We start from the raw sequence: 115343 nt of genomic DNA on the forward strand, positions 1-115343 counted from the left end.
ACGCCGACGAGGCCGAGGTGGCGGTCGCCGGGTACCGCTCGGGCGCTGTGGTCGACGGTGGGTGCGGAATGCGGGGGCCCCGGCGGTTCGCTGCCGGGGCCCGGGTGGGGTGGGTCAGTTGGCGGTGAGCAGACGCCGCCAGGTGGTGGGGCCCGTGATGCCGTCGGGCGTGAGGTGCCGGCCGCGCTGGAAGGTGCGTACGGCGGTGGCCGTCGCCTTGCCGTAGCGGCCGTCGACGGCGATGCGGGCTCCGTGGCGGCGCAACTGCGCCTGGAGGGCCCTGACGGCGCTGCCGTGTGCGCCCGAGCGGAGCGTGGGGGCGAGGCGCTGCCAGGTGGCGGGGCCGAGTACCCCGTCGGCGGCGAGGCGGTGCTTGCGCTGGAAGGTCTTCACGGCCTGACCCGTGGCCGGGCCGTAGCGTCCGTCGGCTTTGATCCGCAGCAACTGCTGGGCTGTGGTCACGGCGTGTCCTCGCGAGCCGGCGCCGAGTGTGGGCCAGGCCCGGCCGGCCGGTGTGGTCGGGCCGGTGCCTCCCTTGTACTTGATGTCCCAGTGGTTGCTTTCCCGGAGGTACTCGACGCTGCCGGCCGCCCAGGTGGCGGAGCCGATCTTGCGGGCGTGCTGCGGGATGTAGCGGTTGACACAGGGGTTGAGGGCGACGTCGACCTTGTAGCCCTTGCCGTGGGTGTAGGTGCCCGTGGTCTTGTGCGGCGGGATCTCCGCGGCGCCGGTGATGACGATCGTGCAGCGGCTGGCGCGCTTGAGGGCGATGACTCCGTCGACGGTGGCCCTGCGGATGCCCTGGAAGCTGGTGCAGCCGTTCTTGTTCTTGTTCTCGCAGTTGCGGCTGGACCGCCAGGTGATGCCGGCCTCACGGAGTTTGGCCTTGGCCTGGGCCGGGGTGTAGTACACGGAGGCGGCCGCGGGCGTCGCGGTTGCGGCCGTGGCCTGCGCGGCGGTGCCGAGCACGACCGTCGCGGCCGTCGCGGCACCGACCGCGAGGCGTGTCCAGCAGGCGGAGAAGGGGGGCGTTGCGGGCTTTCCGTTCATGGTGGGTGCTCCTCGGTCTGTTGTCGGTGGTGCGGAATCGGGGTGGTCGACGGCGGGGCGGCTCATCCGCGGGACGCGGCCAGCAGCGCCCGCCAGGTCGAGGGGCCCGTCACCCCGTCCGGGACCAGCCGGTGTCCGCGCTGGAAGTCCCGTACGGCGCGTGCGGTCTCCGGGCCGAAACGGCCGTCCGCCGTCACCCGGTGCCCGCAGGCGGTCAGTTGGTGCTGGACAGCTCGTACGGCCGCGCCGCTGTCGCCGGTGCGTACCGTGCGGACGAGAGCCGTCCACGAGCGGGGGCCCACGATGCCGTCGGCCCGCAGCCGGTGTCCGCGCTGGAAGTCCCGTACCGTTCGGACCGTCTCCGGGCCGAAACGGCCGTCGGCACGGATCCCGAGCAGCAGCTGGACGGTGCGGACGTCCGCGCCCTGCCGGCCGGCGCGGACCGTCGGCCAGTCGGCGGACGGGACCGGGGCGCTGTCCGGCAGGTGGGCCATGGCCCTGAGCCGGCCCGTGGTGCCCGCGTAGACATCGCGGTCGACGGCCGTCGGGATGCCGGGCACACGTCCGGTCTCCGTGTGCTGCCAGAACGTCCACCCGGGTGCGGCCCCCGGCACCGGCCGGGGCTCCTTGGCTCCGCTGCCGTAACGCGCCAGCCAGAGCGGATGGCCCGCGAAGACACGAGCGTCGCCCTTCATGCACTCCTTCACGAAGGAGGCCCGGGTGTACACGATCGGCGTGACCCGGAACTCGGCCCGGACGCGGCGCAGGAACGCGCCGACCTGGTCGGCGCGCAGTGCCGGCGGGCACACCTCCTTGCCGTCGCGCCGCACCTTCTCCACGTCGAGGACCGGCGGCAGCTCTCCCGGCCGCGTACCCGTGTAGCCGGCCGCGCGGACGGTGCGGATGAAGTGCTCGGCCTGGACCAGTGCGTCGCGCGGGCCGCGCGGGTCGAAGAAGTGGTACGGGGCGCGCGCCAGGGACGTGGTCGAGACCGCTTTCCAGTCGGCGGCGAACCAGGCGTCCTTGCCGGTGGTGTGCTGGGTGGCTTTCAGGAACGCGAACGACTCCGAGGCGGCGACCTTCTGCCAGTCGATGCGGGCGGTCTCCCCCGCGTCAGGGGTGGCGTGGTTGTAGTGGCTGGTGTCCACGCCGGTGACCGGGTACGAGGACGGCTCGGCGGCCGCGGCCGGGGTGGCGGGCACCGCGGCGGTCAGGGCGCCCGCGAGGGCGAGTGCGGTCACGACGAGTCGGGGTGTGCGCATGAGAACTCCTTGTCGACGAAGTAGCGGGCTCGGCCGGAGCGGTGGCCGGCTCAGGCGCCGCGCGGACTGACATAGCCGGAGATGCGGTGCGAGCGGGTCTTCGCCGTGCGGGGGTCGATGTTCTTCCGGAAGGTGACCTTGTTCCGGTAGTTGCCGTCGACCGTGTCGATGCGTCCGTCGGCGTGGACGGCGACGACGATCCCCACGTGGCCGCCGGTCTTCGCGGCGGGTTCGCCCCACACGACGATGTCGCCCGGCTTCGGGTGGCTGCGGTGGAAGAGGCCGTTGCGCTGACCCCACAGGCCGACCTCGCGCGCCACGAGGGTCCTCGGCACGGCCGCCGACGGGACGCCGGCCTTGCGCCAGGTCCACGAGACGAACGCGGCGCACCAGGCCGTACGCGCGCAGTCCTTGAGATACGTGCGGCAGCCGGAGGGCTCGGAGACCCCGATCTGGCCCCGGGCCGTGGCCACGATCCGCTTCCTCAGCGTGGAGACGTCACCGGAGGGCCGGCCGGGCGCGGCGAGGAGCGCCGCCCAGGTGCGGGGTCCTGCCACCCCGTCGGCGGACAGGCCGTGGGCCCGCTGGACGGCCCGGACCGCGGACGCCGTGCCCGCGCCGAACACACCGTCCACGGCGAGCCGGTGTCCTTCCTGGCCGAGCTGTCGCTGGAGTGCCCGGACCGCCCGGCCCTTGTCGCCGGACCGCAGGGTGACGGAGAGGGCCGTCCAGGTACGCGCGCCCACGACACCGTCCGCGGCCAGCCGTCGGGACTTCTGGAAGTCCTTCACGGCACGGGTCGTTGCCGTACCGAACACGCCGTCCGCGCTCACCCGGTGACCGGCCGCGGCCAGCAGGTCCTGGGCGGTGGCGACGTCCACGCCGCGCGCCCCCCGCCTCAGTGCCGGCCACGTGGTGGTGGCGGACCGGGCGGCGGTGGCCTCCGTCGACGCCACGTGGGAGGCGGGGGCGGCGGAGGTGACGGCCGCCGCTGGGGCGAGCATCGCGCCGGTGAGCGTGGCGGTCACGACGGCGCGGAAGAAGGTGTTGGGCAGGGTCACGGGATTCTCCTCCGGTGTCGTCTCCGCCGCGCCGGGACACGCGAAGGCACGCCGTGGCACGGCGAGGCGGCCCGTGGGGGGCGGCGGAGGAAGGGAAGTGCGGTGGCTCTGTCGGCGACCGCTGATCGAAGATTGCCCCCGTGGGGCGGTGAGCCTCTACTCTGCGCTGAGGGCCGTCCCATACATCGCTGATCCGCGGTCAATACACGGCTCTGACCTGCTGTTTCCAGGTCGTGCATGCATAAGGCGACAGAGGGAGGGCCCGGTGGGGCAACCCGATCAGGTGAATGAAGGTGCCCAGTTGTCCGCACTGCTGCGGCAGTGGTGGCAGAGCGAGACGGCCGTACGGAAGCAGGACTCGCTCGTAGCCCAGCTCAAGGCGCGCGGCGTCGAGATCACGCAGGCGACCCTGTCGCGCTACCTCGACCCGGCCAAGCCGCAGATCGCCCGCGAGGACGTGGTCCGGGGACTCCACGCGATCTTCGGGCGCCCGGAGGAGGAACTGACGGCGGCCCTCGACCTGTGGGAACGGGCCACGACGCAACGTACGGCGCGGCAACGGCTCCGGGCGACGGCCCCGCAGGAGCCCGGGCCCGCGCGGGGCACCAGCCCCCAGGTCCCGCCCTCCCGTTCGCCCCGCGGTCTGCTGTACGGCGTCGTGGCGGCCGTCCTTGTCCTCGTCGGGGTCGGCACGCTGTGGCTGATCACCCCGTGGCAGCGGGATCAGGCCTCGGGCGAGGGCTCACCTGGCGCCGTCCGGGCCACCGGCGTCGTGGCCACTCCGGCCGCGTCCCAGCGCCCCGCGGGCGACCTCGCCGTCTGCAAGGGCGAGACCTGCTTCGGCTTGGAGCCCAATCACACCGTGTGCCGCACCGACGCGGTGACCGCGTCCGTCGACACCGACCCCGTGATCGGCGTCGAGCTCCGCTACAGCGCGAAGTGCCGGGCGGCGTGGGCCAAGATCAGCAACACCACCCAGGGGGACATCGCCCGGATCAGCGACCGAGCGGGCCGCACACGCGAGTACACGCAGATCAGCGGACGGGACGCACACACGACGATGCTGCCGGCCGCGCGACCTCAGGACGTGACGGCCTGCGCGGTCCTGGCGGCACGGACGGTCTGCGCCACGATTCCCGCCGAAGCCCGCGACTGAGCCGGCCCGGGAGCACGCACGGCCCCCGCCTGGTGTGCGACCCCAGTGGTCGGGCGCGCGCGTCGCGCCGGAAGGCAACTGCCGCACGACCTCGTCCAGCACGTCGCGGGCATGGCGCACGTCGTCGAAGGAACAGCCGCGGCACGAGCGCTCCGAATCCCTGGGGACAGAGCGGCCGGCGTCCGGGTGCTTGCAGGAACGCTCGATACCGTCGCAGCGCGCGGTCGGTGGCACCGGGGTGGACGTAGCAGTCGCCCGAGAGTCTCTCGACTCGGTCCACCGCGGCGCTGGTCCGGTCATGAGCGTCATCATGCCACCGCCCACGGGGTTCGATGAGGCCCGGGAGGCCGACCCTGACGTGTTGTGACCTGGACGGCGAAGAAGGGGAGAAGAGTGAGCCGGGCCCGACGGCCCGGCTCGTCGACCGCTTCCCGGAGGACGGACGGATCAGGCGAGCCCAGTGCTGCTGGGAAGCACCAGTGCCGAGTCCGTGTGGAGCGTGATGCGCGCCGGTGTGAAGGTGGTGGCGTCCACCGACGACTCACCGGTGCCGGGATTGCGGGCGTAGCGCGGGTGGGCGCCTCCGCTGATCTGCCAGCGTAGGCGATGGCCGACGGGGAAGCGGTGGGCGGTGGAGCTCATCGGCACGGTGACGTGCGAGGGCGCCTGTCCGGGCGTACGAAGTCGGCTGAACCCGTCACAGACGTTGACGGAGCGGCCTTGTGGATCCACGTCGCACAGGCGGGTGAAGACATCGGCGTGTCCGGTGTCCGTGGAGATGCTCAGCCGTGCGAACACCGGGCCCAGGACGTCCATGGGCTCGGTCAGCGGCGGGCCGGTGAAGGTCAGGACGTCGTCTCGGGCCTCCAGGGCGGCGTTGTCGCGGGGACCGGCGGTACGGGAGAGCAGGGGGCCGCCGATGGAGGGGGTGGGGTCGGCCGGGTCGTAGCGGAACGCCGTCACGGGTGTGGAGTCTGCGGGGGCCTGCCGCGTGAGATGCCCGCCGGTGACGGGGTACCACGAGGTGGCGGTCGCGGCCGGCGGCCAGTCGTCGAGGTCCCGCCAGGCGTCCTCGCCGCCCATGTGCACACGTACCGCGGTGGGTCGCAGACCGGAGGGGTCGGCGTACAGGTGGGCGCGCAGCCACGCGAGGCTCTCGGCGAAGACCTGCGGCCATCCCTGCTGGAGGGCGGACGTGTGGGTCCAGGGACCGACGAGCAGGGCGGTCTCGCATCCGGCTCGGCGCAGCCGGTCGTACTGCTCGAAGGTCTGGTCGACCAGTGCGTCGTGCCATCCGGTGATCAGAGCGGTGGGCACGCGGAGCCGCTCCGCCGCCTCCGCCGTCGACGCGCCGTCCCAGTAGGCGTCCTCGGCGTCCGGGTGTGTCATCACGTCGTCCAGCCAGGGCAGTTCGCTCCCGAAGGCAGACACGTACGCCCCGCGCAGGGGCCGCGCGGTGGTGACCTCGCGCAGGCGGCGCTGCAGGCGCAGCGTCGCCTTGAGGAACGGTGCCATGCCCTGGTGCTGGTAGTTCATGCCCACGCCCACGGCGAGGGCGTTCTCCAGGCGCAGCGCGCCGCCCGCGTGGAACAGGGCGTGGGGATCGTGCAGTCCCACTTGCACCACCATCGCCTTCAGCTCCGGCGGTGGGTCCGCTGCGAGGGCCCACTGCACGTAGCCCAGGTAACTGGGGCCGACGGTCCCGAGTGTTCCGTTGAACCAGGGTCGCTCTCGCAGCCAGGACACCGTGGCCCGGCCGTCGGCGGCCTCGTTGCGCCAGAGATCGAACGCGCCGCCCGATCCTCCGGTGCCGCGGCAGCTCTGCAGGACCACGTGGAAGCCCTGTTCGGCGAAGAGCAGCCCGTACTGGGGCGACCAGGGAAGGCCCCGGCCGTAGGGCGAGCGGACCAGAAGGGTGGGGAAGTCGCCCGGGGCACGCGGAAAGTAGTGGTCCGTGAGCAACGGGCTGCCGTCGGCGGCCGGCACCCGCAGTCCCGGCTCCCATCCGGCCTCATGCCGTTTCGCCGGCAGGCCCCGCCAGGTGGCCCTCATCATCCGTGACGAAAGCGGCGGTTTTCCGGCTGGTGGTACCCAGGCCGGCCCGGCGACAGGGTCGGGCGTGCGTGATGGCATCGTTCCCCTCCTCTATTCTCGTACGACGTACGAGAATAGAGGATGCTTGGATGACCTTGGCAAGAGCCGCCTCGACCACCAGAGGAAGGAGCGCGAGGCCGTGTCCGGTGACGGAAGGTCCGGTGCCGAGAGCGTCGATCCCGAACAGCTCTGGCTGCGCCCCGCCGAGCCACGCAGGGGCCGCAGGCCCTCCTTCAGCCGCGACGCGATCACCGCGGCGGCCGTCACCCTGGCGGATACGGAAGGACTCGACGCGGTCACCATGCGGCGGGTGGCCGCCGAGGTCGGAGCGGGCGTCATGTCGCTGTACAGCTACGCCCCCGACAAGGAGACGCTGCTGGAACTGATGGTCGACCACGTCAGCGGCGAACTCACCGTCACGAACCCGCCCAGCGGAGACTGGCGTGCCGATCTCAAGACCGTGGCACACCTGCAGCGCGCCCACATGCTGCGTCATCCCTGGCTGCCCGCCGCCTTGTCCACGCGTCGCGTTCCGGGCCCCAACACGCTGGCCTTCCTGGAACACGTGCTCGCCGTCCTGCGTCCCACCGGGCTCGACGGTGCGGCGAAGCTGGAGGTCTTCGCCCAGCTCACCGCATTCGTGGCCGGGCACGTCGCCCATGAGCTCGCACAGGCCGCGGCCTCACGGTCCCCGGACCGCGCGGCGGCCGAGGGCCGCTACCTCGCCGCCGTCGCCGCCGACGGCTGCCACCCGGAACTCGCCGAAGCCCTTTCCGCCCCGGGACGCCCCCTCACCCCCGACGCCACCTTCACCCGCTTCCTCAACCGCCTGATCGACGGCCTCGACACCGACTGATGCCGTGCGTGCGTCACTGCGCGCGATCTGCCTGGTTCGACGCCCGCCGGCTGTGGCTGCCGCGGAGAGCAACGTTCACTTGTGGTGATCTAGATCTTGTCACGGGTGTCGTTCTACCCTCCTGTGTGCGATCCGTGAGGGGTCGCTCACGGAAGGTCGGGGCCTGGGGGCCCGCGGGGAGGGTGTGTGATGCGTGTGAGCAGACGGCTGCGTACTGTCGGGATGGTGTTGTCCACCGTGGTGGCGCTGAGTGGGCTCTCAGCGACCAGCGCGGTGGGGGTCGCCCGCGACAAGACGCCCGTGGCCGACCGCCCGCTGTTGGTGGACGAGGTCCAGCAGCAGCCGGTGGTGAAGGGGCGTTGGATGTTCGAGACGGCGTCGGGGTCCCCACTGGTGACGCCGGACGCGTCCCCGTCGGGCAATGCGATGACGCTGTACGGAGGAGCACACATCGGGTCTGGCTGGGTGGACGGAGGCGTCACGCTTGACGGCGTCGACGACCATGGAGTGACGTCCGCGGTGCCCGTGGACACCGGTGCAAGCTTCACGATCAGCGCGTGGGCCCAGGCTGCCGCCGTTCCGCAGACGAATGTGGCCCTGCTCAGCGTGCCCGGTGAGGAGCAGAGTGCGTTCACAGTGCTCTACGTGCCCAGCGCTACGCCGGACACGGACCCCGGGCGATGGCGGATCGCCATGGCGTCCACGGACGCTCCGGGCGCCACGGTCAAGCAGGTTGATCACGGGGGGTTCTTCAGCCCCACCGACTGGACGCACGTGGCGCTGGTCTACGACGGCTCCGCCGAACACCTGTCGCTGTATGTGAACGGTGAGTTGGAAGAGGTCCGGTGTGCGGACGACGACGGCGACGGTGCGCAGGACGACCCGACCTGCACGGGCAGGTTCTCGTGGGCGGATGACGTGGGGTCGTTCAAGTCGGCTCAGCCGATGCAGCTCGGCCGGGCCAGGACGGGGCCGAACACGTGGGGCCAGTACTGGCCCGGCACGGTGTCCGACGCGTGGGCCTTCCAGGGCACGTTGAGCCCGGCCCAGATCAGCATGCTGGCCGTCGGTATGCCGGGCATGCCCACCGACGTTCCGGGAGGCAACTGACGCAGCACGGCTACGTCCATCGCCCCGAGCTCCGAACCGGACATCGCTCGGGAGAGCTCACCGTTGGTGACAACAGCCCAAGCCGACCGTCCTGAATCGCCCCTGATCGCAAAGCCTCTGAGGCTCGTCCCGATGCTGTTGGTGCAGCAGCCCGCCGACCTGTCGGTCGGCGGGTTCGCACAGTCAGGTCTTCGAGCGAAGCCGGTCCAGTTCGGTGCCGAGGGCGTCCCGCAGCGCGTCATGCCGCGGGCCGAGTCTGAACCGCTCGTCACGCCATCGTTCACGCGGATGGAACCATACCGGAGCACCCACGACATCGGCCGGCTCCCACTCGTACCGCGGCCAGACATGCGCGTGCAAAAACGGTTCGTGTTCCCCAGGATCTCCAGGTTGACCCTGCGGAACGCCGGGTCCAGCCGCTGACAGGCACGCTCGACCGCCTCACCGAGCTGGTCCATGTCGGACAGGAACGCCAGCCGCTTCGCCCTCGGCAGGTCCGACAACCGCTGAACACCCGGCTCGTCGACCAGCAGAACCGAGTAGCCCGGCAGGAACTGCACATCGCCGATCACCGCGAACCCCGACGACAACCGCCGCAGCACGGTCGGGTTCTCGCCCCTCAGCGCGGCTCCGATCCGATCCGTCCGCCAATCCCCGGTCACAGCCAGAACCCACATCCTGGTGATCGAAGGCCACCGCCCCGCCGGCGAGGGGTGGACAGGCCCGTTCCTCGTCACGGAAGCGCCATCGACGGCCGGCGAGAGCACGGGCGCGATCCCGTGCGTCCGGCCGCCCTCGGGACGGTACCAGCTGCTCCGGGGCCTTTGCGCCTCCTTGGTTGCTTGTTTCTGATCGAATGACCGCCCCTTTGAGCATCTATTGACATGACCGCGTCGGCGCCATCAGAGTCTTCCTCGCCAGTGATGCCCGGTCGCGGATCAGAGGAGCTCCGTCATGCCCGAAATCCCCGCATTCTCACGCCGTTTGCTCCTGGGAGGGGCTCTGGCCACCGGGGCGGTGGCGGTCGGCGCCGGTACCGCCCAGGCGCAGCCCACCGGCCCGGACACGGCACTGCCGGCTCCCTCGCCCCGGCGCGGCCGGGGCCAGAAGTCGATGATCGACGTCCCCTTCGCCGCCCACGAGACCGTCCGTGTCGGCGTGATCGGGCTCGGCAACCGTGGGAGCGGTATGTCGGAGGGCTGGTCCGTCGTGCCGGGCTGCCGGGTCACCGCGGTCTGCGACATCCGCGAGAGGCGCGCGAAGGCGGTGGCGGACCGCCTCGCCGCGCAGGGCAAGCCGCGTCCGGCCGAGTACGGCGGCACCGAGGACGCGTACACGAAGATGCTGCGGCGTGACGACATCGACCTCGTCTACATCGCCACGCCCTGGGAGTTCCACTACCGCCAGGGCAGGGACTCACTGCTGGCCGGCAAGCACGTCGTCGTCGAACTCCCCATAGCCACCGAGCTCGACGAGCTGTGGGACCTCGTCGACACCTCCGAGCGCACCCGCCGGCACCTGATGCTCTCGGAGAACTGCTCCTACGGCCGCAACGAGCTGGCGATGCTGAAGATGGCCCACGAAGGGCTGTTCGGCGACATCACCAACGGCCACGGCGGTTATCTGCACGACCTGCGGGAACTGCTGTTCTCGGACACGTACTACACCGACTCCTGGCGCCGTCTGTGGCACACCCGCAGCACCGCGTCCTTCTACGCGATGCACGGTCTCGCGCCGGTCGCCGCCGCCATGGACATCAACCGCGGCGACCGCATGACCGTCCTGCGGGCCACCGCCACCGAGCCCAAGGGCCTCGCCGACTACCGGGAGCGGTTCATCGACAGGTCCCATCCCTCGTGGAAGGAGACCTACATCAACGGTGACCTGGTCACCTGTCTGATCGACACCGCCAAGGGCCGCGTCATCAGGGCCGAGCACGACGTCAGTTCGCCCCGCCCGTACAGCAGGATCAACAGTCTGGCCGGCAGCCGCGGCATCTTCGAGGACTACACGGGAACGTCGCCGACCGGGGGACGGATCTACGTCGAACCCGACCACAGCGGGCACTCCTGGCGCAACTTCGACTCCTACCGCAAGGAGTTCGACCACTGGCTGTGGAAGAAGATCGGCGACGACGCGGCGAACAACGGCGGCCACGGCGGCATGGACTACGTGCTGCAGTGGCGCACCGTCCAACTGATGCGCGCCGGTCTCGTGCCCGACATCGACGTCTACGACTCCGCCGCCTGGTGCTCGCCGGTGCCGCTCAGCGTCAAGTCCCTCGCCGCGGGCGGGCGTCCGGTGGAAGTCCCCGACTTCACACGCGGCTCCTGGGTGAACCTGCGCACGGGCCTGGACTCCCGTGAGACGAACATGCCCCCCGTCGCCTGAGCTCCCGTCGCCGGCCGACCGACACAAGGAGCAGTCCGTGAAAATCCTCCGATCGTCCAGATCCTTCGCAGCCACTGCGGTGGCAGCGTTGATCATGACCGTCTCCGCGCCCGCCGCGGTCGGCGCCGAACCCGCGCCAGAATCCTCGACCGCGCGGACCGAGGTGTCGATCTCCCCTATCTCCCTGGACGGCCCCGCCATCTCGACGGTGAAGGTGACCGTGAAGAACGCCGGACCGAAGCCGATGCGGTCGCTGAAGGTGGCGTTCACCGGGCCGGTCGGCTGGGCCGTCCAGCCGTCCGTCGCCGCCGTGTCCGGGTCGGTGGCGCAAGGAGCCACCGCCGCCACGGAGTTCCGGATCCAGGTTCCCGAGCAGCGTCCCGGGTTCGCCCTGCGGACCTTCACCGCCACCGCCACCTACACCGGCGGCGACGGTGCGGGTTCGGCGACCGCCACCCGGACCCAGACCAACGGCGCCCCTCTCGCGAACCTCGCGGCCGCCTACAACAACGTGGGCATCACCGACGAGGGCAACACCGCGCCCGGGGACTACGACGGGGAGGGCAACAGCTTCTCCGCGCAGAAGCTGGCCGCCGCCGGGCTGACGCCGGGCGGCCGCGTCGAGGCCCTGGGTGCCGAACTGACCTGGCCGGACGTGACGCCCGGCACCAAGGACAACGTCGCCTCCGCCGGACAGGCGATCGCCCTGAGCGGCAAGGGCGGCATGCTGGTCCTCCTGGGCTCCGGCGTGACCAGCGCAGCCACCGGCACGGCCACGGTGTACTACACCGACGGCACCAGCACGCGTGGTTCGTTCGGCTTCCCCAACTGGTCCTTCGACCCGGCCGACGCCCACGGCGCGACCCTGGTGGCCTCCACGGACGGCCGCAACAGGCCGGACGGTTACGGGAACGCGGGCATCGCCTACCGGATCTTCGCCCACTCCGTCCCGCTGGACGCGGCGAAGCAGGTCGAGTTCGTGGTGCTGCCGTCCAACAGGAACGTGCACGTCTTCGCCATGGCCCTCGCCCCCTGAAGAACCGGAGCAGCGAACAAGCCGGCGGCCCGCCCCGAGCGGGCCGTCGGCCTTCTCGGGCTCCGTACCGCTGCGTGCACCCGCGGCATCCGACCGCCGCGCCGACCTCCGGGGGGCACGATGTCAGCCGCTCCGGTCCGTGCCCCGCAGCGCCGTCAGGACGCCGGGCACCGCGACCGCTCCGGCCGCCGCCCAGCCCGGCCACCGGTCGGAGGAGTTCGGGGCGAGGGCTCCGCCGCCCTTGCCGTGGCCGACGCCGGGCGTCGAGTGGGTGCCGCTGAGCGTCTGGGTGGCCAGGGCCAGGTTCTTGTCCTCGGCGCTGCCCCAGGCGTAGACCACGTTGCTCGTGCCCTCCGCGTTCCGGCCGGCCTTGCCGACGCCGTCGCCGCCCTGGAGGCACTGGCCGCTCGATGAGGCGGCGTCGGCCGGGCACTCGGTCGTGGCGCCTGGCATCGGCCCGGGGAACGTGGTCCGCTGGACCGGCGTACGGCGGTCCAGCGGGGCCGCCGACGGGACCGGGCGCGGGCGCGGGCCGCAGGGCCTGTCCCACCGGCCCCGGGTACTGGCCGGGCAAGCGTCCCGGCGACGAGTTCCGCCGGCCCACGGCACGGTCCCGGCACCGAAGGAGGAGCAGTATGGCCGACGAACACCGCGGGGCACCGGACGCCGTCGTCGTCGGAGCGGGACTGGCCGGCCTGGCCTGTGCCCGGGACCTGTGCCGTGCCGGACTGCGGGTCGCCCTGCTGGAGGCGTCCGACGGGGTGGGTGGCCGGATGCGTACGGACCGGCGGAACGGGTTCCTGCCGGATCGCGGCCTCCAGGTCTTCTACGCCTCGTATCCGCAGGTGAAACGGCATCTCGACCTGCAAGGCGGGGGCGCACCTCGTCCTCACCGCCGGGCCGTTCCGTGACCCGGCCGGGATCGGCCGCATCCGCGGACACCCTGCGGCCCGAAGCAGTGACCGACCCGATGCGACTCCTCGACCCGATCCGGAGTGAAGTGTGGGTGTGAGCGCAGCCGACGCCCGACTCCTCCGCCCGGGCCCCGGCGGCCTCCGTGCCGTCGGGCGGAGGCCACGGTGAACCGCTCCCCTGCCGAGACCTCCGACGTGGTCATCCTCGGCGGTGGCGCGGCCGGCCTCAGCCTCGCCCACCGGCTGACCGGGACGGGCGCCGCCTCCGTGACCGTCGTCGAGCCGCCGGACGGCCCGCCGCGCCCGGCGGAGCGGACCTGGTGCTTCTGGGGCGAGGACGGCGACGACCTCGACGGTGCCGTCAGCGCGTCCTGGTCCGCGCTGCGCGTGCACGGTGCCGACGGCCGCGCGGTCACCGTCGACCCCGCCCCGTTCACCTACCGCATGGTGCGCTCCACCACGTTCGAACAGCGGGTCCACTCGCTCCTGGCCCGTTCACCGGGCGGACGTCTCCTGCGTGCGACGGCGGACGCGGTACGCGACGTGCCGGGCGGGGCGGTGGTCCGGTGCACGCTCCCCTCGGGCCGGCCCCTGACCCTGCGCGCCCGGCGCGTGTTCGACTCGCGGCCGCCGCGCGCACTGCCCCCGGCCCGGACACAGATGCTGCAGCACTTCCGCGGCTGGTTCGTGCGTACCGACGCCGGACGGTTCGACCCCGTGGTCGCCGACCTGATGGACTTCCGGGTGCCCCAGCCCGCGCACGGGCTCGCTTTCGGCTACGTCCTGCCGCTGGCCCCGGACCGGGCGCTCGTGGAGTACACCGAGTTCTCCCGCGCCGCGCTGACCACCGACGCGTACGAGGCGGCACTCGGCCACTACTGCCACGACGTCCTCGGGCTCGGCGCGCTCACCGTGGAGCGGACCGAGCAGGGCGTCATCCCCATGACCGACGCCCGCTTCCCCCGGCGGTCCGGCAAGGCCGTCTTCCGTATCGGCACCGCCGGCGGCGCGACCCGTCCGGCCACCGGCTACACGTTCGCGGCCGTGCAACGGCAGAGCAGGGCCATCGCCGCCGCACTGCGCGACGGGCGGGGGACCGTCCCCGCGCCCCACGGGCGACGTGCGCGGGCCATGGACGCGGTACTGCTGCGCGCGCTGGACACCGGGCGGATCAACGGCCCGGACTTCTTCACCGGCCTGTTCCGCAGCATCCCGCCCGCGCGCCTGCTCCGCTTCCTCGACGGTGCCACCTCACCGGGCGAGGAATGGGCCATCGGGCTGCGCACGCCCGTCCGGCCGATGCTCCGCACGGCGGTCGAACTGCCTTTCCTCCCCCGCCGCTCCCGGCCCCTCGCAAGAAACGGAGAGAGCCACCGATGAGTCTCCTGCGCGACCACGACCTGGCGCGCGCCTTCGACCACGCGTCGCACACGTACGACGGCCTCACCCTCCTCAATCCCGGACACCGCCGCGCCCTCCAGCGCTCGGCCCGCCGCCTCCGGCTCCCCCGGGACGGCGCCGGACTGCACGTCCTCGACCTCGGCTGCGGCACCGGCGCCTCGACCCGGGCCCTGCTCAGGGCCGCGCCCCGGGCCCGGATCACGGCGGTGGACGCGTCGGCGGGCATGCTGCGCCGCGCACTCGCCAAGCCGTGGCCCTCGCACGTGCGCTTCCTGCACCTGACCGCCGAAGAGGTCACCTCGGCCGGCGAGGGCCCGTTCGACGCGGTCTTCGCCGCCTACCTGTTCCGGAACGTGACCGATCCGGACGCGGTCCTCGAGAACGTCCGGACGCTGCTGCGGCCGGGCGGACGTCTCGTCGCCCACGAGTACAGCCTCAGCGGCTCGCCGGCGCACCGGGCCCTGTGGACGGTGGTGTGCCGCTCGGTCGTCGTCCCGGCGGGCACGCTCACCGGCGACGGCGCCCTGTACCGCCACCTCTGGCACAGTGTCCGCGCCTTCGACACCGCTCCCGCCTTCGCCGACCGGCTGACGCGAGCCGGTTTCACCGGAGTGCGCGTCGCCCCCGTCGCCGGATGGCAGACGGGCATCGTGCACACCTTCCTCGCCCGCAACGGCTCGACCACGGCGCGGGAGCAGGCCCGGTGACCGCCCGCCGCACCGCTGCCGCCCGACGGGGCCGCGACCGCAAGGCCGAGGTCGTCGTGCCCCCGCCCGGCACGGATCGCTTCCCCCGCGGGGACGAACCGTCCGTAGCCGTGATCGGCGGCGGCATCGCCGGTCTCGCCGCGGCCACCCTGCTGGCCGAACGCCGCGCCCGCGTCACCCTCTACGAGCGGGAGGACACCCTCGGCGGCCGGCTCTCCGGCCATCACACCAGGCTCGCGGACGGCTCGCGAGTGACCATGACCCGCGGCTTCCACGCCTTCTTCCGCCAGTACTACAACCTTCGCGGACTGCTCCGGCGCACCGACCCCGCTCTCGCCCGTCTCACCGCGCTGCCCGACTACCCCCTGCGGCACAGCGGCGGCCTGACCGACAGCTTCGCCCGGGTCCCCCGGACTCCGCCGTTCAGCGCGCTCGGCTTCGTCGCCCTGAGCCCCACCTTCGGCTGGCGGGACCTGGCCGCCATGGACGCCCGGGCGGCACTCCCCCTCCTCGACGTGCGCGTGCCCGCGGTGTACGAGCGCTTCGACGAGGTCACCGCCACCGACTTCCTGGAGCGTGTGCGCTTCCCGGAGGCCGCGCACCACCTGGCGTTCGAGGTGTTCTCGCGCAGCTTCTTCGCCGATCCGCGGGAACTGTCCGCCGCCGAACTGCTGCTGATGTTCCACATCTACTTCCTCGGATCGGCCGAGGGCCTGCTCTTCGACGTGCCGGACGAGCCGTTCCCCCAGGCGCTGTGGGAGCCGCTCGGCGACTACCTCCAGCGCCTCGGGGCCGACGTCCGCACCGGGACCCCGGTGCACGAGGTCCTCCCCGGCGACGGCGGGGGAGCACGGGTGCGCACCGACAGCGGCGCGCAGCGCCACCAGGCCGTGGTGCTCGCCCTCGACACCGGCGGACTGCGCCGGGTCGTCGACGCGTCACCCGGCCTGGGCACGTCCGCCTGGCGCGACGACATCGCGGCCCTGCGCACCGCCCCGCCGTTCCTCGTCTCCCGGCTCTGGCTCGACCGGCCGGTCCGCTCCGACCGCCCTGCATTCCTCGGGACCAGCGGCTACGACGGCCTGGACAACATCAGCGTCCTGGAGCGGTACGAGGGCGAGGCGGCCCGCTGGGCGGCGCGGAGCGGTGGTTCGGTGGTGGAGCTGCACGCCTACGCCGTGGACCCCTCGGCGGAACCGAAGGACGTGCAGGACAGGCTCGTCGACCGGCTGCGCCGGGTGTACCCGGAGACCGGTGAGGCGCGCGTGGTCGACGCCCGGCACGAGTGGCGGTCCGACTGCCCGCTCTTCCCGGTCGGTTCGCACCGCCGGCGTCCCGCCGTGCGCACTCCGCACGGGTGGCTGACCCTCGCGGGTGACGGCATCCGCTGCGATCTGCCGGTCGCCCTCATGGAGCGAGCCGCCACCACCGGCTTCCTCGCGGCGAACGCGCTCCTCGGCGGCTGGGGCGTACGGGGCCAGGTGCTGTGGACGGTCCCTCGGGCCGGCCGCTCGCCCGTGCTCCGGGCACTCGGCGCTCTCGCAGGACGCCGCGGCTCCTCCTGAGCGACGGGCCGCCGGTCACCGGCGTGCCGGGGGCCGACGGCCCCCGGCACGGATCACCCGGGGAACCGTCCGGTGCTGCGCAGCGCCCAGCGGCGTTCGGCGTATGCCAGGTCGTCGCGCCACAGACGTCCGGCCGTACGGCGCATCAAGGGCCGCAGCACGGGGGCGGCGGCCCTGGCCAGCGCGAAGCCGCGCCGGTCCGAGGCGGCGACGACCGCCTCGACCACGGCCGTCAGGGGCCGTTCGTCCCGCGCGCCGGTCAGCGGCGTCGCGTGGGTCTCCACCACGGACGTGGCTCCCTCGCCGTCGGTGATGCGCATGAGGACCGTGCGCGGCTCGGGCGCGGTGAACTCGGCCCGCACCGGTACCACCAACCGCCCCGCCACCCGGAAGGAGACGTCCACGACGAAGGCGTCGTCCTCGTCCCCCCGGGGTTCTCGTACCACCGCCAGGTCGACGAACGAATAGGGGTGGAACCACGAGCCGTGCCACGGATCGAGCCGGTTGGCCACGACGTCCTGGGGTTCGCACCGGCCCACCGCCGTGAACACGGCGTCCACCGCGCTGTCCGCCGCGGGACGTACGGGTACGAAGGGACGCTCGGTGGGCTCTTCGCCGCCCGCCTCGTCCAGCCGTACCCAGACCAGCACGCCGTCGTCGTGCACGGGGAACGGCCGCCACCCGGCGAACGGGGCCCCGTCGAGGGACAGTCCGTGCCAGTGGCACACGAGCGTGCCGCACACCACCCGGCTTTCCCGCAGGGGAGCACCGAGATGCGGGCACGTGCCCGGGCCGGCGTGCAGCTCACCGCCGGCGGAGCGCCACAGCACGACCTCCACGCCCCCGACCGTCCTGCCGTACGGCTTGTCCCCGGCGCGCATGTTCCGGGAGGCACCGACCACGAACCAGTTGCCCGAAGGGCGGGCGGACGCGCGTTTCAGGGCGTCGGCGATGAGCGCCGGGCGCGCCCGGCGCCAGGTCGGCGTCTGCGCCGCCCAGCCCGGCCCGTGCCTGCGGCGCCGCAGCGGTGGTGTCCAGCGTGCCCCGTCGTCGCGCCCGCTCACCGCACCGGTTCCTTCCAGCGGGACGCAGGACCGCCCGCCGCGGCCGTCCGGCGTGGGACACGGGCCGTCCACCGAGCGGCGGCCGCCCCCAGCAGGCCGCCCGCGGCCGTGGCCGCGCGCCGCCGTCGGGACACGACCGCACGGCGGTGCAGCACGGTGTAGTCCTGCGCCGCGATCGCGTCGAGGATGCCGCCGTACAGGACGAACGCGGTACGGATGCAGGGACGCACCCTCGGGTCGAGCATGGCGATGCCCGGTTCCGCCGCCCGGTACACACCCCGCGTCATGGCTTCCGCCGCGACGAAGGCCGCACGGATGCGCGGGTCGCGGCGCCCGGTGCGCCGACTCCACTGCAGCAGCGGCCGGTCCACGCCGTGCTCGGCGAGCAGTTCCCCGGGCAGGTAGACGCGGCCGCGGTCGAGGTCCTCGCCCACGTCCCGCAGGAAGTTGGTGAGCTGGAAGGCCACCCCGAGGGCCGCGGCGTAGGGTGCCGCCTCCTCGCGGGGGGCGACGGTGCCCAGTACCGGCAGCATCTGCAGGCCGATCACCGCGGCCGAACCGTGCATGTAGCCGTGCAGGTCGGCATGGGTCGGATAGTCCGTGACCGTCAGGTCGGCACGCATCGAGGACAGGAAGTCGGCGAAGAGCCCGTGCTCGATGCCGTAGCGGGCGGCGGTGTCGGCCACGGCCCGGACCACGGGTTCGTCTCCGCCGCCGGCGGGCAGTCCGCCCGCCAGGTCGGACTCCAGACGCCGCAGCAGCCGGTCGCGTTCCTCGGGCGTCCGGTGCCGGTCGGGATCGTCCACGATGTCGTCCGCCCAGCGGGCGAAGCCGTACAGGGCGTGCACGGCCGAGCGGTGTTCCAGCGGCAGCAGACGGGTGGCCAGGAAGTAGGTCTTGCCGTGGCGGGCGTTGAGCCGCCGGCACCGGGTGTAGTCGGCACGCAGCGCGGGATCGGTGATTCCGGCCGCGTCCAGTTCACGACGGGTCATCAGCACCTGCGGGGGTGGGGGTGGCGGAGGCGGGAACGGCCGTCGGGCAGGCACGGGCGCGTACGGCGTGACGGCCGGTGTCGCCGGTGAGGCGGGCGGCGGCGAGCTTGCCGCTGACGAGCACCGTCGGTACCCCCACGCCCGGGGTGGTCCCGCAGCCCGCCAGGACCACGTTCTCCACCCCGCGCACGAGGTTGCGGGGCCGGAAGGGCCCGGTCTGGGCGAACGTGTGGGAGACCGAGAAGGGGCTGCCCGCCGCGTGGCCCTGTGCCGTCCAGTCCAGCGGGGTCACCAGGAGTTCCTCCCGCACGCCGTCCCCGAACCCCTCCAGGCCCCGGCGTTCCAGCTCGGCGACCAGACGGTCCCGGTAGCGGGGGCCGAGGTCACGCCAGGCCGTGGCCGCCGGGCCGACCGTCGTGTTCGGGCAGGGGGCGAGGACGTAGTGGAGGTGGCCGCCGGGCGGTGCCAGGCCGGGATCGTGGGTGGTCGGACGCGTGATCAGCAGCGAGGGGTCGCTCATCAGCTCGCCGGTGCGGGTCAGCTCCTGGAAAGTGCGCTCCCAGGCGGCTCCGAAGGAGATCGTGTGGTGGGCCAGGTGCGGCCAGGTGCGGTCCGTCCCGGCGTGCAGGATCACCGCGGACGGTGAGTGGCGGAGCGGAGCCGGGCGGCGCGGTTCGCGGCCGAGCAGCCGGTAGGCCGTGGGCAGTTCGCACGTCAGCACCACCGCGTCGCACGGGATCCGCTCGCCGGAGGCCAGGCGGACTGCTCGCACACGGCCCGCGGAGCGCTCGAGGGTGCTCACTTCGGCCGCCCAGCGCAGGTCGGCACCGGCGTCCGCCGCCGCGTCGGCCATGGCCCGCGGGATGGCGTGCATGCCGCCCTTCGGGAACCAGACGCCGGCCACGGTGTCCATGTACGCGATGACCGCGTAGGCCGCGAGCGCCCGGGCCGGCGCCACACCGGCGTACAGGGCCTGGAAGGAGAAGACACGGCGCAGACGGTCGTCGGAGAGGAAACGGCCGATCCGGCCGTCCAGCCTGCCGAAGCCGCCGAGCGCCGCCAGACGGGCCAGATCCGGGTGCAGCAACTGGAACGGGGAGTCGAAGTTCGTGTCGATGAAGCGACGCATCTGCGCGCGGTACAGACGCTCCAGCCACTGCCGCAGACGGCGGTACCCGGCGGCCTCCGCCGGTCCGGCGAAGCGCCGCACCTCCGCCTCCATCGTCTCGCCGTCGGTGTGCACGTCGAGGGAGGACCCGTCCGCGAAGCACGCCCGGTACGCCGGATGCAGAGCCGTCAGCTCGACGCGGCGGTGCAGGCTGTCGCCGACCGCCGCGAACGCCTCGTCGGCGAGGTGAGGCATGGTCAGCACCGTGGGGCCGGTGTCCACCTGGTAGCCGCCCAGCCGCACGCGACCGGCCCGGCCGCCCGGACCGCCGTCCCGTTCGACGACCGTGACCCTGCGGCCCGCGCCCAGCAGGTGCAGGGCACAGGCCAGCCCGGACAGACCGGCGCCCACCACGACGACGTGGTCGGTGCGCCCCGGTACCCGCCTCACGCGGCCTCCTCGGCGGGGCGCGGAGCCATGCCCGACGCGCGTTCGACCAGGGCGGCGAACTCTCGGCGCACCGCGGGCGGGGCCCCCGTGCCCTCGAAGTGCCCGAGGCTCATGGCCGTCAGTTCCACGATCTTCGCCTCCACCGCCTCCCCGGCACCGGTGCGCTCCATCGCCACCCGCATCCGTTCGACGGCGCGCTCCGGCCGTGCGTCGGTGTCCGGGGCGAGGACGGCGGCCGCGTGCCGGTCTCCGGCGGCGTCGGCGAGCCGGCGAGCGACGGCCAGGAGATAGGTGAGCTTGCGTGACCGCAGGTCGTCGCCGGCCGGCTTGCCGGTCAGGGCCGGGTCGCCGAAGGCGCCGAGGAGGTCGTCGCGGAGCTGGAACGCCAGCCCGGCGCACCGGCCGGCCGCCCGCAGCGCGTCCAGGGTCCGGTCACCGGCTCCGGCCAGCGCGCCGCCCAGGGCGAGGGGCCGGGCGACGGTGTACAGGGCACTCTTCAGAGTGGCGATCTCCAGCGCCTCGTCGACGCCTGACGAACGGGCGGCCTGGGCGCGGAGGTCGCGGTACTGCCCGGCGACCATCTCGGTGCGCATCGCCCGCCACTCCTCGTGCAGACGCCTGCCGTGCGGCGTGCCGAGGGCCGTCTCCGTCAGCAGGTCGTCCGCCCACGTGAGGGCCAGGTCACCTGCGAGCACCGCGGAAGAGGTCCCGAACGTCTCCGGGGAGCCGTGCATGCCCGCCGCCCAGTGGCCGCGGGCCAGTTCGACGTGCAGGGCCGGTCCTCCCCGGCGTCGCAGGGACCCGTCCATCACGTCGTCGTGCACGAGGGCGCACGCCTGGAGCAGTTCGAGGGCGGCGCCCGTGCGCAGCACCGCGGTGGCGTCGCCGGAGCCGCCCGCCGCCCGCCAGCCGCAGAACGCGAAGGCCGTGCGCAGCCGCTTCCCGCCGCGCGAGACCAGCGCGCCCAGGCGGTCGGCGAGATCCCCGGCGAAGACCGGATCGACGGCACGGCACTGACGCAGTCGCGTGTCCAGGACCTGCCGGAGGACGGCCTCGGCCGCGCCGGCGGCACCCGGCGCCGTGAGGGGGTCGTCGACGAGTCCGGCGGGTGCGCCCGCCCCAGGTGGCAGTCCCAGCATGCACGGCCCCTTCTCACTCTCGGTCATCAGCACATCAGTGCTTCCGCCGAGTGCCCTGACGCGGATGCGTTGATCTCTTTCCTTTCCGGCGCGGTTTCCGGACGGTCTCACCCCTGTGGCCCATCGATCGGCTGTCTGCGGGCCTCCGCGAAGCCGGTGAGCCGGCCGCGCCGCCGTACGGGCCGTGGCCGGACGGCCCGGCTCTCACCAGCGTGGGAGCCGCTCAACCCGTTGCCGCCGGTCCCAGGGCCGCAGGGACGGTTCCGTGGAGGGACGGCGACCGGGTCACCGACCGCTGCGTCGGTCAGCGGCCGCGGCCGCGTGAACGTCTCGCGGCTCCGCGCGACGGGCCGGGGCGGCCCGCGTCGTGGGGTGCCGGCAGCCGGCCGGCCGTTTCGGGCGACGCGAACGGACGGTGAGGGGTGGCCCCACACTCGATCGGGCGGCCGATCGGCCGCCCGGGACCGGTCAGGCCCTTCCGATCACTGGCCGCCCGTCACTCGTACCGGTACTTCAGCGAATCCGCCTCCGCCTGCTCGATGTCGGCGATCGTCAGCTCCGGCATCCGCAACTGGGCCAGCGTCACCTCGGCCGAGGTCGGCTGCGCGTCCGCCGGCAGCCACTGCTCGGGCTTCCAGGCCCCGCTGCGCATGAGCGACTTGGGGCAGTGTGGGTAGACCTCCTCGATCCCCAGCACCAGCGCACTGGCCGGCGGCTTGCCCACGGCGGTCAGTTGCGACAGCAGCTCCGGGCGAGTGGAGACGCAGGCCCGGCCGTTCACCCTGAGCGTCGTGGTGCGTCCCGGGATGACGAACAGCAGCCCGGCCCGTCCGGTGGCGATGACGTTCTCCAGGGTGTCCAGACGCTTGTTGCCGGTCGCGTCCGGTATCGCCAGCGTCCGTGAGTCCAGGACGGCGACGAACCCGGCGGGGCCGCCGCGCGGGGAAACGTCGCAGTTGCCCTCGGCGTCCGCGCTGGCGACCAGGACCAGCGATGAGCAGCCGATCAACCGCCGGGTCTGGTCGGTGAGTTCGTTCATCTGCTTGCGCAGTGCCGCGTCTTTGGGGAGTTCGTAGGCACGACGCAGCGTCTCCTGGTCGGTCACGGCGTCGAGGAGGAGCGAGTCGAAGGCACTGCCGGTAAGGGATGGCGTCATGCCCCGACCCTAACGGGCCGATCCGCGACCGGTCTTGGCCAGTCGGTGGGGTGATGGAGACACCCGCCCGAGTCCTCCGCGACCCGGCCCGCCTCCTGGAGCGCGCCTACCGGCACCGACGCGTCGCCGCGGTCCTCGCCCTCGCAGGATCGCGCGGAGCGGGCGACGGTCGTCGTCGGGGCGGTGCGGGCGGTCCCTCCAGCGGGTGACGGGAGTGACCGGTCTCCTGCCTGTCACCGGTGTGCGGGGTTTCGAGGACTGCATCAGGTGATCGCGTTCCTTGCCTGGTCCGGGTGAGGGGCGACGTCGCGACCGAGACGCCGAGCGGCGAGCGGTCCCCGACTCCGCGTCACGCGGACCGGAGGGGCCGGGGGTGGCCAGTACCGGTCTCAGCGGCGTGGGGTCAGCGACAGCAGGGGCGCGCCGCCCGGGAAGAGGTATTTGGCGGCGAGAACGGGCCGGCCGGCGGCCGAGACGGTCTGGGTGAGCAGCAGCGCGGGGGTCTCCGGCGGGCGGGAGACGGCCTGACCGCGTTCCTTGCCGAGCACGGTGGCGCCGAGCGTGCTCCGCGCGGTGAACGCGAGACCGTCCGCCGCGCGCAGGAAGGCCGCGAGCATGGTGCCCACAGGTCCGCCGGCGGCTCCGTCCGCACGGTCCCCGTCGGGCTCCGCCGCGTGGGCGGCGAGCGCGCCGGTGAGGGTACGGCCCGCCACCGCCCGCACCTGCTGAGCAGTGCCGTGGCGATGGCGGTCATGGCGCTGGTGGGCGTGCGTTCGCTGCCGGTGATGGTCGGCTGCACGGTGCTGCTCGGTGTGACGTACGCGGGCATCGCCAACATCGTCCTCAATCTGCTGGGCGTGGTGCTGGCGCCCAAGGACCACCCCGGGTTCCTGCCCGGACTGGTCTCGGCCGCGTTCGGGCTGGGCGCCGGGCTGAGCTTCGCCCTGCTCTCGGCCGTCCAGGTCACGGGCAGCCCGCAGGGCAGCTCCTCGGCCGGCGGATACGTCTCCGCCATGCTGCTGGGTGCCGTCGTGGTGGCGGCCGCCTTCGCCGCGTCGTTCCTCATCCCCCAGCCCCGGGAGGCGGAGGTCGCCCACTGAAACCGCCCGTCGGGGCACCCCGCCCGGGGGCTCCGGGCGTCATGCGGGCCGGAGCGCGACTCCGGCCCGCCGGCGCGTGGTGGTTCGCCGGGCACGGGGCCAGTTCGCCTCCCCCGCGTAGCGGTCCTCGAGTCCTGCCGGTCCGCGTAGGCTGCCGGCTTCGGAGATCGACCGCTCGGTGGGAAGTCGGGATGAAGAGATACCTGTGGCCACTCATGTCGTCCGCGCTCCTGTTGACAGCCGCCTGCGCGGGTGAGGCGGAGAGCATCGCCGAGCAGTACGACCGGGGATACCGCTTCGGTCAGGGGCTGCCCGCGACCCACCTGGGCAATCCCACAGCCTCCGACGACACCGCCGCGGCGGACTCGGAGTGCGGCGAGCACGCGGTGACGGACGGGGTGGAGGCGACGAAGCCCTGGATGGCGGGCTGTATCGACGGTGCCCTGGGACGGCCGGCCTCCCCTCCGGCCTCCTCCTGAACCGTCTTGCCACAGCGGCCGTGCAGGCCGCACCGCATCCCAGCGGCCGCACCCCGGGCGCGGGTCCGCCTTCACGTCCCGGCAGGCGTCGGCCACCAGGGCCGTACCGGCCGCCGGCGCCGGGACGGACGCGTGCGGCTGTCGTCCGGGCTGCGTCTGCCACGGCTGACGGCCGAGCGTGAAGCGGGCCCCGGCACGAGCCGGGGCCCGCTTCACGTGTGAACACAGGCAGGCGCAGGGGCCACCGCCCGGCCCGTCCTAGCCGGTGAAGGCCTCGACAAGTGTCCACACCGCCAGTGCGGCCATGCACACGCCCCCGAAGCGCTGGACGGTCTTGAGGGGAACGCGCTTGGCGATGAAGCGCCCTGCGAGCAGGGCGAGGGCGGAGACCGACATCAGGGCGGCCGCGGACCCGATGGCGGTGGAGAGCCAGCCGTTGGTGGCGGCGAGGTTGGCCGTGGTGATCTGGGTGAGATCGCCCCACTCGCTGATGAAGACGGCCATGAAGGCAGTCGTGTAGACGGGCCAGAAGCCGGTCATGGTCTTCGCCCCGTCTTCGTCGTCCTCGTCGTCTCCGCCGCTGCGCAGGAGCACGATGGCGCCGAAGGCGAACAGGGCAGCCGAGACGAGCTTGACCGCCATGTCGGGGAGCAGGCTGAGGAGGCTGCCCGCGCCGACGGCGATGGCGACGTGAACGATGAACGCGGTGGAGGTTCCGAACCACACGTAAAGGGGGCGCATGCGGGTGCCCATGGCCAGGGACGCGAACATCGTCTTGTCGGGGAGTTCGGCGAGGAAGATCAGCCCAAAGGCAGTGAGGATCGCCACGGGGTCGAAAGTCATCCTGATGCTTTCTGCTGGGCCGGGCCACCGGCTGACGCAGCACCTGTGCGGGCGGCGAGAACCGGTTCGGCCCGGCACGACGGTACGGCCCGCACGGGTGTGCGGACACGGTGGTCATGCATGGCCGAAGGTCTCGTCCGCCGCGGCTGACGCCGAGGCCCGATGGCCGGGACAGACATCTGTCCAGTGTGTCGACCAGCGGTATTGCGGGACTACTCCCCTTCGCAGCGCCAAACCTTACACGCTCGCACCGGTCACCGCGCAACGACTGCCGACCCGGCGGCCCCAGGGGCTGTCCCAGTCCCGGCAGCCCTGACGCGCCGGAGGCCAGGACGCGAGTGGGTCGCCGGCGGCAGGCCCGCCGCCGGCGCCGCGGGGCTGAGCGGCCGGCGTCAACGCCTCGCTCTCGCGGTCGCACATTTCCCCGGCCCTCACACGCTGAACGGCGGGCTCCGGGCTCAGTCCGTCTCCGGGGCGGTGCCGTCCTCGGCGGCGGAGCGGACGGTCTCCTCGATCACGACCTCGATGATCCGGTCACGGTCCGCCGGTTCGAGCTCCGGGCCCGGCACCTCGGGCTCCCGGGCGAGCCGGACCCGGACGTGCCGTGCGATCACCTCCGGCGGCGGTTCGGGGTCGGTCCTCCGGCGGTCCTGGTAGACGGTCCAGGCCAGTTGGGCGACGGACACGATCAGTGCGGCCACGGCCACCGGATCGGTGTACTGGACGGGCCCGGAGGTGCCGGACCGGGCGTACAGGGCGGCTTCCACCTCGGGGGCGAGGTCGGGTCCGTGCGACCCGGTCAGCCGGGCGGCTGCGGCCCGGGCACCGGCGGCTGCGGGATCGGTCATGTCGGGTCTCCGGAGGTCGGCTGCGGCTCACGCGTCCGCGAGGGGATCGGTAAGAAGGTAATGCCTTACGGGGGCCGGGAGTTCCCGCCCGGTCACCTCCCACCAGATCCGTCCGACCGCGTCCGCGCCCATGTCCCGCGCCATGCGCTTCAGATGCTCGGGCCCGGTACCGGTCAACGGGTGCGGCACCCCGTCGAAGAGCGTCACGCAGGTGACCGCCCACCGCAGGGCCTCCACCTGCCGCCCCCGCTCCTCGGCGAGGAGCGCGAGCTGCGCATAGGCGAGGGCCAGGCCGGGACGGTCGTCGACGGACTTCCGGGCGGAGATGCTCTCGTGGAACAGTTCTTCGGCACGGTCGAACTTTCCGCGTTCCTGCTCCACCCTGCCGAGCTCGTGATAAGCGTCGGCGAGCCCGCGGCGGTTGTGGAGGGCCTCCTTGAGCTCCAGTGAACGCAGGTACCAGCGCTCGGCCCGGTCGAGCTCTCCGCGCTCCAGGTCCACCATGCCGAGCTGGTGGTAGGTGGTGGCGCGCCCGCTGCGGTCGTCGAGCTCCTCCTGGATGAGGAGGCACCGGCGGAACCACCCCTCCGCCTCGTCCAGTTCGCCCCGCAGCCTGGCGACGACCCCCAGACCCTGGTAGGTGTTGGCGAGGTTGGGGCGGTCGGAGTGCTGAAGCACGAGGCACTCCCGGTACCAGTCCTCCGCCCCGTTCAGGTCGCCCCGCATCCTGGCGACAATCCCCAGGCCGTAACAGCACTGGCCGCTGCCCGCGTTGTCACGCAGTTCCCTGAAGAGGCCGAGGGATTCGCGGTACCAGCGCTCGGCCCCCTCCAGCTCTCCGCGATCTTGGGCTACGCGTGCGAGCTGATGACAGGTGGCGGCGAGGCCCGGGCGATCACCGAGCGACCTCTGGCGCCCGCGGGCCTTGTGGTACCAGTCCTCCGCCTTGTCCAGTTCGCCCCGCATCCGGGCCACGTTGCCGAGGCCGAGGAAGACGGAGGTGAGGTCTTCTTGCACGTGCGTCGCGTCCGGTTGCTCCTCCGCGAGACGGAGCACCGAGCGGTAGGCGCGTTCGGCCTGGTCCAGGCGGCCGGACCGCGCCAGGCTCACGGCGTCCGCCTCGGCCAGGACCAGCCACAGGACCGCGGACGCATCGGTGGCCAGGGCAGCCGCTTCGGGCTGCTCCAGGACGGTGAGAGCACGGTCCAGCCACGCGCGGGACTCTTCGGCAAGCCCCCTCGCGTCCCAGTACATGATCAGCAATCCGAAGATCCCCAAGGCCGGCGGCCACGACCGGTTGTCCAGCGCGTGGCCGAGCAGAGCGCCGAGCGTGCGGTACTGGTGGTCGGTCATGGCCAGCACGTTCTCGGCGTCCGGCCCCCGGAGACGTCCGGCCAGCACGATGCTGAAGGCGGCGTGCGCGTCCAGCAGGGCGTGCAGCGTTGCGGCGGTCTCCCCGTCGGTGCCGGGCCGTTCGGTCGGGGAATCCGGCCCGAGGTGGGCGAGGTAGGCGGGCAGGGCGGGATGGACGCGGTACAGGCCGCCCCCGAGAGGGACGACCAGCCCCACGCCCGCCGCCCGGTCCAGCGCCGCCGCCCACTGGGCCGCGGAACGGTTCCGGTACTTCACGGGAACGCCGGACACCATGGAGAACGTCGCGAGGACCCAGCAGCTCGTCACGTCGTGGAGCAGGCCGAGTACGCCGAGGGCCTGCTGGTCGTCCGGGTCCAGGTGGGTGAAGGAGTAGGCGACGCAGGCGGACAGGGAAGCGGTCCGGTCGCCGTCCCCGGCGCTGCCGGCGGGCAACGGAGCCGTGCCCCGCAAGCCGGCCAACAGCTTCGCCGCGCTGGTGGTCTGCAGGTGCGGCAGGGTCAGCCGCATGCTCAGCGGATGCCCGTCCAGCCACTGCATCAGCTCTCCGAATGCTTCGGAGCCGCGCCGCCGGCGGGCGTCGGGATACGGCGCGAGGAGCTGGTCGACGTATTCGTTGGCCTCTCCCGGCTCCAGCCCGCCGATCCTCACCCGGGCCACGGTGTCCGGCCCGCCGAGCCAGTCCTCGGTGGTGCGGCTGGTGATCACCACGGTGCTGCGCCCGCCCTCCGCGACGCGGCGCAGGAACCGGCGGAGTGCGTCCCGCTCCTCCTCGTCCAGGGGCGGGGTGGTCCGGCGGGGGTCGGGCATCGTGTGCGCGGACTCGAAGTTGTCCCAGATCAGCAACACCCTTTTGCCTGCGAGGAGTTCCTCGGTCGCGGCCCGCGCTTCACCGCGCTCGAGCTGGACGAAGCGGTCGCCCCACACCCGGCGTCCCACGGCGTCGAGCACCGCGTCCACGCCGAAGGATGCCGCGCCGGGCTCGAACGAATGCCAGATCACCCAGGACGGATCGTCCACCGCGCCGGTGTCGCGGCACCAGCGGCCGAACGTCTTGGCCAGCTCGGTCTTGCCCGTCCCGCCGGTGCCGTGCAGCACCACCACCCGCTGCTGCCGTGCCGCGACGTCCAGCAGGTACAAGGGGGCGTCCCGGCCGACGAACTCGCCGACTTCCGCCGGCAGACCGTCCTCGTCGGCGGCCGCCACGGCCCCGTCCGCCGAACGGTGCGGGCCGGCGGCGCGCCGGCGCATGCGGTCCAGCAGGTCTCCGATCGGCTCCCGGCCGCCACGCGCGGTGTGCAGCTCGGGGAACCGCACGTCTCCGCGCGCGTACAGCACCGGGACCATCCAGTCGGCCAGCGCGAGCGGTCCCTTGCGGGAGGGCCGCTGGTCCGCGCTCGCCAAGCGGTGACGGCCGGCCGCCACCGCCTCGGACATGCCGTCGCCGGCGAACAGCCTCTCGTAGAAAGCGGTCATGAACTCGGCCGCCGCCACTGTGTACACCCGGTAGGCCATGGCGACCACCGCGGCCGTGCCCTCCTGCAGCAGGCGGGTGGCCAACGCGGCCTCCACCCGCGCACCGACCGTCCCCGACTCGCAGGCGTTGAGCACCACCACCGGCACCCGCGACGCGGCCAGCACCCGCGCCACCCGGCCTGCCGCCACCCAGTCCGTCCCGCCCGACGGGGCTTCGAAGGCCAGCAGCCCCTGCGGGGCGTCCGCGGGGGACGCCGTCCCGGCCGGGACGATGCCGCCGGCACGGCCGGGGAACCGGGCCGGGACGATGCCGCCGACACGGCCGGGGAACCGGCCGAACTTGCCGTGGCCGTCGAAGTGGACGATCTGGAACGGCTCGCCGGCCTCCTGCGCCGCGCGCAGCTCCTCTTCCAGTCGCGCCAGGGTCGGCGGGCGCAGCACGACGAGTTCCACCCGGCCGCGCACCGCTTCGAGCCGTCGCAGCAGCGGCCGGGCGATCATCCGGTAGCCGACGTCCGTGGTGCCCTCCGGTCGCGAGATCACCATCAGCACCCGCAGCCGGGCCCCTTCCACGCCGAACACCTGTCGCAGATCGGCGGCGGGCAGACTGCGAGTGATCGCCGCCCCGCCCAGGACGAGTGGTGCGGGCCGGCCCTCTTCAGCCATCAACTCCCACGGCAGACCGAGAAGTTCCGCCGAGGCCGAACGCACGACGAGTTCCGCGGGGCCGTCGCCCCGGGCCTCGGCCCGAGCCCGAGCCCTTGTCCACGCGTCACGGGCCGGACCGGCGGGAAAGACGGCGTCGAAGATCCGCGCGCCCCACTCGGGCAGCCGCGCGGCCGTCCGCGGCCCACGTTCGCCGTACACACCGAACGGGGTGTGCAGGTAACTCTCCAGGTACCAGCGCAGCTCGGCGAGTTCGGCCTCCGCCAGCGGCCACACCAGCGGTGTGGGCGTGCCCACGGGGCTGGGGAACTCGCCGGACGGCCACTGCTGCAGCGCCACGCGGGCATCCGGCAGCAGGTCCACCAGTAACCGCTCCGTCAGTCGTTCCGGCACATTCCGCTCCCCCGGGCCGATCCGCTCCTCGTCCCCAGGATGCCTGCTTCACCGAGCCGTCCGGAAGCTCGACAGGCTCTGGCCGGTGTGGTGGCCTGCACCCGAACCGCACGTACCCGTCACCGAACGGATCGTGGGCCGAGTCGCCCAGGACCTCATCGACAGGGGAACGTCACCACTGCCCGACAAAGCCGGCCATCCGTCGAATCCCCTTTGCCCTTCGTTGATGTGGTGTCAACTCCCCGCTCCTAACGTGCGGAGCGCGCGACTCCGCCGCCGACCGGCAGCGGAGCAGTCACCGACCTTTCGTGGAGTGACCGTGGAACGTCGCACTTTCCTGCGCGGGGCAGTCATCGGCACCTCGGCCGCAGCCTTCGGCGGCACCCTCATGCACGGCGCCGCCTACGCGGCCCCGGCCCAGAACGGCCCCGGCCCGTACGGTGCCCTGGGGTCGGCCGACGTCAACGGCATCCAGTTGCCGAGCGGTTTCAGCAGCCGCGTGATCGCCCGGTCGGGCCAGACCGTCGCCGGCACGTCGTACACGTGGCACAGCGCTCCGGACGGCGGCGCCTGTTTCGCCGACGGCTCCGGCTGGATCTACGTCTCCAACTCCGAGATCAACCCCGGCGGCGGCGCGAGCGCCGTGAAGTTCAACTCCTCGGGCACGATCAGCGGCGCCCACCGCATCCTGTCCGGCACCCGGCAGAACTGCGCGGGCGGCAAGACCCCGTGGAACACCTGGCTCTCCTGTGAGGAGGTCAGCCTCGGCTACGTCTACGAGACCGACCCGTACGGGGTGAAGGCCGCCGTACGCCGTGACGCGATGGGCAGGTTCAAGCACGAGGCGGCCGCGGCCGACCCGGTCCGCAAGGTGATCTACCTGACCGAGGACGAGAGCAACGGCTGCTTCTACCGCTTCGTTCCCACCGCCTGGGGCGACCTGTCCTCCGGAACGCTCCAGGTCCTGAAGGCGGGGACGGGCACCTCCGGCTCGTTCACCTGGGCGAACGTACCCGACCCCGACGGCTCCCCGACCACGACCCGCACGCAGGTCTCCGGCGCGAAGGTGTTCAACGGCGGCGAGGGCTGCCACTACGCCAACGACACCGTCTGGTTCACCACCAAGGGCGACAACCGCCTGTGGCAGCTCAATCTGCAGAACAACACCTACGAGCTGGCCTACGACGACAACCTGGTCAACCCCGGTCCCGCCCCGCTGACCGGCGTCGACAACGTCACCGGCTCCTCCTCCGGCGACCTGTTCGTCGCCGAGGACGGCGGCAACATGGAGATCTGCATCATCACCCCGGACGACGTCGTCGCTCCCTTCCTCCGCGTCACCGGCCAGTCCGGCTCCGAGATCACCGGTCCGGCCTTCTCCCCCGACGGCACCCGCCTCTACTTCTCCAGCCAGCGCGGCACCAGCGGCAGCTCCTCGGGCGGCATCACCTACGAGGTCACCGGCCCGTTCCGCCCCTAGAGTCCATGATGGGCGGATCAGTTGATCGGACGTGTCCGTCCGCTCAGTGATCACTGATGCGATGCGGGACCGGATCGAGCCGCTGATGCCGCGCGATCCGGTCCGTGGACGGCGGTGGACCGACCATCGCCGAACCCTGGAAGCCATCGCGTGGCAGTACCGCACCTGATCGTCCGTCCGGGCGCGATCTGCAGAAGACCTGCTGCTCGCCGGATCGCGATCCATGGCCGGATCCAGCCTTCGCCGTCCACTGCCGCGCGGAGGCCGGACCCGCGGTACCCGCCGGCCGCTATCCGAGCGTGAGCATCGCCTCGGTGATCTCGTCGACCGCCGCATCGGGGATCGCGGTGGCGGCCTCCTCGAGGACGAGCAGGCGTGCCCCGGAGATCTCGCGCGCGAGCGCCTCGCCGTTGCCGACGGGGAAGAACCGGTCGCGCCGGCCGTGGACGACCAGCGTGGGGACGTCGATCTCGGGCAGGCGCTCGCGCCAGCGGGGTTCGCAGTCCAGCCTGGAGAACACCATGCCCAGCTGGTTGGCCATCTGGACGGGGGGTGCGGTGCCGGGCGTGCGGTCCCAGACGCGGGCGGCGACCGCACGCGCGGCGACGGGGTCGTCTCCGCGGATCTCCGCACCGGCGGCGGCGAACTCCGCGACCGCCTCGCGGTCGGTCCAGTCGGGCATCGGGCACGCGAACAGCCGGCGCATCGTCGCCCGGTCGTGGTCGGGGAGGTCGTCGTCGGGCGGGCCGGGTGCGACCGCGCGGGTGCCGACCAGGGTGAGCGCCGAGAACGCGTCCGGATGGTCGAGCACGGCCACCTGGGCGACCATCCCGCCGACGCCGATCCCCGCGAGGTGAGCAGGCCCCCCGCCGAGCGCGCCGGCAAGGGCCGCCGCGTCGTCGGCGAGGGCACGCAGGGTGTAGGCGGGCGCCTCCGGATCCGTCGTCGTCGACTCGCCGCTGTCGCGCAGGTCGTAGCGCACCACACGGCGCCCGCCGGCGGCGAGGCGCTCGCACAGCGCGTCGGGCCAGGAGAGCATCGTCGTTCCGCCCGCGAGCAGGACGAGCGGCGCGTCGTCGTCGCCGAACGACTCGATGCCCAGGACCGTCTCATTGGCGTTGACAGTGGTCATCGGATCACCGGAGGAGGTCGTAGGTCAGGTGCGTCGCGGTCGATGTCGGGATCACGCTGCGCTGCACCAGCGTGTACCGCGCTTCGCCGGTGAACAGGGGTGTCCCGGCGCCCAGCACGACGGGCGCGAGGTGCAGGCTCAGCGTGTCGACCAGCCCGGCGTCGAGTGCCGAGCCGATCGTGGCGCCGCCGCCCATGAGGATGACGTCGAGGTCCCTGCCGCTGTCCGACGACGCCGCCTCGGCTCGCTCACGCGCGGCGGTGACGGCGTCGGGCAGCCCGGTGGTGACGAACGTCCAGTCGAGGTCGGCCGTCCGCACCGACTCCGGCGGCGAGCTCGTCACGACGACGAACGCGGGCTTGCCCACTTCGCCGGCGCCGTAGCCGGTCGTGTCGTCCCAGCCCCCGGGCCCGTCGACCACGTCGAACAGGTGGCGGCCGAGGACGACGGCGCCCGAACGGGCGGTCCCCTCCCGCAGGACCCGGCGGTCGTCGGCGTCGTCGGAGAACGCCCATGTGTGCAGCGCCTCGCCACCGGTGCCCAGACCGTTGCCCGGGCCGGGATCCGGCCCGGTGACGAAGCCGTCCAGGGAGACCGAGATGTCTGCGATGATGCGAGTCATACCAGGGCAGACCCGATCCGTCGTCCGAACTCATCGCCGCACCGTACGAGCGGCACAGACGCCCCGGTCAAGGCGTGCCTCCGACGTCCGACGTGGCCCACCGGAACGCTGGCCCGCCCGGCGACGTCGCCACCGGGCCGCAGCCCGAGCCGGCCCTTGCCGGAGGCACGCCGCGAGGCCGTCAGCGGCAAGGCGGTGTTCCGGGGTCACCGGTCAGGGTGCAATCCTCTACGACCACGCGCGTTCGGCCAGGCCGGGACCCGCCGGCCCCCTAGCGTGCTTCGGAAGCGATCCCGGCGGGCCGTCGCCGGGATCCGGACCTACGGAGGCACCTGAACGTGACCGTCGACATCTCTGAGCTCACCGGGGACTACGTCCTCGACCCGGCCCACACCCGGATCGGCTTCGTCGCCCGCCACGCCATGGTCACCAAGGTGCGCGGCGCCTTCCACCAGTTCGAAGGCACCGCGCACCTGGACGGCGCCACCCCGGCCAATTCCACCGGCCAGGTGGTGATCAAGACGCAGAGCATCGACACCGGCGTCGAGCAGCGCGACCAGCACCTGCGCACCAACGACTTCCTGGACGCGCCGACGTTCCCCGACATCACCTTCCGCTCCACCCGGGTCGAGCAGAAGTCCGACACCGAATACCTGGTCACGGGCGACCTCACCATCAAGGACACCACCAAGCCGGTCACCATCGGCTTCGAGTACACGGGCAACACCATCGACCCCTACGGCAACCTGCGCGTCGGCCTGGAAGGCTCGGTCACCATCTCCCGCAAGGAGTTCGGCATCACCTGGAACGCGGCCCTGGAAGGAGGCGGCGTCCTGGTCGGCGACAAGATCGTCCTGGAACTCGACATCTCCGCCATCAAGCAGGGCTAGCAGCGCCACCCGCCCCGCTCGCACGCCCGCCACGCATCCGGCAGGGGAAGCGATCACGCGGCGCGGTCCTCGACGTCGGGGCCGCGCCGTCACACGAGTGTTCCGCCACCACGGCATGAACACTCATCGGACGCCTTCTAGGCGGCGCGGCGGTTCCCGCGGCGGCGTACCGCCACGGCGGTGCCGCCACCGGCGACGACGAGCGCGGCGCCCGTACCGGCGATCGCCGTGGCTGCCGTTCGTTCCCGTCTCGGCGAGGTCGCTCCCAGCGTCCGTTCCGGCCCTTCTGGATCCGCGGTCCGCCGGAGTCCCCGAAGCAGGCCATGGCCCCGGGCACGGTGGTGACGGTGCACAGCCGGGTCGGGCCCGCGTAGCCCGGCGCGCAATCCGATTCAGCTCCCCTGCGGGTGTTCAGCTCCTGCAGCCGGTCCCGGAACCTGAACTCGGGGGCCGACTCGGGGGTGGTCGCCATGAACGGGTAGCGCTCGGTGGAGTCCGATCCGTTCACGATGGCTCCGGCGCTGCCGGCCATGACAGTGGCGCAGGCCACGGCGGCGAGGGCGCTGACGGCAGCGGTGCGGGCCGTACGGCGGCGCAGTGCGCCGAGGCTCGGGAGTAGGAGCCTTTGCCACCGGGGCTCAGAAGGTCCGCCGGCTGCCACACTTGGGGCCACGCCCACGAACCGTCACTCGAGAATCGCGGTCACCACGGCACCCGGCTCGGGGCCGGCCTGTGCTGCCAGTGAGCCGTCGGGCGACCACACCCCGGAGCCACCGGAGGTCTCCCGGTACTCGCCACTCGGCCCCGCCACGGTCGAGAGCACAACCCACGCGGCATGGGTCACTGCCCGTTCCCTCATGTGGCCGTCCCTACGGGCCGACTGCTCAGGACCGGCACCGTAGAGCGTGCTGGCGACATACGCGTCGATGCCCAACGCCGCTGTGTCCGCCGCGTGCTGCGGCACCGCGGCGTCCCGGCACACGGCGAGCCCCATCCGCCACCCGTCGATCTCCAGCACCGCCGGCTTGTCGCCCGGGGTGAAGCGGAGCGTCTCGTCTCCGTGCAGATGCATCTTCGCGTACACCAGCGCCACCCCTTCGCCCGTGACGGACAGAGTCGCGATGTACTCCCGCCCGTCTGCTCCCCGTACGGGAGCGCCGGCCAGCGCCGTCGCTCCCGTGTCACGGCACGCGTCGATCAGTGGGGCGAGCCGGGGATCGTCCGTGGCCACGGTCGGTGCAGCGAGGTCGTACCCGGTGAGCGAGAGCTCCGGGAAGACGACCAGACGCGCCCCGGCACGCAGCACTGCCCCGGCGTGCGAAGCGGCGTTGGCGGCGACGTCCAGGTCGACGCAGCGGGGCTGGGCGACGGCGACGGTCAGCGGTTCGGGCATACGACACTCCAGGTCAGGCGGGCGACGGGACCGCCGATCAGCCTAGTCCTGTGCTTGGCACGTCGGCTCGGGGCGACGGCCGGACGACGACGCGGTACCAGCCGTGCGGTCCGGGCGCGGAACCCGCCGCGGGGCAGCCCGGCACGCTCCGGCGGGCCTGCCGCCGCCGGTGCCGCGGCAGCAACGAGTGCCCGAGCGCGGTCAGTTCGTATTCGACGCGGACCGGGACGGCCGGGATCACCGTCCGCGACACCAGCCCGTCGCGCTCCAGATGCCGCAAGGTCTGCGTGAGCATGCGATGCGGGACCGAACGCAGCGCGCCGACACGGCCCCCCGGCACGCCGTCGAGCCGGGTACGGCCGTACTCTGCGGCCCATGAGTGACGACACCACCGACACCCCGGCCACCCCGCTCGAAGCCCTCGACCAGCTCCTGGCGGGCAACCGGCGCTTCACCGGCGGCACGCCCCGCCACCCCAACCAGGACGCCGGTCGCCGCGCCGACACGGCGTACGCCCAGCACCCGTTCGCCGTACTGCTCGGATGCTCCGACTCCCGCCTGGCCGCCGAGATCATCTTCGACCAGGGGCTGGGGGACCTGTTCGTCGTGCGCACCGCCGGGCACGCCGTGGGGCCCGAGGTCCTCGGCAGCATCGAGTACGGGACCAAGGTGCTCGGCAGCCCCCTGGTCGTGGTCCTCGGCCATGACGCCTGCGGTGCCATCGCGGCGACCCGCGGGGCCGTGGAGAACGGCACGATCGCCCGTGGGTACGTGCGGGACGTGATCGAGCGGGTGACCCCCAGTGTGCTGGCGGCGCAGGCCGCCGGCGTGAGCGAGAACGACGGTTTCATCGATACGCACGTCCGTCACACCGTCGACCTCCTCCTGGACCGTTCGCGGGAACTCGCCGACCAGGTCGCCTCCGGGCGCACGGCAGTCGTCGGCCTGTCCTATCGCCTGGCCGAGGGAAGCGTGCGGCCAGTCGTCGCCCGCGGCGTGGACCTGCCGGCGGCCGCAGCCCGCGCGACCGCCCCGGCCTCGTAGCCGACGACACGCTCGTCGCCGCTCCCCGAGCGGGCGAGCCCTCCGGCCCGTCCCCGGTGAGCAGCCGGTCCAGGCCCCGCGGTTCACCGGCATCCCGACGGCGGACCTCCCGAGCCGGCCTGCCGGACCGGATCGGCCGTGGAGCCGGCTGCGCGTCAACTTCCGTCCTCCTCGGTCCGAAGCGCCGGCCGGCACGTACGAGCGCCACCGGTCGCGTCACCGCGAGACGAACCCGCGCAGCCGCCGCGGCTGAGCCGAACCCCGTCGGAGCATCCCGACCGGATCCCCGGTAAACCCCTCGGCCGGGCAGGGCAACTCACGAGCGGGCGTGCCCGGTGGCGGGCGCCTCCTACGGCTGGAGGGATGTGCTGTGAACGTAGCGGATTCTGCGGCATCACCGGAGGAAGCCGGAACCGGGGCCGGCCGACGGGCGAGGAGGTCCCCGGTGTCCCGCCGCGGGTTCCTGGCGGGCGCCGGCGCCGCCGTGGCGATGACCTCGTTGACCGGGCCGGCTGCCCTCGCGGCGGGCCCCGGCACCGGCGGCGACCTGCGCCTGGACGCGGGCACCACGTTCGGGGCACGGGTCTCGCCCGACGGCCGGTGGATCGCCCTCGACCTGCTGGGGGTCCTGTGGGTCATGCCGGCGTCGGGCGGGCAGGCGCGGCGGCTGACCAGCGACCTGTTCGACATCGCGCAGCCCGACTGGTCTCCGGACGGCGGCCGGTTGGTCTTCCAGTCCTACCGAGACGGTGTCTTCAACCTCTGGACCGTACGGCCCGACGGCAGTGGCCTGCGCCAGTTGACCGAGGGGCCCTTCGACCACCGGGAACCGCGCTGGTCACCGGACGGGCGCACGATCGTCTTCTCGGGCGACGCGTCGGGCGGCTACGCGATCCACACGTACGACGTCGGCAGCGGACGGATCGCCGTACTCGCCGACGGACCCGGTGAGGAGTACGAGCCGGCCTGGTCGCCGGACGGCGACCGGGTGGCCTTCGTGGTGGACAACACCCGTATCGAGGTCGTGGACCGCACCACCGGCCGGCGCAGCACCCACGTCACCGTGCCCGCGGGCCAGGTGATCCACCAGCCGGAGTGGACCCAGGACGGCACCGGCCTGGTCCACCACCTGACCTACGACGGGCGCTGCCACCTCATGAGCGGTGACACGCCCCTCGTCGACGACGAGGAGACCTTCCCGTTCAGGGTGTCGTGGATCGACCGTGAACGCTTCGTGTACACCGCGAACGGCAGGATCCGCGTGCGGTCGCTCAACGGCACGGGCGCCCGCACCATCGGCTTCTCCGCCGCCGTCACCACCCGGAGGCCCAGGTACACCAGGCGCCGGTCCGACTTCGAGAGCACCGGCCCGCGGCCCGTGCGCGGAATCGGAAGCCCGGTGCTGTCCCCCGACGGCGAGCACATCGCCTTCCGGGCGCTCAATGACCTCTACGTCATGCGGATCGGCCGTGCGCCGCAGCCGTTGACCCGCGACCACTGGTGGAAGTGCGATCCCGCCTGGTCGCCCGACGGGAAGCGGCTGGCGTACTCGACGGACCGCGGCGGGACGCTCGACATCTGGATCAGGGATCTCGACACGGGCCGAGACCGGCAACTGACCGACCTCGGTACCAGGGCGGCGGTGTCCGCGGCGTGGTCGCCCACCGGAAAGGAGATCGCCTTCCTGGACCAGGACGGCGCGCTGTGGACCGTCGACGTGGCGAGCGGCGGTGTGCGCCGCGTCTTCACCGCGACGTTCGAGCCCGGAAGACCCACGTGGTCCCCCGACGGCGAGACGATCGCCCTGGCGGCGGTGAAACCGTACTCGGCGAGATTCCGTGAAGGACTGAGCCAGATCCTGCTCGTCGACCGGACCACCGGGCGGGGCAGATACGTCGAGGCCGTGGCCGGCCGTTCGATCCAGACCCGGGGGGACGACGGACCCGTCTGGTCCCCCGACGGCAGGCGCATGGCGTTCGCGGTCGCGAGCGTCCTGTACACCGTGGACGTCGCCAAGGACGGAACGCCGGTCGGTGAACCCCGGCAGATCACCGGCGAAGTGACCGACGCGCCGTCGTGGAGCGGCGACTCGAAGCACCTCCTGTACCTCAACAACGGCAGGCTCCGCCTGGTACGGGCGGAGGGCGGGCGCCCTCGCACGGTCGCCGTGCCGCTGACGTGGACCGCCGTCCGGCCGCCGGAGCGCACCGTGGTGCACGCGGGCCGGATGTGGGACGGCGTCCGCCAGGAGATCCGGCGCGACGTCGACATCGTCGTCGAAGGGCACCGGATCAGTGCCGTGGAGCCGCACGCCGAGGGCCGGGCGGGCAAGCTCGTCGACGCACGCGACCGGCTGGTGATGCCCGGGCTCATCGACATGCACCACCACCGGGAGATGCAGGGCTATGCCTACGGCGACCGCCAGGGGAGGCTCTGGCTCTCCCTGGGCGTGACCACGACGAGGTCTCCGGGGAGCCCGGCGTACCACATGGTCGAGGAGCGCGAGGCCACGCGGTCCGGCGCCCGGATCGCGCCCAGGTACTTCGCGACGGGCGAGGCGGTCGACGGGCCGCGCATCTACTACAACTTCATGCGCCCCACCTTCACCGGCGCACAGCTCGAGCTGGAACTGGAGCGCGCGAAGAGCCTGGAGTACGACCTCATGAAGTGCTACGTCCGCCTGCCGGTCATGTGGCACAAGCGGGTCGTCGCCTTCGCGCACGGGGTCGGTATCCCCGTCACCTCGCACTATCACTACCCGGCCATGGCGTTCGGCGGTGACGCGATGGAGCACACGGGGGCGACGAACCGCTTCGGCTACTCGCGTACCGTGACACCCCTCGGAACGGGCTACTCCGACGTCACGGCCCTCTTCGTGGCGTCGGACATGGCCCGGACACCGACCCTCTTCGGCTCGACGACCCTGTACCGGGAAGACAGGTCCCTGGTCGAGGACCGCCGGGTACGGACACTGAACCCGCCGTGGCGCATGGCCGCCCTCCGGGAGAGCGCCGACGCGGCGAGCCGGACCGATCAGACCGCTCGGCGCGCGAACCTCCGCGAGCAGGTCCGGCAGGCCCTCGGCATCTTCCGCGCAGGAGGCCGGATCGTCCTCGGCACCGACGCCCCGATCGACCACGCGGCCGTCAGCCTGCACATGAACCTGCGTGCCATGGTCACCTACGGGTTCACCCCGTACGAGGCACTGGTGACGGCGACGAGCCTGGCGGGCGAGACACTGGGCGAGGACCTGGGCCGGATCGAACGCGGGATGTACGCCGACCTCGCGGTCGTCGACGGCGACCCGCTCGCCGACATCAAGGACGCCGCCAACGTCGAACAGGTGCTCGTGTCCGGCATCGCGCACACCGTCGACTCCCTGATGCGGCCGTTCTCCGGGACTTCGACCTCCGGCCTGCGGAAGCCGGACGGCGGCGCCGAACTCCCGCCCGTCCCCGACCATCCGGGCAACAGGAAGTTCTGGTGGCACGGGCACGCGTACGTGGAGAAGGCACGGCACGCCTGCTGCAGCGGGTGAGGAACACCACCGCGTGACGCCGCGCGGCCGTCGGGTCGGACGCCGGATCACGGTGTCACGGGACCGGCCCGACGGCCGCGCCGCACCGGGCGGCCGGTTCACCGTCCACCCGGCGGCTTCCGCTCCGCCCGCGCCGAGGTTTCCACGCTCCCCGCCGGGCAATGATCCCGCCCGTGGGCCGGCCGGCCCGCGCAGGTCCTGCGAAAGGTTGTCAGGCGATGTCCTCAAGACCGATGCGGTCGCCCATGGAACGGGGCGTCAGGCGCACCGCCGTCCTCGGGGTGAGCTCAGCGCTCGCCGCGGCCCTCACCGTGGCGCTGCCGGTGCCCGCGTCGTCCTCGGCGACGGCCCCGATCGAGCAACCCGCCTCCTGGGTCGACCCCCTGATCGGTTCGGCGAACGGCGGTAACACGTATCCCGGAGCCGTCCTGCCGTACGGCATGATCTCCTGGTCCCCGACCAGCACGGCCGGTGACCAGACCAGCACCGGTGCCGCCAACGGCTACCACTACGACACCACGCGCATCCGCGGCCTGAGCCTGACTCATGTCAACGGCGCCGGGTGCCATCCCGGGGCCGCGGGCGACGTCCCCGTCATGCCCTTCGCGGGAGACGTCACCTCCTCCCCGTCCGCCGACACCAAGGACGAGGTCTACGCGGCCGGCTTCTCCCACGACGACGAACGAGCCGTACCCGGCCGGTACACACTCGGCCTGGACTCGGGTGTCCAGGCAGACCTGGCGGTTTCCCGGCGCGCCGGCGTCGCCGACTTCACCTTCCCGGCCGGGAAACCCGCCAACCTGCTCTTCAGGGTCTCGAACTCGCTCAATGGAAGCGAGGACGCGCACATCGACATCGACAGAGCCAAGCGCAAGGTCACCGGCTGGGTCCACACCGGCGCCTTCTGCGGGCGGCGCGCCAACGGCGGTGTGAACAACCGCAAGAGCTACTACAAGCTGTACTTCAGCGCCTCCTTCGACCGGGCGTTCGCCTCCACCGGAACCTGGAAGGACGGCACCCTCGCCCCGGGCACCACGTCCGCCGGGGGCGGCGAGGGTTACGCCACCGGAACGGACCGGGCGGGCCGCGGCTCCGGTGGGTACGTGGGGTTCGACACCCGCCGCGACAACGATGTCCACATGCGGCTGGGCATCTCGTACGTGAGCCTGGCAGGCGCCGAGGCCAACCTGCGTGAGGAGATCGGGCCGGACGACGGTGTCGACGACGTCGCCGCCGCCGGCTTGCGCACCTGGAACCGGGAGCTGGGCAGCGTCAGGATCAGCGGCGGCACGCCCGCCCGCCGCACCGCCTTCTACACCGCTCTGTACCACTCGCTGCTGCAGCCCAACGTGGTCAGCGACACCGACGGCCGCTACCCGGGCATGGACGGCCAACCGCACCGGATAGAGAAGGGCCAGACGGCGCAGTACAGCAATTTCTCCGGGTGGGACCAGTACCGCGCCCACATACAGCTCCTCGCGCTGCTCAAGCCTCGCCTCGCCGGTGACTACGCCCAGTCGCTGTACAACTTCGCCCGCCAGAACGGCGACGTGTGGGACCGATGGGTGCACATCAGCGGCGCCACTCACGTCATGACCGGCGACCCCTCGGCGGCGACGCTGGCCACCTTCTACGCGATGGGCGTACGGAACTTCGACGTACAGGGCGCCTTCGACTCACTGGTACGCCAGGCCACCGTCCCGCATCCCGACGGCCTCCTCGACGCCGGCTGCCCGGGCCAGTGTGTCGGGCAGCGCCCCAACCTCGCGCAGTACAAGGCCAGTCACTACGCCGCTCACGACGTCTGTCACTGCTGGGGCGGAGCCGCCGAGACCCTGGAAGCCTCGGTCGCGGACTCCGCACTCGCGGGCTGGGCACGGCTGCTGGGGCGGGAGAAGGAGGCCGAGGAGTTCACCGAGCGGGCCGGCTACTGGCGCAATGTCTTCAATCCCCGGGCGACGGACGGCGAAGGTTACATCCAGGCCCGCAATCTGGACGGCTCTTGGGTGACCCCCTTCGACCCCGGCAGCGACCGGGGCTTCGCTCAGGGAACCAGCGCCACCTACACCTGGATGGTGCCGCAGGACGTCCAGGGTCTGGCCGACGCGATGGGCGGACGGTCCGCGGCGGCGGCGCGGCTGGACGGCTTCTTCCACAAGCCGGACGGCTCCTGGTCGATCCGGGGCGGTGACCCGCTGCGCTACGACCCCACCAACGAGCCCGGAATCCACGCGCCGTGGCTCTACAACGCGCTGGGGCAGCCGTGGAAGACCCAGGAAACCGTCCGGCAGATCGTCGACACGGTGTACGGCACCGGGCCGAGCGGCCTGCCCGGCAACGACGACCTGGGCACCATGTCCGCCTGGTACGTCTTCTCCACGCTGGGCCTCTTCCCGCAGCAGCCCGGCAGTGCGGCGATGCTGTTCGGCACCCCGGTGTTCACGCGGGCGGTCGTCGAACGGCCCGGGGACCGCGACATCGTCATCAGCGCCCCGGACGCCGGCGACTCGCACCGCTACATCGACGCGCTGAGGGTCGACGGGAGCGCGAGTGACCGCTCCTGGGACGACGGCGGTCTCGTCGAGTCGGGCGGCCGCATCGACTTCGAGCTGTCCGACCGGCCGGACAAGGAGTGGGCGACCACGCCGGCGAACCTGCCGCGCTGATCCCTCCGCCACCGGGGTCGGCGCGGCGACGCCGCGGCCCGTACCCGCCCTCGCGGGCACGGGCCGCGGCAGCCACGGGTGAACGAGGCTGCCGACGGGGTCGGGTCAGCGGTGGGTCAGCCGACGGGGCGGACGGCGTTCCGGGCGGCGCGGCGCGCGGTGCGCAGGGCACCTTCCCGGGTGGCTCCGCGCAGACCCAGGACGACCCTGGTGCTGAGTCCGTCGAGCAGGGCGAGGAGTTCGTCGGCGGCCACCGGGACCTCTTCCTCCGGCAGGCCGAAGCGCCCCTGGCGCACCCCTCGGGTCAGCAGCCGCTCCAGGTCCTCCTGCCAGGCCAGGTCGATATCCTCCTGCGCCTTCGTCAGTTCGCCGTTGCCGGCGGCGCGCGCCCACAGCTCCACCCACAGCATCCAGCGGGAGTCCCTGGGCCCCTCGGGCAGGTAGAGCTCCAGGAAGGCGTCCAGGCGGCGGGAGATGGCGGTACGCCGCGACAACAGGGCACGCCGCTCCTCGGTCAGCCGGTCCTCGCTCCAGCGCAGCGCTTCGAGGAGCAGCCGGTCCTTGCTGCCGAAGTAGTACAGGATGTGACCGCCGGAGGTGCCCAGGCGTTCCGCGAGTGCGGACATGGTGAGATCGGCCAGGCCGTGCTGGGCGATGGCGCGCATCGCCTCTTCGAGCATGCGCTCACGGGCGATCGCCCCGCCCCGTCTCCGTCGTGCCACTGGCGCCGTCACGGCGACCAGTGTAGCGAGGCACGCCGACGGACTTGAACGCCGATCAAAATTCGGACGGTCTCGGCCGGGCTATTGACAGGGCACCGCCACCTTCCACATCTTGTATGACGTTCAAACTACCTTGAACCGCGTTCAAGGAACGTTCTCCCCCGCTCCCTCCGCCCGCGGCCAGCCGCCCGATCTCCGGGGACGCACCTCCATGACGCACACTCCCGCCGACACACCGCACGGCGCCTCCCCATCGACGCCCGCACCACCGCCCACGCCGACGCCCGCACCCGCACCCGTCGCGCCCGACGGCACTCCGGCACCTGTCGCCCTCGCGCGGGTCCTCGGCCCCGTGGGCGCCGTCCTGCTCACGCTGTCCTGCATCACGCCCGCCTCGTCGCTGTTCATCCTCGTTCCGGAGTTGTTCGCCGGGCAGGGCACGGGCGCTCCGCTGACCATCGTGGTGGGGATCGTCATCTCCGTCGCGGTGGGCGCCTGCTACGCGGAACTGGGCACTCTCGCACCGAGTTCCGGTGGTGAGTACGCCATGGTCGACGCGGTGCTGGGAAGGTTCCTCGGCTGGGTGACCTTCGCGATGACCATCGCGATGCTCGTGATCATTCCCCCGGTGATCGCTCTGGGCACGGCCGACTACCTCGCCGACCTCGTACAGGTGGACCCGCGGGTCGCCGGCTGTGCCGTCATGCTCGTGGCGATCGCGACGGCCGTGCTGGACGTCAAGTCCAACGCCCTGGTGACCGGCGCCTTCCTGGTCCTCGAGGTGGTGGCCGCCGTCGTGGTGGCCGTCCTCGGCCTGGCGCACGCCCAGCGTTCCCCGTCCGTGCTCGTGCACCCGGAGGTGTCCGAGGCCACGGCCGGGCAGCCGGCGTTCACCACGGGTCTCCTCGTCTCCGGGCTCGCCGCCGCGATGTTCGTGGTCAACGGCTTCGGCACAGCCTCCTATCTCGCGGAGGAGATCCACCGCCCCCGCCGCAACGTGGCGCGCACCGTCTTCTGGTCGCTGTTCATCGGCGCCGCCGTCATCGTCGTGCCCACGGTCGCCGCGGTGCTGGGGACCGAGTCGACGGACACGCTGTCCACGGCGTCCTTCTCCGACCTGGTGCGCGGGTGGGCGGGCGACACCACGGCCACGGCCGTCGACCTGTGCGTCGCCCTGGCCATCCTCAACGCGGTGCTGGTGATGGTGCTGCAGAACGCCCGGGTCCTGTACGCCTCGGGCCGGGACCGGGCCTGGCCGGAACCGGTCAACCGTGCGCTGACCCGCCTCCACCCCCGTTTCGGCTCGCCCTGGGTCGCCACGCTGGTCATCAGCCTCCCCGGCGCGGCACTGGCCTGCTTCGCCGACCTGTCGACGCTGTACTCGGCCACCGGCGCGATCCTCGCCGTGGTCTACGTACTGCTCGCCCTGGCCGCGCTGGCCGCCCGCCGGGCACCGCTGCGCGACCGTCCGGCCTGGCGGATGCCCCTGTGGCCCCTGGCGCCCGTCGTGGTGCTCGCCTCGGTCGGATACGTCCTGTACCAGCAGGCCGGACGTGACCTCGCCATCGCCGGCGGAGTCATCGCGGCGGCGGTCCTGTACTACGTCCTCCACCTGCGCCGGCATCCGCACGACCGATGGCGGGTGGCCGCTCCCGACGGCGACGACTGACACCGGCCGACGACGCTCACCCGGCCACTCCCCTGCCCCGGCGGGCCACCGCCCGGGACGACCCGCGCCACCACGCACCGACTGGAGAACACAACGTGACCCTCCCCTCCCCCGCCCACCTGGTCCTGCGCAACGCCCGCATCCACACCGTGGACCCGGCCCTGCCCTCGGCCGAGGCACTCGCCGTGCGGGACGGCCGGATCGCGTGGCTGGGCTCCGACGCGGAGGCCGGACGGTGGACCGGCTCCGGGACCGAGGTGGTGGACGCGGGCGGGCGGCGGGTCCTGCCGGGCTTCGTGGACGCGCACAACCACGTCCGGCTGGGTTCGGACGAGGAGTGTGTGCAACTGGCCGGGGCCCGCTCGCTCACGGAAGTCGGCGCCCGGATCAGGGCCTGGCGCGAACAGCACCCCGGCGCAGCGTGGATCGAGGCGGAGGGGTTCGACTACTCGGCCCTCCCGGACGGCCGGATGCCCCGCGCACAGGACCTCGACCCGCTCACCGGCGACACACCCGCCTTCGTGCTCAGCTACGACGTGCACACCCTGTGGCTCAACAGCGCCGCGCTGGCCAGGCTCGGCGTCACACGCGACTGCGGCGCGCTGCCGTTCGGCGTGCCCGAGAAGCATCCCGAGACCGGCGAACCCACGGGTTTCGTCAGGGACTTCGCCGTACGGGGACTGTCCCGCGAAGGCCATCGCGCACTGCGCGCGCTCGGCGTGCCCTGGGCTTCACCCGAACGACAGTACGGGCGGCTGCTGCGCAGCCTGGACGACGCGGTCCGCTACGGCATCACGACCGTCGTCGAACCGCAGAACTCCCTGGACGACCTCGAACTGTTCGTACGGGCCCGCAAGGAAGGACGCCTGCGCTCCCGACTGGTGGCGGCGCTGTTCCATCCCCGCGGCACCACCGAGGCCGACCTGGACGCATTCGCCGAGGCCGCGCGCCGGTTCGACGACGAGTGGATGCGGGTGGGCCCGCTCAAGCTCTACATCGACGACGTGGTCGAGCCGCGCACCGCCGCGCTGCTGGAGCCGTACACGGGCTGCCGGCACCGTGGTGACACCTTCTACCCGGCCGAGGAGTTCGCCGGTCTGCTGTCCCGGCTCGACGCACGCGGCTTCCAGTGCTTCGTGCACGCCACCGGCGACCGGGGCATCCGTACCGTGCTGGACGCGGTCGCCCGTGCCCGCGTCACCAACGGCCCGCGCGACGCCCGCCACCAGGTGGTCCACGTGGAGTGCTGCGACCCGGCGGACGTGCCGCGCTTCGCCGGACTCGGGGTCGTGGCCTGCATGCAGCCGCGCCACTGCGCTCCCGAGATCGCCGGTCCCGGCCAGGACTGGGCGCGGAACATCGGTCCGGCGCGGTGGCACAAGGCGTGGCCCATGCGCAGCCTGCACCGGGCAGGGGCGACGTTGGCCTTCTCCAGCGACTGGAACGTCGCCGAGATGGATCCCATGGTGGGTCTGTACACGGCGGTGACCCGTCGGCCGCTGAACGGAGGCGAGGCGTGGATGCCGGAAGAGACCGTGGACATCGAGACAGCCGTCCACGCCTACACGATGGGATCGGCGTACGCGAACTTCCTCGAGCACGAGCGGGGTTCGCTGACGGTCGGGAAGCTCGCCGATCTGGTCGTCCTCTCCCGTGACGTGCTCACGGTCGACCCCGCGGCCATTCCCGGAACCGTGTGCGACCTCGTCATGGTCGGAGGGGAGGTCGTCCACCGGTCCTCGTCGTGACCGGCGTCCGCGGGTGCCGACGACGGCCTCGCCACGGGGCTGTCGGCCCTCGCCCATGTCGTACACAATCGGCGCATGACGGTCACCGCGATCACGCCACCTCCGCACAGCACGCCCGCCGGCCTCGCCCTGGGGTTCCTGACTGGCGGGGTCGTCGGGGCCTCACTGGCCGCCTTCATCAGTGGGTGCGTCGTCGAGAAGGCCTCACTGATCGTCACGGGTCTGGTTCTGCCCGCGGTCTACGGCCTGGTCTTCTTCCTCGCCACGCTGCCGCGCCGTGCCCGGGAGGCGGCCGTCGCCCCGCGCACGGCACTCGCGGTGATCGAGAGTCTGGAGGCCGCCGGGGGTGAGACCAGCGACGTACCGGTGCGGTTCGATCTGACCGTCGCGCCGGACGACGGACCCGCCTACCGCGCCGAGATCCGGCAGGACATCCACGTCGCCGAACTCCCCGACTACCGGCCGCGCGGCATCGTGGTGGTCGAGTATCCGCCGGACCGGCCCTGGAAGGTGAGGATCGTGAAACGGCCGACGCCGGAGTGGGAGGAGCGGGCTGCCGTGGCCCGGGTGGACTCGGCGCCCGGTCCGCCCATGAGGAGTGAATCCCCCGCGGGCCGTGCCGACGGGTTCCTCACGCTGTTCGGCCTGCTGCTCGGCGTGGCCGCCGTGCCGGCGCTGTTCCGCGCTGACCTGTTCCCCTCCCGCGAGGGCGAGAGCGGCGCCCCGCCCAGGCCGTCCGTCTCCTCCTCGTCCACCACCACCGTGGTGTCGGCGACCGGCACGGTCACACTCGGTCCGGGCCGGTCGATGCTCGACGAGGGCGACTTGCGCAAGGCCCTCGAGTCGTTGACACAGGGCGGAGACGACCGCCCGGCGCTCACCGTGGTCGTGCGGGACCGCCTGCTCACGGTCGTCTTCTCCCCCGGCGGCGCGAACGCCGCCGGATTCGATCCCCGGTCCCTGCCCTACGATCGCCTCCCCGGCCTGGTCGACGAGGCCGGCAGCGGCGTCGGCTCCCCGCGGAGCTGGCAGCTGACCGCCGACCGCGTCACCGGCTCGCTCAGGCTCAGGGTCGTGGTCACCGGCGACGGGGGCACGACGACGCTGGAGGCGGATGGGCAGGGCAAAGTGCTGCGGCGCAGCGGCAGTTGACCGAGCCGGGAAGAGGAGGGGCACATGGGGTGGGCCGAGTTTCTGGTGCTGTGGTGCGCGCTGTGGGGTGTGGTGGCGCTCGCCGGGTACGGCATGTCACTTGCCGGGATGACCAAGGCGCAGCGGACGGTCCGGCTCACGGGCCGGATCGAGCGGGTGCGCGCGCCCCGGCACGGCGGGTCCCGCAAGGGTGGGATATCCGTGGTGGTCTCCTACCATGACCTGGCCTCCGGGCAGAGGGTCACCGTGACGAACGACGGTGAGCGCGGCGAGATGATCACCGCGGCATGGCAGGGCCGGGAGATCGGAGTCAGCCACCCGCGGGGCAGACCGCACGCGTACCGGTTCTCCAACGTCCCCGAGGAACCCGGTCGCGGGCTCGGCCGGCCGAGCTGCGCGCTCTTCCTGGTCTACGTCGGCCTGGTGGTCCTGGCCGCGGTCGACCGGGGGTGGCCGTGGGCGCTGATCGGCTTCGGCGCTCCGGGGGCCGTCTTCGCCGCCGCTCACCTGCCCGGGACGGTCCGTGCCAGGAACGACCGCCTCGACAGACTGGCCGCGATGCGGACCGTGCCGGGGCGGGTCGTCGCGGTCCTGAAGGACGTCAGTGTCGACCAGGACGACGGCCACACCTGGACCACCATCACCCCTGTCGTGTCGTTCACCACCCATGAGGGCACGGCTGTCACGGCCCACTGCACGTCGCATCTCGCGGATCCCGCCGGCGCGTACGGCCGTGTCGTCACGGTCCACTACACTCCCGCCGACCCGGCCGACTTCACGCTGGACCCCGTGGCCGAACAACGCTCGACGCACCAGGACCTGGCATTCAACGTCCTGGTGATCGTCGTCCTCGCGGCGGCGGCCGCGGCGGGGGTGGTGTTCCTCTGACGACCGGCGCGGAATTCTTCCCTGTCCCCGCCGCCGGCGGCGCGACCTCGGTCGCGTAGGAGACGAGGATGCCGATACCCCGCGGCACGGGCGGTGGTGACCGCTTCGCTTACTCTGCCGCGACCAGGACCAGTTTCCGCTTGGGCGGATCAGCGCGATCGCTGTCTGATTCTGAGAGGATCCCGGCGTGTTCGACTTCGGGATCGAAACGTACCGGCCTCAGTGGCTCAACGGCCGCTCCGCCGTCGTGGCAGGCCACGGTCAGCGTTTGCGTGCGCTCATCGGCCGCCCGTTGACCCATGCCTGGCTGGTCTGGGACGTCCAGGGCAGCGAGTGGTTCTCCGACTGCCCAGTCCTGCTCGACTTCACCGGAGAACAGGTGGAGATCAACCACGCAAAGTTCGACGACCTCTCGATCACCTGGAACATGGTCGACCCCCGCCAGCCGGTCCAGTGGCCCGCCTTCGAACTCCAGTGGCGCCACGGTACGCGTCCCGAGCTGCACGCCCTGCAGGGCCAGGTCCTTCAGGACGTCGAGCTCCTTGAATGGACCGGGAGCGACGTGGCCCAGGGAACAGTCGCCGTCAGCTTCCGCTTCCCCCACGGCCGACTGACCGTCTTCAACGCCCTCGACGAGAACGGGCTGACCTTCGGGCCACCGGAGTCGCTCGACCAGCGTCAGTCACTGCGCGATGGCCTGTCTGATGATTGACCTTGGAGTGGGTCCTGGGGAGCCGACGGATGCGGCGGGGGATCGGACTGCGCCCTCACTGGCGGGGGTCGACAAACGGAGCGTCCGTGGCGGGATCACCGGCAAGTGATCAACGGGGTCTTGTGACGTCTGCGGACAGGCGTGGCCCAGACCGTGCCATGGAGTGTCGACCTGTAGACCGGGCCGGAAAGTTGGACAAAGCTTCGAAGTACCCGAGGGGCGCCGGGGTCGGATGGCGGAGCTTCCTCGGTGTCGGCCGGATCCCCCGTGGTTCCCGTCATCTATGGTGCCTCCCTGGCGTCTCCGGGACGGACAGCCACGATCCCGCTCAGCGCCGGCCGACGCCGGCGAGCTATTGCGGCGGTTCACTCGGTTCGCCCGGGAGATCGGCATTGCGGATCCTCGCGACCGCCGGCTGCGAGAGTGGCTCGACGACAGCCACGTCGCGCCCATCAGCGGTCCTCAACAAGAACGGATGCCCGACATAAGTGCTCAGCACCCGATGTCCGCCGGGCTCGATTGCTCCATAGGATTGCGGCTGACCGTCCCAGCCGACCCAGTTCACATCCAGCGAGACTGTGGAGGCATTGACGAAACGGACCGAAGTCTGGCGTGTGCTGTCCTGTGATCTGAGCTGCCGCCAATCCACACCGCGCGTCACGATGATGGCCGGAACGGAGGCGGGGACGGCCGGCACCAGGTACCTCACCGTCGCGGCAAAACCCGCCTGTGCGAGCACGGTGAGCAACAACAGGCAAAGATCCATTGCACTGGTGTCAATGGCGATTGGTGTCGCTATGACCAAGGCGGCAACCACGACCGAGATCACGACCGGGCTCGTGCGAACAGCCATGGTCCACCGGTGTGCCTCCCGTCGCTCGCCCTCCCCAACCGAGTTCCTGTACCTCGTCACGTAGTCATCGGCCCTGGGAATCTGCAGTGAGTTGACGAATCCGGCGAACGTGACGAGTCCCCAAAGCGACGCGAGCGCAGAGTCCATGCGGTTCCCCTTCGGTGGAGCCGCTCAGGGAGCGGCGACGCAAGCTTCGAGGCAGCGCGGGGTGCGACGGTCCCGACCAACCGGCGCCCTTCTCCCGACGCTGTTGCGGTCACGCGTGCGCGGAGTCTTCCACCACTCCCGGCTTGCGAAACAACACTGCCGCCCGCCCACACGGCAAGGCTCGCCAGGAGGCGAGGTCGTGACGGCCTTCCAGGGACGCAGCGCGTGGCGTGTGATTGCCACGCAACTCACGTTGCCAGTACGGTCCTTGAACCCTGGCTGATCGGTGGAGGCCGGGGAGGGGGAGGGTGGGCGATGCGGGCTTCGGAGTTGGCCACTGCGGCGGTACAGGTGATGACCGGCGGGACTCCGGTCGCCGCCGAGCAGAAGTCGGCGGTTCAGGAGCTGGTCTGGGGTCGCCTCGGGAGGAGCACCCTGGGCGCCTCTGCGCTGGCACGACTGCACGAGCAGCCCGGCGAGGGATCAGCGGGCATCGTGACCTCCGTACTCACCGACGAATTGCGAACGGACCGGAAGTTCGCCGAGCAGATGGCCAGGGCCCTCCACGTGCCCCACAGCGCGTCGCCGCAGACCGCCACGCGCCGGCGCGCTGCGTCGGTCGCCCCGCCACCGCTCCCGACCGCCAGGCCTGCCGCGGCTCCCTCCCAGGTCCCGGACGCGGCCGATGTGCGGAGGATATTGCTTCTCGGGCTGCCTCAGGCGTTCCTGGCCTACGTCCTCCTCACCGTCGCGTCGCGAAACGGAGCGGGTACGGGCGTTCAGGTCGTCATCCTGCTCGCGGCGACCAGCCTGGCCGCCTACGGCGTGTGGCTCGGGATCAGCCTGCTTCTTCGGCGCATACGCAGCGGCGCGCTCGTGGCCGCGATCCTGTTCGACGTGCTTGTGCTGGTCAGATTGATCCTCTGGCTGGTGGGAGCCGTGAGGTGACGCCCTAGTCCGCGAACCGGCACAACTCGCGTTTCCGTGCGTCGTCAACCACGATTACCGCTTGAACACGTGAGGGACCCGGACGCCCGTGATCCTGCCGTTCCTGTCGGCAAGGACATGAGCAGGCCGGGCGCGCGGGCTGGTGTCCGGATCCCAAGGTGTCACGCGACGTCGATCGTGCGGCAGGCCAACCGGACCAACCCCCCGGCCACGGCATCCGTGCGGCCCGAACCAGCCGGGACCGGATTCGGCCATCAATTAAACACTCGCACATTCTTCCGATCGCCATTCTTCGGGCGCTCGGAAATTTAGCGGATTCTGATGGTTCGGAGGATTCCGCTGGTGACTGCGAGACTCCACGACTTAAGATATCGCGCACTGCTCGCGATGGCGGTCGGTGAGGTCGGGGGTGGGGGCGCGGGTACCATCGAGCTGCGAAATCGCGCAACTCAGGTTGGACCGACCCGAGTTCGCGGCCGCGTGGACTTTCCTTGCCCACGGCACTGGAAACTCACCTGGAATACGATCACATGATCGCCATCGCGCGGCCCACGTAACAGCGGTGGCCGCTTTCCCTTCCGTGACGTTCACTACCCGCACCCGAACCTGGTGCCAGGAAGTGAACGTCCGGCGAGGAGAGAGCAATTCGTTTTCACGACAAGAGACATGTGGAGTGTGGTGCCATGAACCGACTCGGCAGAGACTCACGCCGGTTGGCGCGGAGGCTCGTGGAACCGCCGGCGCGCATCGCGTTGTCCGTTCTTCTGCTGGCCGGGGGCGCCGTGGGAGCGACGGCCGGACCGGCCGCCGCTTCGTCCGCCGACGGCACGCTGACGGTTCAGGTGCTGCGCGACTTCTTCGGCACCGGCGTGGTCAACGCGACCATGGACGTGCCGCAGCGGGGCATGGAGGTGAAGGTCTCCGACCCCGCCGGGCACGTCGTCACCGGTGTCACGGACGCCACCGGCAAGGTCGTGGTGTCACGGTCGACCGTGCTGAGCGGCGGCGAGTACCGCGTCGACGTCAGCATCCCGGCACCGTACAACGGCTATCTGCGGGCGGCGCCCGCGTCGACGGCGGACAACCACTTCGACAGCTTCACGTCGTTCGTGGATGTGTCGGACGGCAAGAACGCCTCGGTGGTGACGGGAGTCTGGGATCCGGCCGACTACGCGCTGCCGGACTCGCGCTACTTCGTGCCGATCCACAACGGCGCCAACGGGACGGACAACCGGGCGTTGGTGGCATTCGGTACGAAGGCCCGGGGCACGTGTCCCACCGATGTGGCGTGCCCGACCACGCTGGCCACGCAGGACCAGGTGGGCACGACGTTCGGATTGGCGTACGACAAGAACCGGACCCGGCTCTTCCAGAGCGCCTTCGCCCGCCGGTACGCCCCCTACGGGCCGCAGGGCGGGGGCGCGATCTACACGGTGCCCGTCAACGGCTCGGGTGCGCCGAAGCTGTTCGCGCGGGTGCCGGACGCAGCGGTGACGCGGCACGACACCGCCAACATGATCAAGGATGCCGGGTTCACCGACGCGCCGGGCAAGGAGAGCATCGGGGGCCTGGCCCTGTCGCCGGACGGCTCCACGCTGTACGCGGTGAACCTGCGGACCCGCAGTCTGGTGAGCTTCGACGCGACAGGGGCCACCGCCGCGGCGCCCAAGTCGACGGTCCCGATCCCGGACCCGGGGTGCGCGAGCACCGACGACTGGCGGCCGTTCGGCCTCCAGTTCCACAACAACACGCTGTACGTCGGCGGCGTGTGCAGCGCGGAGAGCACGCAGCGACGCGCGGACCTGAAGGCCGTCGTCTCCACCTACGACGGGAAGCGGTTCACCACGGTGCTGAGCCACCCGCTCACGTACGCACGCGGCAGCGTCTTCGGAACCGGCGACAAGGCCACCCACTGGAACCCGTGGAACACCAGCCTGGACACGTGGGACGACCGCAAGGCGGGCAACGTCTTCATCGATCCGCAGCCCGAGCTGGCCTCCCTCGCCTTCGCCCGCGACGGCTCGATGATCCTGGGTTTCCGCGACCGGTTCATGGACGTGCTCAGTTGGGGAGGACTGGACCCGCGCCCGGGGAACGACACGGCCGAGAACGGCATGTCCGGTGGTGACATCACGATGGTCTGCGCCACTCCCACCGGTGAATACCAGTGGGAAGGCACCGGCGACTGCCCCAACCACGCCACCCCCGCCAACAACGGCGGCCAGGCCGCCGATGTCGTCGAGTACTTCCCGGGCGACTTCTTCGCCAACGCGCACCAGGAGACCGCGCTGGGGTCGGTGGCCTATATCCCGCAGCAGCAGTGGGTCGTCAGCACGGAGTTCGACCCGGTCGTCAACGTCGCGACCTCGGGGACCGGTTACCACGACATCACCACCGGTCAGGGCCCCGGCAACAACCCGACCGCCAACGGGTTCCAGTTCGTCAGCCAGGTGCAGGGCGGGTTCGGCAAGGCCGGCGGGCTCGGTGACATCGCGTACGCGGCGGCGAACGCGCCGATCCAGATCGGCAACGTCGTGTGGTTCGACGGCGACCACAACGGGATCCAGGACCCGGGGCACGTGCTGCTGCCGGGGGCGACGGTAAACCTGCTGGACGCGGACGGCAAGCAGGTCGCCACGACCAGGACCAATGCCGCCGGCGAGTACTACTTCGGTGGTGTCGGCGCAGAGTACGAACTCACGCCCGGCGCCAAGTACACGGTGCAGTTCGACGTGTGCACCGCGGACACCGGCCGGGTGCCCGAGCAGCCCCCGGCGAGCGAGCTGAGGTTCACGCTGCCGAGGGCCGGTGCCGACCGGGGGCACGACTCCAACGTGACGCCGCCGACCACCGGACCGTTGTGCAAGGGCTCCGCGCCCGTCACGGCGCCGGACAAGCCGGGCGGGGTCGATCACACGATCGACGCCGGGGTGTACATCCCGAAGGACACGCCGGCCCCCAGCCCGACGTCGACTCCCCCGTCGACCCAGACCCCGACCCCGACCCCGACTCCGACTCCGACGCCGCCCGGGGCCTCCGCGCCGCCGTCGCCCGCGCCGCCTGCCAACCACCCGGCCCCGGCCGGTGGAGGCGGGGGTTCGATGGCGAACACCGGTGTGCCCGGGGTGGCGGAGATGATCGGCATCGTGGGTCTGCTGGTGGGAGCGGGCGTGGTCATCGCGTTCGTGGCCCGGAATCGTCGCGCCCGGCAGCACTGAACGAACCATGCAACGGTGGTCTGCCCGTCCGGTCCTGACGGAGGGGACGGGCGGATCACCCCTCGGCCGGTCCACGAGGACCGGCCTTGACGTGGTCCGCGACCGGACTTCTGAGTACCGCCACGAGCCCGCAGTGGCCGGACGGTGCGGTGATCGAAAGGATGAATCGGAGAGTGTCAGCGTCGAACCGTGTGCGGAACGTGAGACTCCGGCAAGCCCCACCGGATCGTCCGGCCGGCCGGCGCCGATGGCGGCGGTCGCGCCGGTCCGCGGCCGTCATGGGCATCGCGGCCGCAGCGGTGGCCGCGATGGCGGCGATGGCCGCGTTCCTGGTCACCGACGGCGACGCCGACGGTCCGCGCCTGCTGACGACGGAGGAGGCGAGCCGACTGGCGATCACACGCTTCCGCAACTACCAGGCACAGGGCCGCGCCGTGACGATCACCGTGCCGGGCACCGCCGGCGAACTGACCGTCACCGGGTCCGTCGACTACCGGCGCAAGGTCGGCCAGGGCGTGGTGCACGGGACCGGGCGCGCCAAGTCCAGCGACGGGCTGATCCAGTGGACGCCCACCTCGGTGCGGGTCCGCCCGATGACCCACGCCCCGGCGCACGCACCCGCGTCACCGCCCCGCTCGGGTTGGTACGACCGTCCGCTGTCGTCGTCGGGCAGCGCGCTGGACACTTCCCTGTCCATCGCTCTCGGTCTCGGCGGCGACCGGCCGGACAACGCCGAACTGCTGCCGCAGAACGGCGCCGCGTGGTGGGGGCGAGAGCAGGTGGACGGGCGCCGGGTGGACGTCATGACCGGGCCGTCCTCCCCCGGCCGCTCCGGTACGGCGGGGAACGTGCGCTACTGGATCGGCTCCGACGGCACCATGTACCGGGTCCGCATCAGCGTCGGTTCGCAACCGGAGCCGGTGGTCATCGATTTCGACACCCACGAGTACGTTCCGGTCAAGCCGCTGCCGGAGACCGCTGCGACCCGGTAGCCGCTGTTCAGGACGTCTGCACCCGCGCGTTCGCGGCGAGGAGCGACGGCGTCGGCAACCGGATGCCCTCCATCTCCGGCAGGTCCGGGACGGGTGGGACAGCTGTGGCGCCCGCGGTGGCGGCGTCCGGGAACTGCGGCTGCGGGGCCGGTGCCGCGACCTCGGTGAACGGGATGCCACCGGGGGCCGTCGGCGCGGCCCACGTACCGCCCGGCGAGAGCGAACCGGCCGGAAGCGGGCAGGCCGCGGTCGTCGTGAGCCGGGCCGGCACGGTGGTGCGCAGGTCGTTGCCCCGCAGGCAGTTGCCCCGTCCCCGCGTGGCGGTGGGGAACGTCCAGCCGACGTCGACGCCGTTGCCGGTGAACGCGTTGTCCACGATCTGGTTGCCGACCGGAGGCAGGTCGGCGGTCGCGGTGATCACCAGCCCTGCGTTGCGGTTGCCGGCGATGCGGTTGCGGACGAACCGGTTGTCGCTGCCGCCGTCGATGCCGGCACCGATGCCCCATCCGCCGTCGGCCTGCTCCGGGGTGGCGGTCTGCTGGTTGGCGGCGATGAGATTGCCCGCGACGACGGAGCCCTTCTGCGGGAGCAGCTTCTCCTGGTGGTTCGAGTTGGTGGTGAGTCCGACCCTGTTGCCGACCAGGCGGTTGCCGACCACGTACATGTCCTCGCTGGCGTTGGTGCCCTCGTAACCGACCGCGTTGAGTTCGGCGACGTTGTCCCGCACCACGATGTTGCAGGGCTTGCACTGGCCTACGTAGATCCCCGAGTCGGCGCCGCCCGACGCGTACGAGTGCTCGATGACACCGTTCTGGGCGGAGAACGCGTAGATGCCGTACAGACCGTTGCGGGTCGCGGTCACGTGGGAGACGAGGAACGACTTCAGGAACGTGACGGGCTCGTCGCCGGTGTCGTAGCCGCCGCTTCCCCCCGGCAGTCCGGCGGCCGCCTTCGCCGAACCGGTGACCAGGACCCCGTTCTGCGTGTTGTTCCGCACGGTCAGGTTCTCCACGGCCACCCCCGGCGCGGAGACGACGACGCCGTTCGGCTGCTGCAGACGCCCGTCGATGACGACCTTGTCCCGGGACAGACCGCGAAGGGTGATGCGCGCCGTGCCGATCCTCACCGACTCGTGGTACACGCCGGGCGCGACCAGCACCAGGTCGCCGGGCCGTGCCATGGAGACCGCGTCGGAGATCGTCGGGGCGTCGGCAGGTACCCGGATCGTCACATGCGCACCGGCCGGACGCCGGCCTTTGCCGTCTCCCTCACCGCCGCCGCACCCTGCCACCAGTGTCAGCGTGCCCACTACCGCCGCCAACACGCGAAGAGCTGATCGAGGCATGATCTCATTCTGGCATGACGCCCAATTCCGCGCCAAAAACGCAAGGTTGGCCGACATGCGCTATTCGGGTGTGGCACTGTGCACCCCATGCGCCGAGCCGATCACCACCCGTCACGCCGCAGGTTCCTCGAAGTCACCGGCGCCATGACGGCCGCCGGTGTGACCGCGGGGTGCACATCGGACTCCGCCCGGCCGGGCCGGCACGCTCCTGCCCCAGGGGGCACGCCGGTGCCGGTGCCGGCGACGGGCCGCCATCAGGCGGGCATCACGCTCCCCCAGCCGGCCCAGCCCCACCTGCTCGCCGTGGTGGCCGACCTCGACGCCACCGCGGCGCCGGGCCCGTTGCTGGCCGAACTGGGCCGGACCATCCGCACACTCACGGACGGGACCGACACTCGGCTGCTCGGCCTGCCGCCGGGCGACCTCACCGTGACCGTCGGCGTGGGTCCCCGTCTGGTGCGCACGGCAGGTGCCTCGCTGCCCGGCGCGGACGACCTCCCGCGATTCTCCCGCGAGCGGATCGCCCCGCGAGCACGCGGCGGTGACCTGCTGCTGCAGATCTGCGCCGGCGATGCGCTGCTCCTGCCGGTCGCCGCCGCCGCGCTTCTGGACCAGGCCGGCGACCGCATCCGGGAACGCTGGCGCCAGTCCGCACGCCGCGGTGCGCACGTGTCCGTCGGCGACGGCCTCACCGCGCCGCGCAATCCGCTGGGTTTCATCGACGGCATCGTGGGTCCGCACACGACCGCCGAACAGCAGCGCGACCTGTGGCTGGCGGGCCCCCCTGCGGTCGCCGGCGGCACCCTTGCCGTACTGCGGCGGATGGAACTCGACCTGCCCCGCTTCGCCGCCCTGTCCGTAGCCGAACAGGAAGCGGTCCTCGGGCGCCGCCGGGCCAGCGGCGTCCCCCTCTCCGGCGGCACCACCGCCTCGGGCCCGGAACTCGGCGCCAAGACACCGGACGGGCGCTACCTCGTCCCCGCGGACGCCCACGTGCGCCGAGCGCATTCCGCCGTGGTCGGTGTCGGGCTCATGCTCCGCCGCTCCTACAGCACCGACGAGCCCGCCCCCGGCCTGCTCTTCATCAGCTTCCAGAACGACCTGCGGACGTTCACCGCCACCCTCACCCACATGGACACCTCCGACGCGCTGCTGCCCTTCACCACCACGACCGCCGGCGCGACCTTCCTGATCCTGCCCGGCTTCGACCGGCAACACCCGCTCGGTTCAGGGCTGTTCGGCTGATCACGATCGCTTGACATGCCGGTGTGGCCCTCCGCATCACCCCGCCGGGTGACCGGCGGCCGGAACCCGCGGCTCGGTCTGCCACCGAGCCTAGGGTTTGCCCATGACCGTGACGGTTCCTCTCGAAAAGACCGCGCTCGACGCCGAGCGCGTCGCACGCGAACTCCACCGCTGTTGCGGGGAGTTCGATGGCGACGGCTTCGTACGGTCAGTGACCGCGGGCATCCCGCACGGTGTCGAGGGTGCGGCCGCATCGGAACGCCCGGACGCGAGGTGGGCGGCGTGAACGAGCCCACCGATGCGTCAGCCGACAGTGTCCCGGGGCCGCGCGCCGCCCCCGCGACCGCGACGCCTCCCACCGTGGCGCAGGACCCGCCGGCCGACCGCACCGGGGGCAGGACGGGCGCCGCCGCGCAGACACCCGATCCGGAGCCCCGGATGCGCTTCGTCGACCTGACGAGAAACCGTGAAGCGGCCGGCCGGTCCATCCGGATGCGCGACATGGCCCGCCGCCTGCCCCGGCTGGTGCGCCGCTCACTTTCCCTGGCCTGGCGCGTCGACCCCAGGGCGACCATCGGCCTGCTGCTGCGCCAAGCCGCCGCCGGAGTGATGCAGGCCCTCTGTCTCGTCGCCATCAGCGGCAGGGCACCTACAGCCGGCTCGCCCAGCAGCCAGGGCCGTTCCAGCGGTTGCCGTCCTACCAGATCACGGCCGAGTCGGACGGCGAGAAGCGCGGGACGCCCGCGTGAACGCCGCCGGCACCACTACAGTGCGCGCCAGGGGAAGCCGTCGCGCCCGCGGCAACTCCCCCGGCCCTCCGACGCCTCCCGAGGTGATGACGTGCCGCCCACCCGCTCCCACATCCGCGAGATCACCGAGGAGTACCTGGCCCGGCGCCCGCACGAACGGGACTCCCTCTCCGGGCTGCTTTCCGTCCTGGAGGGCCCCGACGATCCGACCGGCCGGGCCACGCTCCCCGGGCACGTCACCTGCAGCGCGGTCGTCATCGACCGGGAACGACGCGTTCTGCACCTCGGGCACAAGGCGACAGGGCTGCTTCTCGCACCAGGCGGTCATGTCGAGGACGACCGGACGCTCCTGGCCGCTGCCCTGCGGGAAGTGCGGGAGGAGACCGGAATCAACCTCGCGGACCTGTGCCTGACGCCGCAGTTCCTCACCGCTCCGATCGACATCGACGTCCACGACATCGACGCCGCCCCCGCCAAGGGCGAAGGCGCGCACCGGCATTTCGACTTCCGGTTCGCCTTCTACCTCGTCCCCGAACGGCACCCGGCGCTCACCCTGCGGGACGAGGAGGTCACCGGGGCCCGTTGGCTCGCGTTCGACGAGGTCAGGTCGCCGGCCCTGCGCGCCAAGCTGCTGGACGCCCGGTCCCGGGGGCTCGACGGGCGACCGGAGCCCGTCAACGCCTCGGCGCTGATCCACGACGGCCACGGCCGATACCTGCTCCACCTGCGGGACGACCGTGAAGACATCTGGGCACCAGGCACGTTCGCCCTCCTCGGTGGCGGCCGCACCAGGGAGGACGCCGACCTGGAGGCAACCCTGCGTCGGGAACTCGCCGAAGAGACTCCATGTCTGGAACTCGCCGGGCTGAAGCCGTACACGGTCGAGGAGGACACGAGTGTTGACGGCCTGACGGTGTCGACCCAGGTCTTCGAGGGCCGCTGGAGCGGTGACCCGGAGACGGTGGACCTGCGGGAAGGCGTCCTGCTGCGGTGGTTCACCCCGGACACGCTGGACCGGCTGCGCCTGAGCGACGGCCTCGGCGACCTGATCCGCCGCCATGCGGCCGAGCATCCCCCCACCGGCAGGCCGCCGCACCGTGCTCCGCTGCCGAGACAGGGGGCACCGGAGGGGACCGAGCTCCACATCGTCGGTGTCCACCTCTACCTGCGGGACGAGCAGGGCCGCATCCTCCTCGGCCTGCGCCACCCCGACTCCGCCTACGCGGGCGGCACCTGGCACTTCCTGGCCGGGCACTGCGAGCGGGAATCCGCGATCACCTGCCTGGTCCGGGAAGCCAAGGAAGAGGCCGGGCTGATCATCGATCCGGAGGAGGTGGAACTGGTGCATCTGGTCCACCTCGTCGACTCGCCGGGCACTCCGCCGCGCATGCAGCTCGTCTTCCGGGCCCGGGCCTGGTCCGGCGCTCCGGAGAACCTGGAGCCCGACCGCTGCGTGGAGTGGCGGTGGTGGGATCCGCTGCGGCTCCCGACCGAGGTCGTGCCGTACACACGGCAGGCGATCACCAGCATCCTCGGCGGCAGCCTGTACTCCCAGATGGGCTGGTGAAGACGATGCCCGACGACGACCGCCTGGACGCGGCGCGACCTCGGCACGAACGCCGCGGCGCCGCGCCGGACGGACAAAGCTCGTACGTCGCTCGATGACCTCGCGGCCGACGGGTCGCACGGGAGGATGCCGTGTACACGATCCTGCCCACCCGGCGTCCGGGCGGTGCGCGGTGAGCGGCGGGCCGCGGCACACCGAACCGGTGGACGTCCACCTGATCCTGCGCCGCGGGACCGCGTCGGAGCCGGAGGTGCTGCTGTCGCGGCGGGCCGGCCAGGTGTACGCCGCCGGCCTGTGGCACCTTCCGTCGGGACACCTCGACGGCCCGCACGAGGACGTCGTCACCGCCCTGGTGCGCGAGGCGCGGGAGGAGACCGGTGTCGTCATCGACCCGGTGGACGTGCGGGCCGCCGTGACCGTGCACCACCGCAGCCCTGGCGGCGCCAGTCGCACCGGGCACTTCTTCGAGGTCCGGCGGTGGCAGGGCGAGCCCCGGATCGAGGAACCGGACGTCTGCGACGCGATGGACTGGGCTCGCCTGGACGCGCTGCCCGACCGGATGGTGGCGTACTGCCGCGCCGGCCTCGACGCCTACACCGCCGGCGCGCGCCTGGCCCTGCACTTCCAATTGCCCGGCGACCCCATCGCCTTCGACCCCGGCGTCGACCGACTGCGTCTCGTTCCGGACGTGACCGGCCGGCCGGCCTCCACCCGTCCCGACGCCGCCGTCGTGGAGTTCGCGGAACGGGCGGTCGGCCGGATCACCGCGTGGACGGACACGTCGTGGGCGCGCGAGAACAGCCGCGTGTGGCGGGCTTGTGGTCTCCACGGCGGCACCTGGTACGTGAAGGCCCATCCCAGCGAGCGGTTCCACGGCAGGGAGGTACGGGGGCTGCGGACGTGGGCGTCCGAGCTGGGCGCGGCGGCGCCACGGCTGGTCGCCGCCGACGAGACGCTGAAGGCGGTGGTGCTCACCGCCGTGCCGGGCCGGCCCCTGCACGGCACAGCCCTCACTCCGCGGCAGGAGAGGCTCGTGTTCCGCCGGATCGGCGCGTTGGCCCGCCGCATCCACCAGTCCCGCCCTGCCCGTCCCGCTCCCGCCGGCAGCGGCCCGGCCATCGCCAAGGCCGACCGGCATCTGGCGGCGGCGCGAGCGCTTCTGCGGCCGGGAGACGAGGAGTTCGTCCGCGACCTCGTCCGGCAGGCCGGCCGTCTGCAGCCGCTGGAGTGGGTGGAGACCCACGGGGATCTCCAGCTCCGCAACATCCTCTACGACGCCGGCGGCGCGGCGGGCGAAGAGGACGATGACGACACGCTCGTGGCAGTGGTCGACCTCGAGCGCAGTGAGCCCGGGCCGGCCGTACGGGATCTGGTCCGCCTGTCGGACGCCTGGGTCGGCCGCCCCGACTTGTACGAGGCCTTCCTGACCGGGTACGGCAGGTTGCTGACCGCCGCCGAGGACGCCCGGCTGGTCATCGACACGGCCCTCGATGCCGTGAGCGGGATCGCGTACGGCGCCGCCCACGGCGATCCCGAACTGGTCGAGCGCGGCCGGCGCACGCTGTCCCGGCTTCGCGCCGAGCCCCACGCCCCCTCTCATCGACAGGAGACGCCCGGTGACCGCTGACACCTCGTCCACCGACGCGACCGGACCGCGAGACGCCGCCGTACGGCCGCCTGTCCGCGCGGCCACGCCCGCTGACGCCGGGGCCATCATCCGGATGCGCTCCGAGCACGTCCTGTCCGAGCCCGTGAACGAGGAATGGATCCGCCGGTGCGCCGAGGAGCTGGCCCCGCGGCTGGCGCCGGAGGGGGACGGGCGCGCGTTCGTCATCGACGCCCCGGGCGGCGTGACGGCCGCCTGCGCCCTCGGTCTGATCCATCCGGTGCTGCCGGCCCCGGCTTGCCCCCGCGGTCTTGCGGCTCGCGTGCAGGTGGTCGCCGCCCACCCGGACTTCCGACGCCGCGGATACGCCCGCGCCGTGCTCTCCGCACTGCTCGACCACCTCTCCGGTGTCGAGGACGTCACGCTGTTCGAAGTGAGCAGCAGCGTGGAAGCCATGTCCCTCTACCGGGAGTTCGGTTTCGACGGAAGCCCGGAGCTGATGCGGATGACCCGCCCCCGAGAACCGTCCGCAGCGCGCCCCGCGGGGGAGGACACCGCGTGGATGCCGCTCGAGCAGTACGCCGAGACGGTCCTCAAGGCCACCGCCTTCGCGTGCGTCTTCTTCACCGACGAGGAAGACCGGCCGCTCCAACTGCACTCCGTCTACTCGCCCGCCCACCCGTGGCAGCTCGTCGGCGGCACGATGGACAAGGGCGAGCGGCCGTGGGACACGGCCGCTCGCGAGTGCCGGGAGGAGACCGGCCTGACGGTCACCGGGCCGCCCAGGCTCCTGGCCACCGTCTACGGGCTGCCGGGCGCGCAGTGGCCCTACAGCACGATCGGGATGGTCTTCGACGGCGGCCGGCTCACCCCCGAGCAGATCCGCGGCATCACTCTCAGCCCGCGGGAGCACGACGAGGTCCGCGTACTGCCCCTGGCCGAGTGGCGGACGCTGATGCCTGAGCGCGATTTCGAACGGCTGAGTGCTGTGGCCGAGGCCCGCCGCACCGGGAGGGCCGCGTACTTCGGCACCTGGGACTGGGGGAACGAATGAGCGACGTCGGGGAGCCACGGGAGGGCGGGGCGAGCCGGAAGGGGTAAGGTCAGGCCGCCGCGGCGCGGAAGACGCTGGGGCTCAGGCCTCGATGGCGTTTGAACGCGGCGCTGAAACCGAAGGCATCGGCGTAGCCGACGGACTTGGCGATCTGGGCGATGGCGAGGTCGGTGTCGGACAGCAGTGCCTCGGCCTCGTCCATGCGGCATTCGGTCACGTAGGTCAGCGGTGGGCGGCCCATGATGTCGGTGAAGCGTTTGGCGAACAGCGCCCGGGAGACACCGGACTCGGCGGCGAGCGCGGCAACCGTCCATCTCCGGGAGGGCCGGGCGTGGAAGGCCTGGAGCGCGGGCGCGAGCATCGGATCGGCCAGGCCCCGGTACCAGTCCGGGGCGTCCGAACTCGCCTGTTCGAACCAGGTACGCAGCGTGCACACAAGGGCCCAGTCCAGGAGCCGGTCCATCAGCGCCTGCGAGCCGGCCGAGCGCAGGGCGGCGTCGGCGGCGGCCGTCTCCAGCCAGGCGCAGACCTCGGTGTCCTCGTTGATCACCAGCACCGGTGGCAGGCCGCGCAGCAGTCGTTCATAGCGACGGCCCGAGGCTCGGTAGGCGCCCACGATCAGAGCGGTCGCTCCATCCGGATCGTTGCCCCAGCGGATGCCGCCGAGGTCCTGGACGGTGCATGCGGCATCCGCCGTGAAGCAGGCGATCTCGTACTCGACGTGTGGGCGGCTGGGGGAGGTCGGCCCGTCCGCGAGGTGAAACGGCTCGGGACCGCGCACGATGGCCGTGTCGCCGGCGCCGACCGCCTGTTCGGTGCCGTCGGACAGGAGCAGGGTGCCGCCACCGCGCAGCACGCTGACCATGGTGAGCGGGGCTCCGTCGGCGAAGCGGATGGTCCAGGGCGCTTCCAGCACGGCGTGGCTGACGACCGAGCCCTCGGCCCGGATGCCACTGAGCAGAGAACTCAAAGGGTCCACGGGCACGATCGTAGACGAACTCCTATGCGGTGGAGGGTTTCTCCCATGGATCATCCAATCGATCACGCGTGTACTGGACTGGCAGAACGTCACCGAGACCAGCCAGGAGAGTCCATGTCTCAGCTCGACAGCGCGGCCGGAACCGCCCTCGTCGTCGTCGCGCACCACCGCGCCGATTCCCTCACCGCGCACACCGCCCGCCGTACCGCCGCCCGACTCGAAGACGCCGGATACGACGTCGACCTGCTCGACCTGCACGCGGAAGGGTTCGACCCGCGGATGAACGTGGCGGACCAGCCTGACTGGGGCGATCGGGAGAAGCCGTATTCGGACGAGGTCCGGGCCCATATGCGGCGCGTTCTCGACGCCGATGTCGTCGTCGCCGTGTTCCCCGTGTACTGGCAGAGCGTGCCCGCCCTCCTCAAGGGCTGGATCGACCGTGTGTGGAACTACGGATTCGCCTACGGTCGCAGCAAGCCCCGCCTGGCCGGCAAGCGCATGCTGTGGCTGGGCCTGGCCGGTGCCACCTCCGACGATCCCGTCACGGAGGGAATGCAGGCCGTGCTGGAGGCCAACTTGAGCGAGGGCATCGCCTACTACTGCGGGTTCTCCCACTCCTCCGTCGCCCTCCTCCCCGACGCCGAGGAGCGCCCGCAGCGCCTCGACGCCGAGGGCAATCTGCTGGTCGGCGACGCGGTCGCGGGAGCCGAACGCGAGGCGCAGTACGCCGAGTTCGACCGCCGCGCGAGGAAGGCGGTGGAAGGGTTCCTCGCGACGGAGCCGGTGGCGGGCTGAGGATCACGGCCGGCGGTGCCCTTGGGGCCACGGGCGGAGAGCGTCAGGACGGGCGAGGGCGGCCGCATGCGCGGACCCCCGGGGTTCATCCCGCCGTTCTCCGCACCGCGGCATCGGCGGGAACGAAGTCGCTCGCGTGGCCGCGTTCGTCGTCCTCGAAGACGCCGACGTAGGCGTTGAGGAGGTCGGGCGCGTCGGGCAGGGGGCCGGGCCGGTCCTGTCCGGACCGGGCGTCCAGCATCAGCGCCCCGCCGTCCACCTTGCCGTACACGATTCCGTGCCAGGCGGCGGACACCGCCGGTGCCACGCGATCGTTCGCGGGCAGTTCCCACAGCCTCTTGCCGCTCGTCGCGTCGATGCCGGCGACCACGGTGTAGCCGTACTCGTCCTTGACGCACACGACGGTGCTCTGCTCGTCGTACAGGCACCGGTCCGGTGTGGCGCCCAGTTCCGTCCTGGCCACGGTGCGGCCCGTCGCGAGGCTGACGAAGGTGCCGTCGACGTCTCCGTAGTCCATTCCACTCGTCACCAGGACGACACCGGGCCGGGCGGGGACGACGTGCAGGTCGGAGGAGCCTCCTCCCACCGTCCAGGTCCGTTCGCCGTCGGCGACGCTCACTCCGTACACCTGGTCTTCCGTATAGCTGTCCGACGCGAAGAGCGCGACGGTGCCGCCGCCCACCGCGACGATCCGGGAGGTGTTCGGCTTGGTCCACAGGAGCTGGTGCGTCGTGAGGTCCACGGTGGTGATGTCCCAGCCGTCCACGACGACGGCCCTCCCCCCGTCCACACCCGCGACTTTCAGGTCCACGCCCCTCGTGAAGCTGTCAGCGGGCAGTTCGGTGCTCCACAGCTTCTCGCGTGTGCGCGCGTCGGCCACGAGAAGCCCGATGGCGTACGTGGTCGTGTGCGTGCCTGAACCGGCTCTGGCCACCGGCGCCACGCTCACGACGACGGTCCTGTCCCCCACCCGAGCGACGACGGGAGCACCCAGCTCGGGCTGCTCGCTCACCGGCATGCCCGTTTCCACCGGGACGTGCGAGGTGTCGCCGGTCGCCGAGTCGTACGCCGTCAGGCCGCTGTGATCGGCCATCCATACGGTCGTGCCGTGAAGAGCGAACTTCCCGGCCCCGTTCAGCGATCGCACGGGCTCGGTGAACCTGTTGACCGGGTCGTGGGCGCGCGGCGCGGCCGGGGGTTCGGCGGACGCCGCATTGCTCGGTCCGCCGCGTCCCGCCGGGCCTTCCCCCGCGGCCTCCTCGTCGCCCCCGCAGCCGGCGAGGGCCAAGAACAACGCGGTGGCCGCGGCTGTGCGCAGGTGAGGCCGGTGCGATCTCCGACGCAAGAGTCCCCCCGGATCCGGTAGGCGTGGTCGTTCACTGGGCAGGAAGCGCCCAGTGCCTCGGGCCCCCCGCCCTCTGCGTTCGTCGCGCCGATCGGCTCACGCTGCGCAGAACGCCATCCCGAGGTCACTGGGACGCTTGGGCCCCAATGTCACCCGTACCGGTCCGCCCGGTCTTTAGCCATGAGCGCGGGTGTCCTTCACATTCAGCGCGAGGAGGCCGCCCGGATCTCGCTCGGCGGCATCCCGTACGCCCGGCGGAAGGCCCGGCTGAAGTCCGCGGGGTGGCGGAAGCCCCAGCGCAGCGCGGTTTCGCCGATCGTACGGTGGCGCAGGCTCGGGTCGGTCAGGTCGGCGTGGCAGCGTTCCAGGCGCCGGCGCCGGATCGTGGCGGCGACGGACTCCGGTTCGCTCTGGAACAGTTGGTGCAGGGTACGCAGGGAGATGTGGTGGTGGGCGGCGATGGCCGCCGGGTCGAGCGTGGGGTCGGCGAGATGCCGGTCGATGAAACGGCTGATCCGCTCGCGCAGCACACCGCGGCGGGTTTCCGGGGGCAGCGACTCCTGGTCGCCGAGTCGGGCCGCGAGCAGTGACGCGGCCAGATCCGTGCCGACGGCCCCGAGCCGGGCCAGTTCCGCGGGGCGGCAGGTGCGGACAGCCCCGGGAAGCGAGGTCAGGTACAGATCGAGCAGGGCTCCGGAGCCGGTCTCGGTGGGCAGCGGTACGGCGAGGAGACGATCGACGCGGCCGTCGGCCAGCGGCATGAGAGTACGCGGCAGCCGCAGCAAGGTGAGGCGCACGGAACCGTCGTGGTCCTGGAACTCGCAGGACAGAGGTCTGGAGGTGGAGAACACCGCCATGCCGCGGGGTTCGAGGCAGGCCACACCGCGTCCCTGCTCCAGCCGGACGGCGCCGCCGCGCACCAGGACCAGGAAGTAGGCCTCCGGGTCGGCGCGACGGATGTGAACGGGCAAGCGCTGGGCCGACAACGGGGAGAAGTCGAAGACCGCCAGGCCGCCCGGCGGTCCGACGACCGCCGCCGAGCCCCGGAAACGATCCGCGTAGGGGCTTCGCATCGACACGGGCATGACCTCTTGGCCGACCATGTCGTGCCACCAGCCGAAGCGGTCCGGAACCGCTATGCCGTCGGTGTCGACGACCGCCACCGGCCCCGTCACCGTGGCTCCTTGCCCTGGCACATCTCTGACTTCGGGCATCCAACCAGCCTACTACGCGGGCGAGTTGACAAAAGCCGTTGACACCGGGGCACGGCACCGCCACGCGGGCGGCGGCGCCGAAGCGACTGGTCTGTGGAAGGGGCGGGGCGGTCGGATTCGAACCGACGTCCTCCGAGATGTCATCGCGGCGCATTACCTCTGTGCTACGACCCCGCCTTACTGATGATCATACTCCCGTGCACCGGCGTTCCGCACGGAATGGACGATGGACCCCCGGAGCAGGCTCCGGACCGCCGTCCACGCCTGTCAGGGAAGCACTGTCCGACGCGCCAGCCGAACGCGGGTGAGGTAGTCGGTGCATAACGTCTCACCGACCGGGCAGCGCGTGGGTCCGCATTCGGCACAGTTCTTCAGGTGCTCGACGTAGGCGCCGTAGCCGGCCTCCTGCAAGCGGTCCCCGGTGTCTTTGCGCGCGCTCATATCGCTCCCCGTAAACGGCACTGCGTCAGTCTGTTACCCGCGGTCAACGCTACGTCGCGACCACGGGTCTTGGGGACGAATTGCTGTCAGTGAGGCCGCCTTGGACCGCTCTGTGCAGGAGCGGGCTCGCGTCGGTGCCCGTCGAAACCGGTTCAGCGGTGTTCGGGGTTCTCGTAGTCGTGACGGCAGCCGGCGTCCCAGGCGGTGCGCTGGTTGCCGTAGGCGGGGATGCCGCCGGCGTCCTTGAGGAGACGGGCCAGGTGGAGCAGGTTCCAGGTCATGAAGGTGGTGTTGCGGTTGGTGAAGTCGTTGTCGGGGCCCCCGGAGCCGGCGTCGAGGTAGGAGGGTCCGGGGCCGGCCTCGCCGATCCAGCCCGCGTCGGCCTGCGGCGGAATGGAGTAGCCGAGGTGCTGGAGGCTGTAGAGGACGTTCATCGCGCAGTGTTTGACGCCGTCTTCGTTCCCGGTGACCAGACAGCCGCCGACGCGGCCGTAGTAGGCGTACTGTCCCGCGTCGTTGAGCAGGCTGGAGCACGCGTACAGGCGCTCGATCACCTGCTTCATCACCGAGCTGTTGTCGCCCAGCCAGATCGGGCCGGCCAGGACGAGGATGTCCGCGGCCATGACCTGCTCGTACAGCGTCGGCCAGGCGTCGTTCCGCCAGCCGTGTTCGGTCATGTCCGGCCAGACGCCGGTCGCGATGTCGTGATCGACCGCGCGGACGACCTCGACCTGCACGCCTTGGGTTTCCATGATGCGCACGCTGCGGTCGATGAGCCCTTGGGTGTTGCTGACCTCCGGTGACCGCTTCAGCGTGCAGTTGAAGACAAGAGCGCGCAGGTCGTCGTAGCTGGCGGGGGGTTCGTCGGCGGTCGCCGGGCTGGTGCTCACGGGTCTGGTTCTCCTGGTGTCGTGCCACCGTGCCCTTCGAGGTGGCGCAGGCCCTTCATCGTGCGGGCCGAACGCTCCCGACGGCGGCCACGGCACAACGGGCGCCCGGCAACCACTCTGACAGCCGAGTTGAATTCCTGGGCGGCGCGGGTGCGCCGGCCTGCGCACGTACAGGTGTGACGTCCCTGCTGGCCCGGCTGAGCGGCAGCCACGGCCGAGGGAGGCGCCCCGTTCCCTCCAGGGTCCGGGGCTGGGTAGGTCAGCCCAGCAGAGGCAGCGAGGTAGCCGCCACAGCGGTCGTCCCCGCCTCAGGTCGCTCCGGCTGGGCCTGGGCCACCGGGAGGCCCGGGTGTCGGCCAGGACTGTTCCGCCCAGATGACCTTGCCGTGTCTCGTGTAGCGCACGCCCCACCGATCAGCGAGCTGGGCCACGAGGAACAAGCCACGTCCGCCCTCGTCGAATTCGGCTGCCTGGACCACGCGCGGCGCGGTGCTGCTCGCGTCGCACACCTCGCAGATCAGGACGTGGTGGCGAAGGAGCCGGACCGTGATGGGCGGCGCGCCGTACCGAACGGCGTTGGTGATCAGTTCGCTGAGGATGAGTTCCGTGGTGAAACCCGTGTCGAGTCCCCAGCTCTCCAGTTGCCGCATGCACTGCGCTCGTACGGCACCGACTGCCGCGAAGTCGGCGGGTACGTCCCATTGGGCGATGTCTTCCGCCGGGAACCGGCGGGCACCTGCGACGAGCAGGGCGACATCGTCGCGTGACCTGTCCGGCACCATGGCGTCGATGACGGAAGAGCACGTGCTCTCGGAACTGGGCTCCTTGCGGGTGAGGACCGACCGCAGCAGCTCCAGTCCGGTGCCGATGTCCCTGCCGCCGCTCTGCACAAGCCCGTTGGTGTAGAGGACCAGGCGACTTCCTGGCGGAACGGCGATGTCTGCGGTCTGGAAGGGAACGCTCCCCAGGCCGAGTGGCAGATTGGCCGGGACGTCGACGAACTCGACCGACCCGTCGGGCAGGACGAGCACCGGCGGCGGGTGCCCGGCACTGGCGAAGGCACACCGGCCGTTGGTCGGGTCGTAGACCGCGCACACGAGGGTCGCCCCTGTGACGGTGTGGTCGTCGCCGCCTGCCTGATATGCGGCGTCCAGAAGCGTGACGAGTTCGTCCAGATGGAAGAGGAGGTCTTCCGGAGGCAGATCCAGGGTCGAGAAGTTGAGGACGGCGGTTCTCAGTCTGCCCATGGTGGCGGCGGCCTGCAGTCCGTGCCCGACCACATCGCCCACCACCAGAGCGACCCGGGCACCCGAGAGGGGAATGACGTCGAACCAGTCACCGGCGACGCCTGATCGGGCCGGCAGGTAGCGGTGGGCCACTTCCACGGCGTCCTGCGGGGGCAGGCCCCGCGGCAGCAGGCTGCGCTGGAGGGAGACCGCGGTGGCGTGCTCCCGGGTGTAGCGGCGCGCGTTGTCGATGCACACCGCCGCACGAGCGGCCAGTTCCTCCGCGGGCGATACGTCGTCCGGCTGGAACGGAGGCAGGTTCCCGCGCCAGAGCATGACGAGGCCCAGCACCACCCCCCGGGCACGCAGCGGCACCGTGAGGAGCGAGTGGAAGCCCAGCCGCAGAACACGCTGCGCGCCCTCCGGATCCGGATGCCGCCAGTCCTGCGATCGCGCCAGATCAGATACCAGAACGGCGTCTTCACCGGCGACCGTCTCGCGCTGGTGCGTGACCGGCCCGTACTCCAGACTGCTGCCCGCCTCGTGCCAGGGCCAGGCTTCGGCCGCCCCGCGCAGCGCCACGCGCCGCAAGGCGGACGCCACACCCGGTACGGGTTCGTCCCCGCGCAGCACCGCGTCGAAGAGATCGACGGTGACGACGTCCGCGAACTGTGGGACGACGAGGTCCGCGAGTTCTTCGGCGGTACGCGTCACGTCCAGGGTGCTGCCGATCTCCGCGCTCGCGCGGTACAGCAGCTCCAGGCGCTCGCGTGCGACTTCCGCGCGGCCGGCGAGGGCACGGAGCTCGGTGGTGTCACGCAGCGTGGCGACACCACCCTCCGGGTCACCCCTGCCGCGGCTTGTCCGTCGCACGTTCACCGCAAGCAAGCGGTCACCCACCGGCTCGACGGCGTCGTCCACGTCCTGCCCGGACTCGAGGAGCCGCACCATCGAGGAGGACAGGCCGAGATCGTGCAGCGAGCGCTGTTCCGCATCCGCGGGCAGCTCCAACAGCCGCCGGGCCTCGTCATTGACCAGCGACAGCCGGCCGTCGGCCCCGATCACCAGCACTCCTTCGCGCGCCGCGTGCAGTACCGCGTCATGGTGCTCGTACATGCGCGTCACCTCGCTCGGCCCGAGCCCGTGCGTCTGACGGCGCAACCGTCGGCTCACCAGCCACGCCGCGCCCGTCGCCAGCGCCAGTGATCCTGCGGCACCTACCGCCAGCAGCGGAAGCTGCCTGTAGAAGGTGCCGCTCACCGTGCTGATCTCCAGGCCGGCCGTCACGATGCCCACGACGGTTCCGTCCGCGTCGTTGACCGGCACGACCGCGCGCACGGCGTCCGTCGGCGCTCCCATGAACAGTTCGGTGTAGGACTCACCGGACAGCGCCCGGCTGAAGTTCCCGCTCGCTCGCTTGCCGATCAGATCGGGGCGGGCGTCGGTGTAGCGGACACCGTTCCGGTTCAGAACGGCGACGAAGTCCACGTCGGATGTCCGCCGAGCCTCTTCGGCCTCGGGCTGCAGCAGCGCTGTCGGGTTCGGGCTCTTCAGGGCTTTCGCGACCCCGGGGGAACTGGCGAAGCCCGCCGCCACCCCGAGCGCTTGGTTGCGCGCCCCACGCACCGCCTGGCTCCGCGTCTCGTACACCAGTGTGATGTCGCTCAGTACGGCCAGGAGCAGCACAACCAGCAACTGCAGCGCGAAGACCTGCGCCGCAACGCTGTGCGGCCATGGTTTCCGTGGTGCCGGTGATACGCCACTCGTCCCCTCACGCATTGACCCGTTTTAGCACCTAACAGACCGATATCGTCCTCACCGGAGGTGCGGCATGCCCGGGTTCAGGCGACCCGCACACGGGAGGTAACCCGGCCCTCCAGCCGTGCCCGGCACTCCGGCCACTCCGCCGCCGTGATCGAGTAGATCGCGGAGTCGCGCAGCCGCCCCTCCTCGCCCGGCACCCGGGAACCGGACCGGTTGCGCAGGACACCCTCGAAACGGGCGCCCACCGATTCGATGGCCGCCCGGGACCGGCTGCTACGGGCGTCCGTCTTCAGGTCGACCCGCGAGACCTTCCCGACCTCGAAGGCGTGCCGGAACAGGAGCAGTTTGGACTCGGCGTTGATCCCGGTGCCCTGGGCAGAGCGCGCCAGCCACGTGAATCCGACCTCGACGGCGTCGAGCCGGTCCTCCGTCAGCCACGACCGCGGCTCCCAGTACGCCGTGGTGCCGACGGCCCGTCCCGAGGCGAGGGAGATCTGCGCGAAGGGCGCCAGCCGACCGGTGGCCGCCCGAGCCGCCCGGGCATCGAGGTAGGCGTGGATCTCCTCGGCCCGGGGCACCCAGGTGAACCCGTAGGTGCCGCGCTCCTCCTCCCCCGCCAGGGCGAGGTCGGTGGCGTGCTGCGCACCCAACGGCTCCAGCCGTACCAACGTGCCTTCGAGCACCGGTGCCTTCAGTGTGAATGTCACCGGCCGGAGTCTTCCGCCCGGACCCGCGACCGTCGAACGGTTTCTCGCCGCTGCGCGGGGAGCGTCTCCCCGCAGGCGGCGCCATGAAGGAGTCCTGCGCCGGACGAGGAAGGCCGACGGGGGCCTGCCGAGTGAGTCCGCAGCGATCTTTGATTATTCGGAAACTCCAGGGCTGCCACCCGACTGGCCGACACTCAGAGCGACGACTTAACCACAACGAGTGAAGCTGACTGTGGGAGGGAACTCGAAAGGAGCATTCATGCGTCGCATACGCATAGCGCTGGCGGCCATCCCGGCGGCTCTGGTCCTCAACATCGCGCAGGCCGGTGTCTTCCCGGCGACCGCCGGCGGCCCCACCGGGGGCGACACCTCCGGCGACAGCGCCGGCACCGCTTCGCTGGACGGCTTCACCAAGCGGGTCGTCGCCACCGGCCTCGGCAACCCCTACGAGATCGTCTGGGGTCCCGACAGCTTCCTGTGGGCCGCCGAGAAGAGCGGCAAGAAGATCACCCGGGTCAACCCGCAGACAGGGGCCAAGAGCACCGCCCTCGACCTGACGAAGAAGGCCTGGCACACCGAGGGTGGCCAGGACGGCGTCCTGGGTCTCGCCCTCCATCCCGAGCTGCTCAAGAACAAGGGGCACGACTACGTCTACGTGTCCTACACGTACGACTCCAACCCCTCCGACGCCGAAGTCGACCAGCGGCTGCGCATCGACCGCTACACGTACGACAGCAAGACGGGCACCCTCGGCAAGCCGAAGAACCTGATCGCCGGACTCCCCTCCGGCACCGACCACCAGAGCGGCCGCCTGCGCTTCGGCCCCGACGGCAAGCTCTACTACACGATCGGCGACCAGGGCGCCAACCAGCTCCAGCACTACTGCGAACCCAACCGCGCCCAGTGGCTGCCCACCGAAGGGCAGATCAAGGCCAAGGACTGGATCGCCTACCGCGGCAAGACCCTGCGCCTCGACCCCGAGAACGGCTCGATCCCCGCCGACAACCCGGTCCTCGACGGCGTCCGCAGCCACGTGTGGGCCTACGGCTTCCGCAACGCCCAGGGGCTGGACTTCGGCACCGACGGCACCCTCTACAGCACCGACCAGGGACCCAAGACCGACGACGAGGTCAACATCCTGACCAAGGGCACCAACTACGGCTGGCCCTACGTCGCCGGCTACCGCGACGACAAGGCCTACGCCTTCCACCAGTGGTCCGCGTCCGCCCCCACCCCCTGCGCCGACCTCACCTACAGCGACCTCGAGGTCCCCAAGTCCGTGCCCACGCAGAAGGAAACCGACTGGAAGGGCACCTTCACACCGCCCATCCGCACCTTCGGCACGGTCCCCAGCAACTTCGACTTCTCCGACCCCAAGTGCGGCGAACTCGCCTTCATCTGCTGGCCCTCCCTGGCCAACTCCAGCGTCACCTACTACCCGGAGACGGGCGGCATCACCAAGTGGCGCAACTCGCTGCTCATGACCACCCTCAAGGACGGCTCGGTCTACCAGCTCGAGCTGACCGACGACAAGAAGAAGATCGTCCAGAGCACCAAGCTCTGGACGGCACAGAACCGCTACCGCGACATCGCGCTCAGCCCTGACGGCAAATCCGTCTACGTCGCCACCGACTCCGAAGGGCTCGTCCGCGACCGCAACGGTGCCCCCGCCACCACCCTCGACAACCCCGGAAGCATCCTCGTCTTCCGCCTGAAGTAACCCGCGCGCCGCCCGGAGCCACGGCCCGGGCGGCGCCCGCCGCGGTCCCGGACGAGCCTCGGTGCCGGGGCCGGATCCTCGGGACACGGGACCGCCCACCGTTCTCGTCACATCAGCAGGGGCGCTGGTACGCATGGCTCGCGAGTGGGGGACGATGAGGTGGTCGTGAATCGCCATGCCACGGAAAGTGATCGATGTGACGAGCGCCCATCAGCATCCCCGTCTCGAGGGCGACCAGACCTGCGCGGTCGGCACAGCACCCTCGGGAGCGGCTTGGGGTGAGATCACCCACGCCCTCTTCCGAGTCGGCCGTCTGCACCGCGTGGCCGCAGGCGCCCTGCTGCGCCGGGTAGGCCTCTACCCGGGGCAGGAGATCCTTTTGATGCTGTTGTGGGACGAGGACGACCGGCCTCAGGCAGACCTCATCCGTGCGCTCGGCCTCGACGCCTCCACCGTGACCAAGATGCTGCGACGCCTCGAGCAGGCAGGGTTCGTCACCCGCTGCCCCTCCCCTGCCGACCGCCGGGCGTCGATCGTGTCCCTCACCGATGCCGGCCGCGCGCTGCAGGAGCAGGTCGCGGACGTCTGGAAGGAGCTCGAGGAAGCCACGACCGCTCTGCTCAGCGAGGAGCAGACGAGGACGGTGACAGCCCTGTTGAACCGGATCGAGGAGGGGCTGGAGCAGCACCCCGTCAGTTCGCCCTGCGCGGAGCAGGACGGACAGGGGCAGACCGGCCGACCCAGCGGAGGGCCTTGATCGTCACGGCCGGGCCGAGGGAAAAGGGGCGGGCCGACGCGTGTTTCAGAGGGTCACAACTCGCAGAGTCAGCGTGATCAGGGAGAGAAGAAGGACGATCACCGCACCGGACATGTCCTTCGCGGCGTCTCCCCCACGGACGTGATGGATAACGGCGCCGGTCATCAGGACGGCGAGGCCGATCGCAGCGGCCACTCCCAGAGGTCCGACCCACAGGCCCACGACGAGCCCGGCAGCGCCGAGGAGCTGAGCGGTGCCGATGAAGCGCATCAGCGCTCGGCCCACGCCGAGGTGAGCGAGCTGGTCGACCATCTTCTGCGAACCGGACAGCTTGGCCGAGCCGGCACCGCAGAAGACAAGGGTGAGCAGTGCGGAGAACACCACTGTGGCTATGAACATGGAACTGGGCCTTTCACATGGTTATCGCTGAGAGCGCCCGGCATCTCGATCGACAGGAACGACGACGTGGTGGGCCGGCCGCCACCAGCCCTCCTCGGTGAGCAGCCGCCCATCGGGGGGCGCCGCCATGACATATGCGCATGAGGTGGGCACGACACCGAGCAACGGAAGATTACTTGGCCAGCCAACTATTGGCAAATGTCCGCGCCCCGCCGCGGATCATGTAAGAGGCCATGGCCGGGCGGGGCCGCGGCCCCGCCCGGTCCGCCGCGCCCACGTCATCCAGTCGACGGACGTGAAGGCCGGGGACGACGGCCTAGAGCACGAATCCGTGAGGGAAGGGATCGGTGGGGTCGAGCAGGTAGTTCGCCGTGCCGGTGATCCAGGCCCGGCCGGAGAACTCGGGGACGACCGCGGGCACGTGCCCCACCTGGGCCGTGCCGACCAGTCGGCCGGTGAAGCGGGTGCCGATGAAGGACTCGTTGACGAACTCGGTGTCCAGGGGGAGCCGCCCGCGTGCGTGCAGTTGCGCCATCCGTGCCGAGGTGCCGGTGCCGCACGGTGAGCGGTCGAACCAGCCGGGATGGATGGCCATGGCGTTGCGGGAGTGCCGGGCGGTGGAGTCCGGCGCGAGGAACTGCACGTGCTTGCAGCCGGCGATGAGCGGGTCGGCCGGGTGCACCGGGCGGTTCTGCTCGTTCACCGCCCGCATGACGGACAGGCCGGCGGCCAGGATCTCGTCCTTGCGCGCCCGGTCGAAGGGCAGACCGAGCCGGTCGAGCTCGACGATGGCGTAGAAGTTCCCGCCGTAGGCCATGTCGTAGCGGACGTCTCCGAGACCTGGCACCCTGACTGTGGCGTCGAGTTCGAGTGCGAAGGCGTCCACGTTGCGCAGGGTCACCTTCTCGGCGCGGCCGTCGCGGACCGTCACGCGTGCCTCGACCAGTCCGGCGGGTGTGTCGAGGCGCACGGTGGTCTCCGGTTCGGTCACCGGAACCATGCCGGTCTCGACCAGGACGGTGGCCACCCCGATGGTGCCGTGCCCGCACATCGGCAGAAAGCCGCTGACCTCGATGTAGAGCACGCCCCAGTCGGCGTCCGGACGGGTCGGCGGCTGGAGGATCGCGCCGCTCATCGCCGAGTGGCCGCGTGGTTCGTCGACGAGGAAGCGGCGCAGCTCGTCCAGGTGGGCCACGGCGTGGCTGCGGCGTTCGGCCATGGTGCCGCCGGGGATCGGCGCCACTCCGCCGGTGACCACACGGGTGGGCATGCCCTCGGTGTGCGAGTCGACGGCGCTGATCGTACGGACGGACCGCATCAGGCGGCCTGCTCGCCGAGGAAGGCGATGGCGCGGGTCATGTCGGCCCGGACCTGCTCGCGCAACTGGGGTGTCAGCGGGCCGCGGGGCGGGCGGCAGGGGCCGCCGTAGCGGCCGACCTGCTCCATACCGAGCTTGATGGCCTGGACGAACTCGGTGCGCGAGTCCCAGCGGAAGGCCGCCACCAGCGGCTCGTACAGTGCGCGGGCCTCCTGGAGTCTGCCGGCCGTGGCCAGGTCGTACAGACGGGCCGACTCGGCGGGGAAGACGTTCGGGAAGCCGGCGAACCATCCGGTGGCGCCCATCAGCAGGCTTTCCAGTACGACGTCGTCGGCGCCGCTGATCACCTCCAGGCCGGGCGCCCGCTCCCTGATCTCCAGGACGCGCCGGACGTCACCGGAGAACTCCTTCACCGCGACGACGTTGTCGATCCAGGAGATCTCGGCGAGCAGGTCCGGGGTCAGGTCGACCTTGGTGTCGATCGGGTTGTTGTAGACCATGACCGGCAGGCCGACGGAGGCCACCGCCTCGAAGTGCGCCAGGATCTCGGCGCGGTTGGCGCGGTACATGGTCGGCGGCAGGCACAGGACGCCGTCGGCGCCGTCCTCGGCCGCGACCTCGGCCCAGTGCCGGGCCTGGTGCGAACCGACGCCGTGCACGCCGACGACCACGGTGCCCGAGTCGCCGACCGCCTCGATCGCCGTGCGGGCCACCCGGCGGCGCTCCTCGTCGGTCAGGGAGGAGTACTCGCCCAGCGAGCCGTTCGGGCCGACTCCGTGGCAGCCGTTGTCGACGAGCCAGCGGCAGTGCTCGGCGTACCGGTCGTGGTCCACGGCCAGCCCGGCCGGGGCGGAGGGGTCCTCGCGGTAGGGCAGCGCGGTGGCCACCACGACGCCGCCGAGGGACAGGCGCTGCTTCTTGGAGTCGTTCGTGTTCCTGGGGGCGCTCATGAACTCTGCTCCGTGTTCGAGGATCGGGGGCGGGAGGTGGTGTTCTCGGGGGAGGGTTCGGGGGCGGCGGCCAGTTCACCGAGCCGGACGGGCTGGGCGACGGGCCGGTGGTGGGGTCCGGGCGCCGGCAGGCCCTCGGCCGGGTGCTCCGGGGGCCGGCCGGCCAGCCGGTCGCCGAGCTCGGCGACCGTGGGGCCGCAGACACGGCCCTGGCAGGGGCCGAGGCCGGCACGCGTCTGGAGCTTGGCGACCCGCGCGCCGCGGGTCGCCACGTCGCCGGCGGCCCGGCACAGCGAGGCGTAGTCGGCCTCCTCGCACCGGCAGACGATCGTCTCGGGACGCAGCCACCCGGGCCAGGCCGCACCGATGGGGTGCGCGTCGGCCAGCCGTACGGCGAAGGCGCGGCCCTGGTCTCGACTGCGCCGCAGCGGGCGCAGGGCGGGTGCCCCCCGAGCGCCGCCGGCGGCGAGCCATCCGGCGAGCGCGCCCTCCGCCCGTGCGGCCGGGGCGCCCGCGATGCCGGTGATCTCCCCGGCCGCGTACACACCGGGGCAGCTCGTGCGCTGGTCGTCGTCGACGGCCACGACGTCACCGCCCGGTGTTCCGCGCAGGGCGCACCCGGCGGCCACGGGCAGTTCCAACTGGGGGCTGAAGCCGTGGCTGACGCAGAGCGCGTCGACCGCGGCCGTCCGCTCGGTGCCCGGCACCACCGACCAGTCGGCGCGCAGCCGGGCGGTGACGACCTCCTCGACCCTGCCGTCGCCGCGGGCCTCGACGACCGTGCGGCCGGCCCGACAGGGCACGCGGTGCCGAAGCAACAGGGCCGTGTACTGGGCGAGTTCACGGGCCTTGGCACCGTGGGCCGCCATGCGCCAGGGCCGCCGTCCCCAGCCGCGGGCGAGGGTGCCGGCAGGATTGGCCTCCAGCACCTCCACCACGCGGGAACCGACCCCCAGCAGGGAGGCGGCCACCGGCAGCAGGAACGGCCCCGAGCCGGCGACCACCACGCGGTCGCCGACGACGACCCGTTCCCCCTTGGCCAGCGCCTGCGCGGCGCCGGCGGTGAAGACGCCGGGAAGTTCCCACCCCGGGAACGGCAGGACTCGGTCGTGGGCACCGGTCGCGAGCACCAGCGCGTCGGGGTCGAGAACCCGGCGGCTCCTTCGCCCGCCGTCGGCCGGGCCGCGCAGCACGTGCACCCGCGGCACGCCGGGCTCGTCCGGGTCCGGGCGCTCCAGCGCCCATACCGAGGTCTCGGACCACCAGGCGCACCGCGGGTGGGCGAGCACCCGGCGGCGGCGGCGGTCGAAGGCCCGCCAGCCGTGCTGGAGCCGCTCGGGGTGAGCGGCGCCGTACGCCTCGGGCAGCATGCGGTGGTACTGGCCGCCGGGCTGGTCGGCCGAGTCGATCAGCGTGACCCGGGCGCCGGCGCCGAGCGCGGCCTCCGCCGCGGCGAGACCAGCGGGCCCCGCGCCGACCACGGCCACATGGCGCGCCGTCACCTGTCCTCCTCTCCGGGCAGCCCAGGGGGTTCGACGGGCCCCGGGGACGTCGCCCGGTCGGTCCGGGGCCGGCGGGTCTGCGTGGTCACCACGTCGCCGTCACGGGCCCGGCGGCGGCAGGCACGGACATCGCGCTCGTCGCCCACGGTCACCAGGCAGTCGAAGCAGACGCCGATTCCGCAGAACACCCCGCGGGGCGCGCCCGATCGGCCGCGTCGCCAGGCCAGGCGGCCGGAGGCGAGCAGGACACCCGCGACCGTCTGGCCGTCGATGCCCTCGACGGGCTCGCCGTCGACGGTGATCCGCAGCGGCCGGTCCCGCCGCCCGACGGTGTCGTCCTCGGCGCGGACACCTCTGGGGCTCATACCGTCTCCTCGTTCACGGGTGCCGTGGCGCCGCCCCGCACGGCCGGGCGGTCGACCCGGAAGGGGGTGGGGTCCATCGCGGTCGGCTGACCGAGCATCAGCTCGCGCAGCAGGCGGGCGCTGCCCACCGACAGACCGATGCCGGCGCCCTCGTGCCCACCGACGTGCCAGAGGCCGGGCAGCCCCGGGTCGGCACCGATGACGGGCAGGTGATCGGGAACGTAGGGCCGGAACCCGCCGTAGGCGCGCATCACCGGGACCCCGGCCAGCGCCGGGAACAGCCGCAGCGCCTTGGCGGCGACGGCGGAGAGCACCTCGGGGCGCAGCCGGTCGTCGAACCCGACGCGGCGACGCGAGGAGCCGATGAGGACACTGCCGCCGCGGGTGGACTCCACCACCGCCGAGGTCTGCAGGTCCTCGGCGCTGCTGCCGACCGCCCCCACGTAGTCCGCGTCGTAGACCTTGTGGAAGACCATCGGCGGCACGGGTGTGGTCACCAGTACGTCTCCGCGCCGGGGCCGTACGTCCAGGGGGGTGCCCAGACGTCGGGCCAGCTCGCCGGCCCAGGGACCCGCGGCGTTGACGAACCAGTCGGCCTCCAGCAGTCCCGTCGAGGTGCGGACGCCGGTGATCCGGCCGCCTGTGGTGACCGCGCCGAGTACCTCGCGGCCGGTGCACAGCGCGGCGCCCGCCGCGAGGGCGTCGGTGAGCAGGGCCGCGGCCGCGGCGGCCGGCTGCACCTGGGCGTCCTCGGGGTAGTGCACGGCGGCGGTGTGCTCGCGGGTGACGTACGGTTCCGCCTGCGCGAGCGCGTCGGCGTCGAGGATCTCGGTGCGCACGCCCGCCGTTCGCTGGCCGCCGGCGAAGCGGGTCAGCTCGCGGGCTCCGGCGTCGGTGGTCGACACGACGATGCCGCCCTTGGGCTCCCACTCCACCGCCCGCGCGGCGTGTTCGGACCGCTCGGCCACGGCTGCGAGCACCTGCGGCCACAACCGCCTGGACAATTGGGCGAGTTCGAGCTCGGGCCCCGGCCCCTTGTCGGAGACGAGGACATTGCCCTCGCCGTGCGCCGTGGTCGCCGAGGCGGCGCTGCCGCGGTCGACGACGGTGACCTCGAGTCCTGCCATGGCCAGTTCCCGGGCACAGGCACAGCCGACGATGCCGGCGCCCATGATCACCACTCGTGTTCCGTACACTGAACACTCTCCGTTCGTTAAACCGAACGATGGAAAACGTATGATCGGGCAGGAGCCCTGTCAACGGTCCCGACACGGGAGAGTTCCGCGACGGCCTCGCGGCAGCGGGCTACCCCTCCGTCGGGCAACCGCCGCCCGGCCCCGGGTCGGAGAGGTGGAGCCGCTGCTCCGCGCTGTACTGCAGCAGGAGGACCGAACGCACCTCGCCGTCGAGTGCCGTGTAGCCGTGCGGCCGGGACGCGTCGAAGCGCACGTAGTCGCCCGGTTCCAGTTCCACCTCCTGCCCCTCCACCCGCACCCCGAGCCGTCCGGCCTGCACGATCGTGTGCTCGGTGCCCACGTGCCCGAGCGACTCCTGCCGCCGCCCGGCCCTGACCCGCTGGTCGAAGACCTCGATCACGACATCACCCGATTCGATCCGCTGCAGCGGGCGCAGATCGACGCCCTCGCCGCTGAGCACCTCCGTCTCGGCGGCGCGGACCACGGTCAGCTCCCCGGCGGGCCGGGCGTCCAGCAGGTCCGAGATCGGCACCTCGAGCACCCTCGAGAGACTGAAGACCGTCTCGATGGTGGGGTTGCCCGTACCGGACTCCAACTGCGACAGAGTCGCCTTGCCGATGCCCGAACGCCTGGACAGCTCCGAGAGCGACAGCCCTCTCCCGGTCCTGGCCCGTCTCAGGTTGGCCGCCAGCATGCTCCGGACCGAACCCTCGGAGACGCTCACCATCTCACCCATACCTCTCTGCACCGTTCGCTATACCGCACGACCATGAGGGCGATGCGTTCGTTACACGGATCAGAATGGGCCTTTCCCGCACGGCGCACCACCTCACGGGCGTCGCTGATCCCGGGGCGGGATGTCGGCGTCGGGAACCTGCCGGACGATGGCGTCCGTTCCTGCTGGACTGGTGGCCGCTCCTCAGATGCCCAACTCCGGACGGGATTCATGTCCACAGCGATCACCCCTGCTGCCCGACCTCTCGCACCGTCGGACCGTTCGCCACTGGTTTCCTGGCTGGCCGTTGTCGCGGTGACGCTGGGGATCTTCTCCATCGTCACCACCGAGATCCTGCCGATCGGTCTGCTCACCTCGATCGGATCGAGTTTCACCGTCTCGGACGGAATGGCCGGCCTCATGATGACCATGCCCGGATTCCTGGCCGCGGTTTCGGCGCCCCTCGTCATGGTGGCCACGGGGCGTGTCGACCGACGGGTGATGCTGGGCGTGTTCGTCCTCCTGCTGGCGCTGGCCAATTTCCTGACCGCCGTGGCGCCGAGCTACTGGGTGGTCCTGGTCTCCCGTGTGATGGTGGGGGTCACCATCGGCGGCTTCTGGTCCATCGGAGCCGGACTGGCCGGCCGGCTCGTGCCCGCCAGGTCCGTGGGCCGCGCGACCGCGGTGATCTTCTCCGCGGTACCGCTCGGCTCGGTCCTCGGGGTACCGCTGGGCACGTTCATCGGCGACGTCGCAGGCTGGCGGACGGCGTTCCTCGTCATGGGCGGCTTCACGCTGGCCGTCCTCGCCCTGCTGCTCCTGGTCGTCCCGCCGCTCCCCTCCGACCGGGCGACACGCCTCGACGTCCTCGGCGGGATGCTCCGGGGCGTCAGCACCCGCTTCGCCCTGGTGATGACCTTCCTCGTCGTGCTCGCTCACTTCGGCACGTACACATACGTCACGCCCTTCCTGGAGCAGGTGACCCATGCGGGTCCGGCTCTCGTCACGGTGTATCTGCTCATCTACGGAGCGGCCGGCATCGCCGGCAACTTCCTCGGTGGATCCACGGTGGGACGCCGTCCGCGGGCCACATTCGCCGCGGCCGCCGCCATGTTGGCCGGCGCGACCCTGCTCCTGCCCGTCCTCGGCGGGTCGGACGTGGGGGCGGTGACACTGCTGATCGTCTGGGGCGTCGCCTACGGAGCCGTCCCCGTCTGCTCGCAGACCTGGTTCGCCAAGGCCTCGCCCGGCTTCCCCGAGGCGTCCTCCGTCCTCTTCACCGCCTCCTTCCAGGCCACCATCTCCATCGGGGCCCTGGCCGGAGGAGCCGTCCTCGACCGCTCCTCGCCCTCGGTGGTCATGGCGCTGGGCGGACTGGCGGCCGTGCTGACGGCGCTGGTGGCCTGGGTCCACTGGGCGGGGAAGTTCTCGTGGCCCAAGGCTTCGTAGCCGCCCTCGGTCGATGCCGCACTCACCCCGGGCCGGCATCACGGCGGGGAGCGGGTGATCCGCGCGGCGGACGGTCAGACCGGAGCGATGAGGACGCCGGGAAGGTCACCGGCCTGCACGGCGCCCTGGTCGACGGCCACCCCCGTGTAGGCGCCCACGGCGGTGAAGACCAGTTCGGGCAGGCGCTCGCCGTGCTCCTCGAAGTACGCGACGACTTCGGCCTCACTGGCCTCAGGCATCGACGGGAACACCGCGGCCGCGGCGCCGAGGGCGGCATCGAGGGCCGAGCCCCGCCCGGTGTCGGTGCCGAAGTCGGCCCGGTACACGTACGCGTCGGGCGCATGGATGATCAGGGCCGGGGGGCTGAAACGGTTGGCGGTCAGGCAGAGGATCTCCTCGCCCTCACGGGGCAGCATCGACTCGGCCTCGCCTCGGTAGCCGGTCGCCCAGGTCGCCATGCCCCAGTCCTCCAGCACGTACGTCCACGCACCGCAGGTGCCGTACATGGCGCGGTTGAGGCGGGGGGAGGTCCGGCCCGGCCGCCCGGCAGGCGCGCGCAGTTCCCTGTACGGCGTGCGCGCGGCCGGCGCGTCGAGGTCAGCGCCCAGGTAGATCAGGAACTCGTCCGTCTCCACGCCTCGAGCCAGGGTCAGCGAGAGGCCGCCGAGCATGCCGGGCCCCTCCGATGTCGGGGTGTGGTGGTGTGCGCCCATCCACGCGATGCCGTCACTCATGCCGGTCAAACTATCGGCCTCGTACCGGCTGCGGTGCGACGCGTACGAGGACGTGCGTGGAGGGCGGTCGTTGGACTGTCCGACGGCGATATCCGATCGCTCCGGGCACCGGCTCACGTTACGTTTGCGCGGTGACTGAGCTGAGAACCGGGCGTCTTGTGCTCCGTGGGTGGCGGGAGACCGACCTCGCTCCGTGGGCTGCGTTGAACGCGGATCCAGAGGTCCGTAGGTACTTTCCGGGGGTACTCACCCGCGAGCAGAGCGACGCGTCCGTGGCCCGGTTCCGAGCGGAGCTCGACCGGCGGGGCTGGGGTTGGTGGGCGGTCGAGGTGATCGACACCGGCGAGTTCATCGGGTTCGCCGGCCTGGATCCGGTGGAGGACGTCATGCCGTTCACGGGTGTGGAGGCGGGCTGGCGCCTGGCCCGCTCAGCCTGGGGGCACGGCTATGCGACGGAGGCGGCCCGGGCCGTCGTGGGCTTCGGCTTCGACTCCCTGGCGTTGCCCGAGATCCTCGCGGTCACGACGGTCACCAATCTGCGGTCCCAGGCCGTGATGCGCCGCATCGGCATGAGCCGTGATCCGGCCGACGACTTCGACGACCCGACCGTGCCGCCCGGGCCGCTGCGTCCGAGCGTGGTGTATCGACTCCGCCGTGGCGGGCGGGGGCCGGTCGAGGGGTGGCGTCAGCCTGCTGTTCCCTCCGCGTCACCGGCGACGGAGCGGCCGGTACGGAGTACCGCACAGGGGTACGGTCGTCCCACTGGGTGAGGCCGTGTCCGTCTCCCCCGGCTTCGGGACGCGGGCCGGACGCGGCACCGGGGAAGGCGGGACATGCAGAAGACCGTGGGCGAGGGCGCGGAGGGAGTGCGCAGCGTGCAGCGCGCCTTGGACTTGCCGGCTCTGTTCGACGAGTCCCGTCGTTCGCGCACGGTGCGCGAGTTGATCGACGGGTCAGGTCTGGCGAAGTCGACCGTGGTGCGCCTGGTGGCGACGCTGGAGCAGCGGGGGCTGCTGTGGAGTCGCGGGGACGGGCGGCTCGCGCCGGGGGCGGGGCTGCCGCGATGGGCGGCGCTGGCGCAGGATGCCTGGCGTCTGCCGCCCGAAGCGGTGGAGTGCCTGCGGGAGGTGTCGGAGCGGTCGGGCGGTGAGTCCTCCCGGATCTACGTGCGCCAGGGCCTTGGACGGGTGTGCGTGGCACAGCACGAGGGAACGCAGCCGCTGCGGCATGTGGTGCGGATCGGTGAGGAGATGCCGCTGGCCGCGGGTGCGTCGGGGCATGTGCTTCTGTCCGGGTGTCCGGAGGAGTTCGTGCGCACGGTCGCCGAGGCCGCCGGCCAGGACGAGGGCTTCGTGAAGGTGCTGGTCCGACGCGTGCGCGCGGCGCGTGCGCAGGGATGGGCGGTCAGTGACGGAGAGCGTGAGGACGGCGTGGCCGGGGTGGCCGTCCCCGTCCTCGGTCGGGAGGGCCGGGTCGTGGGCGCGCTGACCCTGGGCGGCCCCAGCGGCCGGTTCACGCCGGAGCGAATCGAGGCGTTCGTCCCCGTACTCACCGAGGCGGCCGGGCAGTTGGCCGCCTTGCGGTTCCTCGAGGGCGGCGAGGTCTGACCCGCCCACGTTCAGCTCGTTCTCCGTGCCGGCAGGTCGGGGAAAGGCACTCGAAGAGGCTCGTCCGCACTGCTACTACCCCGCATCGTCACCCAGCAATGAGCTTCCGGCATCGGTTCGGTCACTCACCTGAACGTCCAGATACGGCCCTATCGTGGCCAGCCGCTTCAACTGGCCCTCCGCCAGCACCCCCAGCGAACGCACCGGGCCGATCGGTCTGAAGTGGACGAGGGTCCCGGTGGTTCCGTCGGGCTCCACAGGCACCAGGTCCCCGGCCGGGATGCCGCGCTCGTAGCGCTGGGTCCATGCACCGTTGAGCCGGCGATTGGTGTGGACGAGCCATTCGCTGAGCGCGGCAACCACGGACATACCCCGACGCGGATGACCGTCCTGAAGCGTTTCCGCTTGCGGATAGTCGAAGAAGCGGAGGTCTTTTGATGCCATGACCGGCTTCTTGACGATCTGGCCGTGCTCGTCCGTCCGGGTATCGGTGCCCCGACCGTCATCCGCCACGGACAAGGAGCCATCCGGATAGACGGTGACGAGGCAACGTCCACCGCCCCTGGTGAATGCCTCGTCGGCGGCGTATGCGAGCACCTCGAGGAGAAGATGCCACGGGCCACCTGGCGCGAACTTCTCCGGAGCTTGCCGAATACATGCCAGATGGTCCACATCGACAACGCTGGACCAATCGTGCGTGGTGTTGACCCAGGAACCCCCAGAGACCTCCATCAGGCAAGTATCCAGGCACCTTTACTGGACTCGGCAGCGCCCTGTCAGAACGAGCTTGCGGCGGGCTGTCGTATCGGTCCACCACCAGCCGTTCATCGCAGCGCGGCAGGCCCTCACCGACGCGGTGCGGGCCTGTGGTGCCTGTCGGCCGCGCGTTGTGTCGTCGACGGTAGAGCCGGAGATGTGGCCGGTTCGTAGTCCGCCGTGCTGGGGTCGCCGTAGGGTCGGGCGCTGTGACGATCTCGGATGCGGTGCCGCTCTGGCGGGACCGTCAGTTCGCCCTGCTTGCTTCGGCGCGGGTCATCTCGGTTCTGGGCAACGGGTTTGCGCGGGTGGCGCTCGGGTTCGCCGTGCTGGGTCTGCCAGGTGGGGGCCCGGGCCGGCTGTCGTTGGTGCTGGCCTGTCAGGCGTTGCCTCAGCTCGCGTTCATCCTGGCCGGCGGGGTGATCGCGGACCGGATGTCCCGGGTTCGGCTGATGGCGCTTTCGGACTGGGTCGGGACGGCGGCGTACGGGGGCCTGGCGGTCATGGTCCTGACGGGGCGTGCTCCGCTGGTGGCGATGTGCGTCCTGGCTGCCGTCGCCGGCACGGCCACCGCCCTGTTCTCCCCGGCGATGGACGGTGTGCTGCCGCTGCTGGTGTCCGAGGGGCGGCTCCAGCAGGGCAACGCGCTCTTGCGGGTGGGCACCAACATGTCCCTGCTGCTCGGCCTGGCACTGTCGGGTGTGACCGTCGCGCTGGTCGGAGCGGGCTGGGCGCTGGCACTGAACGCGGTCTCCTTCGCCCTCAGCGCCGTCCTGGTGCTGCGACTGCGTGTGGCAGGGCGGCCCGCGAAGACGTCGTCCGGCTGGGCGGATCTGCGGGAGGGCTGGCGGGAGTTCTCCTGCCGGCCGTGGCTGTGGCCGGTGGTCGCGCAGTACGCCGTGGTCGTCGCCGCGTTGAACGCCAACGTCGGTGTGCTGGGCCCCCTCGCGGCCCAGGAACACCTCGGCGGTGCCCGAGCGTGGTCGGTCATCGTGACGGCCCAGGCTCTGGGCACCATCGCGGGCGCGGGGCTCGCTGCGAGGGTCCGGGTGAGACGCCCGGTGCTGGTGGCCGTCTGCGCCACGTTCCCCGCCGCCCTGCCGATCGCCCTGTTGGCCTGGCAGGCGCCGGTGGGGCTGATCGCCGCGGCCATGTTCTGCTCCGGCGTCGCCTCGGACGTCTTCGCCGTACTGTGGGCCACCACCATCCAGCGCGAGATCCCCGAGGAAGCCCTCTCCCGAGTCAGCTCCTACGAATGGTTCGGCTCACTGGCCTTCGCACCTCTCGGCCTCCTCGCCGCCGGACCCGTCGCCGATGCCGTCGGCACCGGCCCCGCCCTGACCGGCTGCGCGCTCCTGATCGTGCTGGCCACTGCCACGACCCTTCTCTCCTCCTCCGTACGCCACCTCCAGGCACCGCACAACACCGGCGTCCGGACCGCGAACGGCTCACCGGCGACCGCGGATCCGGAGGGGTAGCCGGCAGGCCCTCCGGCCGACCGACCTTCGTCTTCGCACGTCCGCCTCGTTCACGAGCCGGTGCTCGGAGGCTCAGGGGGCGGGCCGCTGAAGAAAAGTCCTGCACGAGCGGGCCGGGCTCGCCGTCTCGGGATCAGGGCCCGCGAACCGGCGGTGCTGCGTTCTCCCTGGCGGCACTGTTCGCCCGTGCTGTGCCGCCCCGCAGCCGCCCCCGCAACCGTTCGTGCCACCCGACGGCCGTGGACGGCACAGTCGCGCCGGACGCGTGAACGGCAGGAACCGAACAGCCGTGGAAATCGTCCTCCATCGGTATCCAACGGGACCCCGGGCATCGGACAGGAGCACAGTGGCATCGAGGAGACGCATGGCCATCGGTCTCGCCGTCGGCGCGGCCGTGCTGACGGCCGCGGGCGGCGCGGTGGCCGTCGTGGCCGACGACGGCCGCCGGGTGCTCCCCCGCGCCTCGTACCACCCGCTCCGCGGATCCGCCGCCGCGCAGGAATGGGTCGCCTACGGTGACCACGTCGCGGTCGTCCGGGTCACGCGGGAGGCGGCGGCCGAGGCCGGACCGAAGGACGGCGACTACGTTCCCCGGACGATCACGGCGGCGGTCACCCGGGTCGTCTGGTCGAGGCCCGGGGCGCCGCGCCTGTCCGAGGAGATCACCCTGCGGGCGCACGGCTGGTACACCACCCTCTGGGGCGGCAGGGAGGAGGTCGCACGTGAGGGAGCGCCCCGGCTCGAGCCCGGCCACACCTACGTCGTAGGTGTCGTCGGCACTCTGGGCGGGGTGGAGCTGATCGGTGACGACGCGGCCCTCCCGTACGACGACAACACGCTCGGCCGGGGAGAACTGGAGGGCCGGGCCGTCGTCCCCGATGCGTACCGGAAGGCGGTCCGTGGGCTGCCCGCCGACGCTGTCGCCGCGTTCGCCATCGGCGAGGTGTACAACCCCAAGAACCTGGGTGACGTCCAGCGGCTGCTGGAGGGCACCTCACCGCTGAACGTCTACCGGCGAACGGCGCTGAGCAGCCTTCACACCGACGTGAACCTGGACCAGAAGGCGGACCAGCCCGTGGATGAAGGCACGGAAGACCTTCCCGGCCGTGTCCGCCGCACCCCCGCACTCGACTCCGGCACCGACTACTTCCTGACTCTGTCCTGCTCGGGCCGGGGCAAGGCCGTCACCGTCCGCCTCACCGTCGACGGGAGGACCACCACACAGCGGGTGCCCTGCGACACGGGCGGCGACGTGATGGCCGTGAAGCAGCCGCGAGGGGAGGTGACGTACGAGATCGCCTCCGCGGAGCCCGCTGTCGGGGCGGTCGCGTGGAACGTGTCAGAGGCCCCGCGGGTCACCGGCGGGAAGCCGTGACGTCGTATGCGGGGGCAGGCTGTGTCCCTCACGTGCCGGACTGCCCAGCTAGGTCGTACGCCGACCCCTGACGTACGTTCGGGTGCATGAGGCATGCCCTTCCAGCGGTCGACGAAGGGGTCGTGCCCCAGGGGTCACGGGCCGATCGAGGCACCCCCGCCGGCCTGCGCGCCGCACACCTCACCAGCGCTGACGTCGGACAATGGCCTTCGCCGTGTGCGAGATCGTCGAGAACGGAGTTGCTCTCATGAAGGCACTGGTGCTGTCGGGCGGGTCCGGGAACCGCCTCAGGCGGTTCAGCGGCAGTCTGCGGCCTGGTGCCGGGGACGCGGAGGCGCGTCACGGCGCGCGCCTCACCGGGGTGCACGGCGGCCGTCGCCCGGACAGTTCTCAGGAAGGCCGTGCGGCATGAGGATCCTGGTGACCGGAGCGGCCGGCTTCATCGGCTCGCACTTCGTACGCACCCTGCTCGCCGACGGATATCCGGGCTGGGAGGGCGCCCGGGTCACGGCGTACGACGCCCTGTCCTACGCGGGCAACCGCGGCAACCTCCCCGCCCACGATCCCCGCATGGAGTTCGTGCACGGCGACGTGTGCGACAGGGAACTCCTGTCCCAGGTGCTCCCCGGACACGACGCGGTGGTGCACTTCGCCGCCGAGTCGCACGTCGACCGTTCGGTGCGGTCCGGCGCCCCTTTCGTACGCACCAACGTCGGCGGCACGCTGACGCTGCTGGAGTCCTGTCTGGGCGCCGGGGTAGAACGGGTCGTGCACGTGTCGACCGACGAGGTGTACGGCAGCATCGCCGAGGGTTCCTGGACCGAGGAGAGCCCCCTGCTGCCCAACTCCCCCTACGCGGCGTCGAAGGCCGCCTCCGACCTCATGGCCCGCTCGTACTGGGCCACCCACGGTCTGCATGTGTCCATCACGCGATGCTCCAACAACTTCGGCCCCTACCAGCATCCGGAGAAGCTGGTCCCGCTGTTCATCACCAATCTCCTGGAGGGCCGGACGGTCCCGGTGTACGGGGACGGCCTGAACGTACGGGAATGGCTGCACGTCGACGACCACTGCCGGGCCGTCCACCTGGTCCTCCAGCACGGCGAGGCCGGCGAGGTCTACAACGTCGGCGGCGGCGACGAACGCACCAACCTCGAGGTCACCGCCCTCCTCCTCGAACTGTGCGGCGCCGGCCCGTCCGCCGTCCGGCACGTCGAGGACCGCAAGGGGCACGACGCGCGGTACGCCCTGGACGACACCAAGATCCGCGAGCGGCTCGGGTACTCCCCGCGCATCGGCTTCGAGGAGGGGATGGCCGCGACGGTGGCCTGGTACCGCGAGAACCCGGACTGGTGGAAGGCGTCCAAGTACAGCGACCTGGACCGTGGCTGACATGCCCACGCGCAACCGGAGTCTGGACTCACATGCGGGGTGTGTCGACCGGCTGGATGTCCGAGAACTCCCACCACGCGAGCGGCAGCCAGTCTCCGCCGACGAAGCCGTCGACGGATGCTCCGGTGCCCCGGATGGCCACCTGGGTGCCCACCGGATAGCTGGTGCCGGACAGCCCGGAGACCGGGACGAGCAGCACTCCGAGACGTCGTGTCACGGTTCCTGATCCTTTCCGCATCGCACAGAAGGGGAATGTGCATTCCCTAGGTGCAAAGCATCGCATCGTGGACCAGTCTGGACAGTGAGGGAAAGCACAAAAATCGGACCAACTGTGCCGATCAAGACTTCTCCGCCGGGGAGCGACAAAGCGCCCTGGAGTCATTGTTCCCGAGAGTGAACGAGCGAGTGCGCCGAGTGGAGGTGCTCGACCATGAAGGCCGTCGTGTACAAGGGACCGTTCGAAGTGGCGATCGAGCAAGTGGAGGATCCCCGGATTCAGCACCCGAACGATGTGATCGTACGTGTCACGTCCACCGCCATCTGCGGCTCGGACCTGCACATGTACGAGGGCCGGACCGCGGCCGAGCCGGGCATCGTCTTCGGCCACGAGAACCTCGGCGTCATCGAAGAGGTCGGTGAGGGCGTGACGTCGCTCAGCCGCGGCGACCGGGTCGTCATGCCCTTCAACGTGGCGTGCGGCTTCTGCAAGAACTGCACGGCCGGCTACACGGGCTTCTGCCTGACCGTGAACCCGGGGTTCGCCGGTGGTGCGTACGGCTATGTGGCCATGGGCCCCTACGTAGGAGGCCAGGCCGAGTACGTGAAGGTTCCCTACGCGGACTTCAACTGCCTGAAGCTCCCCGAGGGCACCGAGAACGAGACCGACTTCGTCCTGCTCGCCGACATCTTCCCCACCGGGTACCACGGCAACGAGCTGGCCGACGTACGCCCTGGTGACACCGTCGCCGTCTACGGCGGTGGTCCGGTCGGGCTGATGGCGGCCTACTCGGCGCTGCTGCGCGGGGCGAGCAAGGTCTTCGTGGTCGACCGGGTGACCGAGCGGCTGCAGAAGGCCGAGGAGATCGGCGCCATCCCGGTCAACTTCGCCGAGGGCAACCCGGTGGAGCAGATCCACGAGCAGACCGACGGACAGGGCACGGACAAGGGCATCGACGCCGTCGGCTACCAGGCCCAGGCGGGCGGCGAGGGTCGTGAGGAGCCGGCGATCGTCCTGAACTCGCTGGTCGACACGGTCCGGCCGACCGGTGCTCTGGGTGTGCCGGGCCTGTACGTCCCGCGCGACCCGGGCGGACCGGACGAGCAGGCCAAGCAGGGCATGCTGATGGTCTCCATAGGCCGCATGTTCGAGAAGGGCCTGCGCATGGGCACCGGCCAGTGCAACGTCAAGCGCTACAACCGGCACCTGCGTGATCTGATCATCGCGGGCCGCGCGCGGCCGAGCTTCGTCGTCTCCCACGAGCTGCCTCTCGCGCAGGCACCGTCGGCGTACGAGAAGTTCGACAAGCGCGTCGAGGGCTACACCAAGGTCGTCCTTCATCCCCAGGAGTAAAGGCACCGGTCAGGCCTGACGAGGGGATCTCCCGGACCGCTGGGTCCGGGAGATCCCCTCGGTGAGGGGCGGTCTCAGGGACGCGGTTCCAGCACCTCCAGGGTGCCGGTCTCGGTGTCGTAGCTGCGCAGGGTGACGAGCCGTGCCGACAGCGGCGGCGCCGGCAGCAGTTCCGGGATGCGGCGGCCGGCGAAGGCGCCCGGCCGCCGGGTACGGCCGAGGGTGACGTGCGGGCTCCAGCGCCCGGGTTCGTGAAAGGGGCTGAGGGCCCCGGGCGGGCTGTCCGAGGCCACCGCCTCCCATACCCGGCGCTGCAATCCGGCCAGCGCGACGTCGCGGTCCAGCGCCCAGGCCAGCACCGAGGTGGGCGTCTCGAAGCGGACCAGGCCGGTGAACCGCACCGGCAGCGGCAGGGCGGCGGCCACCTCGGCGAGCTCCCAGCGGATCGGGGCGGTCAGCTCCGGGCAGGAGGCCAGGGTGAGGTGCGGGCGGTTGGTCGGTGAGCGGTGACGCGCCTGGCTGGGCAGCCCCGCGTCCGCGAGCCGCCGCCATGCCTCCCGGACCGCCAGCTCCGCCGCCTCGTCCAACAGAAGCTCGACCGTACGCATCGCCGCAGCCTACCGGCGGGGCAGGAACCGGGTACGTCGAGGCCCGCCGCGCTCACGGAGGGCCGGCGGCCGCACGCTGGTGCGGCGCCCGTCTTCACCGCTCGGGCTCGCCGTCGGTGTCGAGCGGGAACGAGTGGTGCTCGTGCGCGACGAACCACCGGCCCGATTCCTTGCGCAGGCCGAGGGTGAGCCGCAGCCTGCGGTCCGGGTGGGCGGCCAGGTCCTGCGGCGAACCGCAGCGGACGAGGGCGTGGGCGAAGGCGACGTCCGCTCCGGCGGTCACCCTCAGGGAGACGATCTCGAAGCGTGCCCCCTCGGCCTGCCAGACGAAGAAGGGCGGCCACACCGCGCGATAGGCGTCGATGCCGCGGACGCCGTCCTGCGGCGGGGGCACGTCGAACATCACGATGTCATCGGCATGATCGGCCACGACCGTGTCCAGGTCCCCGGCGTGCACCGCGGCCGCCCATCGCTCGATCAGGTCCCGGATGTGCTGTTCCTCGTGGTGCATGGCAGCTCCTCCTTCCGCGGGCGCCGCGTCCGCGGCGCGTTTCACGCTCCTTGCGGTTGGGACGACCCGGGGGCCGCGAACTCATCGCCGGTCGCCGGGCAGGCCGCGGCCTGACGCGCCGGCGGTCGGCCGCCGCCGGCCGCGGAACGCGGAACGGTCCGCCGACGGGGCCGGCGGACCGTTGGGGAAGGCTGAGGTCAGCGCTTGTAGGTGTTGCGACCCGTGGCCTTGACGGAGTTGCAGGTGCGGCCGGTGTCGGATCCGGAGCGGACGGCCGGCGCCTTCTTGTTGTAGTAGTTCACGGTGTAGGTGTTGCCCGAGAACGTGTTCCCGCCCTTTCCGCAGGTGTCGGCCCTCGGGAACGCCCAGTAGGTGAACATCCCGTAGTTGCCGTTCCCCCGGATCTTCCCCGCGTAGTCGCGGCCCTTCCTGAAGACGTTGTTCTGGACCTTGTTGCCGCTGCTGCCGTCGCTGGCGCGGACCGCGTCGCCCGAGATGACCTGGAAGGTGTTCCCCTTCACCAGGTTGCCGTCGCTCCCGGGGGTCTTCTGCGTCTGGTTGAAGGCGAGGTAGACACCGTGGGTGTTCCCTCGGGCCGTCTTGTTCTCGAGATTGACGAAGGAGTTGCCGGTGATCCTGGCCTTCGAGACGTAGTTCAGGTGCACGCCGGCGTACCCCTTGCCGCCCTTGACCCAGGCGTTTCCGATCTGCCTGAAGGTGATCCCGTTGACCACGAGCCCCTTGACCGGGCCGTCCTTCTTGTTCCCGGTCGCCTTGATCCCACCGTCACCGTAGCGCTGCACGGTGTACGGCCCCTGGAAGTTCAGCTTGGGCGACTTCGGACCGACCTGCGTCCAGTACCCGGCCTTGGCCGCCCGTCCGTCGAACGTGACGGGGCCCGTACCGGGCTGGGCCTTGACGGTGACCGTACCGCCGGCGATGCCCGGCCCCCACTCCACACCGGCATCGGTGTAGGTGCCGCCGCGGAGCATGATCGTCGCGTTCTTCGTGTTCCTCGCCTTCAGCACGGCCTGGGCGTCGCGCAGGGACGCGACCGGACGCTGCGCCGTGAGGCCGGCCTCCCCCGCCGCCCGCAGAAGCGACTTCCCCGAAAGTCCGGCGAGCGAGGTTCCGCCGGGGCCGACGTAGACGGTGACATCCTCGCCGCCGGCCGGAGCGGCCAGCGCGCCCGGTCCGCTCGGAATCAGGATCACGGCCGCCGCTAGGGCCGGCAGGCCGATGCGCAGGTGCTCGCGCATGAGTGTTCCCCCATTCAAGGATCGTGTGACGCACGAGGGAGAAGTCGTTCCCGCCACTCGTGCGGTCGATGAACCGGCCCAGGACGATCAACCGTGCGGCGCCGCGGCGCCGCAGGCTGTTCCGGGCGGCGGGCCGCCCGGTTCCGGACACGTCGACAACGATGTACGGCCGACCTTGGGCAAACCTTGCGAGAAACCTTGCGCGGCAGGTCACAGTGGTGCCTTCCGGGTCGGTACCGGCGTGGAGGGGGAGCACGGCATGCTGGAGTTCCGGTTACTGGGCACGCTCGAGGCACGGGCCGGGGGGCGGTCTGTGGCGCTGGGACACGCGCGGCAGAAGTGCGTTCTCGCGGCCCTGCTGATCGACGCCGGCCGCCCCTTGCCGGCCGACCGGCTGCTCCGCCGGGTGTGGGACGACCGCGCGCCCCACCGGGGACGGGACACGCTCTACGCCTACCTGTCCCGCCTGCGCCGCGGGCTGGAGCCGCACGGCGTGCGACTGGTCCGCCGGTCCGGCGGCTACGTGATCGACCTCGGCGAGGCCACGGTGGACCTGCACCGCTTCCGCCACCTGGTCGCCCGGGCCCGCGCGGCCACGGACGACCGGTCCGCCCTGCCCCTGTTCGAGGAGGCACTGGGGCTGTGGCAGGGCGAACCGCTGGCCGGGCTGGACTCCACGTGGCTGCACACCGTGCGCGAGCGGTTGCGGGCCGAGCACTGGGCAGCGGAGCTGGACCGGACCGACGCCCTGCTGCGCACCGGCCGCCACGGCGAGTGCCTGCCCGACCTGTCCGTACGGGCCGAGCGGCATCCGCTGGACGAGCGGGTGGCCGGCCAGTTGATGCTCGCCCTCTACCGCGGCGGACGGGCCGCGGACGCCTTGGCCCACTACCGGCACGTACGGGGGCGGCTGGCCGACGAGCTGGGGGTCGACCCCGGGGCGCCGCTGCGGCACCTGCACCAGCGGATCCTCACCGGTGATCCGGCGCTCGCCGTTCCGGACCCGCAGCCGGCCGCCCGTGCCGGTGCCGACGTCCCGACGCCTCGCCAACTGCCCGCCCACCCGCGCTGGTTCACCGGCCGGGACCAGCAACTCGCGGAGTTCGACAAGGCACTGGACTCGTCGGACCCACGGGGCGGATCGGTGGTGATCTTCGCTGTCGGAGGCATCGGCGGGATCGGCAAGACCCGCCTCGTCCTGCACTGGGCCCACCAGAACCTCGACCGCTTCCCGGACGGGCAGTTGTACGTGGACCTGCGCGGCTTCGACCCTTCGGGGGAGCCACCCGTCGCACCCGCCGTCGCCGTCCGCGGATTCCTCGACGCCCTGGGCGTGGCTTCCGATTCCGTCCCGCTGGACCCGCAGGCACAGGCCGGGCTCTACCGGAGCCTGGTCCAGGGACGGCGCATGCTGATCGTGCTGGACAACGCCGCCGACGCCGAACAGGCGGCGGCACTGCTCCCGGGCAGCGCCACCTGCACGGTCCTGATCACCAGCCGCCGGCGGCTGGCCGGGCTGGCGAGCGCCTACGGGGCCCGGCTCCTGACGCTCGACGTGCTGACCGGCACCGAGGCACGAGAGCTGCTGGCGCACCATGTCGGGCACGACCGGGCAGCGGCCGAGCCGGAAGCCGTCGCCGGGCTGCTGGAGCACTGCGCGGGGCTGCCCCTGGCGATCAGCGTGGTCGGCGCCCGCGCGGCGGCCCACTCGGCCTTTCCCCTCGCTGTGCTGGCCGAGGAACTCCAGGACGAGTCGGCCCGGCTGGACGCGCTGGACGCGGGTGACCTGACGGCCAACGTGCGCGCCGCCTTCACCGTGTCGTACAACGCCCTGACGGTCGGGGCCGCCGAAGTGTTCCAGCTCATGGGGCGGGCCCCGGGTCCGGAGATCGGGCAGGCCGCCATCGCCGCCCTGGTCGCCCGGCCGGTCTCCGCCCTGCGGGCGACGCTGCGGGAACTCGAGAACGCGCACCTCGTCCAGCAGCCCGAACCCGGCCGGTACCGTCTGCACGACCTCGCCCGCCTCTACGCGGTCGAACGGGCGCGAACGGAAAGGGCCGACGGCGGCGCCGAGGCGCTTCTGAGAATGGTGGACTTCTTCCTCCACACGGCCTGCTCGGCGGCGCAGCGGCTGGACCCGCACCGGGGCGGGATCCGCCCGGTGGCTGCCCGGCCCGGCGTGACTCCCCTGCCCCTGGCCGACCGCGACGCGGCCCTGGCCTGGTTCACCGTCGAGCACCCGGTCCTGCTGAGCAGCATCGACCTGGCCGTGCGATCGGGCCACGACGCGCACGCCTGGCAGCTTGCCCGGGCCCTTGAGACGTTCTTCGACTACCGCGGTCACTGGCACGACTGGACCACCAGCCAGCACATCGCGCTCGACGCGGCCCGACGGCTCGGCAACGTGTCCTGGGAGGCCGCCGCGCACCGTAGCCTCGGCAACGTCTGCACCCAGACCGGTCGGCTCGACGAAGGACACGCCCACTTCCGCCACGCCCTGGATCTCTACGGCGACCTGGGTGATCGGGACAGCCAGGCCCATACCCACCGAGGCCTGGGCTGGGTGTGCAATCAACAAGGGCGCCAGCGGGACGCGCTCGACCACGCCGAGCAGGCCTTGACGTTGTACCGGCAGACCGGTCATCGCCCCGGCCAGGCCAAGGCACTGAACAACGTCGGCTGGCTGAGCATCGCGCTCGGCGACCACCGGGCCGCGCTCGATCACTGCGCCCAGGCGGTGGCTCTCAACCAGGCGATCGGCGACCGGCACGGCGAGGCGGGGGCGTGGGACAGCCTCGGCTACGCACACCACCGGCTCGCCGAGCACACCGAGGCCCTCGACTGCTACCGGCGGGCCCTAGAGCTGGATCGCAGTTTCGGCGACCGCTACGGCGAGACGGAGATACTGCACCACCTCGGCGACACGCATCTCGCCCTCGCCGATCCCCAGGCGGCCCGGCTCGCCTGGCGCCACGCCCTGGAGATCGCCGAGGAGATCGGCCACCCGGCCACCGCCGAACTGCGCGGCAAACTCAGCGGCCTGCTCCAGGGCCGGCCCGACCTCACGGAGCCGGCCCGGTGACGGGACCGGGCCGGAGCCGCTCACACCGGCTCCGAGCCGAGGACGAGGCCCCGCGCGGGAGTCCGGCGGCGGGAGGGCCGGCTTGGGACGGCAGGTGGACGGCCCGAGGTCGGCGGCCGTGCGGGTGCTGTCCGTGTGGGGGACGGCGAGAGGCGTGACGTCGGCGCCCTCCGCTCCGACCGGCCGGCGCGTGTCCGCCCGCGCGGGCGGACACGCGCCGTGGCACGCACGGGTGAGGGTCAGTGCCCGTCGGCGGGCTCCACGTCGGTCTCCACGTTCGGCAGCTCCGGTTCGTCGGTCATGAAGTCCTCGTCGAAGGGCGGGGCCTGGTCGGTCCACCCCATCGCCGTGTAGAGGGTGTAGCCGACGAGCTCTCCCGGGCGATGTCCGTCGCGGGCCGAAGTCGCGTAGAGCTCCTCCGAGAGCGGCAGTCCCGTCTCCTTGTCGAAGATCAAGCGGCGCTTGCCCTCTCCTCCGGGCCAGAGGTTGCTGACCTCCACGGCGTACCCCGGGCGTCCGGACCGGTCGGTGACCTCACCGATGTCGCGCACGCCCGGCAGGGAGGCACGCACCCGGTAGGCAGCGGCCCGCAACTGCGGCGACACCGGCAGCTCGACGGCCAGGTTCTCGGCCGTCTCGCCGAGCAGTCCCTCCAGGATGTGCGGCGGCGCGTTGTACTGCTCGTCGACGATCTCCTCCAGCCGCTCGCGGAGCCGGTCGGGGTCGGTGGGCAGCGACTCCAGTTCCGCCAGGCCGATCTCCGCCCCGGCCGAGGCCGTGTCCGCCGTACCACCAGGAGCGTCGCCCGCGAATTCGCCCGCGCCCTCCCACGTGACGATCTCCGGCCGGGGCTCGTCGCCCTCGCGGCGATCGTCCCGTCGCGCCTGGTCGTAGTCCGTCAGGTCCCACCGCTTCGGCGAGCCGTCGGCACGCCATGCCTCCTCGTCGGCCGGGGTGGCGGGCCGGGCCCCGGCGTCGATGTGCAGCGTCCAGCGCCGGTCGCGCTTGCCGGTGCCCTTCGCCAGCCATGTCTTGCTCTCGGTGCGGACGTCGAGCGTGTAGTCCTTGCCCGGGACTCTTCGCAGCCCCCCGAAACGCTCCTCCTGGTACCAGTACGCACCCGAGGTCGCCCGTGTCTTCTCGACGTGGGAGGCGGCGGCGAGCAGGATGCGGGACTCGGAGAAGTCGGGGGCGGCCGCCCCCGCCTCAGGCCGCGTCCCGAGCCCTGGCGGCCCGGCCGTGGTGACGACCAGAGCCGCGGCGGTCACGGCCACCGCACCGGCCAGGGCCACGCTCCACGCCGGGCGCACGCCGCCGCGCCCCCTTCCCCGCTTCGCCGGCGTCACCGGCGGCTCCCCGGTACGCCGCATGACGTCCGGCAGTTCGGTCCGCCGGACCTCGGGGTCGACCGGCCGGTCGGGGTCGAGGTGTCCGGGACGGGCGTCGGCCAGCCGGCGCATCAGATCGTCGTGCTTCATCGCGTTTCCTCTCCTGCCGTACTGACCAGGGGAATGGCACAGGGGCGTACCGGTGACGCCCCGTCCCGTACCGCCACCGCCTTGGCGAGCCTGCGGCGCGCACGGTGCAGCCGCACGCGCATGGTGGCGGCCGTGCAGCCGACCACGCGGGCGGCCTCGCGGGGGGTGAGCCCCTGCCACGCGGCAAGGATCAGGACCTCCCGGTCCTCCTCGCCCAGGGACGCCAGGGCGTTGCGGAGCGCCATCCGGTCCGCGACGTCGTCGGCGATGTCGCCCTCGACCGCGTCCGTCCAGTCCCGCAGCTCGGCGGCGAGCGAGGCGCGCCTGACCTCGGCGCGTCCGGCGTCGCGCAGAACATTGCGGGCCACGCCGAGCAGCCACGGCAGCGGCGGCTGGGGAATGTCGCCGATACGCCGCCAGGCCACGGTGAAGGTCTCGCTCACCACCTCGTCCGCCACCTGCCGTCCCGCGCGGCTGACCGCGTAGGCCCAGACGGGTTGTCGGCAGGTGTTGTACATCGCGGTGAAGCGTGCCTCGTCATCGGGCACGGCGTGCACCTCCGTCCTCCGGGTTCATCTGTCACCGGGAAGTGGTGCGTGCCGCCCGATCGTTACAGCGCGATGCGATCAATTCCGCGGCGGGGCCTCGTCCCGGGCTCCGGGGGCGACCGGGCTGCCGCTGCCCGGCCGCGATCGCGTACCGGTCCTTCACGGCGAGCCAGGACGGGCGTCCGGTGCCTGTGCGGGATGCGGACGGCGGGCAGCGCCGGTGCGGCCCGGGGAGGTGCCCGCCCGCCGCGCAGCGCGCCTCCCGGCGTCCTGTCAGGTCTCCCTGCCGGAGACCGGGAGCCGCTCCTCCGCCGCGTCGAGCGCGTGACGCACGGCGCCCAGGGCGACGGCCTGCTCGCCCAGTACGGAGGCGTGCACCGTGACCGGCACCAGGGCGTGGCCGCGCAGATGGCGGCGTACCGGTTCGAGCAGCGCGTCCCCCGCGCGCGACACGCCGCCGCCGATCACCACGCGGCCGGGGTCGAGTATCAGCACCAGGGCCGCCAGGCCGCGTGCGAATCGTGCCGCTACGCGTTCCACCACCTCGACGGCCGCCGGTTCACCGGCCGCGGCCGCGTCGAAGAGGGGGGAGATGTCCTCCTCGTCTCCGGCGGGGGCGCCGGCCTCCTGGGCGAGCCGGTGGATCGCGGCGGCACCGACCAGCCGCTCGAACGGGCCGATGCCATCGGCGTGGCGCGGGCCGGGAGGGTCGTCGGGGCCGGAGGCGAGGTCGATGAAGCCGAGCTCGCCGGCGGCTGCTGAACTGCCCCGGTGCGTCATGCCGTTGAGGATGATGCCCGTGCCGATCCGCCTGCCCCAGTGGACGAAGACCAGGCTGTCGGAGCAGGCGTCCGCGGCGGCGCCCCGCCAGCGTTCCCCGGCCACCGCGAGGTTCACGTCGTTGTCGATGGAAACCGGGCAGTGCAGCCAGGCGCGCAGCAGCGACACCGCGGGCAGTCCGGCCCAGCCGGGGATGCTCGGCGCCAGGAGCACCTCGCCGCGGTCGCGGTCGACGACGCCGGGCACGCCGACGCTGACGGCCCACAGTCCGGACAGGCGGATTCCCGCCTCGGTGACCGCGGCGGTCAGTCCGGACCGGACGATCTCGAACAGCTCGGGTCCCGTCACGCCCGCGGGGACCGCCGCGCGGAGCACGGTCAGCACCTTCCCGGCCAGGTCCGCGATCATGACCAGAACCTTGTGGGAGCCTATGTCGATCCCCGCGACATGGCCCGACTCGGCGCGGAACCTGGCGTACTGGGCCGGCCGGCCGGGCTGCGACGACGCGCTCGCCGCGGTGAGCTCCACCAGGCCGCGGTCCCGTAGTTCCCCCAACGCCCTGGTCACCGCGGGCCGGGACAGCCCGGTCGCCGATGCGAGGCTGCTCACGGTGGCGGAGGAGTCGCCCTCCCGCAACGCCGACAGGACGGCGGCCACGTTCATCCGACGCACGACATGGGTGCCCGTGGCCGCGGCTTGCCTCGGTGGCATGGAGTCCGCCCTCCCGTTCGCCGGCAACGCCGGCTCCCCTCCATGTGGTTCAGACCGGTTGTCGTCCGACCCCTTGACGGGACGGTCCAACTGGCCGCCATAGTAACGAACAGTCCTTTAATAAGCCGCCACTTCGGATGAGGTAACCCCGTGAGAAGCCTCAGATCCTGGGCTGCCCTCTGCGCGGCCACCGCCCTCGCGGTGGTCGCGGCAGTCCTGGGCGTCCCCTCCGCCTCGGCGACCCCGACAGCCGCACCCACGGCCGAGCCCGCCTTCGCCCCCGGCCCGGCGAGGGCCGCCCTGAACCGGCTCCTGCCGCGCCACGCCTCCCAGTTCACCCTCGTCCCGGTCGGCCGCCCGGCGTCCGGTGACTACTTCACGGTCTCCGGCCGCGCCGGTGACGTGCGTATCCAGGGCACCAGCCCCGCCGTTCTCCTCAGCGGCGTGAACTGGTACCTGAAGTACACGGCGAAGGTCGACATCGGCTGGCCGGGCGACAGCACCGCGGAACTGCCCGAGCGGCTGCCCGCACCCGCGGGCACCGTCCGCAAGGACGCCTCGGTCCCGCACCGTTTCGCCCTGAACGACACCGACGACGGCTACTCCGGCGCGTACCGCGACTGGGCCTCCTACGAGAAGCAGATCGACCTCCTCGCCCTGCACGGTGTCAACGAGGTCTTCGTGCAGATGGGCGCGGACGCCGTCTACTACGAGACCTTCCAGGAGTACGGCTACTCCAAGGAGGAGCTGCGCGACTGGATACCGGGTCCGGCGCACCAGCCGTGGTGGCTCATGCAGAACATGGCGGGCTTCGCCGGACCGGTGTCGGAACACCTGCTCGCGGACCGCGCGGAACTGGGCAGAAAGATCGCCGACCGCCTGCGGCAGCTCGGCATGACCCCGGTGCTCCCGGGCTACTTCGGCACCGTCCCGCCGGACTTCACCGCCAGGAACCCCACGGGCCGCGTGATCCCGCAGGGCGGCTGGGTCGGCTTCGACCGGCCCGACTGGCTCGACCCGCGCAGTGAGGTCTTCCCCGAGCTCGCCGCGTCGTTCTACCGCCACCAGCGCGAGATCCTCGGCGACTCCCGCATGTACAAGATGGACCTGCTCCACGAGGGCGGCAGGCCCGGTGACGTGCCCATCGGCGAGGCGGCGAAGGCCGTCATGAACTCCCTCCAGACGGCGCGTCCCGGTGCCACCTGGGTCCTGCTCGGCTGGCAGAACAACCCTTCCACGCAGATCATCGACGCCGTCGACAAGAGCAGGCTGTTCATCGTCGACGGTCTGTCCGACCGCTACGACGGACTCGACCGCGAGTCCGCCTGGCACGGCGCCCCGTACGCCTTCGGCACCATTCCCAACTTCGGCGGTCACACCACCATCGGTGCCAACACCGCTGTCTGGGCCGACCGGTTCGACCAGTGGCGCACCAAGCCGGACAGCGCGCTCAAGGGCATCGCGTACCTGCCGGAAGGCACCGGCGGGAACCCGGTCGCCTACGAGCTGTTCACCGAACTGGCCTGGCGCTCCGGCCCGCCGGACCACGAGGCCTGGTTCGCCGACTACGCCGAACGGCGCTACGGTGGCGCGGACCCGCACGCGGCCAAGGCCTGGGAGCTGCTGCGCACCGGCCCGTACAGCACGCAGTCGGGAAGCTGGAGCGAGTCCCAGGACAGCCTCTTCACCGCTCGACCGCGGCTGACGGCGACGACGTCCGCGAGCTGGAGCCCCGGCTCGATGCGCTACGACCCCGCCACGGTACAGCGGGCGCTGACAGAACTGCTCCAGGTCGCACCGGAGCTCAGGGACACCGACGCCTACAGGTTCGACCTGGTCGACGTCGCCCGGCAGGCCCTGGCCAACCGCAGCCGCACCCTCCTCCCACAGATCAAGGCCGCGTACGACGCGAAGGACCTCGCCCTGTTCCGCGAGCGGGCGGCCGAATGGAAGGACGACCTCTCCCTCCTGGACGACCTGCTCGCCACCGACACCCGGTTCCTGCTCGGCCCCTGGCTGGAGGACGCCAAGTCCTGGGGAAGCACCGACGCGGAAAAGGCCACGGCCGAGTTCGACGCCCGCTCGATCCTCACCACCTGGGGACACCGCTCCGGCAGCGACGCCGGCGGACTGCGCGACTACGCCAACCGCGAATGGTCCGGGCTCGTGTCCGACTTCTACGCCATGCGCTGGACGAAGTACCTCGATGCACTCGACACCGCGCTCGTCACCGGCCAGGCGCCCGCGGCGATCGACTGGTTCGCCCTGGAGAACGCCTGGAACCGGCAGCGCGACACCTATCCCGTGAAGGCTTCCGGCGACCCGGTGGCCCTGGCCACCGCGGTGCGCGACGCCCTCCCGCCGCCCGCCCCGTCCGGACCGGTCACCGGCGCCGGTGGCAAGTGCGTCGACGCCGGGAATCCGGCCGACGGCACGGCGCTTCAGCTCCGTCAGTGCAACGGCACACCGGCGCAGACGTGGACGGTCCCCGGTGACGGGACCCTGCGCGCCTACGGCACGTGCATGGACGTCCGCGGGGGCGCCGTCGCCGACGGCACGGTCGTCCAGCTCTACCAGTGCAACGGCACACCGGCGCAGTCGTGGACGCCGCGGCCCGACCGCACCCTGCGGAACACCAAGTCCGGTCTGTGTCTGCACGCGGAAGGCACCGACGACGGGGCGGCGCTGCTGATCCGCACGTGCACCGCCGCCGCCGGCCAGCGGTGGAGCGTCCCGGCCTGAGGCGGTGACAGGAGCGTCCGGCACCTCTGAACGCCTCCGATGCCGGGCTCACGTACGAGCCCGGCACCGGGGCACGCCTCCCGCGGAACGAGCCGTGGAGCTCGGCCGTGCCGCTGCGGACGGGTCTCACGCCCCTCAGCACATCCACCCGATCTTCAGTGCTCGCGCCCGCTCGCCGCCGTTCTCCGGGCGGATGCGCTCGGCCAGGCAGTGCCGGTGGGAGATGACGGTGTGGCTTCCGGGACCGTCGATACTCCGCGAGTCCAGGACCAGGGCGTCTCCACCTGGGGTCAACGTGATCCGTTCACCGCAGAAGTCGCAGCTCCGGACGAGCGATTCCAGGTCCGCAGGTCGGATGCTGAGCCGCACTGATACCGGCGGATGCCAGCGGTGGATCTGCTCGATCACTGCGTCGATCTGCGAACCGACGGGGGGAAACAGCGCGAGTAGTTCGTCATGGCTGCCGGCGGTCCGGGAGAACTGCTGGATCATGTCGACGAAGGCCGTCAGACCGGCGATCCCACAACCGACGATCTCGACCGCCACGCCCCAGGGATGATGGCTGAGTACCCTGGCCCGTACCTTCTGCCCAGGCATGAGCGCCAGACTCTCCGTCTCGAACCTTTCCACGCGCCGCCCCCGTCCTGGTCCAGCAGGCCGCGCCCGGCAGCGCTCGGGTGCGCGTTCGTCGACGCCGGAGCCGAGCACCGCCCTCGGGCCCGCGAAGCGGTCATCGTATCGGTGACGGCCGAACCGGTGCGTGGCGCCCATGGGTGGAGAGACGGTCCATGACGGCCCTCTCCACCGCGTCTCACGGGCAGTTGAGAGACTTCGGCCATGGAGACTTGGGGAACCCTGGGGCCGGCGCTGTTGTCTCTCGCGGGTGTCGCGCTCGGCGCGGGTGGGTCGCTGTTGGGCCAGTACCTCGTGTCGCGCGCCAGTACCCGGCAGGTCGAGGTACAGCAGTCGGCCGCGCACCGCGCGGAGCTCAGGGAGGCGGTGCTGAAGTTCCTGAGCATTGCCTCACAGGTGGAGAAGGCGGCGCTCACGCGGTCGGACGGCGGAGGCACTCCGGTCGACGGCGAACTCGGACGGCTCGTCGATGACCTCTGGCTCGCGCAGGCGGAGATCGACCTGGCCGCCAGGAGCGAACCCCTGCGGGGTGCTGCCTATCGTTACGCGTTCCGGCTTGCCGAGGCGATGCGGGGCGGGATGTCCGACACGTCCGCACTGCGCGGGCCCCAGGCGCAGTTCATGGACGCGGCGTACGACGACATGTGGCCGGGCCAGCGCCGGGCGGCCGGGGATCCCGCCGCATCGCGGTGAGACGGTGGCGCTCTGGCCGGTGTGATCGCGGCACGGCCGCCCCGGACAGCCCCGGGCCGTTTGAGTGCCCGTCGTCCGGACACGCGGAGGTGGGCGCCACCCGCCGGTGGTGCCGGAAGTCGCACGGAGCGTGTGGAGGTCAGTGACTGTGGTGAACGAGACGGAGCGTGGACCGCTCGACCGTCCGGCGATGCCCCAGGAGGAGGCGGAGCTCTCCCCGCCGTACCGTTTCCAGCGCCAGCAGCGTCCTGGCCTGGAGGCTCGGATGGAGGTTCGTCCGCGCTATCTCGCGCCCCATTACCGGGGCTCCGGGAAGCTCGCCGGGAAGGTCGCCCTGATCACCGGAGGCGACAGCGGGATCGGCCGTTCGGTCGCGGTCCTCTACGCGCGCGAGGGAGCGGACGTGGCCATCGTCCACCTCCCCGAGGAACAGCGCGACGCCGACGAGACGCGCGAGGCGGTGGAGAAGGAAGGCCGCTCCTGCCTGCTCCTGCCGGGCGACCTGTGCGATCCGTCGTTCTGCGCCGACGCCGTCGAGCGGACCGTCAGCGAGCTGGGCGGCCTGAACGTCCTGGTGAGCAACGCGGCCTACCTCAACAGCCAGAACAGCCTGTCCGACCTGACCGCCGAGGATTTCGACCGCGTCTTCAAGACCAACGTCTACGCCTACTTCCATCTGCTGATGGCCGCCCTGCCGCATCTCTCCCACGGTGACGCCGTCATCGCCACCGCCTCCGAGGAGGCGCTCAAGGGCAGCGAGATGATGATGGACTACGCCGCCTCGAAGGCCGCCGTGGTCGCCTTCACCAAGTCCATCGCCTCGCACCTCGCCCAGCGGGGCGTCCGCGCGAACATCGTCTCCCCCGGTCCCACCTGGACGGTGCTCAACCTCTCGGGGCAGCGCTTCCCCGACGACTACCTCACCAACCTGGGCAGCTCCTCACCCATGGGACGCGTCGCCCAGCCGGAGGAAGTGGCTCCCGCCTACGTCTACCTGGCGTCCGACGCGGACTCCAGCTTCACGGTGGGCGAGGTCATCGCCGTCACCGGCGGTCTGACGGACACACGTTGAGCGTGGCCGTCACCACGGCGGCAGCAGTCTCGCGTCGGGCGGCGGGGCGGGATCCGGGGGGCGGCCGAAGGTGTCTCGTCCCGCCCGCCGGGGCGCGTTGACCGGTCGCGCCCCCGAGCACCTATTCCAGGAGGCGCGGATCAGCCGCCGCAGCCGAGCCAGATGTCGACCCCGGAGATGATCCAGCCGTTCGCTTCCTTCTTCCACTCGAGGGAGGCCGCGTTCATGTCGAACCCGTCCTCGGTCTCGTGGCACTTGCTCAGCCCGGCCCACATGTTGTTGGCGTACGTCACCTCCCCGTATATCGGGATCTCCGCACCCTCCGGCACTGGTTCGAGAGTCCGTTCACCGGCGTACTGGAAGACCGCGTCCTCGCAGGTCTGCGTTTCCCGGTCGTTGGCCCGGTTGGCCGAGGCGAGGAACTCGGTCCGGGCCGAGGGGTGGATCAAGGAGCAGAGGCCCGGTCCGTCACCGGCTGCGAGTGCCTTGACGAACGCACGGTAGGAGTCCTCGGGGGTCGCCGGGAGGCTCGGCGCCCCGGTCGCTGCGGGATCCCAGGCAGAGGGCGGGAATCCGGCCCCGGAGGGTGACTTGCCGGAAGACGCCTCCCCTCCGCACCCCGTCGTCAGGAGGACGGCAGCGGCTGCCAGGTGGAGAGAGGCTCGCATGGACGTACGCAACACAGAGTTCCCTTGGAGAGTGAATGGTCGTATTCGACGTGCGGCCACAGGCATGTCGTTCCGCGGCCTCCCCCGGTGACGCCGGCCACCCATGACGTCCCGGGGCCCGGACCGATCTCCGCCACGCCCGTCCGGGCGGGAGGCCTTGCGGCGTGATGCGCTGTAGATTCGTGAAGACTATTAACCACGTAACATGACGTCATCGCAAGTGCCCAGGTAGCGGGCCGCGATCTCAACCAAGGCGCGGGGGCAGCGACTTGGTGCCCGAGCACACCGAGGAGGCGGAGAGGGTGCGAGAAAGCACAGAAGGAGCACAAGGGGGCACACAGTCACGTCGCGAGCGCCTACGGGCGGAACTCGAACGGGACGCCCGCGCGGAGGCACGCCGGCTGACCGCCGCCCATGGCGTCGAGGGCCTCACCCTGTCCGACGTCGCACGCGGAGTGGGCGTCTCCCCACCGGCGCTGTACAGGTATTTCGACGGCAGGAAGGGCCTCGTCCTCGCGGTGTACGAGGATCTGACGCGCGAGTTCGTGTCTCTCGTCGCCGAGGCGGCGCACCGCGAGTCCTCCGGCGACCTGGGCGCCCGGCTGTACGCGGCCACGCGCGCGGTGCTGGACTGGGCCGTCGCCCATCCCGCGGAGTTCGACCTCCTCATGGGCGCCGGGTACGCGCGGCTGGCCGCGTCGGAGGGCGCCCTCGACCGCTTCCTCATCGGCGAGCTGGGCGGCGCGTTCGGTGTGATGTTCACAGAGCTGTGGCAGCGCGGAATGCTGGACTTCCCCGCCGACGACGAGATCGATCCGGCGCTGCTCAAGCAGTTGATCGTCTACCGCGACCTCATCGGACTCGACCACCCGGCCGGTGTCGTCCTGCACATGATCACCTGCTGGCGGCAGATCTACGGGATCCTCTGCATGGCCGTCAACCGCCATCTCGCCGCGCCGTTCGACGACTTCGTCCCGCTCTTCAACCGCATGATGGACGATCTCCTCGGACAATTCGGCCTGTCTCGCGCGCCGGGCCAGCGCTGACCACGCGGAGGCGCCCCGCCGGGCCGGCCCAGGTCGGGCCGACCGGACGGAGCGGGGGTCAGGCGAGGGCGAGGAAGAGTTTCTCCAGTTCGTCCTGCGTCATGGGCGGGGCGTCGGAGTCGTCGGCGAGGCACTGCCGCATGCCGCTCGCCACGATCTTGAATCCCGCCCGGTCCAGGGCGCGGGAGACGGCGGCGAGCTGGGTCACGACGTCCTTGCAGTCGCGCCCGGACTCGACCATCGCGATGACCGCGGCCAACTGTCCCTGCGCCCGCCGCAGGCGGTTCACGACGGGCCGTACCGCTTCTTCGTCCACCTGCACGAGATCCTCCTTCAACCCGGACAATAATACCCCAAGGGGTATGAATCAGGGCATTGCCTCGCTGTGCTCACGTTCCCCCTTCGACAGGGACCGCCGTGGCCCGGAGGCAGCCGCGGGCGGGTGCGGCCGGCGTCGGGCCCGGCGCAGCCGGGCGGCGACCGTGGCGGCCAGGGCGACGGCGAGCCCCGCCCAGGTGACCGGGTGGGTCCGGACGGCCGTGTCGAGCTGCTGAGCGAGGACGAAGACGCCCATGACGACGACGAACCAGCCGAACGCCTTGCGCAGCGCGTCCTGCGGGATGCGGCCCGCGAGGCGCCCGCCGGCCAGACTGCCCACCACCGCGGCGGCCGTCACCGTCAGCGCGAGACGCCAGTCGATCCCGACGCCGGACAGGTGCCCGGCGAGGCCCGCGAACGACTTCATCGCGATGACGAGGAGGGACGTGCCGACGGCCACACCCATCGGGAGCCCGCCGAGCAGGGCGAGGGCGGGGACGACGAGGAATCCGCCGCCGGAGCCGACCAGGCCCGTCACCGCGCCGACGACGAGGCCCTCGACGGCGATGTGCCTCAGGGGCAGATCGCCGCGTGCGGGCCGGGTCTTCCCATGGCCCTTCCGGGGCCTGCGCAGCATCGCGGCGGCGGTGGCCAGCATCATCAGGGCGAACGCGACGAGCAGCACCGTGCCGGGGACGTATGCGGCGAGGCGGCCCCCGCCGTACGCGCCGGCCATGCTGAAGCCGCCGAAGAGCAGGCCGGTCCGCCACCGGACCCGCCTGGCCCGCGCGTGCGGGACCAGGGCCGCCAGGCTGGTGACGCCGACCACGAAGAGCGAGGTGGCGATGGCCTCCTTGGTGTCCTGTCCGGCGAGGTAGACCAGGATCGGGACGGTCAGGATCGAGCCGCCGCCGCCGAGGACGCCCAGGCTGACGCCGACGAGCAGGGAGGCGGCGACGACCAGGGCGGTCACGGCGTGCTCCGCAGCCCCGCGATCACCGTGCGGATGTCGGGGCGGGGCCCGCGGTTGTACGGCAGCTTGGACAGCAGGACGCCCATGGTGCAGGAGTTGCTGACGGCCGCGTAGGTCAGACCGGCGCCGATCGCGGTGCCGATCAGGTGCGCGCCGGGCACGAACACGCCCACCAGCCCGGTGGCCAGCACGATCGAGCCGGCGACGAGCCGGACCTGCCGCTCCATGTCCCACCGCTCGGGGCCCCGGTTGACGGGTGCCCCGGCCGCCTCCCAGGCGACGATGCCGCCTTCCAGGACGCGCAGGTTGGGCAGGCCGGCCTCGGCCAGGGCCTTCTCGGCCTGAGTGGCACGGGCCCCGGAGCGGCAGACGAGCACGACGTCCTCGTCCAGGTGGGTCAGCAGCTCGGACCGGTGCTCGCGCAGCGTTTCGAGGGGCACGTTGTACGAGCCCGGGATGTGCGCCGTACGGAACTCGCCGGGCGTGCGGACGTCGAGCAGGCGGGGAGCCTTCCCTTCCCGGACGAGCCGGTGCAGGGCGGCGGGGGCGAGGGCGGAGGCCGGCGTGGGGGTGGTGCTCATGGGATTCCTTCGAGTCGAGCCGAGAATACCCCGGGGGGTATACGGGGGAGCTGGGTGGGGCCCGGGTGGATCGCGGGCCCCGGGGGTCGGATCTGCGGGGATCAGGCGTTCGCGGGTTCGGCGGACAGGGCCCAGGCGGCGTATCCGCCGAGGATGTCGGAGACGTCGGTGAAGCCGCGGTGGCGCAGCAGGCTCGCCGCGATGGAGGAGCGGTGGCCGCCGGCGCAGTGCAGCACAAGGGGCTGATCGGCGGGCAGCTCGCCGCTCCGCGCGGGCAGTTCACTCAGCGGGATGTGCACGGCGGGCCCGATGAAGCCGTTCGCCTCGCGCTCGCCGCAGGTACGGACGTCCACCACGACGGGAGGGTTGTCACCGGCGAGGGCGGCACGCAACTGCGCGGCGGTCACCCGGCTCGCCGGCGTGACCTCGTCCGCGAGCGTCTCCAGGGCGTCCTCGGGGTTGCGCAGGTAGCCGGCGACGCGGTCGAAGCCGATCCGGGCCAGGCGCGTGACGACCTCGTCCTCCCGGTTCTGCGGCGCCATGACGACGAGTTCGCCGGCCGGGTCCAGGACGGTGCCGGCCTGCTCGGCGAACCGCCCGTCGGCGGGCACGTTCACCGCGCCGCGCAGGTGACCGGCGGCGAACTCCTGCGGGTCGCGGGCGTCCACGACCACCGCTCCCGCGGCGCGCAGCTCGGTGAACCCGGCGAGCGTCAGCGGGCGAGGGGCCGCCGCGGCGTCGTACCGTGCGCGGTCCTTGCGGTTCAGTTCGGCGTCGTAGGCGAAGTAGCCGGGCGCGGCGGACTGGCCGGCGGTGACGAGCGCGACGAACTCCTCGCGGCCCATCGGCGCGCACGCGTAGTTGGTGGCGCGCTGCTCGCCGATGGTCGACTGCTTCGCGGTCGAGAGGTTCTTGCCGCAGGCCGATCCGGCGCCGTGCGCGGGGAAGACGCGCACCTCGTCGGGGAGGCCCATCAGCTTGTTCTGGACGCTGTCGTGGAGCATCGCGCCGAGTTCCTCGGCGGTGACACCGACGGAGGCGAGCAGGTCGGGGCGGCCGACGTCGCCGATGAACAGGGCGTCGCCGGTGAGGACGCCGTACGGGACGGCGTCGTCGGCGTGCTCGTACACGAGGACGCTGATCGACTCCGGAGTGTGCCCGGGGGTCTCCAGGATCCGCAGGGTGACGTCACCGAGGGAGATCCGCTCGCCCTCGGCGAGCAGGCGGATGGGGTATTCGGTCTCGGCCCGGCGTCCGTAGCCGATCCACGCACCGGTCTCGTCGGCCATCTCCAGATGGCCCGCGACGAAGTCCGCGTGGAAGTGCGTGTTGATCACGCCGACCACGGTCAGGCCGTGCGCGGAGGCGTCGGCCAGGTACTCGGAGACGTCGCGCCGCGGATCGACGACCACGGCCTGACCGGTCTTCTCGTCGGCGATCATGTACGACGCCTGGGAGAGGCAGTCGAGGTAGTACTGGGTGAAGATCACGGCAATCCCTTCATGAGGAACGCGCACCCCGGGTGGGTGCGAGAGTGCCGGCGGCGGACGGCTGCCCGCTCGCCACGGCGGGTCCGGCCCGCTCCGGGGCCGGGGTTCGGGCGGCGGGGCCGGCCGTGCCGTGCACGAGCGGTCGGCCGCCGAGGGCCCGGCCCGCGGTGCCACAGGCGACGGACACGGCCTCCACACCGAGAGCCCGGGGCACCCCTTGCTCTAGATACCCCCCTGGGTATCTACGTGCTCGACCGTAAGCCCACTCACGAAGGGAAGTCAAATACCCCCGGGGGTACTCCATGACACAAGGCGGTGCTCGGGTGACTCGCCCGGGCAAAATACGGGCGGGGGTATACTGACGTGCACAAATGATCTCCCGCCGGGCCCTGAGACGCCCGGCGGCGACAAAGTGTGCCGTCACCGAACCGGAGGAGGGTCACGCAGTACGCACGCCGCCCGTTACTCTGCCCGCGTGAACGGTACGGACGAGGTGAGGGGGCGTCCCGACTGGCGGGTGCTCGTCGTCGGAGGCGCGTCGGGGATGGGGAAGACCGGTGTCGGCCGGGCCTTGGCGCGACGGTACGACGTCCCCGTCGTGGAGGTCGACGACATCGTGGAGGCCCTGCTCGCGGTAACACTGCCCCGGCACCTGCCGGAGGTCCACTTCTGGCGCACCCACCCGGAGGCCGCGGGCCGGGCGCCCGAGTCGGTGGTCGAGCGGCAGATAGCGATCGCCCGGGCGCTGGCCCCGGCGGTCGAGGCGGTGGTGGCCAACCACGTGGGCACCGACACCCCGGTGATCCTGGAAGGCGACTACGTCCTGCCCCGGCCGGTGACGCCGGGAGACCCGGTCCGTGCCGTCTTCCTCCACGAGGACGACGAGGCGCAGGTGACGGCCAACTACCTCGACCGGGAGCCGGAGGCGGGACCGCAGCGGCACCGGGCACGTGTCAGCGTGCTGTACGGCCGGTGGCTCGCCGCACAGGCGCGGGCGGCCGGCGTGCCGGTCGTCGCCCCACGTCCCTGGGCGGATCTGGCCGACCGTGTCGCCGCGACGCTGGAGGGTGTGGACCGCTGCCGTCTCCCGTAGCGCGGATCCTGCCGCCCGCCTACGCCGTTCCGGCGGGCGGATCGGCGAACACGCCCTCCAGCATGCCGGTGGCCTGGCCCACCTCGATGAGGTAACCGTCGGGATCGCGCAGATAGCAGCGCAACTCGGCCTTCCTGTCGATGGGCGGGGTGAGGAACTCGGCCCCCTTCGCGCTCCACTCCCGGTAGCAGGCGTCGATGTCGGCCACGCGGATGTTGAGGAAGCTGGATGCGGTGGCGGCGTCGTCGGGGGCCTTCAGCGTCACGTCGGGCTTGTCGGGCGTCGGCCCGCCGCCGGGGTTCATGATGATCCAGCCGTTGGCGAGCTTGACGATGCACGGGTTCTCTTCCAGCACGACGGTGCCGCCCAGCACGTCGGCGTAGAAGGCGCGGGAACGGGGCACGTCCCGCACGGTCAGGAAGTGGGTGAGGACCACCCCGGTGACCGGGGCGGGCAGGTCGTCTCGCTGCATCGCGTGTCCCTTCACTGCTGTCGAAACCCGGGCGCCGGCCCACGCACCACTCCCCCATGGTCACCCGGTGCCGCCCGGCTCGCCTCGGGAGCGCCGTCCGCAGGGCGCGCAGACCGTGAGAACGAAGAGCCTCAGATCGTTCGGGTCCCGGTCGCGGGTGGTACCTCGGGGCGAGGGGCGGCAGCCGCGCGCATGGCGGGGTGCGCGGACGCGCGCGGGGTGCGGGCGCCGTCCCGGCCGTAGCCGAATCGGATCAGCATGTGCGGATGGCAGCGCTTGTGCCCCGGGAGGGCCGTCGCGGCCCGCAGGTCGGGCCATTCCATCGCTTGGTGCAGGAGGGAGGTGCGCAGGCCGTGGGCGGTCGCCGTGAGGAGGACGTACTGCAGGGCCTGGCCGGTCCGCAGCCAGTCCTCCCGCCGGTCGTGGGGCGTCCACAGCAGGGCCAACTGGACATGGCGTTCGAACCACAGGGCGGGCCGGCGGAGGACGGGCAGTGCGCCGGTGAAGTCACGCATCGGCATCCGCCCGCCCGCGTCCGGCGGGCCGAGGGCGGTGACGGGAATGCCGTACCGGGCGTCCTTTCCGGGTGCGGTGATCCAGGAGAGGGTTTCGGCGATGCGGTCCGGGTGGGTGTGGTTGCGTGCCTCGGCCGCGGCGGTCAACCGCAGCAGCCGCCGTGTTCCCACGATGTCCGGCACGTGGAGCCGGGCGCCGCCGGCGTGCGCGGCCGTCACCATCCGAGCCACGATCGGCTCGGGCACCGGGCGTCCGGTGAACGGCGTCCGGCTCGTGTGCCGCAGCGCGATGGCCTCGTGGAGAGCGGGGTGCGACGGCAGGTCGTCCGCGCCGAGGGGGCCGGTCAGCCGCACGGCGGCCAGCAGGCCGGGGTCGCGGGGGTCCGGCAGCAGTCTCACTTCGGGGCGCCGGCCGTGGTGGACGGCGGCGAGCCGGAGGTTGAAGAGCGCGGCGCCCACGGACAGGTACTGGGCGCGGTGCGTCGGGTCGGTGAGCGGCAGGGTGCGTTCCGGCGCCGAGTGGACCTCCAGCACCTGGCGGTGCGGGTCCAGGCGGAAGCGCCAGGGCTGTGTGTTGTGGATCGACGGGGCCGCCACGGCAGCCGCCAGCAGAGACTCCACGGTGTCCGCGTCCAGCAGGGCCTGGGTGCGCATGATGGCCTCTCTTCCGTTCTTGATCGGGGCCGCTGTTCAGGTGACGGGCAGGGCGGTGGCGAGCAGGACGACGCCGAGCGAGCCGACGAGCGAGCCGACCGCCAGGGCCCGGGCCAGGCCGGCGCGGCCCTTGGCGTGGGCGATGCCGTGGCCGGCGGCGGCGAGCATCACCAGCGCGAAGAGGCCGAGTTTGGCTGCCAGGGTGCGGCCGTAGCCGGGGTCGGCGAGGGAGGCCCAGGTGACGCCCTTGTGCCAGGCCATGGCCCAGCCGGTGGCCAGTTGCACGGGCAGGAACACCGCTCCCGTCAGCATCCCGAACCGGCGGCCGGCCGCGGCGGTGAAGCTGTCCTTGGCGTCCGGGGCGAGCAGGTGGCGGGCCAGCGGCAGGATCACCAGGGAGAGGGCCAGTTGCCCGCCGACCCACAGGGCGGCGCCGGCCACGTGTGCGAACCGCAGGAGGGACCACCATCCGACGGTGTCCACTACTCGCTCACCTCCACCGTGCCGTGCGCGCCCGCTTCGCCGCGGCGCATGTCGTGGTCGACGAAGGCGTAGTGACCCGGCTCGGGGAAGCTCGTCTCGACGAAAGCGCCCTGTGCCGCGACCGGGTCCAGGACCTGCGCGCCGCCCGGCTGACCGGGGCCATCCGGACGCCGGCCTCGCGCCCGTAGGCGATGACTGGTGAGGTCGGGGGCCGCTGGAACGGGTCGCCCCCGGTGATGACGAACAGCGGGGCGGGCCGGCCGAAGGCGGCGACCTGAGCCAGCAGGTCCTTCGCGGCGACGGTGTCCAGCTCGCGCGGATCGCGGTCGGGCACCGCCTCCGCGCGGCAGTGCAGGCAGGCCAGCGGGCAGGCCCTGGTGGATTCCCGGATGACGAGGAACGGCCGCTCCCCCGCGTCGTGCCGCTGCCGGCGGACGGCATGGGCGGCGGCGCTCATCGTCCGGCCCTTCCCAGCGCCCGGGGACTGTGTCCGGCCGCCCTGGAGTCGGGGCAGACGAGGCGGGCGGCCGGACGGTGACCGGGCCGGGGGGTGCGTGGCAGCCACCGCGAGCGGCAGCGGTGGAGTCCGCATCGGGAGCGGTCGACGTGGTCGTGCACGGGATACCTCCGGTTCGGTCGCCGTCAGCGTCCACCGGCGGCGGTGGCCGGCGCGGCGGCCGATGGTCTTCACCCACGGGGCCGAAGGTCCCGCGTCGGCGACCTCCGCGGCGGGACCGGACGGGCCGTCAGAGCGGTGGCGGGGCGCCACGGCACGGTCAGGAACGGTCCGGTGGACACTGCGCCAGCACCTGCGCCGTGGCCACCAAGGACACGCCGAGGCCGGTCAGGGCGGTGCCCAGGCCCATGACCAGGGTCGTGAGGTGCCACGCCTGGTAGGCGGACATCAGCGAGGCGCGCAGGGACTGGCCCATGAACGCGGTGTGGCGGAGTTCGGCGAGCTTCTCGTCGTCGCCGCCTGCCGCGTGCAGTTCCGCGGTGATCTCGGCGTAGGCGCGGCCGCCGGTGGCGCGGGCGAGATTGCCCTTGATGAACTCGGCGTATGCGTGGGCCTCGGGGCCGGTCTCCACCTGCCGGCCGGCATGGGCGGCGAGTTCGGCGGGGAGTCCGCGTTCGGGGAAGGTGATCTTCTGGTCGGCGAGCTCGGCTCGTATCTCCTTCCTTCCGCCGCGTCCGCGCAGCACCATGACCGGCCCGGCGACT

At 72.0% G+C, this 115343-nt stretch carries 96 protein-coding genes, 1 tRNA gene and 6 pseudogenes (1 of these 103 cut by a window edge); 46 read left to right on the forward strand and 57 right to left on the reverse strand.

What is annotated here, in order from left to right:
* Window positions 1-114: 114 nt before the first annotated feature.
* The 3 genes from ACH499_RS14450 to ACH499_RS14460 all read right to left on the reverse strand — a co-directional run bounded on the left by ACH499_RS14450 (window position 115) and on the right by ACH499_RS14460 (window position 3373).
* On the reverse strand, window positions 115-1050 hold the full coding sequence (locus ACH499_RS14450) for a peptidoglycan-binding protein (RefSeq protein ID WP_399015821.1): 936 nt from the start codon (window positions 1048-1050) through the stop codon (window positions 115-117).
* Window positions 1051-1112: 62 nt separating this feature from the next.
* Complete coding sequence (locus tag ACH499_RS14455) at window positions 1113-2312, reverse strand: GH25 family lysozyme (protein ID WP_399015823.1); 1200 nt, start codon at window positions 2310-2312, stop codon at window positions 1113-1115.
* Between the two features lie 50 nt (window positions 2313-2362).
* On the reverse strand, window positions 2363-3373 hold the full coding sequence (locus ACH499_RS14460) for a peptidoglycan-binding protein (RefSeq protein ID WP_399015825.1): 1011 nt from the start codon (window positions 3371-3373) through the stop codon (window positions 2363-2365).
* A 301-nt stretch (window positions 3374-3674) separates the two neighbouring features.
* Here ACH499_RS14460 and ACH499_RS14465 point away from each other — a divergent pair, with 301 nt between their 5' ends.
* Window positions 3675-4529, forward strand: a complete 855-nt coding sequence (locus ACH499_RS14465) for a DUF2690 domain-containing protein (protein WP_399015827.1) — start codon at window positions 3675-3677, stop codon at window positions 4527-4529.
* A 447-nt stretch (window positions 4530-4976) separates the two neighbouring features.
* Here the strand turns inward: ACH499_RS14465 and ACH499_RS14470 are convergent, their stop codons facing one another.
* Entirely contained in the window at window positions 4977-6581 is a 1605-nt protein-coding gene (locus tag ACH499_RS14470; RefSeq protein ID WP_399015829.1) for a CocE/NonD family hydrolase, read from the reverse strand.
* A gap of 181 nt (window positions 6582-6762) precedes the next feature.
* On the opposite strand from ACH499_RS14470, the gene ACH499_RS14475 reads away from it, so the two are divergent.
* Both ACH499_RS14475 and ACH499_RS14480 read left to right on the forward strand, forming a co-directional pair.
* The gene (locus tag ACH499_RS14475) at window positions 6763-7479 is read left to right on the forward strand and encodes a TetR/AcrR family transcriptional regulator (protein ID WP_399016024.1); all 717 of its coding nucleotides are present in this window, start codon (window positions 6763-6765) and stop codon (window positions 7477-7479) included.
* A 195-nt stretch (window positions 7480-7674) separates the two neighbouring features.
* Window positions 7675-8589: a LamG domain-containing protein gene (locus ACH499_RS14480; RefSeq protein ID WP_399015831.1), complete on the forward strand. Its 915-nt coding sequence runs from the start codon at window positions 7675-7677 to the stop codon at window positions 8587-8589.
* Window positions 8590-8772: 183 nt separating this feature from the next.
* Here ACH499_RS14480 and ACH499_RS14485 read toward each other — a convergent pair.
* A pseudogene (locus tag ACH499_RS14485) lies at window positions 8773-9251 on the reverse strand (HIT family protein).
* Window positions 9252-9543: 292 nt separating this feature from the next.
* Here ACH499_RS14485 and ACH499_RS14490 point away from each other — a divergent pair.
* Together ACH499_RS14490 and ACH499_RS14495 are read left to right on the forward strand one after the other, a co-directional pair.
* Window positions 9544-10980, forward strand: coding sequence for a Gfo/Idh/MocA family protein (locus ACH499_RS14490; protein ID WP_399015834.1), 1437 nt, complete (start codon window positions 9544-9546; stop codon window positions 10978-10980).
* Window positions 10981-11074: 94 nt separating this feature from the next.
* Entirely contained in the window at window positions 11075-12016 is a 942-nt protein-coding gene (locus ACH499_RS14495; protein WP_399015836.1) for an NEW3 domain-containing protein, read from the forward strand.
* 123 nt (window positions 12017-12139) lie between these two features.
* Here ACH499_RS14495 and ACH499_RS14500 read toward each other — a convergent pair whose 3' ends face one another.
* Window positions 12140-12469, reverse strand: a complete 330-nt coding sequence (locus tag ACH499_RS14500) for a hypothetical protein (protein ID WP_399015838.1) — start codon at window positions 12467-12469, stop codon at window positions 12140-12142.
* Between the two features lie 182 nt (window positions 12470-12651).
* Here ACH499_RS14500 and ACH499_RS14505 point away from each other — a divergent pair.
* From ACH499_RS14505 to ACH499_RS14520, 4 genes and pseudogenes are all read left to right on the forward strand, one after another.
* Window positions 12652-12885 (forward strand): annotated as a pseudogene (locus tag ACH499_RS14505) (FAD-dependent oxidoreductase); the annotation flags it as partial.
* Between the two features lie 210 nt (window positions 12886-13095).
* Window positions 13096-14310: a lycopene cyclase family protein gene (locus ACH499_RS14510; RefSeq protein WP_399015840.1), complete on the forward strand. Its 1215-nt coding sequence runs from the start codon at window positions 13096-13098 to the stop codon at window positions 14308-14310.
* On the forward strand, window positions 14307-15038 hold the full coding sequence (locus ACH499_RS14515; RefSeq protein ID WP_356202593.1) for a class I SAM-dependent methyltransferase: 732 nt from the start codon (window positions 14307-14309) through the stop codon (window positions 15036-15038). The genes ACH499_RS14510 and ACH499_RS14515 overlap by 4 nt, the downstream gene beginning before the upstream one ends.
* The gene (locus tag ACH499_RS14520) at window positions 15035-16603 is read left to right on the forward strand and encodes an FAD-dependent oxidoreductase (RefSeq protein ID WP_399015842.1); all 1569 of its coding nucleotides are present in this window, start codon (window positions 15035-15037) and stop codon (window positions 16601-16603) included. Before ACH499_RS14515 ends, ACH499_RS14520 begins: the two co-directional genes overlap by 4 nt.
* A gap of 53 nt (window positions 16604-16656) precedes the next feature.
* Here ACH499_RS14520 and ACH499_RS14525 read toward each other — a convergent pair whose 3' ends face one another.
* The 6 genes from ACH499_RS14525 to ACH499_RS14550 form a co-directional block, all read right to left on the reverse strand.
* The gene (locus ACH499_RS14525) at window positions 16657-17667 is read right to left on the reverse strand and encodes a DUF5914 domain-containing protein (RefSeq protein ID WP_399015844.1); all 1011 of its coding nucleotides are present in this window, start codon (window positions 17665-17667) and stop codon (window positions 16657-16659) included.
* Window positions 17664-18659 carry a phytoene/squalene synthase family protein gene (locus ACH499_RS14530; RefSeq protein ID WP_399015846.1) on the reverse strand — a complete coding sequence of 332 codons (996 nt, stop codon included), beginning with the start codon at window positions 18657-18659 and terminating at the stop codon, window positions 17664-17666. The genes ACH499_RS14525 and ACH499_RS14530 overlap by 4 nt, the downstream gene beginning before the upstream one ends.
* A complete protein-coding gene (locus ACH499_RS14535) occupies window positions 18646-20217 on the reverse strand; it encodes a phytoene desaturase (protein ID WP_399015849.1) in 1572 nt (523 codons plus the stop codon). Before ACH499_RS14535 ends, ACH499_RS14530 begins: the two co-directional genes overlap by 14 nt.
* On the reverse strand, window positions 20214-21356 hold the full coding sequence (locus ACH499_RS14540; RefSeq protein ID WP_399015852.1) for a polyprenyl synthetase family protein: 1143 nt from the start codon (window positions 21354-21356) through the stop codon (window positions 20214-20216). Before ACH499_RS14540 ends, ACH499_RS14535 begins: the two co-directional genes overlap by 4 nt.
* A 496-nt stretch (window positions 21357-21852) precedes the next feature.
* Window positions 21853-22512 carry an MSMEG_1061 family FMN-dependent PPOX-type flavoprotein gene (locus tag ACH499_RS14545; RefSeq protein ID WP_356202584.1) on the reverse strand — a complete coding sequence of 220 codons (660 nt, stop codon included), beginning with the start codon at window positions 22510-22512 and terminating at the stop codon, window positions 21853-21855.
* Between the two features lie 389 nt (window positions 22513-22901).
* On the reverse strand, window positions 22902-23225 hold the full coding sequence (locus tag ACH499_RS14550; protein ID WP_399015854.1) for a hypothetical protein: 324 nt from the start codon (window positions 23223-23225) through the stop codon (window positions 22902-22904).
* A 24-nt stretch (window positions 23226-23249) separates the two neighbouring features.
* Between ACH499_RS14550 and ACH499_RS14555 the strand changes: the two genes are divergently transcribed.
* Both ACH499_RS14555 and ACH499_RS14560 read left to right on the forward strand, forming a co-directional pair.
* The gene (locus tag ACH499_RS14555; protein ID WP_399015856.1) at window positions 23250-23612 is read left to right on the forward strand and encodes a hypothetical protein; all 363 of its coding nucleotides are present in this window, start codon (window positions 23250-23252) and stop codon (window positions 23610-23612) included.
* 191 nt (window positions 23613-23803) lie between these two features.
* Entirely contained in the window at window positions 23804-24091 is a 288-nt protein-coding gene (locus ACH499_RS14560) for a hypothetical protein (protein WP_399015858.1), read from the forward strand.
* Between the two features lie 258 nt (window positions 24092-24349).
* On the opposite strand, the gene ACH499_RS14565 is transcribed toward ACH499_RS14560, so the two are convergent.
* The 3 genes from ACH499_RS14565 to ACH499_RS14575 all read right to left on the reverse strand — a co-directional run bounded on the left by ACH499_RS14565 (window position 24350) and on the right by ACH499_RS14575 (window position 29688).
* On the reverse strand, window positions 24350-24934 hold the full coding sequence (locus ACH499_RS14565) for a TMEM165/GDT1 family protein (RefSeq protein ID WP_356202578.1): 585 nt from the start codon (window positions 24932-24934) through the stop codon (window positions 24350-24352).
* Between the two features lie 458 nt (window positions 24935-25392).
* The gene (locus ACH499_RS14570; protein ID WP_399015860.1) at window positions 25393-25782 is read right to left on the reverse strand and encodes a hypothetical protein; all 390 of its coding nucleotides are present in this window, start codon (window positions 25780-25782) and stop codon (window positions 25393-25395) included.
* Window positions 25783-25809: 27 nt separating this feature from the next.
* The gene (locus ACH499_RS14575) at window positions 25810-29688 is read right to left on the reverse strand and encodes a tetratricopeptide repeat protein (protein ID WP_399015862.1); all 3879 of its coding nucleotides are present in this window, start codon (window positions 29686-29688) and stop codon (window positions 25810-25812) included.
* Window positions 29689-30007: 319 nt separating this feature from the next.
* Between ACH499_RS14575 and ACH499_RS14580 the strand changes: the two genes are divergently transcribed.
* Window positions 30008-31168 carry an alkaline phosphatase PhoX gene (locus tag ACH499_RS14580; protein ID WP_399015864.1) on the forward strand — a complete coding sequence of 387 codons (1161 nt, stop codon included), beginning with the start codon at window positions 30008-30010 and terminating at the stop codon, window positions 31166-31168.
* A gap of 31 nt (window positions 31169-31199) precedes the next feature.
* A pseudogene (locus tag ACH499_RS14585) lies at window positions 31200-31334 on the forward strand (IS5/IS1182 family transposase); the annotation flags it as partial.
* A gap of 123 nt (window positions 31335-31457) precedes the next feature.
* On the opposite strand, the gene ACH499_RS14590 reads toward ACH499_RS14585, so the two are convergent.
* Window positions 31458-32300, reverse strand: coding sequence for an alpha/beta fold hydrolase (locus ACH499_RS14590; RefSeq protein WP_399015865.1), 843 nt, complete (start codon window positions 32298-32300; stop codon window positions 31458-31460).
* Window positions 32301-32304: 4 nt separating this feature from the next.
* The gene (locus ACH499_RS14595; protein WP_399015867.1) at window positions 32305-32922 is read right to left on the reverse strand and encodes a dihydrofolate reductase family protein; all 618 of its coding nucleotides are present in this window, start codon (window positions 32920-32922) and stop codon (window positions 32305-32307) included.
* A 332-nt stretch (window positions 32923-33254) separates the two neighbouring features.
* On the opposite strand from ACH499_RS14595, the gene ACH499_RS14600 reads away from it, so the two are divergent.
* Complete coding sequence (locus ACH499_RS14600) at window positions 33255-33812, forward strand: YceI family protein (protein ID WP_399016026.1); 558 nt, start codon at window positions 33255-33257, stop codon at window positions 33810-33812.
* Window positions 33813-34074: 262 nt separating this feature from the next.
* Here ACH499_RS14600 and ACH499_RS14605 read toward each other — a convergent pair.
* From ACH499_RS14605 to ACH499_RS14615, 3 genes and pseudogenes are all read right to left on the reverse strand, one after another.
* Window positions 34075-34344: pseudogene (locus ACH499_RS14605) on the reverse strand (hypothetical protein); the annotation flags it as partial.
* A gap of 153 nt (window positions 34345-34497) precedes the next feature.
* Complete coding sequence (locus tag ACH499_RS14610) at window positions 34498-35205, reverse strand: carbon-nitrogen hydrolase family protein (RefSeq protein ID WP_399015869.1); 708 nt, start codon at window positions 35203-35205, stop codon at window positions 34498-34500.
* A gap of 181 nt (window positions 35206-35386) precedes the next feature.
* Window positions 35387-35506, reverse strand: a pseudogene (locus ACH499_RS14615) (winged helix-turn-helix transcriptional regulator); the annotation flags it as partial.
* A 74-nt stretch (window positions 35507-35580) separates the two neighbouring features.
* Here ACH499_RS14615 and ACH499_RS14620 point away from each other — a divergent pair.
* The 3 genes from ACH499_RS14620 to ACH499_RS14630 all read left to right on the forward strand — a co-directional run bounded on the left by ACH499_RS14620 (window position 35581) and on the right by ACH499_RS14630 (window position 42453).
* Window positions 35581-36249 carry a carbonic anhydrase gene (locus ACH499_RS14620; RefSeq protein ID WP_399015871.1) on the forward strand — a complete coding sequence of 223 codons (669 nt, stop codon included), beginning with the start codon at window positions 35581-35583 and terminating at the stop codon, window positions 36247-36249.
* Window positions 36250-36694: 445 nt separating this feature from the next.
* On the forward strand, window positions 36695-39787 hold the full coding sequence (locus ACH499_RS14625) for an amidohydrolase family protein (RefSeq protein WP_399015873.1): 3093 nt from the start codon (window positions 36695-36697) through the stop codon (window positions 39785-39787).
* A 245-nt stretch (window positions 39788-40032) separates the two neighbouring features.
* Window positions 40033-42453, forward strand: coding sequence for a GH92 family glycosyl hydrolase (locus ACH499_RS14630; protein WP_399016028.1), 2421 nt, complete (start codon window positions 40033-40035; stop codon window positions 42451-42453).
* Between the two features lie 116 nt (window positions 42454-42569).
* On the opposite strand, the gene ACH499_RS14635 is transcribed toward ACH499_RS14630, so the two are convergent.
* A complete protein-coding gene (locus ACH499_RS14635) occupies window positions 42570-43133 on the reverse strand; it encodes a TetR/AcrR family transcriptional regulator (RefSeq protein ID WP_399016030.1) in 564 nt (187 codons plus the stop codon).
* A 253-nt stretch (window positions 43134-43386) separates the two neighbouring features.
* Between ACH499_RS14635 and ACH499_RS14640 the strand changes: the two genes are divergently transcribed.
* From ACH499_RS14640 to ACH499_RS14660, 5 genes are all read left to right on the forward strand, one after another.
* Window positions 43387-44844, forward strand: a complete 1458-nt coding sequence (locus ACH499_RS14640; RefSeq protein ID WP_399015875.1) for an APC family permease — start codon at window positions 43387-43389, stop codon at window positions 44842-44844.
* A 95-nt stretch (window positions 44845-44939) separates the two neighbouring features.
* Complete coding sequence (locus ACH499_RS14645; RefSeq protein ID WP_399015877.1) at window positions 44940-46592, forward strand: amidohydrolase; 1653 nt, start codon at window positions 44940-44942, stop codon at window positions 46590-46592.
* A gap of 75 nt (window positions 46593-46667) precedes the next feature.
* Window positions 46668-47744: a hypothetical protein gene (locus ACH499_RS14650; protein WP_399015880.1), complete on the forward strand. Its 1077-nt coding sequence runs from the start codon at window positions 46668-46670 to the stop codon at window positions 47742-47744.
* A gap of 24 nt (window positions 47745-47768) precedes the next feature.
* Window positions 47769-48632: a DUF3592 domain-containing protein gene (locus tag ACH499_RS14655; RefSeq protein WP_356202554.1), complete on the forward strand. Its 864-nt coding sequence runs from the start codon at window positions 47769-47771 to the stop codon at window positions 48630-48632.
* A 187-nt stretch (window positions 48633-48819) separates the two neighbouring features.
* On the forward strand, window positions 48820-49344 hold the full coding sequence (locus tag ACH499_RS14660) for a hypothetical protein (protein WP_399015882.1): 525 nt from the start codon (window positions 48820-48822) through the stop codon (window positions 49342-49344).
* 352 nt (window positions 49345-49696) lie between these two features.
* On the opposite strand, the gene ACH499_RS14665 is transcribed toward ACH499_RS14660, so the two are convergent.
* Complete coding sequence (locus tag ACH499_RS14665) at window positions 49697-50344, reverse strand: hypothetical protein (protein WP_399015884.1); 648 nt, start codon at window positions 50342-50344, stop codon at window positions 49697-49699.
* A gap of 315 nt (window positions 50345-50659) precedes the next feature.
* On the opposite strand from ACH499_RS14665, the gene ACH499_RS14670 reads away from it, so the two are divergent.
* From ACH499_RS14670 to ACH499_RS14680, 3 genes are all read left to right on the forward strand, one after another.
* Window positions 50660-51292, forward strand: a complete 633-nt coding sequence (locus ACH499_RS14670; RefSeq protein WP_399015887.1) for a hypothetical protein — start codon at window positions 50660-50662, stop codon at window positions 51290-51292.
* A 782-nt stretch (window positions 51293-52074) separates the two neighbouring features.
* On the forward strand, window positions 52075-54510 hold the full coding sequence (locus tag ACH499_RS14675; RefSeq protein WP_399016032.1) for an SdrD B-like domain-containing protein: 2436 nt from the start codon (window positions 52075-52077) through the stop codon (window positions 54508-54510).
* A 317-nt stretch (window positions 54511-54827) separates the two neighbouring features.
* Window positions 54828-55502: a hypothetical protein gene (locus ACH499_RS14680; protein ID WP_399016034.1), complete on the forward strand. Its 675-nt coding sequence runs from the start codon at window positions 54828-54830 to the stop codon at window positions 55500-55502.
* Between the two features lie 7 nt (window positions 55503-55509).
* Here the strand turns inward: ACH499_RS14680 and ACH499_RS14685 are convergent, their stop codons facing one another.
* On the reverse strand, window positions 55510-56847 hold the full coding sequence (locus ACH499_RS14685) for a nitrous oxide reductase family maturation protein NosD (RefSeq protein ID WP_399015888.1): 1338 nt from the start codon (window positions 56845-56847) through the stop codon (window positions 55510-55512).
* Window positions 56848-56934: 87 nt separating this feature from the next.
* On the opposite strand from ACH499_RS14685, the gene ACH499_RS14690 reads away from it, so the two are divergent.
* The 5 genes from ACH499_RS14690 (at window position 56935) to ACH499_RS14710 (ending at window position 63068) form a co-directional block, all read left to right on the forward strand.
* Complete coding sequence (locus tag ACH499_RS14690) at window positions 56935-58092, forward strand: Dyp-type peroxidase (protein ID WP_356202546.1); 1158 nt, start codon at window positions 56935-56937, stop codon at window positions 58090-58092.
* Between the two features lie 103 nt (window positions 58093-58195).
* The gene (locus ACH499_RS14695; protein ID WP_399015890.1) at window positions 58196-58378 is read left to right on the forward strand and encodes a hypothetical protein; all 183 of its coding nucleotides are present in this window, start codon (window positions 58196-58198) and stop codon (window positions 58376-58378) included.
* Between the two features lie 152 nt (window positions 58379-58530).
* A complete protein-coding gene (locus ACH499_RS14700) occupies window positions 58531-60408 on the forward strand; it encodes an NUDIX domain-containing protein (RefSeq protein WP_399016037.1) in 1878 nt (625 codons plus the stop codon).
* A 202-nt stretch (window positions 60409-60610) separates the two neighbouring features.
* Window positions 60611-62035, forward strand: coding sequence for a phosphotransferase (locus ACH499_RS14705; protein WP_399015892.1), 1425 nt, complete (start codon window positions 60611-60613; stop codon window positions 62033-62035).
* Entirely contained in the window at window positions 62025-63068 is a 1044-nt protein-coding gene (locus ACH499_RS14710; protein WP_399015894.1) for a GNAT family N-acetyltransferase, read from the forward strand. Before ACH499_RS14705 ends, ACH499_RS14710 begins: the two co-directional genes overlap by 11 nt.
* 49 nt (window positions 63069-63117) lie before the next feature.
* On the opposite strand, the gene ACH499_RS14715 is transcribed toward ACH499_RS14710, so the two are convergent.
* On the reverse strand, window positions 63118-64056 hold the full coding sequence (locus tag ACH499_RS14715; RefSeq protein WP_399016039.1) for an AraC family transcriptional regulator: 939 nt from the start codon (window positions 64054-64056) through the stop codon (window positions 63118-63120).
* Window positions 64057-64161: 105 nt separating this feature from the next.
* Here ACH499_RS14715 and ACH499_RS14720 point away from each other — a divergent pair, with 105 nt between their 5' ends.
* Complete coding sequence (locus tag ACH499_RS14720; RefSeq protein WP_399015896.1) at window positions 64162-64842, forward strand: NAD(P)H oxidoreductase; 681 nt, start codon at window positions 64162-64164, stop codon at window positions 64840-64842.
* An 85-nt stretch (window positions 64843-64927) separates the two neighbouring features.
* On the opposite strand, the gene ACH499_RS14725 is transcribed toward ACH499_RS14720, so the two are convergent.
* From ACH499_RS14725 to ACH499_RS14750, 6 genes are all read right to left on the reverse strand, one after another.
* Window positions 64928-65935 (reverse strand): PQQ-binding-like beta-propeller repeat protein, encoded by a 1008-nt coding sequence (locus tag ACH499_RS14725; RefSeq protein ID WP_399015899.1) that lies wholly within the window; start codon window positions 65933-65935, stop codon window positions 64928-64930.
* A 455-nt stretch (window positions 65936-66390) separates the two neighbouring features.
* On the reverse strand, window positions 66391-67362 hold the full coding sequence (locus ACH499_RS14730; RefSeq protein ID WP_399015901.1) for a helix-turn-helix domain-containing protein: 972 nt from the start codon (window positions 67360-67362) through the stop codon (window positions 66391-66393).
* A gap of 140 nt (window positions 67363-67502) precedes the next feature.
* Window positions 67503-67577 (reverse strand) — tRNA-Val (locus ACH499_RS14735).
* Between the two features lie 417 nt (window positions 67578-67994).
* A complete protein-coding gene (locus ACH499_RS14740) occupies window positions 67995-68732 on the reverse strand; it encodes a flavodoxin family protein (RefSeq protein WP_399015903.1) in 738 nt (245 codons plus the stop codon).
* A gap of 308 nt (window positions 68733-69040) precedes the next feature.
* Entirely contained in the window at window positions 69041-71737 is a 2697-nt protein-coding gene (locus ACH499_RS14745; protein ID WP_399015906.1) for a SpoIIE family protein phosphatase, read from the reverse strand.
* A gap of 62 nt (window positions 71738-71799) precedes the next feature.
* Entirely contained in the window at window positions 71800-72429 is a 630-nt protein-coding gene (locus tag ACH499_RS14750) for a GNAT family N-acetyltransferase (RefSeq protein WP_399015909.1), read from the reverse strand.
* Between the two features lie 259 nt (window positions 72430-72688).
* On the opposite strand from ACH499_RS14750, the gene ACH499_RS14755 reads away from it, so the two are divergent.
* The gene (locus ACH499_RS14755; protein ID WP_399015911.1) at window positions 72689-74149 is read left to right on the forward strand and encodes a glucose/sorbosone family PQQ-dependent dehydrogenase; all 1461 of its coding nucleotides are present in this window, start codon (window positions 72689-72691) and stop codon (window positions 74147-74149) included.
* 187 nt (window positions 74150-74336) lie between these two features.
* Window positions 74337-74906, forward strand: coding sequence for a MarR family winged helix-turn-helix transcriptional regulator (locus tag ACH499_RS14760; RefSeq protein ID WP_356202531.1), 570 nt, complete (start codon window positions 74337-74339; stop codon window positions 74904-74906).
* 45 nt (window positions 74907-74951) lie between these two features.
* Here ACH499_RS14760 and ACH499_RS14765 read toward each other — a convergent pair whose 3' ends face one another.
* The 7 genes from ACH499_RS14765 to ACH499_RS14795 form a co-directional block, all read right to left on the reverse strand.
* Window positions 74952-75305, reverse strand: a complete 354-nt coding sequence (locus ACH499_RS14765; RefSeq protein ID WP_399015914.1) for a DoxX family protein — start codon at window positions 75303-75305, stop codon at window positions 74952-74954.
* Between the two features lie 316 nt (window positions 75306-75621).
* Window positions 75622-76623 (reverse strand): proline racemase family protein, encoded by a 1002-nt coding sequence (locus ACH499_RS14770; RefSeq protein WP_399015916.1) that lies wholly within the window; start codon window positions 76621-76623, stop codon window positions 75622-75624.
* Window positions 76623-77573 carry a dihydrodipicolinate synthase family protein gene (locus tag ACH499_RS14775; RefSeq protein WP_399015918.1) on the reverse strand — a complete coding sequence of 317 codons (951 nt, stop codon included), beginning with the start codon at window positions 77571-77573 and terminating at the stop codon, window positions 76623-76625. The genes ACH499_RS14770 and ACH499_RS14775 overlap by 1 nt, the downstream gene beginning before the upstream one ends.
* Window positions 77570-79075, reverse strand: coding sequence for an FAD-dependent oxidoreductase (locus ACH499_RS14780; protein WP_399015921.1), 1506 nt, complete (start codon window positions 79073-79075; stop codon window positions 77570-77572). The genes ACH499_RS14775 and ACH499_RS14780 overlap by 4 nt, the downstream gene beginning before the upstream one ends.
* The gene (locus tag ACH499_RS14785; protein ID WP_399015923.1) at window positions 79072-79440 is read right to left on the reverse strand and encodes a (2Fe-2S)-binding protein; all 369 of its coding nucleotides are present in this window, start codon (window positions 79438-79440) and stop codon (window positions 79072-79074) included. Before ACH499_RS14785 ends, ACH499_RS14780 begins: the two co-directional genes overlap by 4 nt.
* A complete protein-coding gene (locus ACH499_RS14790) occupies window positions 79437-80612 on the reverse strand; it encodes an NAD(P)/FAD-dependent oxidoreductase (RefSeq protein ID WP_399016041.1) in 1176 nt (391 codons plus the stop codon). Before ACH499_RS14790 ends, ACH499_RS14785 begins: the two co-directional genes overlap by 4 nt.
* A gap of 133 nt (window positions 80613-80745) precedes the next feature.
* Window positions 80746-81372 carry a helix-turn-helix domain-containing protein gene (locus ACH499_RS14795; protein ID WP_399015925.1) on the reverse strand — a complete coding sequence of 209 codons (627 nt, stop codon included), beginning with the start codon at window positions 81370-81372 and terminating at the stop codon, window positions 80746-80748.
* 210 nt (window positions 81373-81582) lie between these two features.
* Between ACH499_RS14795 and ACH499_RS14800 the strand changes: the two genes are divergently transcribed.
* Window positions 81583-82800: an MFS transporter gene (locus ACH499_RS14800; protein ID WP_399015927.1), complete on the forward strand. Its 1218-nt coding sequence runs from the start codon at window positions 81583-81585 to the stop codon at window positions 82798-82800.
* A 74-nt stretch (window positions 82801-82874) separates the two neighbouring features.
* On the opposite strand, the gene ACH499_RS14805 is transcribed toward ACH499_RS14800, so the two are convergent.
* Window positions 82875-83534, reverse strand: coding sequence for a hypothetical protein (locus tag ACH499_RS14805; protein WP_399015929.1), 660 nt, complete (start codon window positions 83532-83534; stop codon window positions 82875-82877).
* Window positions 83535-83665: 131 nt separating this feature from the next.
* Between ACH499_RS14805 and ACH499_RS14810 the strand changes: the two are divergent.
* Window positions 83666-84193: pseudogene (locus ACH499_RS14810) on the forward strand (GNAT family N-acetyltransferase); the annotation flags it as partial.
* Window positions 84194-84367: 174 nt separating this feature from the next.
* Complete coding sequence (locus tag ACH499_RS14815) at window positions 84368-85141, forward strand: IclR family transcriptional regulator (RefSeq protein ID WP_399015932.1); 774 nt, start codon at window positions 84368-84370, stop codon at window positions 85139-85141.
* A gap of 75 nt (window positions 85142-85216) precedes the next feature.
* Here ACH499_RS14815 and ACH499_RS14820 read toward each other — a convergent pair whose 3' ends face one another.
* On the reverse strand, window positions 85217-85873 hold the full coding sequence (locus ACH499_RS14820; protein WP_399015935.1) for an ATP-binding protein: 657 nt from the start codon (window positions 85871-85873) through the stop codon (window positions 85217-85219).
* 233 nt (window positions 85874-86106) lie between these two features.
* On the opposite strand from ACH499_RS14820, the gene ACH499_RS14825 reads away from it, so the two are divergent.
* The 3 genes from ACH499_RS14825 (at window position 86107) to rfbB (ending at window position 90142) form a co-directional block, all read left to right on the forward strand.
* Window positions 86107-87375, forward strand: a complete 1269-nt coding sequence (locus ACH499_RS14825; RefSeq protein WP_399015937.1) for an MFS transporter — start codon at window positions 86107-86109, stop codon at window positions 87373-87375.
* A gap of 364 nt (window positions 87376-87739) precedes the next feature.
* Entirely contained in the window at window positions 87740-88750 is a 1011-nt protein-coding gene (locus ACH499_RS14830; RefSeq protein WP_356202515.1) for a hypothetical protein, read from the forward strand.
* Window positions 88751-89158: 408 nt separating this feature from the next.
* Window positions 89159-90142: a dTDP-glucose 4,6-dehydratase gene (gene rfbB / locus ACH499_RS14835; protein ID WP_399015940.1), complete on the forward strand. Its 984-nt coding sequence runs from the start codon at window positions 89159-89161 to the stop codon at window positions 90140-90142.
* A gap of 28 nt (window positions 90143-90170) precedes the next feature.
* On the opposite strand, the gene ACH499_RS14840 is transcribed toward rfbB, so the two are convergent.
* Window positions 90171-90359 (reverse strand): hypothetical protein, encoded by a 189-nt coding sequence (locus ACH499_RS14840; protein WP_356202512.1) that lies wholly within the window; start codon window positions 90357-90359, stop codon window positions 90171-90173.
* Between the two features lie 213 nt (window positions 90360-90572).
* On the opposite strand from ACH499_RS14840, the gene ACH499_RS14845 reads away from it, so the two are divergent.
* Window positions 90573-91712, forward strand: a complete 1140-nt coding sequence (locus ACH499_RS14845) for a glutathione-independent formaldehyde dehydrogenase (protein ID WP_356202510.1) — start codon at window positions 90573-90575, stop codon at window positions 91710-91712.
* Between the two features lie 74 nt (window positions 91713-91786).
* On the opposite strand, the gene ACH499_RS14850 is transcribed toward ACH499_RS14845, so the two are convergent.
* The 3 genes from ACH499_RS14850 to ACH499_RS14860 all read right to left on the reverse strand — a co-directional run bounded on the left by ACH499_RS14850 (window position 91787) and on the right by ACH499_RS14860 (window position 94090).
* Complete coding sequence (locus tag ACH499_RS14850; protein WP_356202509.1) at window positions 91787-92320, reverse strand: 2'-5' RNA ligase family protein; 534 nt, start codon at window positions 92318-92320, stop codon at window positions 91787-91789.
* 94 nt (window positions 92321-92414) lie between these two features.
* The gene (locus ACH499_RS14855; protein WP_399015944.1) at window positions 92415-92831 is read right to left on the reverse strand and encodes a YybH family protein; all 417 of its coding nucleotides are present in this window, start codon (window positions 92829-92831) and stop codon (window positions 92415-92417) included.
* A gap of 197 nt (window positions 92832-93028) precedes the next feature.
* Window positions 93029-94090 (reverse strand): hypothetical protein, encoded by a 1062-nt coding sequence (locus ACH499_RS14860; RefSeq protein ID WP_399015946.1) that lies wholly within the window; start codon window positions 94088-94090, stop codon window positions 93029-93031.
* 259 nt (window positions 94091-94349) lie between these two features.
* Between ACH499_RS14860 and ACH499_RS14865 the strand changes: the two genes are divergently transcribed.
* The gene (locus tag ACH499_RS14865) at window positions 94350-97172 is read left to right on the forward strand and encodes an AfsR/SARP family transcriptional regulator (RefSeq protein WP_399015948.1); all 2823 of its coding nucleotides are present in this window, start codon (window positions 94350-94352) and stop codon (window positions 97170-97172) included.
* A gap of 239 nt (window positions 97173-97411) precedes the next feature.
* On the opposite strand, the gene ACH499_RS14870 is transcribed toward ACH499_RS14865, so the two are convergent.
* The 3 genes from ACH499_RS14870 to ACH499_RS14880 all read right to left on the reverse strand — a co-directional run bounded on the left by ACH499_RS14870 (window position 97412) and on the right by ACH499_RS14880 (window position 100689).
* On the reverse strand, window positions 97412-98650 hold the full coding sequence (locus tag ACH499_RS14870; protein ID WP_399015950.1) for a CU044_5270 family protein: 1239 nt from the start codon (window positions 98648-98650) through the stop codon (window positions 97412-97414).
* Window positions 98647-99198, reverse strand: a complete 552-nt coding sequence (locus tag ACH499_RS14875; RefSeq protein ID WP_356202500.1) for a sigma-70 family RNA polymerase sigma factor — start codon at window positions 99196-99198, stop codon at window positions 98647-98649. Before ACH499_RS14875 ends, ACH499_RS14870 begins: the two co-directional genes overlap by 4 nt.
* 273 nt (window positions 99199-99471) lie before the next feature.
* Window positions 99472-100689 (reverse strand): ROK family protein, encoded by a 1218-nt coding sequence (locus tag ACH499_RS14880; protein ID WP_399015953.1) that lies wholly within the window; start codon window positions 100687-100689, stop codon window positions 99472-99474.
* A 150-nt stretch (window positions 100690-100839) separates the two neighbouring features.
* Between ACH499_RS14880 and ACH499_RS14885 the strand changes: the two genes are divergently transcribed.
* Entirely contained in the window at window positions 100840-103431 is a 2592-nt protein-coding gene (locus tag ACH499_RS14885) for an alpha-N-acetylglucosaminidase TIM-barrel domain-containing protein (protein WP_399015955.1), read from the forward strand.
* A 135-nt stretch (window positions 103432-103566) separates the two neighbouring features.
* On the opposite strand, the gene ACH499_RS14890 is transcribed toward ACH499_RS14885, so the two are convergent.
* The gene (locus ACH499_RS14890; protein WP_399015957.1) at window positions 103567-103977 is read right to left on the reverse strand and encodes a hypothetical protein; all 411 of its coding nucleotides are present in this window, start codon (window positions 103975-103977) and stop codon (window positions 103567-103569) included.
* 291 nt (window positions 103978-104268) lie between these two features.
* On the opposite strand from ACH499_RS14890, the gene ACH499_RS14895 reads away from it, so the two are divergent.
* Both ACH499_RS14895 and ACH499_RS14900 read left to right on the forward strand, forming a co-directional pair.
* Window positions 104269-104757 carry a hypothetical protein gene (locus ACH499_RS14895; protein WP_356202494.1) on the forward strand — a complete coding sequence of 163 codons (489 nt, stop codon included), beginning with the start codon at window positions 104269-104271 and terminating at the stop codon, window positions 104755-104757.
* 190 nt (window positions 104758-104947) lie between these two features.
* Window positions 104948-105829 (forward strand): SDR family oxidoreductase, encoded by an 882-nt coding sequence (locus tag ACH499_RS14900; protein ID WP_356202493.1) that lies wholly within the window; start codon window positions 104948-104950, stop codon window positions 105827-105829.
* A 140-nt stretch (window positions 105830-105969) separates the two neighbouring features.
* On the opposite strand, the gene ACH499_RS14905 is transcribed toward ACH499_RS14900, so the two are convergent.
* On the reverse strand, window positions 105970-106278 hold the full coding sequence (locus ACH499_RS14905; RefSeq protein WP_399015960.1) for a hypothetical protein: 309 nt from the start codon (window positions 106276-106278) through the stop codon (window positions 105970-105972).
* 521 nt (window positions 106279-106799) lie between these two features.
* Here ACH499_RS14905 and ACH499_RS14910 point away from each other — a divergent pair.
* Complete coding sequence (locus tag ACH499_RS14910; RefSeq protein ID WP_356202491.1) at window positions 106800-107543, forward strand: TetR/AcrR family transcriptional regulator; 744 nt, start codon at window positions 106800-106802, stop codon at window positions 107541-107543.
* A gap of 58 nt (window positions 107544-107601) precedes the next feature.
* Here ACH499_RS14910 and ACH499_RS14915 read toward each other — a convergent pair whose 3' ends face one another.
* From ACH499_RS14915 to ACH499_RS14930, 4 genes are all read right to left on the reverse strand, one after another.
* A complete protein-coding gene (locus ACH499_RS14915; protein ID WP_356202489.1) occupies window positions 107602-107865 on the reverse strand; it encodes a metal-sensitive transcriptional regulator in 264 nt (87 codons plus the stop codon).
* Between the two features lie 45 nt (window positions 107866-107910).
* Window positions 107911-108834 carry a sulfite exporter TauE/SafE family protein gene (locus ACH499_RS14920; protein WP_399015963.1) on the reverse strand — a complete coding sequence of 308 codons (924 nt, stop codon included), beginning with the start codon at window positions 108832-108834 and terminating at the stop codon, window positions 107911-107913.
* A complete protein-coding gene (locus ACH499_RS14925; RefSeq protein WP_399015965.1) occupies window positions 108831-109415 on the reverse strand; it encodes a rhodanese-like domain-containing protein in 585 nt (194 codons plus the stop codon). Before ACH499_RS14925 ends, ACH499_RS14920 begins: the two co-directional genes overlap by 4 nt.
* A gap of 101 nt (window positions 109416-109516) precedes the next feature.
* Window positions 109517-110905 carry a rhodanese-like domain-containing protein gene (locus ACH499_RS14930; protein WP_399015967.1) on the reverse strand — a complete coding sequence of 463 codons (1389 nt, stop codon included), beginning with the start codon at window positions 110903-110905 and terminating at the stop codon, window positions 109517-109519.
* A 475-nt stretch (window positions 110906-111380) separates the two neighbouring features.
* On the opposite strand from ACH499_RS14930, the gene ACH499_RS14935 reads away from it, so the two are divergent.
* Window positions 111381-111998 (forward strand): hypothetical protein, encoded by a 618-nt coding sequence (locus ACH499_RS14935; protein ID WP_399015969.1) that lies wholly within the window; start codon window positions 111381-111383, stop codon window positions 111996-111998.
* Between the two features lie 19 nt (window positions 111999-112017).
* Here the strand turns inward: ACH499_RS14935 and ACH499_RS14940 are convergent, their stop codons facing one another.
* The 5 genes from ACH499_RS14940 to ACH499_RS14960 all read right to left on the reverse strand — a co-directional run.
* The gene (locus ACH499_RS14940) at window positions 112018-112470 is read right to left on the reverse strand and encodes a VOC family protein (RefSeq protein WP_399015971.1); all 453 of its coding nucleotides are present in this window, start codon (window positions 112468-112470) and stop codon (window positions 112018-112020) included.
* 131 nt (window positions 112471-112601) lie between these two features.
* Window positions 112602-113639 (reverse strand): Acg family FMN-binding oxidoreductase, encoded by a 1038-nt coding sequence (locus tag ACH499_RS14945; protein ID WP_399015974.1) that lies wholly within the window; start codon window positions 113637-113639, stop codon window positions 112602-112604.
* 36 nt (window positions 113640-113675) lie between these two features.
* Window positions 113676-114122, reverse strand: a complete 447-nt coding sequence (locus ACH499_RS14950; RefSeq protein WP_399015976.1) for a hypothetical protein — start codon at window positions 114120-114122, stop codon at window positions 113676-113678.
* Between the two features lie 7 nt (window positions 114123-114129).
* The gene (locus ACH499_RS14955; RefSeq protein ID WP_399015977.1) at window positions 114130-114579 is read right to left on the reverse strand and encodes a radical SAM protein; all 450 of its coding nucleotides are present in this window, start codon (window positions 114577-114579) and stop codon (window positions 114130-114132) included.
* Between the two features lie 319 nt (window positions 114580-114898).
* A protein-coding gene (locus ACH499_RS14960) for a hypothetical protein (protein ID WP_399015979.1) crosses the window boundary here: on the reverse strand, window positions 114899-115343 show its 3' portion. The gene runs 59 nt beyond the window's last position; 445 of the gene's 504 nt are visible here — the last part of the coding sequence; its start codon lies beyond the right edge, outside the window; it ends in the stop codon at window positions 114899-114901.

The sequence above is a fragment of the Streptomyces sp. NPDC018947 genome (assembly GCF_044390505.1).
Lineage (GTDB): Bacteria > Actinomycetota > Actinomycetes > Streptomycetales > Streptomycetaceae > Streptomyces.

Bases quoted from the DNA above. Each gene is read 5' to 3' on its own strand.
- ACH499_RS14450 (WP_399015821.1), bottom strand. From the start codon at position 1,050: ATGAACGGAAAGCCCGCAACGCCCCCCTTCTCCGCCTGCTGGACACGC.
- ACH499_RS14455 (WP_399015823.1), bottom strand. From the start codon at position 2,312: ATGCGCACACCCCGACTCGTCGTGACCGCACTCGCCCTCGCGGGCGCC.
- ACH499_RS14470 (WP_399015829.1), bottom strand. From the start codon at position 6,581: ATGAGGGCCACCTGGCGGGGCCTGCCGGCGAAACGGCATGAGGCCGGA.
- ACH499_RS14490 (WP_399015834.1), top strand. From the start codon at position 9,544: ATGCCCGAAATCCCCGCATTCTCACGCCGTTTGCTCCTGGGAGGGGCT.
- ACH499_RS14495 (WP_399015836.1), top strand. From the start codon at position 11,075: ATGACCGTCTCCGCGCCCGCCGCGGTCGGCGCCGAACCCGCGCCAGAA.
- ACH499_RS14500 (WP_399015838.1), bottom strand. From the start codon at position 12,469: ATGCCAGGCGCCACGACCGAGTGCCCGGCCGACGCCGCCTCATCGAGC.
- ACH499_RS14515 (WP_356202593.1), top strand. From the start codon at position 14,307: ATGAGTCTCCTGCGCGACCACGACCTGGCGCGCGCCTTCGACCACGCG.
- ACH499_RS14530 (WP_399015846.1), bottom strand. From the start codon at position 18,659: ATGACCCGTCGTGAACTGGACGCGGCCGGAATCACCGATCCCGCGCTG.
- ACH499_RS14540 (WP_399015852.1), bottom strand. From the start codon at position 21,356: ATGCTGGGACTGCCACCTGGGGCGGGCGCACCCGCCGGACTCGTCGAC.
- ACH499_RS14545 (WP_356202584.1), bottom strand. From the start codon at position 22,512: ATGACGCCATCCCTTACCGGCAGTGCCTTCGACTCGCTCCTCCTCGAC.
- ACH499_RS14560 (WP_399015858.1), top strand. From the start codon at position 23,804: ATGAAGAGATACCTGTGGCCACTCATGTCGTCCGCGCTCCTGTTGACA.
- ACH499_RS14565 (WP_356202578.1), bottom strand. From the start codon at position 24,934: ATGACTTTCGACCCCGTGGCGATCCTCACTGCCTTTGGGCTGATCTTC.
- ACH499_RS14570 (WP_399015860.1), bottom strand. From the start codon at position 25,782: ATGACCGATCCCGCAGCCGCCGGTGCCCGGGCCGCAGCCGCCCGGCTG.
- ACH499_RS14590 (WP_399015865.1), bottom strand. From the start codon at position 32,300: ATGACCACTGTCAACGCCAATGAGACGGTCCTGGGCATCGAGTCGTTC.
- ACH499_RS14595 (WP_399015867.1), bottom strand. From the start codon at position 32,922: ATGACTCGCATCATCGCAGACATCTCGGTCTCCCTGGACGGCTTCGTC.
- ACH499_RS14610 (WP_399015869.1), bottom strand. From the start codon at position 35,205: ATGCCCGAACCGCTGACCGTCGCCGTCGCCCAGCCCCGCTGCGTCGAC.
- ACH499_RS14620 (WP_399015871.1), top strand. From the start codon at position 35,581: ATGAGTGACGACACCACCGACACCCCGGCCACCCCGCTCGAAGCCCTC.
- ACH499_RS14630 (WP_399016028.1), top strand. From the start codon at position 40,033: ATGGAACGGGGCGTCAGGCGCACCGCCGTCCTCGGGGTGAGCTCAGCG.
- ACH499_RS14635 (WP_399016030.1), bottom strand. From the start codon at position 43,133: ATGCTCGAAGAGGCGATGCGCGCCATCGCCCAGCACGGCCTGGCCGAT.
- ACH499_RS14640 (WP_399015875.1), top strand. From the start codon at position 43,387: ATGACGCACACTCCCGCCGACACACCGCACGGCGCCTCCCCATCGACG.
- ACH499_RS14650 (WP_399015880.1), top strand. From the start codon at position 46,668: ATGACGGTCACCGCGATCACGCCACCTCCGCACAGCACGCCCGCCGGC.
- ACH499_RS14655 (WP_356202554.1), top strand. From the start codon at position 47,769: ATGGGGTGGGCCGAGTTTCTGGTGCTGTGGTGCGCGCTGTGGGGTGTG.
- ACH499_RS14665 (WP_399015884.1), bottom strand. From the start codon at position 50,344: ATGGACTCTGCGCTCGCGTCGCTTTGGGGACTCGTCACGTTCGCCGGA.
- ACH499_RS14670 (WP_399015887.1), top strand. From the start codon at position 50,660: ATGCGGGCTTCGGAGTTGGCCACTGCGGCGGTACAGGTGATGACCGGC.
- ACH499_RS14680 (WP_399016034.1), top strand. From the start codon at position 54,828: ATGGCCGCGTTCCTGGTCACCGACGGCGACGCCGACGGTCCGCGCCTG.
- ACH499_RS14685 (WP_399015888.1), bottom strand. From the start codon at position 56,847: ATGCCTCGATCAGCTCTTCGCGTGTTGGCGGCGGTAGTGGGCACGCTG.
- ACH499_RS14690 (WP_356202546.1), top strand. From the start codon at position 56,935: ATGCGCCGAGCCGATCACCACCCGTCACGCCGCAGGTTCCTCGAAGTC.
- ACH499_RS14695 (WP_399015890.1), top strand. From the start codon at position 58,196: ATGACCGTGACGGTTCCTCTCGAAAAGACCGCGCTCGACGCCGAGCGC.
- ACH499_RS14700 (WP_399016037.1), top strand. From the start codon at position 58,531: ATGCGCTTCGTCGACCTGACGAGAAACCGTGAAGCGGCCGGCCGGTCC.
- ACH499_RS14720 (WP_399015896.1), top strand. From the start codon at position 64,162: ATGTCTCAGCTCGACAGCGCGGCCGGAACCGCCCTCGTCGTCGTCGCG.
- ACH499_RS14725 (WP_399015899.1), bottom strand. From the start codon at position 65,935: ATGGCCGATCACAGCGGCCTGACGGCGTACGACTCGGCGACCGGCGAC.
- ACH499_RS14745 (WP_399015906.1), bottom strand. From the start codon at position 71,737: ATGCGTGAGGGGACGAGTGGCGTATCACCGGCACCACGGAAACCATGG.
- ACH499_RS14755 (WP_399015911.1), top strand. From the start codon at position 72,689: ATGCGTCGCATACGCATAGCGCTGGCGGCCATCCCGGCGGCTCTGGTC.
- ACH499_RS14765 (WP_399015914.1), bottom strand. From the start codon at position 75,305: ATGTTCATAGCCACAGTGGTGTTCTCCGCACTGCTCACCCTTGTCTTC.
- ACH499_RS14770 (WP_399015916.1), bottom strand. From the start codon at position 76,623: ATGCGGTCCGTCCGTACGATCAGCGCCGTCGACTCGCACACCGAGGGC.
- ACH499_RS14775 (WP_399015918.1), bottom strand. From the start codon at position 77,573: ATGAGCGCCCCCAGGAACACGAACGACTCCAAGAAGCAGCGCCTGTCC.
- ACH499_RS14785 (WP_399015923.1), bottom strand. From the start codon at position 79,440: ATGAGCCCCAGAGGTGTCCGCGCCGAGGACGACACCGTCGGGCGGCGG.
- ACH499_RS14790 (WP_399016041.1), bottom strand. From the start codon at position 80,612: ATGGGCGCCGGCATCGTCGGCTGTGCCTGTGCCCGGGAACTGGCCATG.
- ACH499_RS14795 (WP_399015925.1), bottom strand. From the start codon at position 81,372: ATGGGTGAGATGGTGAGCGTCTCCGAGGGTTCGGTCCGGAGCATGCTG.
- ACH499_RS14800 (WP_399015927.1), top strand. From the start codon at position 81,583: ATGTCCACAGCGATCACCCCTGCTGCCCGACCTCTCGCACCGTCGGAC.
- ACH499_RS14805 (WP_399015929.1), bottom strand. From the start codon at position 83,534: ATGAGTGACGGCATCGCGTGGATGGGCGCACACCACCACACCCCGACA.
- ACH499_RS14815 (WP_399015932.1), top strand. From the start codon at position 84,368: ATGCAGAAGACCGTGGGCGAGGGCGCGGAGGGAGTGCGCAGCGTGCAG.
- ACH499_RS14820 (WP_399015935.1), bottom strand. From the start codon at position 85,873: ATGGAGGTCTCTGGGGGTTCCTGGGTCAACACCACGCACGATTGGTCC.
- ACH499_RS14830 (WP_356202515.1), top strand. From the start codon at position 87,740: ATGGCCATCGGTCTCGCCGTCGGCGCGGCCGTGCTGACGGCCGCGGGC.
- rfbB (WP_399015940.1), top strand. From the start codon at position 89,159: ATGAGGATCCTGGTGACCGGAGCGGCCGGCTTCATCGGCTCGCACTTC.
- ACH499_RS14845 (WP_356202510.1), top strand. From the start codon at position 90,573: ATGAAGGCCGTCGTGTACAAGGGACCGTTCGAAGTGGCGATCGAGCAA.
- ACH499_RS14850 (WP_356202509.1), bottom strand. From the start codon at position 92,320: ATGCGTACGGTCGAGCTTCTGTTGGACGAGGCGGCGGAGCTGGCGGTC.
- ACH499_RS14855 (WP_399015944.1), bottom strand. From the start codon at position 92,831: ATGCACCACGAGGAACAGCACATCCGGGACCTGATCGAGCGATGGGCG.
- ACH499_RS14860 (WP_399015946.1), bottom strand. From the start codon at position 94,090: ATGCGCGAGCACCTGCGCATCGGCCTGCCGGCCCTAGCGGCGGCCGTG.
- ACH499_RS14865 (WP_399015948.1), top strand. From the start codon at position 94,350: ATGCTGGAGTTCCGGTTACTGGGCACGCTCGAGGCACGGGCCGGGGGG.
- ACH499_RS14870 (WP_399015950.1), bottom strand. From the start codon at position 98,650: ATGAAGCACGACGATCTGATGCGCCGGCTGGCCGACGCCCGTCCCGGA.
- ACH499_RS14880 (WP_399015953.1), bottom strand. From the start codon at position 100,689: ATGCCACCGAGGCAAGCCGCGGCCACGGGCACCCATGTCGTGCGTCGG.
- ACH499_RS14895 (WP_356202494.1), top strand. From the start codon at position 104,269: ATGGAGACTTGGGGAACCCTGGGGCCGGCGCTGTTGTCTCTCGCGGGT.
- ACH499_RS14900 (WP_356202493.1), top strand. From the start codon at position 104,948: ATGCCCCAGGAGGAGGCGGAGCTCTCCCCGCCGTACCGTTTCCAGCGC.
- ACH499_RS14925 (WP_399015965.1), bottom strand. From the start codon at position 109,415: ATGAGCACCACCCCCACGCCGGCCTCCGCCCTCGCCCCCGCCGCCCTG.
- ACH499_RS14940 (WP_399015971.1), bottom strand. From the start codon at position 112,470: ATGCAGCGAGACGACCTGCCCGCCCCGGTCACCGGGGTGGTCCTCACC.
- ACH499_RS14945 (WP_399015974.1), bottom strand. From the start codon at position 113,639: ATGCGCACCCAGGCCCTGCTGGACGCGGACACCGTGGAGTCTCTGCTG.
- ACH499_RS14955 (WP_399015977.1), bottom strand. From the start codon at position 114,579: ATGAGCGCCGCCGCCCATGCCGTCCGCCGGCAGCGGCACGACGCGGGG.